Genomic DNA, 115,343 nt, shown 5'->3' with positions numbered 1-115,343 from the left:
GTATTTATAGTCACTAATAAAAGCACATCTGTGTTTACCGATAGACCCATCGCTTATGAATGACGAGTGAATAAATTCGATTCGAAAATCGGAGGCAAGTCATGGCTTTAACCGTACCCAATGTAATTTTCAAAACCCGCGTCCGCGATGAAAGTATCGGCGGCGACAACCCCTTCCGCTGGCAGGACGTCAGCACGGATGACATTTTCGCGGGTAAAAAAATCGTACTGTTCGCATTGCCGGGCGCGTTTACACCGACCTGCTCCAGCACGCATCTTCCCGGCTACGACGCCAAATACCAGGAACTGATCGATCAGGGCGTGAATGAAGTGTACTGTTTAAGCGTCAATGACGCCTTCACCATGTATCAGTGGAGCCGGCATCTGGGCATCAGGCATGTAAAAATGCTGCCTGACGGTAATGCGGATTTTACCCGGAGCATGGGCATGCTGGTCAAAAAAGAAAACCTGGGCTTCGGCTGCCGCTCCTGGCGTTATTCGATGCTGGTCGATGACAAAAAAATCGTCAAACTGTTCAGCGAACCGGGTCAAACCGATAACTGTCCGGATGACCCGTTCGGCATCAGCGGCGCCGATACCATGCTTGACTATTTGAAACAACGGCAACAGCGGCCCCGGGCCTGAATCAACGTCGGGTCTATCGCTTCTTCAGACTCAAGAGAAGGCAAATGAATCATTATGATATTGATCTGTTCGTAATTGGAGGGGGCTCGGGGGGCGTTCGCGCCGCACGCACGGCCGCCGGTCTCGGCGTACGTGTGGCCCTTGCCGAAAACCGTCATCTCGGAGGAACCTGCGTTAACCTCGGTTGTGTACCCAAAAAGCTGTTTGTTTACGCATCGCATTTTCGGGAAGACTTTCTGGCTGCAAAAGGATTCGGCTGGTTTATCAACCAGCCGCAATTCGATTGGCCTCGCCTGTTGGCGCAAAAAAACCATGAGATAGAACGGTTACGAGGCATTTACCAAGATTTGCTCAATGATTCCGGCGTCATGTTGCTGGAAGATCGGGCGCATTTGCTCGATGCCCATACCGTGCGCGCGGGCGAGCGGCAGTTCCGTTGCGAGCGCATCCTGATCGCCACCGGCGGCTGTCCGTTCATACCCGACATTCCCGGCAAGGAGCATGCCGTGACTTCGGACGAAATGTTCGCACTCGATCGACTTCCGAAGCGGATTCTGATTGTCGGCGGCGGCTATATCGCCGCTGAATTTGCCGGCATCATGCACGGTTTGGGCGTTGAAACGACTATTTGTCACCGCGGTGATAAATTATTGAAGGGATTCGATGAGGATGTCAGAACATTCGCTGCGCGGGAAATGTGCAAAAAAGGTATCGCCATCCGTTTCAATACCCAGATTGACGCAATCGAGAAAACCGGAAATGGCTTTGCCGCACATACTGATCAGGGACATCGGCTCGAATCCGGCCTGATTTTGTATGCAACCGGGAGGACACCGAATATTTCCGGTTTTGGACTGGAAGCCGTTGGCGTGGAACAGGATGACGCGGGCGCGATAAAAGTCGATGAGCATTACCAGACCAATATCCCTTCGATTTATGCGTTGGGCGACGTGACTCATCGCTTTAACCTGACTCCGGTAGCCACGGCTGAAGCGATGGCCCTGGTATACGGACTGTATACCGACAAACCCGCGCCGGTGGATTATGACAACATTCCAACCGCCGTCTTCAGTCAGCCGCCTGTCGGCATGGTGGGATTAACTGAAGCCGAGGCGAAAAACCGTTATCCGGATATCGATATTTACCAATCCGTATTCACGCCGATGAAACACACGCTGTCCGGTCTTGATGAGAAAACACTGATGAAAATGATCGTCAGGCGCAGTACCGACAGGGTACTTGGCGTCCATATGGTCGGGACCGATGCCGGAGAAATCATCCAGGGCATGGCCGTGGCGATTCGGGCCGGAGCGACAAAAGCAGTTTTTGACTCGACTATCGGCATTCACCCCACCGCCGCGGAAGAGTTTGTCACGATGCGGAAAGCGGAGCTGTAATGTACGCGGCCCGGCTTTTAGACTGTAGGATACGCAGTGCGTACCTTTTCAAAGCTGCGATGAGTCGGCAAATTTTGAAAAAGGTATGCAATGCATGCCCTACGGGCTAATCCTGCATCTTTCTCGACAAAAGTCGCCTGAGATCGTAATGATAAATGAAGCCCGGCAAAGCAAAGACTAAAAACAGGCACAGCGTCGTGACGTAAAACTCCCAGCCCTGATCATGCCGGGTTCCGGTCAGCTTATACTCCAGCGCGACGGACAGGGCGCCTGTCAGCGCATACATCACCAGCCATTCCAGCCAGCGCAACCAGGCGCTCTTGTCCCGTTTGAAGACCAGCAGGAACCGGTCGCTAACCCACGGCAGATTGGCCGCGAAGACGGCGGCCAATATCAGCAGGCTGTAGAGCCCTGATGGTGTCATCAGGCTTTCGGTCTCATGTGCGGGAACAGCAGGACATCGCGGATGGACGGCGCGTCCGTGAACAGCATGACCAGACGGTCGATTCCGATGCCCTCGCCCGCGGTCGGCGGCATGCCGTGTTCCAGCGCGATGATATAATCGGCGTCGAAATGCATGGCCTCGTCGTCACCGGCCTCTTTTTCCTCGACCTGTTTCTGGAAGCGCGCCGCCTGATCCTCTGCGTCATTGAGCTCGGTAAAGCCGTTGGCGATCTCGCGGCCGCCGACGAAGAACTCGAAGCGGTCCGTAACATGCGGGTCGTGGTCATTGCGGCGCGCCAAGGGCGACACCTCGACCGGGTAAGCGGTGATGAACGTCGGATTCATCAGGCGATGCTCGACGGTTTTCTCGAAGATCTCGATCTGTATCTTGCCCAACCCGTAACCGTCCTTGACCGGGATTTTCAACTTTTCCGCGACCTTAACGGCCGCCTCGCGGTTATCGATATCGGCCGGCGTCAAGTCGGGATTGAAATGCAGAATCGAGTCGAACACGGTCATGCGGTCGAACGGCTTGCCGAAATCGTACTGCTCGCCTTGATAGGTGATGACCGTCTTGCCTAGCACGTTTTCGGCCAGACCGCGCAGCATCTCCTCGGTCAAATCCATCAGATCGTGGTATTCGGCATAGGCCTGATAGAACTCCAGCATGGTGAACTCGGGATTGTGCCGCGTCGACAGGCCTTCATTACGGAAGTTGCGGTTGATTTCAAACACGCGCTCGAAGCCGCCGACAACCAGACGCTTCAGATAAAGTTCCGGTGCGATACGCAGATACAGGCCCATGTCCAGCGCATTGTGATGAGTCATGAAAGGCCGCGCCGTGGCGCCGCCCGGGATGGCCTGCATCATCGGCGTTTCCACTTCCAGGAACTGTCGCTCGATCAGAAACTGGCGAATGTAGGCGACGATTTTGGAACGCATCAGGAAGGTCTGGCGCGATTCTTCGCTCATGATCAGGTCCAGATAGCGCTGACGGTATTTGACTTCCTGATCCGTAAGGCCATGGAATTTTTCCGGCAGCGGGCGCAGAGCCTTGGTCAGCAGACGGATATCATCGACCTTGACGCTGAGCTCATTGGTCTGGGTTTTGAATAGCACGCCTTCCGCGCCGACGATGTCGCCGATGTCCCACTTTTTGAACTGCTCGTTGTAAAACCCTTCCGGCAGCGCATCGCGGGTCACGTACAGCTGTATCCTGCCGGACATGTCCTGAATATGGCAGAAGCTGGCCTTGCCCATGATACGGCGCGTCATTATGCGGCCGGCGATCTTGATGCGAACAGGTTCCGCTTCGAGTTCTTCCTTTGATTTTTCACCGTATTCCGCCAGCACTTCGCCGGCAACCACGTTGCGGCGGAAGTCGGTGGGGAATGCGACGCCGTTTTCACGCAGTTCATTCAGTTTGCTGCGGCGTTGTCTGATTTGTTCCTGTTCGTCCCGTTCAATTTCTGACATGTTTATTTTGACTCTTATCGTTATAGGATGAGCGCAGACTTCGCGCCCAGCCGGTGTATTTTCTGTTTGCTATAAATTTTTGATGACTTACAGTCCGCTTTTCAGGCTGGCTTCGATAAACTGATCCAGATCGCCGTCCAGGACCGCTTGCGGATTGCCGGTCTCGACGCCGGTGCGCAGGTCCTTGATACGCGACTGGTCGAGCACGTAAGAGCGAATCTGGCTGCCCCAGCCGATATCCGATTTGGTATCTTCCAGCGCCTGCTGGGTTTCGCTGCGCTTGCGCATTTCCAGTTCATACAGTTTGGCTTTCAACTGTTTCATGGCCGTATCACGGTTTTTATGCTGCGAGCGGTCGCTCTGGCACTGCACGACGATGCCGGTGGGGTTGTGCGTGATACGCACGGCCGACTCGGTGCGGTTGACGTGCTGGCCGCCGGCGCCGCTGGCCCGGTAAACATCGACGCGCAGGTCCGCCGGATTGATGTCGATGTCGATATCGTCATCGATCTCGGGCGAAACGAATACCGACGCGAACGAGGTATGGCGGCGATTGCCCGAATCGAACGGCGATTTCCGGACCAGCCGGTGCACGCCCGTTTCAGTGCGTAGCCAGCCGAACGCATAGTCGCCTTCGAATTTGATCGTGGCGCTCTTGATGCCGGCGACATCGCCTGCCGACTCTTCGATCAGCTCGGTCTTGAAGCCCTTGCGCTCGCCCCAGCGCAAGAACATGCGTTCGATCATCGAAGCCCAATCCTGCGCCTCGGTGCCGCCGGAGCCGGCCTGAATATCCAGAAACGCATTGTTGGCGTCCATTTCGCCGGAGAACATGCGCCGGAACTCAAGGGCGGCGACTTTTTTTTCCAGCTGTTCCAGATCGTCCGCGACCGTATCGACGGTTTCCTCATCATTTTCTTCGACGGCCATGGCCAGCAGTTCTTCCGCGTCGGCCAGGCCGTGATCCAATTCGTTGATCGTATTGACGACCGCTTCCAGCTGGCCGCGTTCCTTGCCCATGGCTTGCGCCAAGTCCGGGTTATCCCAGATTTTCGGGTTTTCCAGTTCCCTTAAGACTTCGACCAGGCGCTCGCTTTTGGTTTCGAAGTCAAAGATACCCCCTAAGGGCTTCACCACGGCTTTTCAGGTCGGCTATTTTATGCTTAATCGGATTTATTTCTTGCATGGAATGTTTTTAACCAAGGCGTTCGAAACCGGAAGCTATCGACAAGCTCCGGCCAGTGAAAATTCAAATAAAAGGCGGAATTATAAACTATAACGCCGTTCCGTTCATGCAGAACTTAGCGGCTGACGTTATGCAGCTTCAGGTGAATGAATTCATTGTGATCGGCAGCATCAATCCCAGCGGTTATCCCTGACCTGCACTCTGCCGTTCTCGATGCGCACCGGAAAAGTGTCGATATCTTCATAAGCGGGCGGCGCCTTTACCTCGCCGGTCTTTACGCAAAAGCGCGCGCCATGGCGCGGACAGATGATCTCGCAGCCGTCCAGCTCGCCGCTGGCGATTTCGGCACCGTCGTGCGTACAAACATCCTCGATGGCATAGAACCGGCCCTCGATTTTGAATATGGCCACATCCGTTCCGTCGACATCGATGACGACATGCTCGCCGTCAGCCAGTGCGTTTTGATCGATTACGTTTATCCAGTCGGACATTTCTCACCTTAACTGTTTATGAAGGGCATTAAGCGGATTGATTAACCATAAAAAGGTACGCATTGCGTACCCTACGGCTGGCTACTCCTGTCCTATTTTAAATACACATCAAACCGGAGCAACTTACCCTGAAAGCTCTCGCTCGGCTTGCCGCCCAAAGGCTCGGCATAATCCGGGCTTTTCACCACGACGCGTTTTCCAGCCACCTTCATGGCCGCCTCAAAAAGCTGTTCCTTGTCCTGATCGTCGCCCAGCAGATCGCGCAGCACCACCATCGATTTTTTCGCCAGCGCCGATTTTTTGCGCTTGGGCGGAAACATCGGGTCCAGATAAATACAGTCGGGCGGCGTTTCCAGAGCCGTCAGGATTTCAATGGCGTTGCCGGTCAACAAGCGCGGCGGCTCCAGGTTCAGGCGCTGCATCCAGTCCAGTCCGACCAATCGCCTGAAACCGTCATCCAGCAACTCAGCCATGACCGGCGAGCGCTCGATGCACAACAGCTCATAGCCCATGCGGAAAATATGCAGGCTGTCCTGAGCCCACCCGGTCGTGGCATCGACAACGGTTCGGGTCTTGCGCCCGAGCGCGTGCGCCAGGGCGTCCTGTTTCGGCGCCGGCCACGAGCGCTGTTCGCCGTTGCGCGGTTCAATCTCGACGAACATGCCGCCTTTTTTGAACAATTCCCTGTCGAGCAGTTTCAGTATGCCGTCGCGCCAGGCCAGCAGGAAGGCTTCGGGAATCTCTTTCGGAAGCCCCTGATAAAGCGGCACGCCCAGCCGCGCGGCCAGTTGCTGAAACGGCAGCGGATCGCCATGGCCTTCATAAAGAACGGCAAGCTGACCGACATAGGGCTGGTTGATTATATTCATGCCTTGCAAGGAACTGGTAGAGAGCACTTGGCCGGAAGGCGTATCCTCGCTACATCCCAAAGCTGTAGGGTCGAATCAATTCGACCCTGGAACGCAACGGTCAGCCGACCGGTTGCACCCGAGGGTTGTCATGTGGCCAGGCCAGACGCTTCACATCCTGGCTTATTCCGTGGAAATCGATTTTTGCTCGTTCTTCAGCGCCGCATCGAGCGTATGCCAGGCCAGCGTCGCGCACTTTACCCGCGCCGGGTATTCGCGCACGCCGGCCAGCACGGCCAGCTTGCCGACCGCGGCCAGACTGGCCTGCTCGCCCTTGCCGGTGGTCATCTCATGGAACTGCTTGAACAACTCCTCGGCTTCCTGCTCGGTTTTGCCCTTGATGATTTCGGTCATCAGCGACACCGAAGCCGTGGAGATGGCGCATCCCGAGCCCTGGAAACTGGCGTCCACGATCACATCGCCGTCCATTCTCAGGAACAAGGTCAGGCGATCGCCGCACAGCGGGTTAAAGCCTTCCACCTGCCGGTCCGCATTTTCAATGACACGGAAATTGCGCGGGTTTCTGTTGTGGTCAAAAATAACCTCTTGATAGAGGTCGCGTAAATCATCAAACATAGGTGTTCTCAGTTAAATTCGGTATATCAATCGGAATAAAGCGCTTCTGAACTAACGAGGGCGCGAACAAGCTTCAGCCAAATACCTCGATCAGGGATTTTATCCCCTGCATCAAGACATCGATTTCTTCTTTGGTATTGTACATGGCAAATGAGGCTCTTGCCGTGGCTGGAACCTCGAAGAAATCCATCACCGGCATGGCGCAATGGTGCCCGGCCCTGACCGCGATGCCCAGACTGTCCAGCATGGTGCCGATATCGTGCGGGTGGATTCTGTCGAGCACAAAAGACAGGATCGCGCCTTTGTGTTCGGCCTCGCCGATAATGCGCAACCCCTTGATCTGCCTGGCCTGTTCAGTGGCATAATCCAACAGCTCGGCCTCGTAAGCGGCAATGGCATCCATGCCGACCTCATTCAGATAGTCGATGGCGGCGCCGAGACCGATCACATCGGCAATGCTGGGCGTTCCGGCTTCGAACTTGTACGGCAACACATTGTATTCGGTTTCTTCAAAGGTGACCTTGCGGATCATGTCGCCGCCGCCCTGGTACGGCGGCATGGCTTCCAGCAGCGCCTGTTTGCCGTACAGCACACCAATGCCGGACGGGCCGTACAGTTTATGACCCGAGAAAACGTAAAAGTCGCAATCGAGTTCCTGCACGTCCACCGGCATGTGCGGAATGGCCTGCGCGCCGTCCAGCAATACCGGAATGCCCCTGCCGTGCGCCGCGGCAATGATCTTCTTGACCGGATTGACCGTGCCCAGGGCATTGGACATGTGCACGATGGAAACCAGCTTGGTTTTTTCGTTCAGCAGTTTCTCAAAGCCGTCATAGATCAACTCGCCTTTATGATTGATCGGCGCGACTTTCAATACCGCGCCGGTCTGCTGGCACAGCATTTGCCAGGGTACGATATTGGAGTGATGCTCCATGCCGCTGATCACGATTTCGTCGCCGGCCTTGATATGGGTCCGGCCAAAGGTCTGGGCGACCAGGTTGATGGCTTCGGTCGTGCCTTTGACAAAAATAATCTCTTTGTCGCTGGCCGCATTGATAAATTCCTTGACCTTGATGCGCGCCGCTTCGAACTGATCGGTGGAACGCACGCTCAAGGTGTGCACGCCGCGGTGCACATTGGCGTAATCGTGGCGATACAGATGCGAGATGCTGTCGATCACCCTATTGGGCTTCTGGCATGTAGCGGCATTGTCCAGGTAAACCAAGGGCTTGTTGCGGACTTTCTGCTCCAGGATAGGAAAATCGGCCCGAATTTTTGCTACAGGGAAATTGGTCATAATATTAATGTTTCGAAAATTTACGCGTCGCTTAATCAGCAATGCCACATATTTAACTTAATCAACTGAATGCTGCTGTCTCTGCTTACAGCCATTCTTTCTTAACGCCTTCCTGAGGGAAGCGCGCCAATAACTGTTCCAGCAATCTATCGTGCAGGTCTTTGATTTTGACCTTATCGACCATCTCGTTGGCAAACGCGAAAGTCAGCATGTTACGGGCCGTCTCTTCGTCGACGCAGCGTGATTGCAGATAAAAAATCGATTTTTCATCGAGCTGGCCTACCGTCACGCCATGGCCGCACTTGACATCATCGGCATAGATTTCCAGCTGCGGCTTGGTGTCGATTTCGGCATCATCGGACAGCAGCAGATTACGGTTATTCATTTCAGAATCGGTATTCTGAGCATCCTGCGCTACAATCACGCGCCCCTGGAACACGCCGCGCGCCCTGTCATCGAGCACGCCTTTATAAACTTCGCGACTACTGCCGCGCGGCTCCAGATGATTGATGCGCGTATGGTTATCGATGTGCTGGCGTTTGCCGCCCACGAACAAGCCATTCAGCTCACATTCGGACGCATGGTCGAGATCGGCATGGATATCGTTGCGCGCCAACAAGCTGCCAAAAGCAAAGTTATGGTGCCTGAAACGGGCATCACGCGCCTGCTTAACGTAGATGCCGCCGAAATGGTAGGCTTTATCGGACTCGCTTTGCTGTTTATACAAGGTCAGATCCGCGTTAGGCCCGACGAACACTTCAGTGACGGCCGCCGACAGATAAGCCTGGCCCAGGCCGACGAACGTTTCTATCACTTGCGCTTCGGCCATGTCATCGATAATGACGACATGGCGTGTTGCCGCCAGCGTCTCGGCCTGCGTGACGACATGCAGCAACTGCACCGGCTTCGCCAATGCCTGTCCGGCCGGCACATGCACAAACAGCCCATCGGTAAACCAGGCGGTATTGAAGGCGATGAAACTGTTGTCTTCGCCCGCCACGGCACGGCCCAGATACCGCTCCAGCAGTGCAGATTGCGCACTCAGCGCCTCGGCCATGCTCATCAACGAAACCGATTCCGGCAGACCGTCCAGCACTGACAATGCAGCCGAGAAATGCCCGTCAACCAGCACGATCGACCAGGCGTCTTCCAGCTGATGCTGTCTCAGCCAGTCCGCGTCAACCGTACCCGCCGTTAAACCGGCAACCGGTTTGAATAGCTTTTTCTCGATCGCGGACACGTTCGTATAGCGCCAGTCCTCTTCGCGCAGCGAGGGGAAACCATGCACTGAAAAACTGGCCAACGCCTCGCTTCTTAACTGTTGCAGCCAGGTCAACGACTGACCCGGCAAGGCTGGCGCTATGCTTTGATATTCAGCCGTATAACGGCTTGCTGTTGCCGTAGTCATTACGCAGCTCCGCCAGCAACCGCTCCCTGCGTTGCTTTATCTCCGGCATCCATGCGGTCGACCCAACTGTAACCTTTCTCTTCCAGCTCCAATGCCAGCTCGGGACCGCCGGATTTGACGATTTGCCCGTGCGCCAGTACATGCACGAAGTCCGGTTTGATGTAACTCAGTAAACGCTGATAATGCGTCACCATGACAAACGAGCGGTCCGGCGAACGCAAGGAGTTGACGCCGTCTGCGACGATTCTCAGCGCGTCGATGTCCAGACCCGAATCGGTTTCATCGAGGATGCACAATTTAGGCTCCAGTATCGCCATCTGCAGGATCTCGTTGCGTTTCTTTTCACCGCCCGAGAAGCCTTCGTTGACGGCGCGGTACAGAAACCGTTCGTCCATTTCCAGCAGGCGCACCTTGTCCTTGACCAGGGTCAGAAAATCCATCGCGTCGACTTCCGGCTGGCCGTGATGCTTGCGGATGGCGTTCAGCGCCGCTTTCAGCAAGTAAATATTGCTGACGCCGGGAATTTCGACCGGATATTGGAAAGCCAGAAACACACCTTCGCGCGCGCGGATTTCTGGCGCCATGTCCACCAGATTCTTGTTCTGATACGTGATGGAGCCTTCCGTCACGGTGTAGCCGCTCTTGCCTGACAATACATGCGATAACGTGCTTTTGCCGGAGCCGTTCGGCCCCATGATGGCATGAATCTCGCCGGCATTGACTTGCAGATTGATGCCTTTAAGAATGGGCTTGTCGCCTACGTTGACGTGAAGATTTTCTATGCTGAGCATATTTGTTTTACCTAACTATAAAAATTATTTGAATGGTTTACGCCAAAGCTATGCAAATCATTGATTCGCGCTGATTACGCATACAATAAGCGCCCTTTCGGTTCCGGAATAGAACGCCCTAACTCCCTGGCCGTTTCTATCCATTCATTGATCACTTGTTCAGCATTCCGGACGGCCTCTTGGTAACTATTGCCGTCCGCCATACAGCCCGGCAATTCAGGAACCTCAACAAGATAAGACTGATCTTGCTCACTCCAGTAGATAATCATTTCGTACTTACTGGTCATATTCCAATCCCAAATGATAATTCACAATAATTTGCCTCACTTGTTTGACCTGATAGGCTTTCGCCATTGCGCCTCTAGGTTGTAAATTCAGAATTTCAGCAATACCGTCACGAGTAAATATATGATGATCGCCGTGTATCCTGACATCAAACTGTAACCGTTGCAGCAACTGCGTAAGTTCCAAAAACGAGATATTATTATCGGAACGTCCGTTTAATATCCTGGTGAGTAATTTATCGTATTTACCCACTAGCCAACCGAGCCTTCCAGACTCAACCCCAGCAAAGCTTGCGCCTCAACCGCAAACTCCATCGGCAGTTCCTTGAACACTTCCTTACAAAAACCGTTCACGATCATGGACACGGCGTCTTCCGCCGATAGGCCGCGCTGCTGACAGAAGAACAGCTGATCTTCGCTGATCTTGGACGTCGTCGCTTCATGCTCGACCTGCGCCGAAGGCTGTTTGACCTCGACATACGGGAACGTATGCGCGCCGCATTTATCGCCGATCAGCAAGGAGTCGCACTGGGTGTAGTTGCGCGCGTTCTCGGCGCTTTTCAACACCTTGACCAGGCCGCGATAGGTATTCTGCGCGCGGCCTGCCGAAATGCCCTTCGAAACAATCGTGCTGCGGGTGTTTTTGCCGATATGGATCATCTTGGTGCCGGTATCGGCCTGCTGGAAATTATTGGTCAGCGCCACCGAGTAAAACTCGCCGACGGAATTGTCGCCGCTCAGAATGCAGCTCGGGTATTTCCAGGTGATCGCCGAACCGGTCTCCACCTGCGTCCAGGACACTTTGGCATTTTCGCCGCGGCAGTCGGCCCGCTTGGTGACGAAATTGTAGATGCCGCCTTTGCCTTCCTTGTCGCCCGGATACCAGTTCTGCACGGTGGAATATTTAATCGTCGCGTCCTTCAAGGCGACCAGCTCGACCACGGCCGCATGCAGCTGGTTTTCGTCGCGCATGGGCGCCGTACAGCCTTCCAGATAGCTGACATGGCTGCCTTCGTCGGCAATGATCAGCGTTCTTTCAAACTGCCCGGTATTGGCGGCATTGATGCGGAAATAGGTCGACAATTCCATCGGGCAGCGCACGCCTTTCGGAATGTAGACGAATGAGCCGTCGGTAAACACGGCCGCATTGAGCGCGGCAAAGAAATTGTCGGTATGCGGCACGACCGAGCCCAGATATTGCTGGACCAGTTCCGGATAGTCGCGCAAGGCTTCTGAAATCGGACAAAAAATAATACCGGCCTCTTTCAGCTTGCCCTTAAACGTCGTCGCCACCGATACGCTGTCAAACACCGCATCGACCGCCACACCGGCCAGCCGTTCCTGTTCGTCCAGCGGAATGCCCAGCTTTTTGTAGGCTTCCAGCACTTGCGGATCGACTTCGTCCAGGCTTTTCGGACCGTCTTCCTTGCGTTTGGGCGCCGAATAGTAGCTGATCGACTGATAGTCAACCGGCTCAAACTTGACGAACGCCCAGGTCGGCGACTGCATGGTCTGCCAGTGGCGAAACGCTTTCAGCCGATATTCGAGCATAAACTCGGGCTCGTTCTTGACCTTGGACAGCTTGTGAATAACATCTTCATTCAATCCGGGCGGAAACGTGGTGGCTTCCAGTTCGGTCACAAAGCCCTGCTTGTATTCACGACTGATCAGGTTCTCGATTTCTTTCGCACTTGTTGACATAAACAACTCTAATTTAACGATATAAACTGGCAACCGGAATAAAAACCTCTTCCGGCACGACGGCAGGTCTGATCATATCCGCCAGAGTCACGGACTCCAGGGCGTTATGAATCGTCCGGTTAATCAAGCTCCAATTACCGCGAATATCGCAGCCCGAAGCCTGTTCACAGCCCTGATGGGAAATACTGCATTCGGTCAGCGCAATCGGCCCTTCCAAAGCGCTGATAACCGTCGCCACACTGATTTTCTCAGGCACCCGGGCTAATGCATAACCGCCCTTGGCGCCGCGCGTGGATATCAGCACCCCCGCTTTCACCAGCGACTTCAGGATTTTGCTGACCGTAGGCAAAGCGATTCCTGTGGCTGCCGCTATTTCCATAGCCGCATGCACATGCGTTTCATCCTTCGCCATAAAACTCAGAATGACCGTTGCATAATCAGTTAATTTGCTCAACCGTAACATACCTACCTCTTTAATTGAGGACCATTTTAGTCCTATTTAATTCCGTAGTAAAGAACTTGGTTATTACTAAAACGAAAATCTTGCATCAGCGACTGTTCCAATATCGGCTTTCGCGCCCCCGCATGGTTTGCACGGCCAGCGAATCGGTTTCGGCATCGACAAAAATCGCGCCTTGCTCGGCAATATTCAGCCATTGCGCATTGACAGCCTGATAGCGCTGCAACACGGACTGATGAGGAAATCCAAACTGATTGCGGTAGCCGGCCGGAATCAGCACATAATCAGGCTGAACGTTTTGCAGAAACGGCCGGGTCGATGAAGTTTTGCTGCCATGATGAGGCGCAATCAGCACATCCGCCTTCAGTTGCCCGCCATAAGCCTCGACCAGCCAGGTTTCGGCCGAAGCCTCTATATCGCCGACCAATAACACAACCCCTTTTTCAGACTGAATTTTTAACACACAGGAATTGTCGTTTTCCGAAACAAAACCCGACGGGGCTGGCGACAACATTGTGAACATCACGCCATCCCAACGCCATGACTGCCCTGCCATGCAAGCGACCGGCGCATGACTGCTCAGCTGTTGCGGCACGCTGGTAAGCACCTGCCCGGTCTCGATGCCTTTCATCAATGATTCAGCGCCGCCGATATGGTCGTTGTCGCCATGACTGATGATCAGACTGTCAATCTTGTCGATGCCCTGCTTACGCAAAAAAGGCAGCACCACGCTACGGCCCATATCGCTTTGCTGGGAAAATTTCGCGCCAGTGTCGTACACAAGCACATGACCGGATGTTTGCACGACCGCCGACAAGCCTTGGCCGACGTCCAGCAAGGTCATCCTGAAGCCGCCCGGCTCAGGCCGGTTCGGTTCCGTAAAGGCCAGCGGCAAAAACATCACCAGCCCCAGCCAGCGAGCCGGCATGCCGACAGGTGCCAGCATGATCAAGATGCCCGGTATGGCGAAACATAATGCCCAGCCCGGAGGCTGCGCATGATTTATCACGGATAACGGCGTGTCCGCCAGCGCACTCAATAGCCACCACAACCCCTGCAGCACGACATCGACGAGAACAAACAGATTCCCGGCCAGGGCCGGCGAGATCCACATCACCAGCACCGACAGCAATGATAACGGCACAACCAGAAAACTGACAACAGGCACCGCAATAAGATTAGCCAGCGGAGCAATCAATGAAACTTGCTGGAAAAAGAACAGCAACAATGGCGACAAAGCTATGGTCGTGGCCCAATTGATCTTCAGGGTTCCTTCAAGATAGCCGGGCTTGCCAAAGCGTCCGGCAACGGCATAAACAATCACCGCCACCGCCAGAAAAGAAAGCCAGAATCCTGCCGACAGGACCGCCAAAGGGTCCAGTAACAGCACCGCGAACATGGCAGTAGCCAAGGTATGAAAGGAACGGGTATTACGCTGCAGAATAATGGCGACCATGACAACAGCCAGCATAATGACCGAGCGTTGCGTCGGAATGGAAAAACCGGCCAATGCCGAATACAGGATGGCGACGGCTAACGCCGATAATGCAGCAACTTTTTGAGGAGACCAGGTCAACAGCCCTGTCCATGCCCACAATCTGAGTACGGCAAAATAGACCAGTCCGGCGACCAATCCGATATGCGCCCCGGAAATCACCATCAGGTGAAGCGTGCCGGTTTTACGAAAAACCTCCCATTGTTCCTGACGGATTTCATTGCCGTCACCAATCGTAATTGCTTTTACAAGCGGAAGGCTCTTGCCATCGCCCAGCAATTGCGACAACTGATCGGCTATACGCTGCCGCCCCGCCGAAATACTGTACCAGGCCGGATCATCCGACAGCATGACAGGCGCCGGATGATTGCGCACATAGCCTGTCGCCCCGATACCTTCCGTGAACAGCCAGCGTTCATAGTCGAATCCGCCGGGATTCATATTACCGTGCGGCCGCTTCAATTTGACGGTAACCGACCACTGCTGACCCGCCCTGACCTCATGCTTGGGATAATACCAGCTTAACCGTATTTTCGAAGGCAGGCCTCCACCGGATTCAGAAACAACCAAATCAAAGCGTACACGCTTTTCGTCCTGTTCCGGCAAACCGACCACAACGCCTTTGACTGGGATATTGATCCCTTCCAGCGACTCGGGCAGCCTGTCCGTCAGTCTGTTCATTGCGAACAGGATCGCCCACAACGCGCCCAATAGAAAAAACAACACCCGCCATAACCGCAACCCGGCCACCAAACCGGCAATGAGGCCGCCCGCCATCAGCCATTCGCCGGCAGGCAATGCCGGCAACTGCTGAGCCAGCAGAGCTCCAGCTAAAAATAACAGTGTAAAAACCAGCATTCGACTTCCGGTATTTTGAGGTCAACAAAAACCTGATAGACTTAGGTGATTAAGTGACTTTTGATATAACCACAATGCCTAAAAAACTGATACAAAAATACCTGCCCAAATCTGAAGCGATTAAAAACCACAAGAATCTTCAGTTTCTCGGCGACAAACTGCATGACCCCAATCTCTGGCATTTAAATCGCCGATCAGTCTCCATGGCCGCCGCCGTAGGTCTTTTTGTAGCCTGGATTCCAACACCTGGACAAATGGCGATTGCAGCCGTGCTGGCGCTGTATCTCAGATCCAACCTGCCTATTTCCGTCGCCCTGGTCTGGATAACCAACCCTCTGACCATGCCCCCGATGTTTTATTTTGCCTATTTGGTTGGGCTTCGGGCGCTAAATCAGCCTTTACCCAGCGAAGGCTTTGAGTTTTCGATGGATAGCGTCATGTCGGGGCTCAGTCAGGCCTGGGAACCTTTTCTTCTGGGCTGCCTGATGATCGGCATTATTACTTCCGTCGTCGGCTATTTCGGCGTCAAGGAATTATGGCGCCATCATGTCGCCAAGAAATGGGCCGCAAGAAAGGCAAGATAAAACGCGAGCGCCAGGGTTAAACAGCATGCGCTGTTTAACCCTGGCGGGGACTCACCCGACAATCACTCCGTCTTCCATATGCAGCACCTTGCCCATCCTTGACGCTAGATCATGATCGTGCGTCACCACCAGAAAACTGACATTCAGCTCCTGATTCAGCTCCAGCATTAACTGGTAAACCTGGTCAGCCGTTTTACTGTCCAGGTTACCGGTCGGCTCGTCGGCCAAAACGCATTTGGGATTATTGATCAGCGCCCTGGCTATGGCCGCGCGCTGCCTTTCTCCGCCTGACAACTCGCCCGGCTTGTGTTCGATACGATGTCCCAGCCCCACCCGCTGCAATAAATCTATGGCACGGATACGCGCCTGTTTTACCGAAAGGCCGGCAATCAGCAATGGCATCGCCGTATTCTCCAACACGGTAAATTCACCCAGTAAATGATGCGATTGATAGATAAAGCCCAGGGAACTGTTTCTTAACCTGGCCAGTCTCGTTGCGCTGACTTTATTCAAATTGACATTATCCAGCACCACTTCTCCGCCGCTGGATTTTTCCAGTCCGCCCAGCAAATGCAGCAACGTGCTTTTGCCCGACCCCGAGGCGCCCATAATGGCGACGCGCTCGCCGATCCCGATCGTTAAATTAACGCCCTTGAGGACCTCAACGTCCAGCCCGCCCTGATTATAACGCTTGGTTAATTGCCGGCATTCCAGAATGCTAGATTTATTCATATCTCAGAACTTCCGCTGGATTTACTTTGGACGCCTGCCAGGCAGGATAAATTGTCGCGGCCAGCGACAGAAAGAAGGCCATGCCCGCGATCGCATAAACATCCGACCATACGAGCTTGGAAGGCAGTTGACTGATGTAGTAGACATCGGCCGCCATGAACTGAACCTGAAATAATTTCTCAATCGCCGGCACGATGGTTTCGACATTTAACGCCAGCACGATGCCGCCCATGGTACCCAGAAGCGTACCTACAGCGCCAATGACAGTGCCTAACACCATAAAAATACCCATGACCGAACGTGCCGTCAGTCCCTGGGTTTTCAGGATAGCGATATCGCCGCGCTTGTCCGTGACCACCATGACTAGCGTCGAAACGATATTAAAGGCCGCCACGGCCACTATCAGCAGCAGGATAATGAACATGACCCGTTTTTCAGTCTGAATCGCGCGGAAGAAGTTGCTGTGCGCCAGCGTCCAGTCACTGACCCGGTATTCATGAGAAAAATCGGCCGCCATGGCATGCGTGATCCGCGGCGCATTAAACAGATCATCCAACTTGATCCTGAGCCCCGAAACGGCGTCCCCCAATCGGAATAATTTAGCCGCATCATCGATATGAATGATGGCCATATTACGATCATATTCATACATGCCGACCTGGAAAATACCGATCACGGTAAAACGCCGCATCCGGGGCATGATACCGGCGGGTGTCGAATTGACCTGCGGACTGATGACAGTGACCTTGTCGCCGACGATAACGCCCAGGTGACCCGCCAGCTCCGCGCCCAGGACAATGCCGAATTCACCGGGAACCAACTGGGACAGTCGCCCTACCTGCATTTTGTTAACGACATCCGAAACAGAGGACTCGTATTCAGGCAGAATTCCGCTCAGCAAGGTACCGCTGACGCGTCTGCCGGCATTAATCATGACCTGTCCGTCGATGAAAGGAGCAGCCGCCTCTACATGCGGATAGTCTTTGACGCGCGGATGCAACTCCCGCCAATTATTCAACTGGCCCTGGTTGCCGGTAATCGTGGCATGCGATGTCATGCCGAGAATCCGCTCGCGCAACTCGGCTTCAAAACCGTTCATGACCGACAGGACCGTAATCAGCGCCGTGACCCCCAGGGCTATCCCCAGAACCGAAGTTAAAGTAATGAAAGAAATGAACTGCGTACGGCGTTTAGCTCGCGTATAACGCAAGCCAATATAAAAAATAAGAGGCTTAAACATGAAGTCAGTAAGTTAGGGGGGAATCAGGATTTTCTGCAGGCAGAACAATAGCCATATAAATAAAGGCTGTGATCGGTTAACTCATAACCGAGTTTTTCCGCGATTTCTCGCTGCCGCGCTTCAATGAGCTCATCGGTGAATTCATCCACTTTGCCGCATTTCATGCAGAGAATGTGATCATGGTGATCACCTTTAGCCAGTTCAAAAACAGAGTTCCCTCCCTCAAAGTGATGCCGCGTTACCAGTCCCGCTGCTTCAAATTGGGTCAGAACCCGATAAACCGTGGCCAAACCGATATCCTCATCCTCGCTCAACAGGATTTTATAAACCTTTTCAGCCGTTAAATGATGCTCATCAATCTGGTTTTCTAAAATTTGCAGAATCTTGACCCGAGGCAACGTGACCTTCAGTCCTGCATTCTTTAAATCTTGCGTTTCCAACATAAATCTCCGCTTTTGCCGATTAACTGTCGGCTATCTATAGGGTATCGCACATTGTAGCTTTTTTTTAGCATGAAGCGCATGACTGTTTAATAGGATAATCGCTTAACATCGGGTATGATTTTATCTTTTTTCAAACTATTCCGTCGCCTCAAATGGGAAAGCCGCTTTTTTCTTTGACTTTGCTGGCAAGCCTGACGCTTGCCTCATGCTCCACCATTCTCAATAATTTACCCGGCGTCTACAGCATAGACATTCAGCAAGGCAACATGATCGATCAGTCCATGATCGATCAGATCCGCCCCAACATGAACAAGCGCCAGGTGCTGTATATCATGGGCTCCCCCATGCTGACGGATGCTTTTCACCCAAACCGCTGGGACTACCTTTACTCCAATCAACCCGGCGGCGAACCCAGAATGCAGAAAAAAGTCTCGCTGTTCTTCGACGGTGATCGAGTCATCGGCATTCAAGGCGATTTTAAACCCAGCGCCTTGCCCGTGATCAAAGAATCGGAAGAAACAACGGTGGATTTGCCGCCGCGGGATCTCGAAAAAACCATGTGGGAAAAAATCACCAACCTGTTCGGCATCGATGACATTGATCGTTCGACTGAATCCGATCGCTTGACGGAACCTGGCCCGGCAACTTCGGAACCCACGATAAACTATCCCGACGACTCGATGCCTCGCTGAATTAAGTCCGCCCTGCATCTCCCCACACTAATGGCGCTGCAAATTTTAACCTCTTGCCGCCCTTCGCCGCCTCGCATCCTTGGGATCAATCAGCAAAGGCCGATAAATTTCTATTCTATCGGCCTGCTTTAACACCTGATCCATCCCGCAGACGTTGCCAAAAATACCGACTTTGTTGCTCCCGGACAGATCAATTTCCGGAAACCGGGCCAACACTCCGGAAGCTTTTATCGCCTGCTCGACGGACGAGCATTCAGGCAGTTTAAGCACCAAAATCACTTGCTCTTCCGGCTTGGCATAGGCAACTTCGATATCAATCAGCACATCAGCCATAGATTTCCTTGGCCCGCTGAGTAAAAGAACTGACCATGGTGTTGCATATCTGGTTAAATACCGCGCCAAATGCCAGATTCGCCAGTACGCCCGGCATCTCGAATTCCAGATTCAGGGAAATTTTGCTGGCATCCTCGCGCAACGGCATGAAATCCCATGTTCCTTCCAGATAGGAAAAAGGCCCTTCCAACAAGGACACCGTAATCCTGCCGCCTTCATCAATTTTATTTCTTGTCGAAAAGGATTTTTTGAATCCGCCTTTGGAAATCACCAGCTCCGCTTCAACCATATCGCCTTCGCGCTTGAGGATTCGACTGCCGCTGCACCACGGCAAAAAGCGCGGATAGGCTTCGATATCATTGACCAGATCGAACATCTGCTGGGCGGAAAACTTCACCAATGCGCTTTTTTCTACAACGGTCATTCAGATAACCCCAACCACATTCAGAAAAACCAAAAAAACAGCCGCGGGAGAAACGTAACAGACTAAAAATTTCCATACCTGATAACCCTGTGTGCCAGGTATTTGCAGTTCTTGCTCGCTGTGTTGCTGTTTCATGATCCATCCGGCAAACACCGCGACCAAAAAACCGCCGATAGGCAATAATAGATTGGCCGTCAGATAGTCCATTAATTGAAAAATATTTCTGCCGAAAATCGTAAAATCAGACCATAAATTAAATGAAAACACGGTCCCTAAACCCAACAGCCATGTCACCAAGCCTGCCCAGATACAGGCCTGTTCCCTGTCTAAATCCCTATTCTCCACCAGCCACGTAACAGCCGGCTCAATCAGGGAAATGGACGACGTCAAAGCCGCGAACACCAACATCACAAAAAAAAGAATACCGAACAGCCAGCCGCCGCTCATATTGCCGAAAGCGATCGGCAACGTTTGGAAAATAAGGCCGGGGCCGGAACCCGCTTCCAATCCGTTAGCGAAAACGATAGGGAAAATGGCAATGCCGGCCAATAAGGCCACAATCGTATCGGAACCGGCAATTAAAAACACCGTTTTCGTAATAGACACATCCTTGGGCAAATAAGATCCATATACCATTATGGCTCCCATGCCCAGGCTCAGAGTGAAAAACGCGTGGCCCATCGCGGTCAACACGGAATCTCCGGTAATCTTGCTAAAATCCGGACTAAACAAAAATTCAAGACCTTGTTCATAAGCGCCCGTCGTCATGGCATAGCCGACCAGCAAAATCATCAGCACAAACAGCCCCGGCATTAAAAATTGCACGGCTTTTTCCAACCCGCTCCTGACGCCGCGCGCCACAATCAGCATCGTGGCCAGCATAAACAAAGTATGCCAGAAGATGAGTTGCGCGGGACTGGCGACGAAACCGTCAAAAAGCGCTTTTATTTCGGTCGCGCCCGTACCTGAAAAACTGCCGGTAAACGCTTTTAGGACATAAGCCGAAGCCCAGCCGGCGATAACGCTGTAATAAGAAAGAATCAGGAAACCGGCGATAACGCCCATCCAGCCCACATAGTGCCAATTGGTATCCGCCTCAGCCTCGGCGGCCAGCGTTTCCATGGTGTTGATAGGGCTCTGCCTGCCCCGGCGCCCGAGCATCGTTTCCGCAATCATAATAAGGATACCGATGAAGGCTATGCACAGTAAATAAACGAGAACAAATGCTCCGCCGCCGTTTTCGCCTGTGATATAAGGGAACTTCCAGATATTCCCCAGACCAACCGCCGAACCCGTGGCTGCAAGGATAAATGCCAAGCGTGATGACCATTCACCATGAATCGATTTTTTTGTATCCGTCATTTGAGTGCCTGTTATCTCTATTAAAAAACTCAATTTTTTCAGTAAATCGAGTAAAATAGCAAAATTATACCCTTCCGTCAGTCTAAAAATCTCAACCAGCACACTATGGCCGATAAAAAGTCCAAGAAAAATAAGAAGCAGCAAAACAACACAATTGCCCAGAATCGCCAGGCCACTCATGAATATTTTATTGAGGAGCGGTTTGAGGCCGGTCTTGTTTTGGAAGGCTGGGAAGTAAAAAGTCTGCGCGACGGTCGCGTACAACTGAAAGAAAGCTATGTCACATTAAAGCGCGGCGAAGCCTGGCTGTTCGGCGCGCATATTTCCGCCCTGAACTCGGCATCGACCCATGTCAAACCGGAAGCCATCCGTTCAAGAAAGCTGTTATTGAACCGTCATGAACTCAACAAGCTGATCGGCGCCGTGGAACGTAAGGGTTACACGATCATCCCGCTGTCCATGTACTGGAAAAAGGGCCGCGCCAAACTGGAAATCGGCCTGGCCAAAGGCAAACAACTGCACGATAAACGCGCCTCTTCAAAGGACCGCGACTGGCAGCGGGAAAAAGCACGCATTATGAAGCACGCCTGAGGTAACAATGTCCACACACCCTGATCTCCTGTCGACGGACAACAGCCTGCTGGTCGTTGTCGACCTGCAAGCCAAATTATCGGCCGCCATGCCTGAACCGGATGCGGAACTGATGACCGCTAATGCCGGCAAACTGATTGAAGCCGCTGGCCGGCTGAACATTCCCGTACTGGTCACCGAGCAATATCCCAAAGGCTTGGGCCCGACCCATGCGTCCGTCGTGGAAAAACTGCCCGAAACCGCACAGGTCTTCGAAAAAACCGGCTTCTCCTGCTGCGCCGCCAACGGCTTTAACCAGGCACTGCGGGACAGCCAGCGCCAGCAAATCATACTGGTTGGCCAGGAGACCCATGTCTGCGTTCTGCAGACCGCCCTTGAACTGCTGCACCAAGGCTATCAGGTCCATGTAGCCGCCGATGGTGTCTGTTCCCGCAAAGCCGAGCACAAGCTCTACGCCTTGCAGCGCATGCAACAGCACGGCGCCGCGATTACCAATTACGAATCGGTCCTGTTCGAATGGCTTAGAGACGCCGCGCACCCCGATTTCAAAAGCCTGTCAGGCCTTCTTCGTTAACTAAATAAATATTGACCATGTCACTGACTACATTTATTGAAAAAATCACCAGCAACAGCCCCGTCAGTTTTGACGAAACCATCGCCGTCATTACCGAAAACTACCATTACCAACCGACGGAATTCAGCAACGGCCAGAATGGCGACGCCTTAACCAATGCCGCCGGCACCAACGAAGGCTCCTGCAAGATTTTCGCCTTCGCCCGGCTTCACGGGCTTGACCAGCAGCAGACGCTGAACCTGTTCGGTGACTACTACCGTGTTGATGTTCTGAACGACCCTGACGGCACAGGACATCAAAACATCAGAAATTTCATGAAATACGGCTGGGACGGCATTAGTTTCAATGGCGAAGCGCTGACCGCGAAATAACACTTGCCTGGCAATCGGCGATAACCCTCTCCGCTGTTTTGCGGATTGACAGCAATGCTGTCAATCCCTATAGTAAAAATTTCCTACTATCGAAAAAATAGCCATGCCGACACTAACGATACGCAATTTGCCCGAAAACGTCCATGCGGCATTACGCATTCGCGCTGCCCAAGACGGACTGAGCGTGGAAGCCGAAGTGCGCAATATTCTGACCGAAGTTTGCCTGAACACTAAAAAACCTGTCACCAGCCTGCAACAATTGGTTGACAAGCTTTATCACGGAAAAAAGCCGGATAATGTCGTTGAGCAATTGATTCAGGACCGAAGAAAGGCAGCGGAAAGAGAATGATTGTACTCGATGCTTCGGCATTGTTAGCCTTCCTGTTCCGTGAAACAGGACACGAGAGGGTAGAACAGTATATTGAAGGCTCCTGCATTTCCACCGTGAACTTAAGCGAAGTGGCGGGCAGATTGATTCGTGACGGCATTGATGCCGCACCGCTAATGGAGCAAATAAAGGAAACTTCAATAGAAATCATCCCATTTACTCAAGCCCATGCCCTGCATGCGGCTAACTTTATTCCCCGAACCCGGCGCTACGGACTATCGCTAGGCGACCGGGCTTGCCTGGGATTGGCGCGCGAACAGCGCCTGCCCGCTTTAACCGCGGATATTGCCTGGTCCGACTTGACGAATATTGATGTTGAAATCATTCAAATACGCTAAACAGACACGCTATTTGAAACAACCCAAGACCAACATTAGCAAAGACCATCGGCCTTAATCGCATCATGAATATCGACTTTCTGATCATCGGCCAGGGACTGGCCGGCAGCCTGCTCGCCTGGGAACTGATACAGCGCGGCCGCACAGTCGTCATTATCGATAACGGCCGGGAGAATGCCTCGCAGGTGGCCGCGGGACTCATCAATCCCGTTACTGGCCTGCGCTTCGTAAAATCCGCCGATGTCGACAGCTTATTGCCGGCAGCGAAACAGTATTACTCGAATTTATCCGATTTTTTTCATCAGCCTTTTTATATTGAAAAGGCCATGCTGCGGCTTTTTCGTAATGAAGCCGAGTTAAATCACGGGCGGAAGCGGCTTGACGATCCCGAGTATGAGAATTACTTAGGCGCCATCACAACATCCGACAACGCCATATTCTCTCTGAAAACGCCTTTCGGTTTTATAGAGCAAAAACAGACCGGTTATTTATTGACCCGACCGTTATTGCGTTGTCTGAAAGAGTTTTTTATCGCCAGAGGCTGTTACAGACTGCTGGAATTCGATGCCCGCGACATCCAGCTTGAACCCTCATTACGTTGGGGGGATATTTCAGCCAGACAAATCATCTTCTGCGCCGGTCATCATGCGAGTCAAAACCACTGGTTTTCCTGGCTGCCCTTTCAACCGGCAAAAGGCGAGATATTAACGCTGTCGCATACCGGCCAACTGCCCGCTAAGATCCTTAATTACGGCAACTGGCTGATCCCGCTCAATGACAGCCAGATCCGTACCGGCGCCACCTTCGAACGCGACTCTTTAAACACCGACATCACCGACAAGGCCCGAAACGCTTTATTGGCCGCACTGCAACAACGGGCCCCCGTGCTTAAAACCACGTTAATCAATCAGCAAGCCGGCATCCGGCCTTGCACCAGAGACCGCTATCCGTTTATCGGCCATCATCCCCGGTATCCGCGCATCGCCATTTTCAATGGTTTCGGCGCCAAAGGCAGCTTACAGATTCCCTGGTACAGCCAGCGCGTTGCCGATTGCCTGCTGAATAACACGCCCTTGCCCTTATCCTGCGACATCCAACGCTATCATGAAACGCATTTCCCTGGTTAAAGAAGCCCATAACCTTATTAAAGATAAACTCCAGCCCGGCAATATCGCCATTGACGCAACGGTAGGCAACGGCCACGACACCTTGTTTTTGCTTGAACATATAACGCCGACCGGCCGGGTTTACGGTTTCGACATTCAACAGGCGGCGCTGGATTGCGCCCGGGCAAGATGCGAGCAATTCAGTCGTCCCGACTGCCTGACATTAATTCATGCCAGTCATGCGCGCATGACTGAAAAAATCCCCGGCCAACAGCATGGAAAAATCAGCGTCATCATGTTCAACCTGGGCTATCTGCCAGGCGGCGACAAGAGCATTATCACCCAAACCGATTCGACATTACAGGCCTTGCACGGCGCGAGCAGGCTATTGGCGCCCGGAGGGCTTATCACGATCCTCGCCTATCCGGGCCATGCGGGCGGCGACCGGGAAACTGAACAGGTCGAGTACTGGTGCGGACAATTGGGCAAACAGGCATTCAAAGTCGATACGATTTACGGCGCGGAACACAAGGATTCGGCCCCGAGGCTTTTTGCCGTCCGCAAGACGTAATAAAGCCCGCTTATCGGTATGGCAAAGCTACGGCTCGAATTTTATCGCTATGCCGCGCACTCTATTTAACGGGACTGCACGGTAACTGCGGGAAGCGCCATTGATGGCCGAATCGATGGGCACATGCACCTGGCTATGTTGGAAGGCTGGCCCGATGACTATCGCATCCGCCCCCATTTCCCTGGCCTTCTCCACCAGAGCATCATTGGCATGATCGCCCGCGCTAACCTCAAGTTCCGCTATTTGCCGGTACTTGCGATCGCGCGGCCAGGTATCCAAAACCTCGACGTTAGCCGTCGGCTCGAACGTATCCCTGGTATATCGCACCTCCTGCACTGTGGGAGGGCCGCAAGCCGCCAGTGAAAAAAACACAACCAACAGGACTGATGCATACTTCATGGCCAGGCCTCCATAGAGTGTCAGGCGAAACTACACCCTTTTCCGGCCTGACGCCATAGGCACAAACACTGACCGCGAGCCATGCAAACAACGCAAGCCCGGACGCGTATCCAGAGACCCGGACCTGAAACATACGCGAAATCAAAACAACGGCGAGACAATCTGTTATCATTGCGGTCTTTTTTTATCTTTATCCAGTATCAACTTTAAGGACAGAAAATGTCAGAATTCAATAATGTATCGGTTGTTAAAAAAGCCAATGTCTACTTCGGCGGCAATGTCAGCAGCCGTACCATTCGTTTTGCCGACGGCTCGACAAAGACCCTGGGCTTCATACTGCCGGGCGAATACACGTTTAATACCGCCGACAAGGAAGTGATGGAAATCCTTGATGGTGATCTGGATGTACTGCTGCCCGGAACCGATGAATGGCAAACCGTTAAAGGCGGTCAATCATTCGATGTGCCGGCTAACGCGCAATTCAGCATAAAGGTTAAAACACCCACCGACTACTGCTGTGCGTATATAAAATAGCGATATGGAAAAAGTCGCCATCTTTGTCGATGTGCAGAATATCTATTACACCGTCAAGCAAAGCTATCAGCGCCATTTCGACTACCATGCATTCTGGAATCGCGCCACGGCCGACAGAGACGTGGTTGCAGCGTTCGCTTATGCCATAGACAAAGGCGACAGCAAACAGCAGGGGTTTCAGCAAATACTCAGAAATATCGGTTTTGAAGTCAAACTGAAACCCTACATTCAGCGCAGCGACGGTTCAGCCAAAGGTGACTGGGACGTTGGCATTACGCTCGATGTCATCGAATATGCGCCCAAAGTCGATGTCATCATTTTATTATCGGGCGATGGTGACTTTGACCTGCTGCTCAATAAAGTCCGCGGCAGTTATCCGGTAACCACGGAAGTCTATGGCGTGCCGGCACTGACGGCGCCATCGCTGATTTACTCGGCCGACCGCTTTATAGCCATTAATGACAAACTGCTGTTGTAAACAAGCAGTCGCTCGATAAAAAGCGGGCGACCGGCCACCCTACTCTTTAGTCCATACACATTCTCGGAACAAAATCTTGATCTCTACAGCTAACATCACCATGCAGTTCGGGGCCAAACCCCTGTTTGAAAATATTTCCATCAAGTTCGGCGACGGCAACCGCTACGGCCTGATCGGCGCCAACGGCTGCGGCAAATCCACCTTCATGAAAATATTGAGCGGCGAACTGGAACCCAGCTCCGGCACCGTCTCGATCACGCCCAACGAACGGGTGGGCAATCTGCGCCAGGATCAATTCGCGTTCGAGGAATTCAGCGTCATCGATACCGTCATCATGGGCCATAAAGAGCTCTGGCGCGTCAAACAGGAACGTGACCGCATCTATTCGCTGCCGGAAATGTCCGAGGAAGAAGGCATGCAGGTCGCCGAACTGGAAGTCGAGTTTGCCGAAATGGACGGCTACAGCGCCGAGGCCAGGGCCGGCGAATTGCTGCTCGGACTCGACATCCCGCTGGAACAGCATTACGGCCTCATGAGCGCCGTCGCGCCGGGCTGGAAACTGCGCGTCCTGCTGGCCCAGGCCCTGTTTGCCAATCCCGACATCATGCTGCTTGATGAACCGACCAACAACCTCGACATCAACACGATCCGCTGGCTGGAAGGCGTGTTGAACGAGCGCGACTGCACCATGATCATCATCTCCCATGACCGCCATTTCCTGAACAGCGTCTGTACGCACATGGCTGATCTCGATTACGGTGAACTGCGCCTTTACCCCGGCAACTACGACGAATACATGACCGCCGTGACCCAGGTGCGCGAGCGCCTGCTGGCCGACAACGCCAAGAAAAAAGCCCAGATTGCCGAACTGCAAACCTTCGTCAGTCGTTTTTCGGCTAACGCCTCGAAAGCCAAGCAGGCCACCTCGCGCGCCCGGCAGCTTGAGAAGATCAAGCTGGACGAAGTCAAGCCGTCGAGCCGGGTCAATCCGTTTATCCGTTTCGACCAGACCAAGAAACTGCACCGCCTGGCACTGGAAGTCGAAAACCTGAGCAAGGGCTATGGCGAACAACCGCTGTTCAAAAACCTGAATCTGATGGTCGCCGCCGGCGAACGCGTGGCCGTCATCGGTCCTAACGGCATCGGTAAATCGACGCTGCTGCGCACGCTGGTCGGCGACCTGACGCCCGACACGGGCGAAGTCAAATGGGCGGAAAACGCCGAGGTCGGCTACTTTGCCCAGGACCATGCCGACGATTTCGCAGAGGACATGGGCCTGATCGACTGGATGGGCCAGTGGCGCAAGGAAACCGACGACGACCAGACCATACGCGGCACACTGGGCCGCCTGCTGTTCTCTCAGGACGAAATCAAGAAATCGGTCAAAGTCATTTCCGGCGGCGAGCAGGGTCGCATGCTGTTCGGCAAGCTGATCCTGCAGAAAAACAACATCATGGTCATGGACGAACCGACCAACCATCTTGACATGGAATCGATCGAATCGCTGAACCTGGCCCTGGAGAATTATCCCGGCACGCTGATCTTCGTCAGCCACGACCGCGAGTTCGTCTCCTCCCTGGCGACACGCATTATCGAACTGACGCCGAACGGCATCGTCGATTTCAACGGCAATTATGAAGATTATCTAAACAGTCAGACTGTTTAAAAACTCGGAGCAGGACAGCAAAAGCGGTTCTGCTCCGGTTAACCGAGGCGGCGCAAGCAGTTCCAATGCGGGGATTTTGTTATTTTTAATACAAATTAACGGTTTCCTGTATTTCTGTCTCGCTTTTGGTTAAAATAGCGCCCTTTCGAATCTGGACGAGTGAGCGGTGACAGTGACTTTAACAACGCTACCTCACTTGGCCTTGAGCAATCTGTAAATATCCTGCGCGTTTTATCCAAACCAATGGTTTTTCTGCGGCTGCGGAGTAAATTGAACATCTGCGGCAGGTCGCTCTTGCGCCCCGGTACGAACCCTCTTGAGTAATTTATTTAAGAGTAGTCACGGCAAAAGTTTTTTATACAACTAGAGTACAAACATGACTGATTTATCGCTTTACAGAAATATCGGCATCTTCGCACACGTTGATGCTGGTAAGACAACCACTACAGAACGTATTTTAAAGCTCACAGGAAAGATCCATAAACTGGGTGAGGTTCACGAAGGCGAATCAACCATGGACTTCATGGATCAAGAAGCCGAACGCGGTATCACCATTCAGTCCGCTGCGACTACCTGTTTCTGGCCAGGTAGCAAGAACCAGTTTCAACCCCACCGCTTTAACGTCATCGACACCCCGGGGCACGTTGACTTTACGATCGAAGTTTACCGTTCATTGAAAGTACTCGACGGCGGCATCGGTGTATTCTGCGGTTCTGGCGGCGTAGAGCCCCAATCGGAAACCAACTGGCGTTATGCCAACGACTCCAAAGTAGCGCGTCTGGTCTACGTCAACAAGCTGGATAGGCTAGGCGCCGATTTTTTCCGTGTTGTCAAACAAGTCCAAGACGTGTTGGGTGCCGTGCCAGTCGTGATGACCCTGCCTATCGGGCGCGAAGACCAATTCTGCGGCGTGGTTGATCTGTTAACCCGCAAGGCTTGGATTTGGGATAATTCCGGAGACCCGCTGAAATACGAAATTACGGACGTGCCTGCCGATATGGAAGCAGATGTGGAAGAATGGCGTGCCAAGCTGATCGACCAGGTTGCCGATCAGGATGACGAAATCATGGAAAAATATCTGGAAGGCGAAGAGCCCAGTATTGAGGAGATCAAGCACTGCATCCGCAAGGGCACCATTAACATGGCTTTCTTCCCGACTTTCGGCGGTTCTTCATTCAAAAACAAAGGCGTGCAGCTGGTACTGGACGGCGTTGTTGATTATCTGCCCAGCCCTACTGAAGTCAATCCACAGCCCGAAGTCGATCTGGAAGGCAACCCGACCGGCGAACACGCGATCGTCGATGCCGACCGTCCATTGCGCGCATTGGTCTTTAAAATCATGGACGACCGCTTTGGCGCTTTGAACTTCATCCGGATCTATTCAGGCCGTCTGAAAAAAGGCGATACCTTGTTGAATACCTATACCGGCAAAACCGAGCGAGTCGGCCGGATGGTGGAAATGCACGCCGATACCCGTACCGAAATTGAAACGGCACAAGCCGGCGACATCGTCGCGTTGATCGGCTTGAAAAACGTTCAGACCGGACATACTTTGTGCGATACGGATAAACCGGCTACTCTGGAGCCGATGGTATTCCCTGATCCCGTTATCTCTATCGCCATTTCGCCTAAAGACAAGGGCAGCAACGAGAAAATGGGCATTGCCTTGGGCAAGATGATGCAGGAAGACCCTTCATTCCGCGTCGAAACCGACGAGGAAAGCGGTGAAACCATCATCAAAGGCATGGGCGAGTTGCACCTGGATATTAAGGTGGACATCCTGAAGCGTACTCATGGCGTTGAAGTGAACGTCGGCAAGCCGCAAGTGGCTTACCGCGAAACCATCACCAAACGCGTGGAAGACGAATACACCCACAAGAAGCAGTCCGGTGGTTCTGGCCAGTACGCGAAAATTAACTACATCATCGAGCCGGGCGAGCCAGGCAGCGGTTTTGTATTCGAATCGACCGTGACCGGCGGTAACGTACCGCGCGAATACTGGCCAGCTGTTGAAAAAGGCTTCAAAGGCAGTATCGAGAAAGGTGTGCTGGCAGGTTTCCCATGTCTGGATTTCAAAGTAAACCTGACCGACGGTGGTTTCCACGCAGTTGACTCGTCAGCTATCGCTTTCGAAATCGCCGCTCGCGCAGCGTATCGTCAGTCCATTCCTAAAGCGGCTCCGCAATTATTGGAACCGATCATGAAAGTGGACGTGTTTACGCCTGAAGCGAACGTTGGCGACGTGATCGGCGACTTGAACCGTCGCCGCGGCATGATTAAATCGCAAGATGCCGGTGTTACCGGGGTGCGTATCAAAGCCGACGTGCCGCTGAGCGATATGTTCGGCTATATCGGCGACTTGCGTACCATGACTTCCGGTCGCGGCCAGTTCTCGATGGAATTCTCACATTACATGCCATGCCCTAAAAACGTGGCAGATGAAGTGATTAAAGAAGTCAACGAACGCAACAAAAATAAATAATATTTTCTTTTAGGAACGAAAATGAAACAGGACCCGCGTGAGGCAGGATTTCGGTTCCTGTTCAATGACTGCATGGACAGGAAATGATCCCGTCATTTCTCTGCATTCACCCCATCCACGGAGTGAATGCAGGAGGTAGGTAGAAAATTCACGTTCCTAAGGCACGATGTTATGCGGTCGACTTGCCCATGCTTCGTGCCCGCAGGGTCGAACTGATTCGACCCAAGGCAGTATGTCTGTAGAGTTGAGTTCCAAAGGCCCGCTCTACTGACATTGCTTTGCGTAGACCTTGTTTGTAGCCGGGTGGATAGGCTTGCCCGGCTACATTTCCTTTCAATAATCCAATCAGTTTCCCCACCCTGATCGGGACAGGCTTTCCAATCCCAAACCGCGTTAAATGCACCAAATTAGTCCATTAGCACCATATCGGTGCAAACAAGCTCCCGTCAAACCCGGCTATTTCATAACACCCCAGCGATCGCGAAGAACACGAAGAAAATCAAGGTATTGTCATTTGCTTCCCGTCAGTTCATGAATTGCCTACGGAAACATTAACAAGCATTTGAATTTCAAAGCCTTCGTGCCCTTCGTGGTGAAATACCCAGGTAAACCTCTCCATCCCCTTATTAAGCCGCATTCCCACTCCTTACCGCTTATGGCATGACTTATGCTTCAGCGCGAAGATGAGCCTAAAAGCACTCTTGATTGAAGACAAAGTCACCGAACCGTCACTAGCGGAAACGCTCGTGCGACATGGATATTCGGTAATTAACAGGGGCTCGGGCGACCCTATCCCTACCCTGGCGGCCATCAGCCAACCCGACCTGGCTATTTTCAATATATACAGCCCTCAAAAGTATTTTCAGACCATCGAACAACTTGGCGCCCTGCCCGTCATTATTTTTGCGGATGATGACAGCGTTCATGCGATCGACCAAATCATGAAAGCCGGCGTCAGCGCTTATGTGGTGAACGGCTTTGAAACCAGTCGCATTAACAGCATCATCACTATCGCCATCGCCCGTTTCAGGGAACAACAAAGGCTTAAAAAGCAATTACTGGAAACAAAATGCAGGCTTGAAGAACGTAAATTGGTAGACCGGGCAAAAAGACTCTTAACCCAACACCAGGGACTGACAGAAGATGATGCTTATCACACCCTTAGGAAACTGGCTATGAACAGCAACATAACGATAGGCGACGTGGCAAAAAATGTTATCTCAATGGCAGAACTCATTAAATAAATTCAGCCAAGTGAATCCGGAAAAAATACTGTTCCCTTATTTTCAACCCATTTTCTGCATCGCCAGCGGGCTGATTGTCGGCTATGAAGCATTAGCCCGACAATATGATGAACAGGGTCAGGTTATTTCCGCCGGCAAATTGTTTTCCTCCCCCTCCATACCTGAAGAGCAATTGATAGCCTGGGATCGCATGGTTCGCCATCAGGCACTAACACAATTCAGCCAATTAAATTACAAAGGCTATCTGGCGATCAACATCTCGGCGTCATGGATCGACCACGTCACGGACCTGAAGGCATTGCCCACCCTGCAAATGCTGGACAAACTCAATATAGACAGAAGCCGGATTATCATTGAGATTACTGAATCCCATTGCGACCTGGATAAGATAGCCGCCGTGGTCAGGGAATATCGCAAGCATGACCTGAAAGTCGCCATCGATGATTTCGGCGCCGGCTTCTCGCAATTGGAAAGGATCATGGCTATCCGGCCCGATATTCTCAAGCTGGACATGCGTCTGTTCAAACAGGCCGTCAAGGGCGGCATTGCCAATGAGGTGGTGCACTTGCTGAACCGCTTGAGCATGCGTACCGCGTGCCGCATCGTCTGCGAAGGCGTGGAAACCGACAATGAATTCTTTTATGCATTGAGCTGCGGCACCCAATATGTGCAGGGCCACTTGTTTTCGCCGGCCGAAGCCGTGTTCAAGGCCCCGGACCACCATCAGCGGCATATCGAATCGCTCAGGCAGAAATTCCTGAAAAAGACATTGCTCAGGGAACGCCAGAAAATGCAATCCACCCGCAAAATCAAGGCGCTGGTGGAAATCCTCCGGCAGGCATTGGTCAGCGACTTCAACCTGGACGAATTGTCGGCACATCCATTCGAAGAAAGCGGCGTGCTCCGGTTTTACTTATGCAATAACGAAGGCAACCAGATTTCATCGAATTTTAATTTCGCCGGCGGTAAATGGTTTGAAGAACCCAGGGAAATCGGCTTCAACTGGTCCTGGCGGCCTTATTTCTACCATTTGTTGGCACTCGAACATGCCAGCACCAATAACCGTCTGGTCGCGTCCGAACACTACAGGGATTTTCATACCGACCAGCTGTGCAGAACGCTGTCTCTCAGGCTCGACGAAAACCGTATTCTATCCATCGATATTGTCGCGGAACCGTCATAGCGCATCACTTTACGAACGGAATAAAAGCCAAAGCCCGGGATGATGCCTGAAATAAGCCTCTTGCTTTAACAAGTTCGCGAAACACGCTGGCCGGATGCATCACGGCGACCGCCAGCTGTTCCGAGGCCCACGCGAATGTCTCATCACTTCCCTGCCATGAAATCAAAGCGCTAATGAAGGCAATGGCTTGCGGCGCCCTGAACGATAATCACCCTTAAAATTTAACACAAGAAGTCATTTATCACCGCGGCCGTACCGGTACCGCTTAATAAGAAAAATATCACTCGCAGAAGGAGAGCCCTCATAATGTTTAAAAATATCGCAGGCTTGAACCAGTTAACCCTTAAAATGCGCTTCACGGTCATTGTCACCGCCCTGGTTATCGGCTTTGCCGTGTTCGGTATTTGTACATTCCAGGCCATGACCACGCTCAATGTCAATGGCCCTGTCTATGAGCGCATCGTTCAGGGCAAGGATATTATTGCCGATGTCCTGCCGCCGCCCGAATACATCATTGAGTCCTATATGGTGGCGCTGCAATTATCCCAGGCCGCCTCCCTCACTGAAACCGATGCCTTGACAGCGCGCTTTCAAACCTTGAAGGCCGATTATGAAACCCGCCACCGCTTCTGGTTGGACCAGCATCTGGAGCCGGAGTTGACCGTCCCCTTGCTCGAGCGCTCTTATCAGGCCGCCCAAAACTTTTACCACGAAGCCGAACAGCGCTTTTTGCCGGCCATCAAAACAGGCCAGCGCGATCTTGCCACAGCCAGTCTCCGGAATCTGCGGCACGCATACGAACAGCACCGCCTGGCCATTGATGACGTAGTGCGTTACGCGAATTCGCGCAATCTGGCGGACGAAGCACAGGCGAAAACCACCATCCGCCACTACAGCATCGGCCTGATCAGCATTTTTGTCTTCAGCGTGGCGCTGGCCCTCGCCTTGACGCTGGTAATCAGCCGGGGCATTTTGCGCTCGATCAACACCGCGCAACAAGTGGCGAACGCCATTGCGGTCGGCGACCTGAGTTCAACGATTGAAACCGATCAAAAGGATGAGATCGGCGCGTTGTTACTCGCCATGAAAACCATGCAGGACGCCATCAATGCTTTTGTGACCGCTCAAGGCATCATGGCGCAAAAACACGCGGAAGGCTGGGTCAAGGAGCAACTCGACGCGTCCCTTTTTCCCGGCACTTTCGGCAGGATGGCGCAAGAAGTCAATGAACTGATTCAATCCCGGATAGCGATCAATAGGCGACTGATCCATATTATGACCCAGTATGCCAAGGGCGACTTTTCCATCGACATGGATGTCCTGCCCGGCGAAACGATCATCATCACTGAGACGATGAATAACGTTAAAAGCACGCTGCTTGAGATCAATGGAGAAATAAAACGACTAGTCGAAGCCGGGGTAAAAGGCGATTTCTCACAGCGCGGCAATGCCGACCGATTCGAATTCATGTTCAAGGACATATTGACCAATCTTAACGGCCTGATGGAAACCTGCGACACCGGCTTCAATGATGTACTGCGCGTTTCCAACGCTTTATCCAAAGGCGACCTGACTCAAACCATCAACCGGGATTACCTCGGCGCCTTTAATCAGATGAAGGTTGGCGTCAATGACACCGTCACCCATCTCAGGAGCCTGGTGAGCGAAGTCAAGGAAGCATCCGGCATCATGGACACGGCGGCCAAGGAAATCGCCAGCGGCAATAATAACCTGTCGCAACGCGCCGAACAGCAAGCCGCGAGCCTGGAACAGACGGCCTCCAGCATGGAAGAACTGACCTGCACCGTCAAGCAAAACGCCGACAATGCCAGACAGGCCCACCAGGTGGCCGATTCAGCGCGGCAACTGGCCGAAAAAGGCGGCAGCGTCGTTGAAGCCGCGATCGCGGCCATGCGGGAAATCAACGACAGCAGCAACCGGATTGCCGAAATTATCGGCGTCATTGACGAAATCGCCTTCCAGACCAACCTGCTGGCCTTGAATGCCTCCGTGGAAGCCGCCAGAGCCGGCGAGCAAGGCCGGGGCTTCTCGGTCGTGGCGACGGAAGTCCGCAATCTGGCACAGCGCAGCGCCAATGCCGCCAGACAAAGCAGAGAGATGATCCAGACCAGCATTCAAAAAGTGCGGGCCGGATCGGCATTCGTCAATGAAACGGGCAACGCACTCAATGAAATCGTCAACAGCGTCAAGAAAGTCAGCGATATCGTCGCCGGAATTTCCACAGCCAGCACCGAACAGTCTGCCGGCATCGAGCAGGTCAACCAGGCGGTCGCGCAAATGGATGACATTACCCAGCAAAATGCCGCCCTGGCCGAACAAGTCTCGGCCGCCAGCATTTCCATGAGCGAACAGTCGACCGCCATGACCCATCTGCTCGCCATGTTTAATGTGGCCCACGCGGAAACCGCCACAGCCAGGCGACCGATCGATAACCCTGGCATACAGGCGTCGGCATTCATCAAAGCCATGACTTCGCAACCGGTACCCGCCGCATCGGCGGTCCATGACCACGAATGGGAAGAGTTTTAAACCGAATCCGCCTTATAATAGGCATCGCGGCAATGCATTATCTTGTCATGCCTGCAACAGGCGCAGTTATCCGCCTTGTGCGCCAATGCGCCGGCATGACGATAACATCGACCATTGCTGCCTATACCTATAATTATTACTTTCAAACAGCCAATGAATATCACCATCACCACCCCGGCGCTTTTATTTCCTGCCATTTCGGTCCTGTTTCTGGCATACGCGAACCGTTTCCTGGCCATCGCCAGCCGCATTCGCGAACAGCATAACCTGTTTAACAAAACCCAAAGTCCAGTAGCCAAAAAACAAATTGAAAGCCTGAGAAAACGCATACGCTTTATTATCGCCATGCAATTGCTGGCGGTGATCGGCATAATCAGCTGCATAATCGCCATGGGATTGATTTTTTTCGGATTGCAAACCTACGGCAACATAATGTTTGGCCTCAGCATGGTATTCATAATCCTGTCGCTGCTGGCATCGGTCAGCGAGCTGCTGATCTCGACCAAAGCGCTCAATATTGAACTGGAAGATATGGAAGCGCGTTAGCCTGAATATTTCACCACGAATGACTACAGGGACAGATATTTGCTCCTCGGCAACTGCTGATTTACAGGGATGTAATGAATGCAGAAAATGCATAACGCCATGGATGGCGTGTAGTAGAGTAATGCAGGAGCAATTACCGAGGAGCACTTTTCTGCCCTGCGTCGCCTAAAACGCCTACTGTTGGTGCTAAGCCACAGTAGCAGGTAGGCTGGGTTGGAGCCTTGCGGAAACCCGGCATAAGGCTGGAAATTCATCCGCGCACTTGAGGAAATTATTTTATGCGTGTTCATAAGACATTGACTATTAATCTGTTTATTCACATTAATCAGTTGCAATGCGATGATTTTGCCAAATTATTCCAGAGCATCGACAATTGTTTACACTCGGACTGAGCATCCTCCCTGCGATATTGCGTAATGTTGCCCCTGCCGGCGTTTAGTCGTTATAATCCGCCCCCATAGGTTGAATGTTAATCGGCCCCGGTTCTCCGGCAAAGGAGTTTCAGCCAATAAGTTCACGCTTATCCCGGGCGCAACAAATAGATCAACCTGACGCCCGATTGCGCAGGTCATTGAGGATTTAGGAAATATCAATGAAAAGGTTTTTCATTCAGGCATTCTGGATTGCCGCGTTTACAATCATCTTGAACCTAATCGCCGGATGGCTCTTCACCGTCTTTTTCCCTGATGCTGATCACCGGGCATTAGGGCAGCTTATGTTCATGCCAACCCTCATCATATCCGTTTTAATGGTCGTCATTTACTCGCGAATGGGCAAGGCGTCACTAACGCCGCCATAGCAGGAGATTGTTAGCCTCTTGGAGCCCGTTACCGCCACGCCGGTCAATCAGGACGCGCTATCGCGCAGCTCACACGTCAGGTCTAATTCATCACGCTGGATTTTTATTGAATCAAGGAGAAGAGAAATGAGTGAAATCTTATTGTGCAATCAGCCATTGGATGCAAATCATATACGGAATACCTGCGACATTCCCATCGACACCCTGACCGGTCAGGGCTGCTCCAACCCCGACACGCTGCAGGCTTATACACCGTACCTGATGGGCGGAAGCACATTGGCTGGCCAAAGCCTGTTATCCCAGCTCGCGCCCAGGCCGGTCGCCAAGGAACTGACCGATCTTTCATTATCGTTCGGTGAAGACAATGTTCTCGTGCTTTCTGAAATCACCAAAAAGCTGCAGGAATACAATATTGGCTTAATGGGCGCCGCAACCAGCGTATATGCTGACCGCATTGGCGGTTTTGCGGGAGCAGTGAAAAATTATCAGGATGCACTCATGGAATATCGGGCGGCGATAAAGTCGAATTCAGCCACAAAGGCTTTGGCCAGACAGAAGGCGCATGCCGCCTTTGAAAGACTGCAGATACAATTTCGTCATGAGCTTAACGCCGTAACAGCGAAGATCAAGTCGAATAGAGGCACGCCCTTGACCAGTTCGCAAAGAGCCGTCAACATTGCCGGAAGCAGCCGGAACGTCGCCAGGCTCAAAGTTACCAGCCAGGTACAGGCCAGTGATCTGGTCAGGTTCTCTAAACATGCCAGTTTTTTGGGCAATGGCCTTGCCGTGATCGATTTCACCAGCCGGGTGGGTAACATTCATAACAGTTATCAGGCAGGCGAGAAATGGGAGCGGGAGTTGTTTATTGAGTCCAGTAGTTTTGCGCTCAGTGCTGGCACTGGGATAGCTGTTACAAAAATAGGATTAGCGCTTTTGCTGGCTGCCACGCCAGCAGGCTGGGTTGGACTTATTGTTGGAGGAGCGGTTGTTGCGGGTGTAGCAGCTGGAGCATCTATGGGAATGAATTATTACGTTAAAAACAATAGCGGCGAGACGTATGATTCAATAATGGCTTTATTGGGTATAAGATGAGTTTATCTTCGCAGCTTTTTGCTTTTGGGCTGGCGGGAGCTTTATTCTCCTGGATTTTATATGTGTTGTTTGGTCAATTGACGGTTCGCAAACTCAGAAAGAATCCGGCAATGAAAGGCAAGCTCGGCCTTGAGCTTGTAAGTGGCTATGACATTTTTAATGTGGCCAGCGCATTATCTGCACCTAAATGGTTTAGAGATAGGGCTAGTCGCTCTACCTTGTCATTCCTGGCCGCTGATTACCAAGCGCTATATGAAAACACCACTCTTTTTGATCGGATATTCGCCAGGGTTTTTTGGGGGGGGTTCCTGGCATCCCATTCATTTATGTTGTTACTCATGATTTTAGACAAAATAGGTGTATTTGACTGAGGCGTTTAATAAACGCATCCAGCCGATGCCTGGACTGATCCGGATATATCATCAGCCAACCATTCGGTTATCAGGCAGGTGGGAATTTGGAGCGTGAGTTGTTTATTGAGTCCAGTAGTTTTGCGGCCAGTGCCATCGCTGGTACAGCCGTAGTAAATATAGGTAGTGTTGCGCTGGGGCTTTTGGTAATCGCAACTCCAGTAGGATGGGTAGGATTGATAGTTGGTGGTGTTGCAGTGGCGGGCGTAGCGGCTGCTACTTCTACGTGGGCTAATAATGTTACAAAGGATAATGCCGGAAATGTTTATGATTCCATTGTGAACGGGATAGGCTCCTTATGAAGATAATGACACTGCTTGTTGGAATCCTGATTGGGATGTCGGTTATTGTAATGATACTTTATGTTGCGTTTGGACAAATAACTGTTTGCAAACTAAGAAGAAATCCTAAAACCAAGCATGCGCTTGGTATCGAGTTTGTGAGTGGCTGGGATATTATTAACGTTGCACAAGCTTTAGCATTACCAGAATTCATAACGAAAAAACTTAAACGCAGCTCATTATCCTCACTTTATGCGGATGCTGAATTGCTTCAATGTAATACCAGTAGATTCGATAGGTTGTTAGCAGGTTTTTTTTATTGGTTGCTTATGCTTACAGGGCTTTCTTTTCCGTTTCTTGCTCTTTTCGATAGTTTGGGACTATTGGAATAGTGTGATATTTCATAGTTATGACTTAATCAGGCAACCGGGATGTTTAACTTCTTGTTCCCATGCAGCCCTGAGCGCGGCTCATCTACCTAAGCGGTTCATTAAGTAATAGGCATGGAATAAATCAGGGAATTGTAGGTGCGAATTCATTTATGCCCTATGGGTACTTGTGCCCTTCAGGGTACTCGCACTATGCGGATACCCTGAAGGGCACAAGTAAATCCGCACCTACACCGGAAATTCATCCGCGCACTTAAGGAAGTTATTTTATGCGCGTTCCTAATTCACTATTGGAACTGATTATCAGCAAAATCCCAGGGAGCCATCATGCGCCTTATTTTTTGCGCGGCAAGCCGAAGAACCGTGGCAAAGCCTTAAAGATAGCCTGTCGGCGACGGGATATCCTGCCGCCGACCTGACTCCAGACTGCACGCCGAGCATTTATTCCTCCAGCGCTGAACATCAATAATGGACAACCGGCACGCTTCTTGGTCCTGATCTTGCTTTATATCCCTGGTCCTGCCAAAATGCGCCACTAATATAAAAAGTGTCAATTAATAAGGAGGACATGGTTTTGATTTACGGAATAATAGCCACACTTAAACCTCTCCTGTGCTTCAATCGCGATAAAAAAATACCAGGCATTGAGTCCCCGTACTTTCATTAGAATCGGGGCGACTTGCCGTGGTTAATCCCCACCAGCTTTTCGCACACCTGCTCCGTCAGTTATACAGGCGCGCGGCGCCGGCTTTTGCCGTCCATTGCATCCATGTCACCCTGCTCGCCGTTTATCTCTGGCGCGAACTGCCTCTTACCCTTTTCCTTACCTGGCTCGGCATCGCCATGATCGGCGGCATCTGGCACTGGATTGCCAGCCGTCGGGCATCCCGGTATATCGCCGAGAACACCTTAAAAAGGGGCTCCATCATGCCGGATGTACTGGCTGCCGGCGCGGCGGGGCTAGGCTTTGGACTGACGGCATTGCTGTTCCCTTATTTATCGCTGACGACGCGTTTATTCGTCATCCTCATGCAGGGCGCCATCGCCACAAGCGGACTGACACGTCTTAGCGCACTGCCATTAGTCTACGCCGCCTTTCTATCCGGCATCGTGGTGCCGCTCGTGTCCGTGCTCATCGTGGTGGACGGCGAACCGGGCTGGAACGCTATCCCCGCCGTCTTGCTGACGGCCATCAGTCTGCTTTATTCGGCACAACTGCTGCACGCCGATTTGCTGGATAACTTGCTGTCGCGCTTTGGCCTTGAAAACGCCGCCGGGGAAGACAAACTCACGCATCTTGCCAACCGCCGGCGCTTCGACATAACCCTGGAACAGGAATGGTCGCGCGCGCGCCGTTCCGGAACGCCGATATCGCTGATCATGGTGGATGTTGATCTCTTTAAGAAATTCAATGACCGTTATGGCCATCAGGAAGGTGATCAATGCCTGGAGCAAGTAGCACGGGCCCTATCCCAGTCGGCCAGGCGATCCATTGATCTGGTCGCCCGCTACGGTGGCGAAGAGTTCGTGATATTGCTTAGCCAGACGACGCGGGACGACGCCTACGCACTCTGCGAGCGCACGCGCATGGCTGTCGAGAATCTGGATATTCCCCATCAGGATTCGGCATTAGGGCGCGTCACTATCAGCATGGGTGGCGTCACGCTGTATGCCGGTGAGGACATGAAAGCCGTGGAACTGGTAAGAACCGCGGACAAGGCCTTGTACCGCGCCAAAGCTACCGGACGCAACAAGGTCGCCTGGTACGATCCGAGCCTTGATGAAGAAGGCGAACAATGAGATTTACCGCTCATGAAGGCCGGGTTGCCAAACCCAGCCTAAAGCTAAGAATCTGGCTAAAAATGACTTCCTGAAACTGGAATCCTGCATAGGATGCGCTGAACAAAAGCAGGCGCTCCAGGCGGCGCAGTGAAGCGCATCGCTCGCGAACGATGCGCCTCCTGTCGTCGGCGCATCCTATGTTTAAACGGGGACATTATTGACGACCAAATCCTAAGCTTGAGTTTAAACCAGCAAGGTGGGGCGGTGACTGTCGACATCCAGCTTAAATAATTGAACATCCATATAACCGATCCCGATTCCCAGTACTTTCAGCAGAGGCTCCAGAATTGGGGCAATCGTGTCGCCCAATAATGCAAACAGAGGCTTCAGAAGAACGTTAAGGAGCAATTCCACAATGGCATCGATACCAAGACCCAGACCGAGCAACTCCACGTCAATTTGCACGCTATCGGCGAGATCGGCGAGCCCGCTGTCAAGACTCCCCCCCACACTGCTCGACGCCCGCTGAACCATGGGCCACTCATTATTGTCACCCACTTCATATATCAGTTCAGTATAGTCCGGATCAGCTAACGTCACATCCAGTCCTGCCGTCACGTTGGCGAGGGGAAGATGAATACCCAATATGCTCAGCAAGTAAAGATTTATATGGGCTGCCGATGCATCGGGATCTGTAGCTTGTGCCAAGGCAACCGAGGCGATACCCGGCTGCGCACCTATAGTAATGATGGATTTAGCGTTTTCTTGATTGCGGCACTGGATGCTTTTCAGCCACGCGCTACCCTGCGCTACCTTGATTTGTAAAGAGAGATCAACTATAGCTTGCGCCAGTCCAAGATTGACGTCCCCATTAACTTCGGCCTCCACCAGCACTTGCGCCGTATGCATCTGGGTATGCCATTTGCCGTTCTCATCTTTTCCCGGTGGGCCAATGGCGATTTGCGGCGGTTCAATCACTTTCAATACTGGACTTATTGTGATCCCCAGCAAATTGACCGTAGGAAAGAGCGTCAGGGCATTTTCACCGTTGGCAATCAGCGCCGTGGTAGTGATAAGGCTGAGCAGATTGATATTGGCTAATGCGGCCGCTTCCTTGAGTTCTGGATCTGTTGTTATCGCTAGAATATCACTGACTTTGATCACCAACTCAGAGACATTGGCGGCGATCGGTATCTTGTCGGCAATTATAGCTCCCACACCCAGCGCACCCGAGGCATTCACCGCATCCGCATAGATTTGCAGCAACTCTCCCAGGGTCAACTCGGAATCCAGAAACTCAGCCACGGAGCCGACAGTCGCTTCGGCCTTCACCAATTCCAAGAGTGTCACGTTAGTCGAAGCGATGCCTTCATATGAATCCACACCAAGGTCTACAGTCGAACCGAGAACCCCGCCGAGCAACGAATTCAGAAGCGCCGAATCCTCGCTGTTCAGCGATACCAGCCCGCTGCCGGCGGAGAAACCGGCCAACGCCTGCCGCTCCGCCACGGCTCTTGCCTGAAGCGTCGCCTGTTCACCGAGCATCCCGCCGGCGAACAGGCTTGCCGGCACCGTGTTGCCGGCGATGACCTCCACGGACGTGGCGGTTTCAGGGTCGCTCGCGGCAAATACCCTGACGCCATCCGCTCCCGTTGAAGTGTTCCCCAACGCCACGGCCAGAGTCCGCGTACCGCCCACGGGATGATGATTACGCGCGGCACTGGTCAGCGCTGCCGCCTCGGCGGTCGCCAGTGTGCCGTCGCCGCAACTGCCGGATTGGGAAGAGGCATCCAATGCGGCCATGTCCGCGACGGATTGCAAGCGCCGCTGCTCCAGCATCAGGCGCCCGGTATCCACGGCCAAGGCCGTGAAAAGCACCGAAAGCAGCAGCGTCACCGCGCCCAGAATGCCCAGGGCACCGCGCTGGCAGGCCGGCGACTTTCTGGACAGGCCGCCACGCGCTTGCCGGCCAGCCCTCAAAGGATTGTTTTCAACCGTCATGCCCGCCCCTTTGGTAATACGCACAGCGTTACTGCGAGAAGCCGCCGCTGCCGCCGTTTTGCTCGCTTTTGTAGAATTCCGGAATCGGATGTTGGAAACTTTCAACATAGCGCTTGTATATGGCATCGGCAACCGGCCCCGAGACCGTCTGGCGGGTTTCCGAGGCGGCGACGCCGCTGCGCTGCAATTCCAGCCAGCGCCGCGTTTCCTCGCCCACGGACTGCTCCAGGGAATCCGCCGCCGCGATCTCCGCGGCAAACAGCAGGACCAGCGGCAAAAGCGCTGCGATTGATTGATGAGACATGATTTGAGCTCCCATGGGATTATGTTGAAAATTCGTTAATAACAAACACCTGCACAAGACTTCAGCCCCTCGTAGGTCGGGTTAGGCCCAAGCCGTAACCCGACATTGACGCCGGAAATGACCCGCTACGGTTTATGGCGCACCGAGCGCGGACCGCGCCCCTGCTTGTCGATCGTGGCCTTGATCTCCTCGGCCTGGGCGCGAAGCTGGGTTAGGGTTTCCGGATCTATGTTCATATGTAGGGCGAAAGCCTGCATTTCCCGCTCCTTTCCCGTTACCGCCAGCAATAGCGCCATGTTGGTCGCGGACAGCGGATCGCTGCCGTCCAGTTCAAGCGCCGTCAAAAACTCGTTGCGTGCCGCCTCGAATTGCCCATCCAGCAACAGCGCGTAGCCCAGATCGTTGCGCACCTTCACGTCGATCGGCAATTCAGCTTCGGCTTTATGCAAATACGCCAGCGCCTCCGGAATTTTGTCGTCCCGGCCGGCAATCAGCCCGAGTCCGTGATAACCTTTACCCGCCAGACAGCCACCGAGCAATTCTCGGTACAACGGCTCGGCCTGTTCCGTCCGCTCCGTCTGGCGCAGGATTTCGGCGCGCAGATAGGTCGACCGCGGGGACTTCGAGCGTGTGGCCTCCAGATGTGCCAAGGCCGCGTACAGCTTGCCGCTGTCCATGAGCTTGCGTATCAGGTCTAGCTTGACGTTTTGCTCGGGATCGGCATCGGCTTCACAGGCCGGCACCTGACGCGGCGGTTCATTATTCAATCCCAGCAGATCCGTATGCCCCACCGTCCGGCTGCAACCGGTCAGAAGCGCGGCCGCCATAGCCAGCAAAACACACCGTGCAGCCAACCTAGCCATAAACACTGACCAAGCCCTTGGCAAGGGCAAGAAAACCCGGTCCGGCGAGAAAAATCAGCAGGGCCGGAAACAGAAAAATCATCATCACCACCGACATTTTGCCGGACAGCTGATTCACATATTCGCGTATGGCCGATTGCTGTCGCTCTTCCATCAACTGCGCGAATTTCGCCAGGGAATCGCGGATACTGCCGCCGTGCCGGGTCACCTGCTTAAGAATGGCCACGGTATCGGTCAGTTCGGCGACTTCCAGGGGCGCGGCCATTTCATTCAGGGCATCGGCGCGGTCATGCCCGGCGTCAATACGCTGCAGCGTGCCGGCGATTTCCTCGGACAGATTCGGCATCAGCACCCGCCCCTCCTCATGCATCACGCGTAAGGCGTGCTCGATGGACAGCCCCGCGTCGAACAGCATGCGCAGCAAATAAATCGCGGTGGGCATTTCCCGGGCCAGGGCATTACGGCGCGCATTCGCTCGGTAACGCAAGACGTAGCGGGGAGCGAGAAAGCCCAGGGTGAATGCCACAAAAATCCCGGCCAGTTTTTGCGTGCCGGACACGTCGCCGGCACTGGCCATATAGGCGCCGCCGAGCGCCACCGCGACCAGCGGCGTCAACCATGAGCCCAGCATGAACAGCGTCCGCTTCCTGACCGCGTGCCAGCCGGCCTGCTTCAGCAACCGTGTCATCTCCTCCTGATCCGAGCTCGAGAACAACTTGCCCATGCCGCTGCCGCTCATGCGCTCAATGGCTGAAATCAGCCAGCCCTCATCGGCGCCGCCCGTGGCCACGCCCGTTTTAAGCAGATCGTGAAAACGGCGCTGCGTCGCATAAGCGGCGCCGTCCGAACGAAACGACGACCACAGCAACAGGCCGCCCGACAGGGCCAAAAGCAACGCCATGATCAAATACAGCCACAACATGATAACGATATCTCCTAAATACTTTTGATCATGCGCCAGAGCACGAAAGCGCCCGCTATCTGCAAAACCACGGCGATGACCAGCATGACCTGCCCCGACGGATCCTGCCACATGCTTTCCAGGTACTTGGGATTCATGGCCATGATATAGACCGCCATGCCCGGCGGCAGCAAGCCCAGCACCCAGGCGGTAACCCGGGTTTCGCCGGTGAGCGCGCGCAATTCCCGGCGCGCCGCCTCGCGATCATGGATCATTTTGACCACGTTCTGCAGCAAATCCCGGACGCTGCTGCCGTAGGTGCGGTTGATTCTTATCGCCAGCGCCAGCAGGTACAACTCGTTGATCCGATAGAGATCGGCCGTCTCCTGGATCGTCTCCCCCAGATCGGCACCCAACTCGTTGGCGCGCAGCACCCGGTCGATAATTTCCTTGAGCGGCACCGGCGTTTCCTCGGCCGCCAGCCTCAACGCGCCCTCCATGCTGCGGCCGGTGCCAAGGCCGCGCAACACCTGATCGAGAAACAAGGGCAGCTGGGCCAGAATCAGGACGATACGCTTTTTGGCCTGGCGCAAAAGCCACAGGTAAATGACCGCCACGCCGATAACCGGCACGGACAATCCGAAGCCGAAACCTTTCCACAAGCCCCCGAGAATCGCCAGAAAAATCAGGCACAAAAAACCGATGGACAATTGCCAGCCGCTCACGTCGATACCGGCCCGCCAGAACAGATGCTCGATCATGGGCGCGGCATGCTGTTCATGGTGCAGCAGAATTTCGGACTTGATCCCGGATGATTCGGCCATGCGCCGGCTCACTTTTTCAATGAACGCTTCCCGCTGGCTGCGCAGGTATATCAGCAGCGCCACGGCCAGCAGGGCGACGGCCATGGCATAACTCAGAAACTCCTTGCTAACCAAGGGGTTTTCCTCCCTCGCCCAGATATAGCGGAACGGCGTCGGATTCGAATTTCTGCCCGGACGGGCGCGCGGTGCCGGCCACAAAAGACCGGCGGGCTTTATCGTAGCCGAATAATTCGTTCAGCATGAACTGGCCATCGCGCAATGCCGCCACCTCGACGATGGAGGTAATGCGGCGCGTGCCGTCGGAAAAGCGGGCGATCTGGACGATGATATCGATGGCGCAGCCGATCATTTGCCGCAGTATGTCGATGCCGCCCTGAAAGTTGGCCAGGGCCGACAGCATCTCCAGGCGCACCAGGGCATCGCGGGCGCTGTTGGCATGCACCGTGCTCATCGAGCCATCGTGGCCGGTATTCATCGCCTGCAGGACATCCAGGACTTCCTCGCCGCGCACTTCCCCCAGAATGATCCGGTCCGGCCGCATACGCAAAGCATTGCGCACCAGATCGCGCGCCCTCACCTCGCCGGCACCCTCGACATTGGGCGGCCGGGTTTCAAGCCGTACCACATGGCTATGCCCGAGCTGCAGCTCGGCCGCGTCCTCGATGGTGACAATCCGCTCCCGCTCCTCGATGAACCGGCTCAGAATATTCAGCAGTGTGGTCTTGCCGGAGCCGGTGCCGCCGCTGATCAGAATATTGCAGCGCACCGTCACGGCCCGCCTGAGAAACTCCAGCATGGCTTCACTGGCCGAGCCGTAAACCAGCAGATCCGACTCGCGCAGCGGATCCTTGCGGAATTTGCGCACCGAAAGACAGGGGCCGTCAATGGCCAGCGGCGGAATAATGGCATTGACCCGACTGCCATCGGGCAAGCGTGCGTCCACCATGGGGCTGGATTCGTCCAGCCGGCGCCCGAGCGGCGCGATAATCCGGCGAATCACGCGCAACACGTGATCGTCATCGATGAACCTCAGATCGGCTTGCTGCACTTTGCCGTTGCGTTCGAGAAAAATATGCCGGGCGCCATTCACCATGATGTCGCTGATCTGATCGTCGGCCAGCAGGGACTGGAGCGGACCGTAGCCCGTGAGCTCATTGACCATCTCCTCCGCCAGGTCATCAAGGTCGTAGCTGGTCACCGCCAGTTGCCGGTGGCTGGCGTAGCGCGTGACATGCTCATGCACGTAGCGCTGAATCTGCTCGGGCGTCCATTCGCTGAGCGGAATGTTGTCCTCCTCGACGCGATCGATCAAGTAATGGTGCAGGGAATATTTGAGATCCTGATAAGTTTCCGTGTGCTTCAGGCTGTAGTCGTAGTGAGGAAATTTCAGTCCCATGGCCTTACCCCTCGCTGCCGCCGAACCAGGCGGCGATAGCCTTGAACAGCCCCTTCTTGGCGCCCGCGCCTTGGGCATGATCGGCGTCGTTGTCCAGTATCCTTTTCGCCAGTTTCCGGATCGCCAGCGTGTAAGGATCGCGCGGCGCGCACTGAAACAGACTTTCTCCGGAATTCATCATGCTCAGGCGGGCCATGCCGGAAGGCGGCAACGTCGCCTGAAGCGGCAGGCCGAATCCCCTCGACAGGCTCTCGGCATCCGGGGGCAACTGCGGAAGATAACGGTCGACGACCAGTTCTACCTTATCCATCACGATTTTATGCTCGATCATTTTTCGCACCATTTGCATGTTTTGCTTACAACTCGGAACGCTCTGCTCGACCACCACCAGGGTATTGTCGGCATTGCTCAGCAATAAATACAGGAAATCCGATTGCGGCACGCCGCCCAGATTGATGACGATACGGGAAAAATAACGCCGCAGCATGCCCAGCAGTACATAAATATCGGCAGAGGTGATGTCGTTCATCGCCCCCTGCTCTTCCGGCAATGCCAGCAGGCTGAGTCCGCTTTCATGCTTGGCGAAAGCGCTGTCGATCAGCATGGAATCCAGGCGGCGCAGGCTTCTTACCGCATCGATAAAACTGTAAGGGGAATTGAGCCCGAGATAGGTCAAGGTGTCGCCGGCCGGATTGCCCAGATCGAGCAGCAGCGTGCTCCGTTCCTTGTTCTCGCCTTGCATGGCCAAGGCCAGATGCAGGGCCAGCATGGGCGTGTCCGAACCGGGGCGGGCGCTGACCAGCGCCGTGATTTTGCCGACCGATGCGGAGGAGATATTGGGAGCGGGCGCGCGGCTCTGCAAGCGCTGGACCAGACTGATGACTTCGCCGGGCCGGCTGCCGGCGGTGATGAAATCGCGCGCGCCGGCCCGCATCGCAAAAAGCAGCATCTCATTATCGATCTGATCCGCCATGGCAATCACCGACAGCAAGGGCTTGACGGTAACCAGGCCCTCGATCAGAGCGGTATCCTGCCGCAGCGTCTGCGTCGTTAGTGCCACGAACACGACCTGAGCGCCGGTCAGGTCAAGTATTTGGCGCACACGCTCAAGCGTGGGCAAATCGGCGATAACCACCTCGCCCTCATCCTTGAATACCGCATTCAGCCAGCGTATGTGCTCCTGATTGCTGGTGATGGCAACAACACTTTGCTTGCGTGTAATAGTCATGTCGTTATTTCGAAAATCCTGATTGGGTAGAGGGGCCGGAGCGAAACTTGCCGGTTTCGAGAAAGAAGGCCCGGAAGAAATTCGGATCGTAGCGCCGGTAATTTTCCCCCGGCATGGGCGGCAAAGGCGTGCCCTTGGCCAGCGGCCGGACCAGGTGCGGCGTCACCACCATGATCAGTTCCCTGTTGTTGCGGTCGATATGCGTGGAACGGAAAAAGGCGCCGAGAATCGGGATATCGCCGAGCCCCGGCAACTTATCCACGCTTGCCAGGGTGTCCTGGCTCACCAGTCCGCTGATCACGAAGCTCTCGCCGTCGCCCAGGGCAATGCTGGTATCGGTGCGACGAATGCGCAATGCCGGCACGGCGGTACCGCCGCTTTGCGTACCGGCGGTAAAATCCAGTTCACTAACCTCGGGAGCGACTTTCAAGGCAATCCGGTTCTGGTCCAGCACGGTCGGCGTCAGCGATACGCGCACGCCGAATTCCTTGAATTTGATAGTAATGCTGCCGGTCTGCGCGCCGCCCTGCGGCACCGGAATCGGAAATTCGCCGCCGGCCAGGAAACTCGCGCTTTGCCCGCTCATGGCCACCAGGGAAGGTTCCGCCAGCGTGTAGGCGAAACCGTTGTTCTCAAGCACGGAGATTACGCCGAGAATACCTTCGCTGGCGTTGCCGTAGATAAAATTGAAAGCCTGGGCATGGGGAAAGAAGCCGCTGCTGAGCAGCGAGAAGGCACCCGCTCCAGCGGATTCAATTCCCGTCAGATTGCCCGGTGTGGAAAGCCCCAGCGTGGTATTGGCGCTGTTTTTCCCCAGAAACAGACCGGCGTTCTGTAGCCGTGTCCGGTTGATCTCGACAATTTTGATGTCGATCTGGACCTGCGAGTCGAAGCCCAGTTGACTGGCATCCACCACCGTGGCTTTATTTTGCTCGTCAGTGGCCTTGCCGGCCTGGTCATGGCTTTCCAGCGAAGCGCTTTGTCCGGAAAGCTTGAGTTTGTCGCCGGCCGCCGAAACCTGGAGCTGATCATCATCCAGGCTTTCGACGGCATGCCGCTTCAGGCTTTCGCCCGCCGTGATCAGCAAATCGGCATGAAAATCGGGCGCTCCGACATCGGAACCGCTCCAGACCAGCAGACTCGTCGCGCCGGTTTTTTTGGGGGTGATCAGCACCTGCCGATCATCGATCATGGAAACATCGGCGATTTCCGGATCGCCGACGGCGACCCGTTTAATGGCATTGCCGTACCGGTAGCTGAACTGTTTGCCCATCTCGATGCTGATGGATTCCTCGTATGCGTTTGCGCAAAAAATTGTCGCAAAAAGAGCGCAGAACAAAAGCGCTTTAAAGTAATTCATATTAATGCTTGTCAGGTCTATCGTTATTATTGTTGTTGGCTTCCCGTGAAAGCCGCCACAGGATGGCTGGCGAGATACGATGCGCATCGTCCGCAATCGATGCATCGCCTCCATCCTGCACCAGTTTCATTTTCCAGGTATTAACACCCTCTTCACGATCATCGGAATGACGGCTCAAGTTAGCGCCCCATCGTCAAGATTTCAGTTGAACTTCCCCTATGTATAATGACCTGAGCGCCTTGCTTGTCCTTACTGCTTTGTTGCCCGGCCTCCTGCTTGGCCATCACGCTCCGGACCAACTCTTTTTTTTCTATGTAGTGTTTATCCCGGCCGCCATCCATTGATTCAAGAGGGGAGAAAGCGGCCGATATCACCTGCGCTTCGCCGGTTTCCAGGATATTCTCCGGCCGCTCGGCGCCGTGGAGCGCGAGCCTGAGCTTGCCGCTGGACTCCGCCAGCATGAGCTTCGAGGTATCGGCTTCGGCAATGGCCAGCACGGCGGTTTTGCTTTTTTTTCCGCTGGCTTCCTCCGGATTCTTGCGTTTACCCGATGCCTTGGTCCCGCCGGTTTTGGCCTTTTCCAGCAAGTCCGTCCGCCCGTCGTCGGCCGCCTGTTCATCCGGCGCTTCCAGCATATTGCCGAAGGCCAGTACCCGCACTTGCGACAAAACCACCTGGGCCGAACTATCCTTGCCTATTTCCTGATCGGCCTTCAAGTAAAGCAACACATCCACCCGATCGCCGGGTTCGATAAAACCGCCGGCACCGATGACTTCGTCCACTCTAACCGCCATCGCCCGCTCGCCGGGACGGAGACTTAACGCTAACTGGCTGGAGGACGGAAAATGGCTGGACAATATCATTTCCCCGCTGGCGATACCGATTCCGGGCTTGCGGCCGATGAGTTCGGCGCTGACCGCGTAGGAACGGGCCGGCCGGGCAGGAACGAATCCGGTGACCAGATCTTCTTGGGCGATAACCCGGCCGGCCGGAATATCGTGCACGGCAAACACCACCGGGTCGCCTTTCGGAGTAGGCGCCTCCTCGGCATGCGCCGGTTCCGGCATGGGCGGCTGTTGACTTGCCTTATAACCGAGATAACCGATCGCTATGGCGCCTATTGCGAGCACTACCGCGAATACGCGCAGAACTGAACTACTCATTGTTCCCCCTTGCCCCTGAGTATATTTATTATAAGTATAGGTGCTTAATATTTAGGATTTGGCTGAAAATGACTTCCTGGAATCAGAGTCCTGCATGGGATGTGCCGGCTAAAAGCAGATGTTCCAGACGACGCAGGGAAGTGCATCGCTCGCGAACGATACCCTAAAGGGCACAAGTGCGCCTCCTGTCGTCGGCACATCCTATGTTTAAACAGGGAAATTATTTATAGCCAACCCCCTGATATTATAGTTACCGAAAAACTTTTTGTCGTTGTCTCAGTACCTTATCGCAAAGATATCGATAAATTCTCTTGAATGTCTTGTAAACGCCATTGCGCCGGCAGTCCTTGTTCTCTCACCGACTCGGAAGTGATTATTCCATGTTGCGCCCTGTTTCGGCTGCACAACGGGTTATCGGAGAACCGCTGGCCAAAGGCGAACCGCTGGGCAAGGGCGAACACACAGGTTCGCCCCTACGTGTTGCGGTATCTAGGCATCGATCCGTAGGAATTGCCAGATTAAAACGCCTGGGAATCAAGGAAAATGAGCATGGAATAAATCAGAAAATTGCAGGTGCGAATTTATTTATGCCCTATGGGTACTTATGCCCATGGGATATTGGCGCGGACCTTAAGCCGCGCCCTGCTCGAGTCCAAGGTTTATAATTGTACGACAGCGCGGGCAATGAGGTCTGGGGGCAGCTTCGGCACATCGCCCACCAGGGGGAATTTCAAAATCGGTATCAGCGGATTCGTCGTGTATCCAGGGAACTGGACGGTCACGGTCAGCATGCCGGCGCTTGGCTGGTCGAATTGCACCAGCACTTTTGCATTCCCTTCACCCAGCACGGCATTATGGGCGGCCGGGGGCAGCCAATCCAGCAATTCGCCCACAACCGTGCGCACCCTGCCTGCCACGGCGCCTTCATAATCAGCCGTGTCAGGATTAACCGCCACCGCCGCTCTTGCTCCCGATGACGCCGCATGGTGAAACGCCTGCATCATCAAAAGCGGCATCGAATAACTGACGATGGCGTAGAACAACGTGAAAAAAATGACGAACAAAAGCGCGGCCTCTATGGCCGCCGCCCCGCTTTGTTTGCGTAAGCCGCGCGATAATCGGCGGCGCGCGCCGAATGAAGACTGTGTAAGGTTATTTGCCATGCTTTTAACCTTGAAGATGAAAAATAAATTTCACAGGACTTACGCAAGCCTGTGGGGGCGATTTCAGTCGCCCATTCAGATAAAAGGCGACTGCCAACAGTAGGCGCTTTAGGCGAAGTCGCCCCACAGGTTTTAAACCCGCTTGTTTCGGCGGATGAACAGGCAAACTGCGTAGTAAACCCTATTTCATTGCTATCACTCAAGCTAGCCGGATAAAAGCGGAGCGTTAACACTGATTAGCACCAACGCAACGACAAAACCGATGGCGAGTCCCAGTCCGAAAGGCAGTATCCTGCCCTTCGATTCCGATATCGCCGGCGCATCAATGCCGATTCGCGCCAGTTGCGGAGCCAACACCGGCTGCCAGCGATACGCCATCAGCCAGATGACCGCCGTGCCGCCCACCAAAAGGCCGGCAGTGGCATACGCGGTCAGCATCGCTTCCATGCCGCCCGCCAGCCCCATGGCGGCGAGCAATTTTACATCCCCCGCCCCCAGGCGCCTCAACGCATAGCCGGGCACCGTTAAAACCAGCGCCAACGCCCAGGCGGCGAAACACGAGGATGGCGATGCGCCCAGCCAGCCTTGGCCGCTCACCGCGAGCATCGCCAGTGCACCGGCGTGAGCGCCCAGTGACAGAATATTGGGAATGCGGCGGACCGCCAGGTCATAACCGCCGCAGGCAGCGGCCCAGCCTCCCAGGGCCCAATATTGGATCGGGACGGTCGTCAGGATATCCATTTCATGCGTCCGTTAAATTCCGGGCGAATTTGGATCAACCACTTCCTGTTGGTGTTCCTGTCAACGCGTCCGAAATTTGTTGAAAAATACCCGTGATTGCAGTATTGATCGTCGGCACGAAAGCAACCAGAGCAATCGCAACCATCGCGGCAACCAATGCATACTCAATGCCGCTCGCGCCTTCCTCATCCCTTATAAACGCGGATAACCATTTCTTCATTTTGCTACCTTCCATCTTCTTATTATTCATATTATTTATGCTCCTTAGGGTAAACAATCTCATTACCCGATAAATCATTATGTTAGCGCCCACGCATCTTTGTGCGCCGCCGCTCAGGAATGTGATCCATTTCCCGGGCAAGTCAACACTAACAACACGTTACAGGTGTGTCAATCTCTTTTCCGACGCCTGATAAAAGCCCTGGTTTTAATTGATTTATGAACTAAACTTAAAGGTTTTTCGCAAGTTTTTGCAGAGCGGATTTTTCTGAAGTTCAACAAATCGGGTCAGCCATGGCATAACCCGACGATCGAAGCCGCAAATACCCGCGGGCTGCAAGTCAATCCGACCCTACAGCCCTGATGTGAACGGCAACGCTATTTATCGAACAGCCCCTTAAGCCATGGCCAGCCATGCTGCAGCCATTTATCCTTCAGAATAGCCATCCCGCGTTTGAAAGCGCAGTAGGCTTTATTCACCCCGCTTTCCTCGCCTCCGCAAGCCAGGCTTTCCAGCCACGCCTGCACTTTCATGCCCGGACCTTCGATAAACACCGGTCTGAACAGCCACATTTCCAGGATGGATGTGACCCACATAAACGCGAATGAAACGCCCATGCCGGTACCGGCCAGAATGACCAGCCAGGCGAACATCGGATGGATTTTGGTCAGCCACCAGGACAGAATGTCGGCCAGCAGGAACGCGTAAGGCATGCCGATAGCGACGGATTTATAAGGCGTGGGAGTGGTTTCGGAAAAGGCGAAGATCAGCCCGACGAACATGAAAATAAAGCTGATGCCGAATAAATGGATATGGGAAACCCGCGTCAGCGAGCTGAAGGTCGCGCCTTCGTCCTGCGTGGTCAAGGCTTTCAGCTGCTCGAAATCGGAGAAATTCGGAATACCCGAGGCGCCTTCGTTATGGCACAGAACGCAACGCGTCTCGATGATGTTGGCGACGCCGGACGGCTTATAGTCGTTGATCTGCGCGCCGTCCCGGACCCACTGTATGATCTGGAAGCGCTCCGCCTCGGGCGCCATCTCCTTCATCGAGCCGTTCAGTTTCGTTTCCACCACCGTGCCCGAGCGGTTGCCGTAGTAACTGTAGACGATATCATCGATGGACAGGCCGAATTTACCGTCGGCCATGCCGTGCGTAAACAGAATCTGGATCAATGCAACAACATAACCGATACCTACTGTGCAGAGGTAACCTGTAAACAATACCTTGACGGGTGTATCGTGGTCTTTTAAAGGTGTGTATTTAATCATGTCAGTCCTTTACGGGTTAGTTTGAAAGAGAGACGGATTCAACCTGAAACCGATAAATGTCCGGGGCCGGTCAGGTCCTTGATTCCAATGTTTATTGTGGCTAGCCATCTTATACCGCGTTTATGCCGCCATTATTTCAAAACTTGTTGTTTGAGAGAAAAATTTCTTTGTTCGTTCCGCGGCGTCCGTTACCGACTCAAGCACAGTTTGAACAGTATGGCACAATCAGGCTTTTTTCTTAAATTGACCGCGATGGCTCAGCAGTATGCCTTCCGCCTTGCTGCCCAGATACACATAAACGCCCAGCGACAGCAACAGCAGCGCCGCGGCGATAATAATCCAGACGGCCTCGATAATGTGCTCGCCGCCGCCCTTCAACGCGAACTTGAATATCATCAGCAGGGCTTCGATCGATACGGCGATGATGATAGCCGCGATGAAGCGCGTGATGGTGCGCCGGGTCGAGCTGTGCCGGAGGATATCCTTGTATAACAGCACCTCTTCTTCCAGCGTCGTCTTGCCCAGATCGAATATGGCCAATGCCAGGGTCAGATAAATGACAATGCCGAACGGTATCTCGATCATCGTCCGGGGATCAATGATCGAACTCAGTACTTTTACGCATTCGACGCCGGCCGCGTACAGCAGCACCAGGGCGACCGTGAACAAGCCGAGCACGATCAGGCTGTATATGATTTTAAAATAAGGCTCGAAATGAACGCGTTTGCTGTCGCCCGTCAGAAATGCCAGCGTCGATCCCAGGTCAATGTCCATCACAATAAAGCCTCTTACCGAGCCGTCCTGGTTAAAAACCTTCATGCTGGTGGACAGGCATAATTCCTGTCTGACACTGGACAAATAGGGCTCGGTCACAACCACATTGTCTGTTTTCGACGCCAGCAGGTAATACGGCCGTTTGCTGCGGTCGGTTCCCAGGCCGGTTTTGGGATGGTGCTTAAAATAGCTGCCCGGCACATTCATGCAGACCTGCCGGCCGTCGGCGTCAAGCAGGTACAGCAGACTGAGAAACGGATAATAAGCGCATAAAGAGTTAAGCCGTTCGGTCAGTTCCTCCTGGCTTTGCTCGAACATTTTTTCATCGGCAAAGCAGCTCAAAATGGAAGAAAGCAGATTATGAATGGCTAATCGATGTTCTTCATATTTATCGATTACATTGATATGGCTCATTTTAGACATGAATAAAACTCTCCCTAAATTGATTTTATAAGGCAGGTTTCATGCCGTTTCGCCCGTTTTCTCATGACCTTGCCGATTAATGGTTCGGGATGATGAGAAAGCGCGGGGTGGATTGATTAATACGCCATGTTCGCGCGAACATACCGGGACTACCCGCCCGATACCTGGCGTTCACGCCGAAACCTCCGGCACTCAATGAATTAAAAAATCCCAATTGGTGCAATTATCAAAACGGCCGCACAAAAATAATGCGCTGCCCCGCCCTGTTAATGCTACCGGCGTTGCCAAAACTGAAACAATAGTTAAAACCATTCCCTTAAGGCCTTGTTCTGGTTAAACATAATTTGTTTTGTACCGGTTTTTTACAACTATGGCACAAGGCTTGCGTTATACGAAACAAAGGCTCCAACGGCGGAGCGCTGACAATTTTGGCTCAACGGCGAGCCAGACCGGACAAAGGCGTCTTTCAGATCGAATGCAAACCCATTCGGTTTGCAGACGCCTTTTTTTTCGCAATTTTTTACTTAATGAGGTCCGCATGAGACAACCTGGAACAATAATTATAAGAAAATGGGCGGCGGCAATGATCGCCCTGGCCTTCGCATCCGGCGCCGGTGCAGTTGAAAATCTGGAAAAAGAAAATCTCAAATTCGGCTTCATCAAGTTGACGGATATGGCCCCTTTGGCGGTTGCTTATGAAAAGGGATTCTTCGAAGACGAAGGACTGTATGTGCAAATCGAAGCCCAGGCAAACTGGAAAGTCCTGTTAGACCGCGTCATCAGCGGCGAACTGGACGGCGCCCACATGCTGGCCGGCCAGCCTTTGGGGGCCACCATCGGTTTCGGCACGAAGGCCGATGTCATTACCGCCTTCAGCATGGACTTAAACGGCAACGCCATTACCGTATCGAATGCTGTCTGGAATCAAATGAAACCCCATGTGCCGATGCAAGACGGCAAACCGATGCATCCGATTAAAGCGGATGCACTAAAACCGGTCATCGACAAGTATAAAGCCGAAGGCAAGCCTTTTAATATGGGCATGGTGTTCCCGGTTTCCACGCATAACTATGAATTGCGTTACTGGCTGGCGGCCGGCGGCATCAAGCCCGGCTATTATGCGCCCCCTCAGGAAAATTCCGGACAAATTAACGCAGACGCACTGCTATCGGTAACGCCGCCGCCGCAAATGCCGGCGACCATGGAAGCAGGCACTATTTCCGGCTACTGCGTGGGCGAACCGTGGAACCAGCAAGCCGTATTCAAAGGCATAGGCATCCCTGTCGTCACCGATTATGAAATCTGGAAAAACAACCCCGAAAAAGTCTTCGGCGTCAGCAAGGCATGGGCCGACAAAAACCCCAATACCCATATCGCGGTCGTTAAGGCCCTGATCCGCGCCGCCATGTGGCTGGATGAAGACAACAACAAAAACCGCAAGGAAGCCGTTGAAATGCTGTCGCAAACACAATATGTCGGCGCCGACTTCGATGTGATCGCCAACAGCATGACCGGTACATTCGAGTACGAAAAAGGCGATAAACGGCCATTACCGGATTTCAATGTCTTCTTCCGCAACCATGCCACTTATCCTTATTACAGCGATGCCATCTGGTACCTGACCCAAATGCGCCGTTGGGGACAGATCAACGAATACAAACCGGACGACTGGTTCATGGAAATCGCTAAAAAAGTCTATCGCCCCGATATCTATAAAGCCGCGGCCAAGGAATTGATAGCCGAAGGCAAAGCCACCGCCAGCGATTTCCCCGCCGACACTGAAACCGGCATCAAACCGCCCCAGGCCGACTTTATCGACGGCATTGTTTACGAGGGCGGCAAACCCAATGAATACCTGGCCAAATTTGCTATCGGCCTTAAAGGCAAGCAAAAAGTCGTAGGCGGCCAAATAGTCGACTAAACAGTTCAGCAACTCGGTCATGAGCCTCTCCTGGATAGACATGGGACGTTAATTTGGTGCAGGGACGCGCCTTTTTTTAACTGCCGCCGACAGGCAGCGGACGCCATGCGAGAGCCCCTATCCCTTCTGATAAAGGTGTCCTATGCATAATAAACTGATCAATTTTTTTAACATTACCGGCCTGACCTGGTTCGTACCGGTCATTAAAATGGCGGCCGGCGAAAATCCCGCGCGGCAAGCCCGTGAATTATGGCTGATCATGGGCGTTCCGATTATCGCGTTTACGCTGTTCCTGGGGCTCTGGAGTTTTTCGGCATCCAAGGTCAATACCAGCCTGGGGGCCATTCCCGGCCCTGTTGCGGTATGGCGGGAAATTGGCGGACTGGTGGAAGCCCATTATGCGGAACGTCAGAAAGAAACCGCCTTTTATCAGCGCCAGCAGGCGCGCAATGAGAAACTGCTGGCCGAGAATCCTGATGCGCGCGTCAAGGAACGGATTTATACCGGCAAGCCCACTTACCTGGACCAGATCATCACCAGCCTCTACACCGTTTTCGCGGGCTTCGTGATTGCCACAATTGTTGCCATACCGCTCGGCATTTTATGCGGCATGAGCCCGCTCTTTAACACCGCGCTGAATCCGCTCATCCAGATCTTCAAGCCGGTGTCGCCGCTGGCCTGGCTGCCTATCGTAACCTTGATCGTCAGCTCCGTTTACGTCACGACGGACGATTCCTGGTTTGAAAAATCATTTTTGACCTCGGCGATCACGGTCACGCTGTGCTCGTTATGGCCTACGCTGATCAACACGGCGGTCGGCGTCTCGTCCGTCGACAAGGATCTGGTCAACGTCGGCAAAGTCCTGCGCCTGGATTGGTCCACGCAGGTCAGAAAAATCATTCTGCCGTCCGCCCTGCCCTATATTTTCACCGGCATGCGCCTGTCACTGGGCGTGGGCTGGATGGTATTGATCGCCGCGGAAATGCTGGCGCAAAACCCAGGACTTGGAAAATTCGTCTGGGATGAGTTTCAGAACGGCAGTTCCAATTCACTGGGCCGCATCATGGTGGCTGTTTTTACGATCGGCCTTATCGGTTTCATGCTTGATCGCATCATGCAGGCATTCCAGCAAGCATTTTCTTTCGGCAAGACACTTTAACCGGGAGCCTGACATGTCCGCTATCAAACTCAATATTATTGCCGAAGCCGACGCCATCCGGCCGCCCGCGCCGTCCAATGACGCACGCGCGCCGCTGATGGAACTGAAACAGGTCAGTAAATCCTACGGTACGGGCAAGGATAAAATCTCTGTCCTGAAAGACATCAACCTCGATATCAAAGCCGGTGAATTTATCGCCATCGTCGGTTTTTCCGGCAGCGGCAAGACCACGCTCGTATCGATGATAGCCGGCTTAATCGAAGCCGACAGCGGCGATGTATTGAAGCATGGCCGCCCCGTCACGGCGCCGGGACCGGACCGTGGCGTCGTGTTTCAAAACTATTCGCTGATGCCGTGGCTGACGGTGTTCGAGAACGTGGCTCTGGCGGTCGATCAGATTTTTAAAGACTGGTCGTTGGAACAACGCCGCGCCCATGCCGAAAAATACGTGCGCATGGTCAATCTGGGCGCCGCCATGGATAAAAAACCGGCTGAACTGTCGGGCGGCATGCGCCAGCGCGTCAATGTCGCCAGGGCCCTGGCCGCCAATCCCGACATTCTGTTACTGGATGAACCGCTCAGCGCCCTTGATGCATTGACGCGCGGAAACCTGCAGGATGAAATCCTGCAAATCTGGGGGCAAGACAAGAAAACCGTAATCCTGATCACCAATGATGTCGATGAGGCCATTTACATGGCTGATCGCGTTATCCCGCTTACCCCGGGCCCTGGCGCCACGTTCGGCCCGGACTTCATTATCGACATCGAACGTCCGAGAGACCGGACGGCCTTAAACCATAACGAGCAATTCAAAAAACTGCGCGCCGAAATCACGCAATATCTGATGGGCATCGGCATCGATAAGAAGCAGGCCGCAAGCTGCGACAACATCACGCTGCCTGATGTGCGGCCCAATACCAGCCATGACTGGAACAGGGACAACCCGGCCTTGAAACCCGGCCTCAATGATTTGGGCAGGCCGCGCTATCTGGAGTTTTCGCGGCTGTCGAAAATTTACCCGACACCCGACGGCAACAGTCGCGTTAAAGTCGTGGACGGTTTCGATCTGAAAGTCAAAAAAGGCGAATTCATCTCGATTATCGGCCATTCGGGCTGCGGCAAGTCGACCGTTTTATCGATGACGGCCGGTCTGAACAGCATCTCCGAAGGCGGCATCATCCTCGATAATAAAGAGATAGACAGCGCCGGACCGGACCGCGGCGTGGTCTTTCAGTCGCCCAGCCTGTTCCCGTGGCTGAGCGCTTTTGAAAATGTCTCATTGGGCGTCGATAAAGTCTATCCGCACGCCTCACGCTCAGAACGCAACGATATCGTCGAGTACTATTTGACCCGCGTCGGCCTGGCCGATTCGCTTTATAAAAAAGCCACCGACCTGTCCAACGGCATGCGCCAGCGTGTCGGCATCGCGCGCGCCTTTGCCCTGTCACCCAAATTGCTATTGCTGGATGAACCGTTCGGCATGCTGGACTCCTTGACGCGGTGGGAACTGCAGGAAGTGCTGATGGAAGTCTGGGAACGGACACAGGTAACAGCGATCGTGGTCACGCATGATGTTGATGAAGCCATCCTGCTGGCCGACCGCGTGGTGATGATGACCAATGGACCGCATGCCAGAATCGGCAAGATTCAAGACATTAACCTGCCCCGGCCGCGCTCCCGTAAAGCCCTCCTCGAACATGCCAATTACTACCGATACCGGGAAAGCATCCTGACCTTTCTGACCGACTGCGATCACACACACTAATAAAATAAGAGGAACTTATGAGACAAAACATACCCTTCGGTTACGCCTCGGCCGCACTGTTGGCATTATCGGCGATTGCCGGCCCGGCTTCGGCCGCCAGCCTGAACGAGTCGATCGAAAATGCGCTGAACTTTTATCAGGACGGCAAAAAAGGTTCAGTCAAGTTTGACCTGAACTACCGTTATGAAAACGTCAACCAGGACAAAGGCCCCGGCAACCCGAAAACCGCCAATGCCAATACGGTGCGCCTGCGCCTGGGACTGCTGTCGCCGGTCTTTCATGGCCTGCAAGGCTATGTCGAATACGAAGGCAACTATGTCCTGCAAAGCGATTACAACAATGGATTGGGCAACAAGCCGGATTTCTCGACTGTTGCCGATCCCGATGAAAACGAGCTGAATCAGCTCTGGATCAGTTATGCCGGCATTCCCGACACGCTGATCAAAGGCGGCCGGCAACGCATCAAGCTCGATGACGACCGTTTTATCGGCAACGTCGGCTGGCGGCAGCTGGAAACGACGTTCGACTCGGTGCTGATCACGTATAACAGTTCGCTGCTATCCGGCCTGACCGTCAACGCCGGCTATATCGGCAACGTCAACACGTTCTTGGGCACGACCGAGAACATCAATGCCCCTATCCTGAATATCAACTACAAAGTCGGCGATTACGGCAATCTGATCGGCTACGGCTACTGGCTGGATTACACGGAACGGGAAAATTACGCCAAATCAAACCAGACTTACGGTCTGCGTTTCAACGGCAAGACGGCCATTAACGACAAGCTGAGCGCGCTCTATACCGCCGAATGGAGTTTTCAAAAAGATTACCAGCACAGCCCGACCGATTACGAAGCCCATCGCTTCAATCTGATGGGCGGCCTGAGCGCGTTCAATATGATTACTGTTCAGGGCGCCATGGAACAAATGAATGGCCTGGGCGCCAATAAACGCTTTCTTACGCCGCTGGGAACCAATCATGCCTTCCAGGGCTGGGCGGATCAGTTTCTGGTGACGCCCAATGACGGTATTCGCGATGTGTTCGGCACCCTGAGCGCTTCCCTGGACAACGGCAGCCTGACCCTGAGCGGCGTATTCCATGATTTTAGCGACGACACCGGCCGGATTCATTACGGCAAGGAATGGGATTTCCTGGCGCTCAAGAAATTCGGCAAGCATTATGCGCTATTGGCCAAGTATGCTTATTACGATGCCGACCAGTTTTCAACGGATACCCAGAAAATCTGGCTGCAGGGGAATATCAGTTTTTAACGTGAGTACCGTGATTTAAGGATTTGGCTAAAAATCACTTCCTTAACAGTGCCGGCATCGCTCCCACGGAAACGGCTTTCCTTCGCGGGCGGGCATTACAAGCGGGCAGACAAACCCGCCCGCATATTTTTTCAATGACGACTATGGCTGGCCGGAACCGCCATATTGTGCTTATCGATCATGGCTATTTTAGGTACCGGCAAATTGCCCGGTTCATTGGGCGCCCGGTTCAGCAAAGGCGAAAGCGTGGGTTCCAGAAACTTGACTATCTGTACCGGCAATGAACTGGTGAAATGGTATTGTTCGGCTTCAGGCCCTTCCACATAAGCGGTGATAACGCCAAAGAACCGGTCGCCGAGAAAAAAAGCAAACGTGGCGGCACGACTGATGAATATCGATTCGATCAGGCGGCCTTTCTCTCCCCAGACCTGACGGCGATGATCGCCGGTGCCGGTTTTACCGCCTACCGCCAGTGCCTTGCCGTCCAAATCGGTATACGTGCCTCTAAGCCGCGTGGCGGTCCCGCCTTCGACGACGCCGATCAGCGCGCCGCGAGCCACACGGGCGACTTCCGCCGGCATCACACGCTGGCCTTGAGAAACCGATCTGTTCAGCAACGTTTCATACGGTGTCGCCTCGGCATAATGCAAGCTCTCAAACCGGACCAGCGGCTGTCTGACGCCGTCATTCAGCAAAATCCCCATCAGTTCCGCCAAAGCCGCGGGCCGGTCGCCGGAGGCGCCGATCGATGTCGCGTAAGAAGGCGTCAAGTAACGGAACGGATAACCGACGCGTGCCCAGGCATTATGGATCTCTTTAAATGCCTCGGCTTCCAGCAAGGTCATGATCCGCCGTTGCCGGGCCTGCTTTCTCTTGCTTTTAAACAGCCACCGATAAACGGCCTGCCGTTGCTCGACACTGGCGGCGATAACCTCTTCGCGCGTGGCATCAGGATGCCTGGCCAGATAGCCGACCAACCACAGTTCGAGCGGGTGAATCTTGGTGATATAGCCCTGATCCTGCAAGTCGAATTTCGCCGTTGAGTATTTCTGGTGCAAGCGTCCTATGTCTTCCTTCGCCAGAACCGCCGATGGCAGATTCGCTTTCAGATACGCGTTGAGATCATACTCGTCACGATCCGGATAAATGGCCTGATACAGCATGGTCAGCCGCGATGCTTTGGCCTTGACCCGCTGGGTCAGTAAAGCCAGCGCCTGTTCCTCGCTTTTGCCTTTATATTTGGCATAAAAGCGGCGCAGATAAACCTGCCCTTCACGGTCCGCGAATCGCTGCAGATAAAGTTGGTGACGCGGATCGTCTTCATTTTCAAGCCAGCGGGCAACGCCGTCCGGCCTGTAGAGATGATGATAAACCACATCGCGCATCAGACGGATGAAGACCAGATTCACGGAATCGCGCAAGGCATGGCGCACCGACATGATTTTTTTGTTTTCATCACGGGTGAAATTCTCGAAATGATGAATGCCGCCGCCGGTATAGAAATTTTCGTAAGGGCTGGCGGAATAGCGCCGGTCCAGGGCCAGATTCAGCAACTCCTCCAGGTTTATGCCCGGCCGCGCCCGAAACTGTTCGATGACCCAGGCCGATAAATAATCGCGCGGATGCAGTTCGAGCTTGGCCAGTTCCTGGGCCGGTCGGCCTTTATACTCCTGGTACAGGTCGCTGATCAGTTCCAGATAATGCACCATTGTCCGCAGCTTGGCGGTCGAACCCAGATCCAGGCGAATGCCTTCATTAATATCCAGAGGCTGATCGTAATTATCGGTTTGGACGCGCAGCAGATTGCCCGTTTTGCTGCGTTCGAACAGCATCAAGCTGTAAATGACGGGGGATAAATCCTGATTTTCACCCAATAGCCGAAAACCTACCGCGCCGGCGGCACGGGCCGTAGCCGGATCGCTCAGGCGCCGTAGGGCTTTCGAGACCGCCTGTTGCGTCTGGTAGTCAATCGTGGTCGTGACGGTTAAATCCTGGCGGTCGAGATCGTAAATGGACCTGACGCCGGTCGCCCTGGCCAGACGCGTTCTCAGCACCGACTGGGTCTTTTTCTCCGCCATGAATTTGGCGAAAGATATATTCGACCGTTTAGCGCGGCTAGCGGGCGCGGCTAAAGCCTCATCACGCAACGATGCCGAAATAATGCCCTGGCTCGCCATCAGCCGCAGGTATTTGTCGGTCAGCGCCTGCAATGTCTCAAAACCGGAGCCCAAAAGATAGGACGGCCGGCGTTGCGACAACAGAATACTGAGGACCTGCCGGAAGGCTTGCCCTTGCTCCTGGCTGATATGTTCCGAATTAAGTGCGTCCCGGCTGAGCAGTCGGTTGACCTCGTTGAAGTCGGCGCCGAACCAGGCGGTCAGGCCATCGCCCAGGCCATGGATCTCTCCCAATCCCGGCGTGGCGGCCAGCGGCATGGAATTCAGGTAGGACAGCGCGATTTCCCGGCGCATTTCGCGCGTATCGGGCCCCAGCAGATAGGCGCGTACCGATGCGCTCCCCATCTGGCGGAACTTATCCAGCAACGATTTCGTATAGCCATCGGGCGAATGGCGGTATTTTTCCAATTGCGTGGCCAATGTACTGCCGCCCGGCACATTGATGTCGGCGCCCAGTTTTTTCGCCATCAGCTGCAGCCCGGCGAATCCCAGGCGATCCCATTCGACGGCGGGATTGACTGTCGTCTTCGTGTCGTCCAGTAATTCCCGGTTTTCGATAAAGAGCAGCGTGTTCAGCACCAGCGGCGGAATCGATTCGAAATTCGGATAGCCGTGGGCCGGATAAACCGCTCTGAACAGGACTTGATTGGACTGGTCAACGATACGGAGCCCGGCCTGGGTTTTCTCGCGATAAATGGGGAATAAACCGTAATCGACCAGCTGCGTCAGCATGGGCGAAGACGTGGCCTGGGCGGAAATGCTGAAACCGTGTTTTTCCGCGCGCTGGATCATGTCCGGCAACGTCGCATAACCCAGCCTCAAGTCGTATGGACCGGAATCGGGATAACGGATCGATGAACTGGGGCCGGGCTCGAGCTTGAAACTCAGTTGTTTGCTGATCTCCGAAAGATATTGAGCTTGATATTTGGAGGTATTGACCTCTTCTTTTATAACATTTGCAAAAACGATAACGATTCCAGCCACGCCGGCCAGAACCACCAACACCAGAAACCGGTGAATTATCCGCCTATTCTTTTGCATCCCCTGTTATTTCCTTCAAAACATATTAAATGCAGGCTCTTTGCTGCGAGCCTGAGAAAGGAATAAAACCAGCATAAAGTTTTTACAATCGATATTATTGAGAGTCATTTTTGTTATTTTTTTTTTGATTCGGTTTTTTTTACTGACAAAGTCCAAGCCACAGCTGAAGAATATACTATTAATATTCCCGTGTTAATAAGTGAAGTTACGCAGTGCCAAATTTATTTTTGCTTCACATTTAATTATTAATGAAGGTTTGTCGGCAGCCCAATATAGCCCTTATTGTTCATATTTCAGAATATCCCGCCACCCGCCTCCAACCAGGAACAACCCGCAAAAAAATTCGCTCTCGGGCGCCTTACTTGCGGTAATTGAAAAGCCAAAAAACACCTTCCCGGACAAACTTCTCCCGGGTTGCCTACAAGGGATGCAGGCGGCCGACAATTTTCTTCTTAGGATGCGCTTCGCTGCACTCAGCGCATCCTATGTTTAAACAGGGAAATTATTTACAGCCTCGGTATGCATTACCAAGCAGGAGCGTGGTAACGAGTAAACAAGCCATTCACCGACCGGCAGGGCGCCAGAGGTATTCATAAATTCGGTAGGGTACGCATTTATGCCCTTTAGGGTATCGCGTACCTTTTGGGATGGCATTCACCGAAACCGCTGGAAAAGGTACGAGACTGTGAAAGTATTCAATTTAAAGGGTTTAACCACGAAGGACACGAAGAGCACGAAGTTTTAAGTATTTGATTAACTTAATTTTTTCTTCGTGTCCTTCGTGATCTTCGTGGTGAATAAGGCTTTTTATGACGTTTTTCACTAATTCTTTCACAGCCTCGTACGCAATGCGTACCCTACTGTATTTTTCAGGCAGGCTTTCGGTAGCCATTATCCCGCAGGAGTGTGGTAATGAGTAATACGCAATTCCCTGGTTCCCAAGGGCCTTCGTGTAAACCGGTACCGGAACACGGGCCTGCAAAAATGCAGGCGGTGGAATGGCATCTGGAACAGCAATCGAGCACGAAGAATGCATTGATGGATTTTACTTTTTCTTCGTGTTCCTTCGTGATGTTCGTGGTGAATAAGAATTTTCATACCGTTTTCATTAATAGTATCGATTGATAATTTGGCTTGACCTCGATATCCCCAGACAATAGGTTAAAAAATATAAAAATAATTGTAAGAAATAGATATTTAAGTAATCCAATCAGCATTGCATCCAAACGGAGTTAACTAATGGCTAAATCACACATCGTTTTGCTGATAATCATCGCCGCGCTGATAGGCGCCTTTTTCTATTCCGATCTGCCGCAGTTACTGACATTGGAAAACTTAAAGGCCAAACACCAGACCCTCCTGGCCTACCGCGATGCCCACCCTGTCAAGGCAACGGTCTTTTATGCGCTGCTCTATATTGCCACCACCGCCCTGTCCCTGCCCGGCGGCGCACTGTTGACCCTGGCGGGCGGCACATTGTTCGGCCTGCTGTGGGGAACGCTGATCGTATCGTTTGCATCCAGCATCGGCGCCACGCTGGCTTTTCTGGCCGCGCGTTTTCTGTTTCGGGACCTTGTCAAAGCCCGGTTCGCCGATCGCCTGAAGGCCGTGGATGAAGGCATGGCGCGCGACGGGGCCTATTACCTGTTTACCTTGAGGCTGGTGCCGCTTTTCCCGTTTTTCGTCATTAATCTGGTCATGGGATTGACCGCCATTACAACCCGCACCTTCTATTGGATCAGCCAACTGGGCATGTTGCCCGGAACACTGGTTTACATTAATGCCGGTATGCAACTGGCCAGGATCGATTCCGTGTCCGGCATTTTCTCGCCGGCCCTGATCGGCTCGTTTGCGCTGTTAGGCCTTTTTCCGCTCGTCACCCGGAAAATCGTATCGGCCATTCAAGCCAACAAAATTTACCAACAATGGCCCAAGCCTGAGAAATTCGACACTAACCTTGTGGTCATTGGCGCCGGATCGGCCGGACTGGTGTCCGCCTACATTGCCGCCGCGGTCAAGGCCGATGTGACGTTGATCGAAAAACACAAAATGGGCGGCGATTGCCTGAATACCGGCTGCGTGCCCTCGAAAGCCTTCATCCGTTCGGCGAAATTGTTGTCGCGGTTTCAGCATTCCGCCGAATACGGCATCAAGGCCATTAAAGCCGATTTTGACTTTGCCGGGATTATGGAGCGCGTGCAGCGCATCATTCAAACCGTGGCGCCGCATGATTCGGTCCAGCGCTATCGCGAGCTCGGCGTTAACGTTATTGAAGGCGCCGCCAGGATTACGTCGCCCTGGTCGGTTGAAGTGCGGACGGCAGCCGGCACGCGCACCCTGACCACGCGCGCCATCGTCATTGCCGCCGGTGCGCGTCCTTTTATACCGCCGATTCCCGGCCTGGACGGCATCGATTACCTGACTTCCGACACAGTCTGGAACTTGCGCGAGCAACCCCGGCGCCTGCTGGTGCTGGGCGGCGGTCCTATCGGCTGCGAGCTGGCGCAGGCTTTCGCCCGCTTCGGCACACAGGTCATTCTGGTCGAAAAAGCCGCGCGCCTGCTGACGCAGGAAGATAACGAGGTTTCAGAAATGATAAAGGCCAGGTTCAGTCAGGAGGGCATCGATGTGCGTCTGGAACATACCGCAACGCGATTCCTGATTGAAAACGGCGAGCACGTCCTGATCGCCGAGCACCGGGGCCAAGCGCTGCGCATTGTCTTTGACCGGCTGCTGCTGGCGATCGGCCGCGCGCCCAATACCGCCGGTTTCGGCCTCGAAGACATCGGTGTGGAACTGTCGCCCAGGCATACGGTGCGGGTCGATGAATTTCAGGCCACCAATTATCCGAATATTTTCGCCTGCGGCGATGTGGCGGGCCCTTACCAGTTTACCCATACGGCCGCGCACCAGGCCTGGCATGCGTCGGTCAATGCCCTGTTCGGCGACTTGAAAAAATTTCGTATCGACAACTCCGTGATCCCCTGGGCCACCTTTACCGACCCGGAAGTCGCCCACGTCGGCCTGAATGAGCAGGAAGCCAGGGAACAAGGCGTTGCTTACGAAGTCAGCCGGTATCAGTTCGAGGAACTGGACCGGGCCATTACCGACAGCGCGGCGCACGGCTTTGTCAAAGTCCTGACCCGGCCCGGCAGGGACAAGATTCTCGGCGTCACCATCGTCGGCCAGCACGCTGGTGACTTGATCGCGGAATTTGTGCTGGCTATGAAGCACGACATTGGCTTGAATAAAATCCTGGCCACTATTCATATTTACCCGACCATGGCGGAGGCCAACAAATATGCCGCCGGCGTCTGGAAACGCCAGCATCGGCCGGAAAGGCTATTGAAGTGGGTGGCGCGCTTTCATGCCTGGCGGCGAGGTTAACCGGTATCCCGGCCTGACGGTTTAACGTCGATAAGTTTGCCGATGGCGTTGATTTTATGCTTTTGCAGTCGCCATCGATTAAAGGATGCCGCGTTGATGCTGAAATCGATTTCCTCGGTTTTTCGGTCCGGGAGCGCCGTCGAATGCAGACACAACAGACACCGGTTGTCGCCGGCGTCCAGTTTCCGGACACGGTAAAAAATCCGCTGCCCCGCCTGCTCGACGCTGACCGTATCATTGACATGCAGCGCCATGACGAACTCAAACGGTTCGGAATGGTCTGTTTTAATCACAGGCGGCTTATGTTTGCCGGCGCCTTTGACGCGATGGCCCGCCTCCAGTCGGGTCACGAATTCGCCGGTATATTGGCCCGTGGTTTTATGCCTTAATATTTCCACATGATGAATATTGCCGCTGGCCGTGCCGGCTTCCGGTTGCCGGATCCGGCTCCGCTGAATCGGGATCTTGCCGTCTTTATGAGAAACCGTACCGCCCCCGGCAAATGCCGCGCCGGTTTCCTCAAATCCCTCGCCGCTCAATTTAAGCCGCGGCACATGCGCCACAATCATTTTGTCCAGCGCCCGCCGCAGATCCTCCCGTACTATCCGCCAGGCCGGATCGACCCGCAAGTCGTCGATATTCAATTCGGACTGTTTACCTTCAAGCTCACTGGCCGCTTCCGACAGCCTTGTTAAAAACCGCCGGTCGATACAGGCCGTGGCCAGCGCATCGATCGCATGCCGCCGATAATCGCCGCGGTCTGTGGCCGGCGTCTCACCGAGCAGACCGTTCAAATCCCATTGCCGCCGTAGCCATGCGGTCGCTCTTCCTGTGCTGACCGTGATGGCCGCATCCAATTGTTGTAAATAATCATGCACGACGCGGCTGATGCGGCGTGCGTCGTTGAGCTGGCTGCCGATAAAATCCGCTTTCCGCATCGTTGCCGCGTTCATGAAGAAGCGTTTTTGCTTCGATGCCAGAGACCTGTCCCATCGCTTCAGGTTTTGTTCGATTTGATGCCACTGCGCCTCATTGCCGCCGAATGCCTCAATCGGCGTTTTGCGGCCTTTGACACTCTTGTCCTTAACGAAACAGAGCGCTTTATTCATATACGAATCGTCCAGTGATTCGCTGTAAGGCAAGATATGGTCGATCTCAACTTCAGGTCCGAACAACGCCGACGGGGCGATGCGTTGGCCGGAATATGCACAGAGCCGCCGCTGATCCTGCCATAGCCGGTATTTTAGCTGATCGGTTTTGCCGGGGGCGTCGGTCAATGCCAGATGCGGATTCTGCCGTTTGACGCGCTGAAACATCAACACCGCTTTCTCATTCATCCTGTCCCTGGCTTTTTGCTGTCTGCCAAATGCGGCATAGCGTCTGCTGTTCATCTTCAATTCGCGCGCCATTTGCACCCTGATCGCATCGGGCTTGCCGTACTCGGCGATCAGGGCGTTGATCAGCCGCCTGAGTTCATGCAGCCCTTTTTGCAGGACGGGATTGGCGGTTTCCGGCGGCACGGCTAATTTATCCTTTTGGGCAACAGCCTGAACTTCAGGACCATACCCCGCGCTGACCCGCGCTTCTGTCACGCTTTGGCCTTGATAAAGAAACGGCAGCAGTTTATTGATGGCTTTACTGGAAAGCGGGCTGTAGCCCGGCTCAAGCGACAACTGACACAGCTTGACGACAGTCGCGGAATCAAGACCCCAATGCCCGAGCAAACGCTTCCTGAGCACGGATTTTTTGTTGATGGTCAGCAAGTCCTCGACCAGTGCCTGCTGTTTCCCGGTTCCCAGATTATCCCAGCCGCTGAAAACTTTCCTGATTTGCCAGGCGGTCACATTACCGTTCAGCTTCTTGATGTCGCGCTCCAGGTTAAATTCCCGGGAATTATCGAAGCCCAAGAGTTCTTTGATCCGTGCGAAGCTGATATCGGCTTCCGTCTCGCACAGCACGCTCAGCCTGCCTATCTGGCCGGCCGACAAGCGCTCTTCCGTTTCAGTGCGATGGTTTAAATACGTCAGGTTACTGATCGCCTGCATATAGCGAAAACGCTGGCTTTCCAGTCGGGCCAGGCCGGCCCGCCTGCGTTTGGGTTCCAGGGGACAACGGTTGATGCGATCAGCACACGGCTTAACGGGTCTTTGATAAAAAATAATGCGCTCCACCCGCGCTTTCACCGGTTCGGTTAACCGCTCGTGATGGCGCTGCTGTTGCCGCCAGATCAACCCCAACTCATCTTTATACATTTGCCGGTCCGTGCGCAGATGCTCGCCATTTTTGGCCCGGATGCGCTTGCAATCAGGGTGACCCCGGCTCGCCAGATATTCGCCCAGTGTCCGGCAGCCGGCCTCTTTTATAGCCGTTCTCAACGCATCAACCTCCTGTTTAAACGCCGCCTGTCCGCTGTCGCGTTCGCGCTGGTCCGCACCCTCCTCCGACTCGGCCAGAACAGCCAGCACATCGGGATCATCGATCATGGCGCCCGGCCAGGTTTCGCGGCTGCCTGAAAAGCCTCGGCACTGGACAAAATGCAGCAATACTCGTCCCAGTTCATGCGCGGATAATTTTTCATCCAGGGCTTTCGCACGCAACCGATAGGGGTCGCCGATCCGGTTCAGAATGATTTCCGGCTGGGGCGATGCCTGCAGTTCTTCCGGCAGCCAGTTCAGCTTTAACAAATAGTTGAGCATACGCTGTTTGCGTTTCGCCTTGCGCTGGAGAATGCGTCTGTTCAATTTGGCATCGCTGCGTTTCGGATTGCCGGGAGCCGGTGTTTTTTCTCCATCCGCCTCGTTAAAAACCCGGCAACCCAAATCAATTATCCGGTCGGGCCCGCCCTGGCTTTCCTCGAGCAATGCCCAGCCTATGGAATAGGTGCCTAGATCCAGCCCCAGAACTTTCTTGCTCATTATTGATCCTTGTGTATAATCCAGACCTGATGTAACCGACTAAGGCCTATCGTTAACTTTCCATACCAATGGAATTGTGTTGCGTAGGCATCGCTTCCAGGCGACCAGAGCCCTCGCAAAGTAAAACTTAAGGGGGCTTTTTTATGTCTGTCGGTTTTTATTTGTATTGTTTCAATCTCGCTTCATTCAGCCGTCAGCCTGCCGTTGATCATCCGTGCTCACATTGCCGACAGGACCAGCCGGCTTGATGATCGGGGGCAGGCTGACCGCGACGCACTGTTATTCGGTCGCTGCCGCGTGTTTCATAAAATTGATTGCGGCCTTTCCGGTTGAAGGCTCGATGGCGGCTTTATCCCGTGCGGGGAGTTTTTTCATTCGGATTATAATGACTCGTTTTTTCAAAGCGGCCCATTGCCGCCCTGCCCATCGATAAGAGCGATGCGGACTCAACCGCCCGGCATCGTGACCCGCAAGCATTGGTGCCATAATCGGGCGCTTTACCGGCCTCAATTATATAGCGCCTGATTTACTTGTCTGGGCTTGAGATCACACTATTGAATTTGCGTTTTTGACGGGTATGCGCGGCGGGAAGATGCTATTTCGCCCCGGACAATGCGTGTATCTTTATCGGGAAAAGTAGAAACCTCCCGCAAGGTGCTTGCAGGCCGGCTCGGCGAATGGATTAGGCTCATGCGGGAGGTAGGTAGCGGGTAGGCTGGGTTGGAGCTTCGCGGAAACCCGGCATAAGGTGCCGGGGTCTCCTGTATTCCCTGCGGTTTTATGAGATATCCGGGTTAAGTCCCGTCAAGCGGCGACAGGATTCACCGAACCTGGCAGCGATAACCGCCTTTCTGCTTGCTTTGGCACAAGCGCTGGGCAGCATTGATCGCCTCTTCTTCGGTATCGAACCAGTCCTTGCGCACGGTGCCCGGCGAACCGACGCGTCCCCATTCGCGAACTAACGACCAATCACCGAACAATCCCGGCATGATGATCAACTGGTAAAACCGGTTCATATTTTTGTCCGCCTCGTTCCGGACCAGATAAATACGGTTCATTCAAATATTCAACATCCGATAAAGAGCCATTCCAGGCCATATTCGCTCACCCGCTCTCTGGCAAGCGCAGGGCTTCCGGCGGGTTCGATAAAACTTCAGGATATAACACGTGACTACAACCACATGTTAATGCGCCTGTACGGAGCCATATCATAACCATTTCGCGGCAAATGAGTAACGAAAAAAATGGCGCGATGAAAACTTCAGGCACCGGCCTGCTTGATTACCGAGATTCAGTACGGCAACTTTCCCGATATCGGCCTTCACTGTATTATTGGGAATTCTGCTGCTGAACAAGAAATAGCGAAACAATGGCCGTCACTCATCCTGTCAATCCCCCACATCAGCCAGCAGAGCTATCGGCCGGACAACGCTTCATCGATAACCTATTGAGTATATTTAAAGAGACAAATCCATGACTACATTAAACGAAGCACAGGCCAAGGCGGCGGCGGCCTATAATGCCGCGTCCGACCTGTTCGACCATCCCGCCAACACTTTCTGGGACCGGTTCGGGCACAGCACTGTCGAACGCCTGGACCTCGAGCCCGGTTCATCGGTGCTCGACGTATGTTGCGGCACCGGAGCATCGGCACTGCCGGCCGCCATGCGCGTAGGTTCCGAAGGCCAGGTTACCGGCATCGATCTGGCCGAAAGGCTGCTCGATCTTGCACGCGCGAAAGCGAGAAAACGCAATCTGAACAATGTTGAGTTCCAGGTTGGCGACATGCTTGATACGGGCTTTGCCGATGCCAGCTTCGACGCGGTAGTTTGCGTTTTCGGCATCTTTTTCGTACCCGATATTCCCTCGGCCATCCGGGAATTATGGCGGGTCTTGCGCCCCGGCGGAAAACTTGCCATCACCACATGGGGGCCGGATTTCTTCGAGCCGGGCAACTCGGTTTTCTGGAATGCCGTTCGCGATGTCAGGCCCGACCTTTACAAAGGCTTCAACCCATGGGATCGCATCGCCGAGCCTTTATCGCTCAACGAGGTGCTGATCGAAGCCGGTGTACCGAAAGCATCGATTGTGGCCGAATCCGCGGTGCATCCCGTGACATCGCCGGAAGACTGGTGGACAACGCTGCTCGGCTCGGGATATCGCGGCACAATCGATCAACTGGAACCCGAAGCGGTTGACTATGTTCGCCAGGCTAATCTGTCCTTCATGGCCGATTCGCGCACGCAAAACGTGCAAGCCAATGTGATTTATGCTGTCGCAAAAAAGCCTTAGCCTGAATACTTCACCACGAACGACCGCATGGACAGGAAATGATCCCGTCATTTCTCTGCATTCACCCCATCCATGGGGATTATGGAGGCGGTGGAATTGGGTCTGGAACAGCCTTCGTGTGCTTCGTGTCCTTCGTGGTGAAATGTTCAGATTAGCCGCTCTTGGGATGTCGGCATTAATTAAACAATCTGATAGGGTAGCCAATAATTAAAGAAGTCATTAAACTGGCCCGGATATCGCTACTGTCAATAAACACAAGCCCAAGCGTGAGTACGGCGCTGTTTAAGCATGACTTGTTTTGGAATCATGACTTTATATTTTTATACAATAAATTATTCGAGCCCTATGATAAACGCAGTAGCCAGCCTGTTCCCTGTAAAGCCACTTTGCTTAAAACCTAACAGAACATGTCGCCGCGCATGAAACCCTGGCTCAGGCGATTCGCGCTCATGCTGGCCTTGGCCGTTCTGAGCTCTTTCGGGCTGGTTGGCGCGGAATACAGGCAGCCCCTGCGCGTCGGTTCGGAAATTGGTTTTCCGCCTTACGCCGATATCGATGAGCAGGGTCGATCGACTGGCTTCGCCGTCGAACTGTTTGCCAGGGTTGCCGAGGTCATGGGCATACCCGTCACCTTCCATCCGGACCGTTGGGACGTGCTCTGGCAAAAACTGAAGAGAGGCGAGATCGATGCCCTGCCGCTGGTGGCTCGCATGCCGGAACACGACGACCAAGTGGAACTCACCCGACCGCATACGCTCGGCTATGACTCCTTTTTCGTGCGCAAAGGGCATCCGCCCATCAAATTTATCGAGCAGGCCCGCGCCCTGAGTATCATCGTGTTGCGTTCGGACACGTCTCATCATGCCCTCGCCGGCCGCGGTTTCAACCATCAGCTGGTGATCGTCGATGATCTGGCCGATGGCTTCCGGCTGCTGGCCTCGGGGCAGCATGATGCGTTACTGGCACCGATGCTGCAGGGAAGCTGGCTGGCGCGGACAATCGGCCTGTCGGAAGTCATCGAGCCCGGCCCGCTGCTCAAGGAATACCGGCGCGAGTTCTGTTTCGCCGTCCGCAAGGGCGACACCGCGCTGCGCGACCGCCTCAACCAGGGCCTGACCATCGTCAAGGCCAACGGGGAGTATGACCGCCTCTATAGAAAATGGCTCGGTATTTCCGCGCCTCCCACCTTCCCGATTAAATATGTGGCCTGGGCGGCAGGAGCCGCCGCCGTCCTTTTTTCGCTCCTGGCCTTGTGGACCTGGACATTGCGCCGACAGGTGTCGCTGCGCACCGCCGAGCTGGTCCAGGCTTATGCCGCCGTGCAGAGGGAACGGCAGCGTATGTATGACGTGCTGCAGACGCTTCCTGTCTATGTGATTCTGCTATCGCAAAATTACGAAGTGGTCTTCGCCAACCGCTTTTTCGAGCAGCGCTACGGCAAGGCCCGGGGGAAACGCTGCTACGAGTATCTGTTCAAGCGCGACACGCCATGCGAGGTCTGTGATACCTTCAGGACGCTGAAGACCAATGCTCCCGTGGAATGGCGGTGGTCCGGTCCGGACCGGCACGACTACGAGATTCATGATTTCCCCTTCAAGGATATTGACGGTACGCCGATGATCATGGAAGTCGGTATCGACATTACCGAGATAACGCGGGCCAAGCAGGCGCTGCGCGAAGCCAATGCCTCACTGGAGCAGCGCGTGGTCGAACGCACGGCCGAACTGGACGCGGCGCGGCGCGAAGCCGAGAAAGCGCACGACCTGTTGCGGGTGACCATGGACAATGCGCCGGCCCTGATGTCTTACATCGACCGGGAATGCCGGTTCCGGCGCGCCAACAGAAATTACGAGCTGTGGTTCGGCTACACTCCCGAGCAGGTATGCGGCCGTCACATGCGGGAAATCGTCGGCGAGGAGGCCTGGCAGGCTATCTCTCCTTATATCCAGCGTGTTCTGGCCGGGGAGCGAGTCGCTTTCGAACGCCTTGTCACTTTACCCAATATCGGCCCTCGCTGGGTTCATGCAACGTATTCCCCGGACTTCGATGCCGAAGGGCGGGTTCAGGGATTCGTCGTCCACGTGCTCGATATCAGCGAGCGTAAACGCGCCGAGGAAGCACTGCACGAAGCCGACCGGCGCAAGGATGAGTTTCTCGCCATGCTCGCCCACGAGCTGCGCAACCCCTTGGCGCCGATCAGCAACGCCGTGCAGATCATGAAGCAATCCAGTTCCGATGAAACGCGGCTGTCCTGGTGTCGCGATGTCATTAGCCGACAAGTCGAGCAGCTAGTTCGCCTGGTGGACGATCTGATGGACGTCTCGCGTATCAGCCGCGGCAAGATCGAACTCAAGAAAGACCTTCTCGAAGTCGCTGTCATCGTGCAGCGGGCGGTCGAAACCAGCCAGCCGCTGATCGATGCCCGCCGTCATGAATTATCCGTGCGCCTGCCGTCTGAGCCTCTAATCGTCGAGGGCGACCTTGTGCGGCTGTCGCAAGTCGTGTCGAACCTGCTCAACAATGCGGCAAAATATACCGACGAAGGCGGATGTATCGCTCTGACCGTTAACCATGAAAACGATGACATTTTCATCCGGGTCCGTGACAACGGCCGAGGCATCGATCCTTCGGTGCTGCCCAGCCTGTTTCAACTGTTCTATCAGGTGGACCGCACCATCGACCGCTCGGAAGGCGGATTGGGCATTGGCCTTTCGCTGGTCAACAGCCTGGTATCGATGCACGGCGGCGAAGTCTGGGCCGTCAGCGAAGGCCGCGGCAAGGGCAGCGAATTCGTCATCCGCCTGCCTTGCCTGTCGCCTCCCCTGCCCGTTGATTTTCCTTACCCGGCAGTCCTCCTCCCTTCTGTTGAAGCGCCCCTGCGCATGCTGGTGGTCGATGATAATCGTGATGCCGCCCAGAGTCTGTCCATACTGCTGACCAGCATGGGGCATAAGGTATTGCTGGCTTATGACGGCCACGCCGCGTTGAAAATCGCACGGACTGAACGGCCTCAAGTCGTGCTGCTCGACATCGGTCTGCCCGGCATGGATGGCTATGCCGTTGCACGAGCGATACGGCGACATCCGGCTCTGGCAACAACGCAGCTGATTGCCCTGAGCGGCTATAGCGGGCAAGAGAATCGCGAAAAGGCAAAGGCAGCCGGATTCGACGCTTATCTGACCAAACCGGTCAGTTTTGCCGATCTGCAGCATGTCCTGGCCCGGCAATCATTGTTCGGCCAGGCAACCAATCGGGCCAGCCTTCACTCTTCCTGACCATTCCGGCTCCCGGGCATGCCGCCACAGGTTGGGACGGCAGCCCTCATCCGGCCTTGCGGCGGCTTCTTTTATTCCTGCGCGTGATCAAAACCTTATCGATGCGCGTTCCGTCAAGGTCCACCACTTCGAAACGCCAATCGCCATATTCAAAGCTGTCCGTCAGGTGCGGAACCCTTTCCAGGCGGTACAGAATGAAGCCACCGGTCGTATTGTAGGCCTTATCTGCCTCGCCGGGAAAATCGGTGTCTATATCAAGCACCGACTTCAATCTTGCTATCGACACCCCGCCATCAATAAGCCACGAACCGTCTTCGCGCTGGACCACATCGGGATCGAGTTCGGATTCCGCCGTCGGGAAATCGCCGACGATAGCGGTAAAAACGTCGGTGAGCGTGACTAGACCCTCCAACTCGCCGTATTCGTCGACGATCAGGGCAATATCGTCATGCTCTTTCCGGAATAGCTCCAGCAGATGAGTGAGCGTGATGGAATCGGGCATATAAAGCGGCGGACGCATTGTTTTCTCGATATTGAACCGGCCTTCCATCATCGATTTCAACAGATCGCCGCGATGCAGAATCCCGAGTACATTTTCCAGGCCGTCCCGGCAAACCACCAGACGCTCATACTGGCAATCAGCAATTTTCAGCTTGACTTCATCTTCCGGAGCCGCCAGGTCAATAGCGAAAACCTCCTTGCGCGGTGTCATAATGGCGCCGACACGCTGTTCATCCAATCTCAGCACATTGGAAACCAATTTACTCTCGCTGGCATGGAAAACACCGGTTTCGGAACCCATTTCCATCAATAACCTGATTTCCTCGTTGGTGACCGAAGCCGGCCGGGGACGGTGAGCGCCGATGAGGCGGAGCAGCAAGTTCCCTGAAACCGACAGCAGCCAGACCAATGGGCTGGCAATTCTGGATAAAAAACTCATCGGGCGGGCAATCACAACGGCAATGCCTTCCGAGTACAGCAAAGCCAGACGCTTAGGGACGAGTTCGCCGACCACCACGGAAAAATATGTGATTAAAACCACCGTCAAGGTCAGGGCGACGCCTCTGGCATGCGGTTCGAAAGCCGGAATTTTGACCAGCTGCTCATAGATGGGCACCGCCAGTGTTTCTTCGCCCAGCGCACCGGTCAGAATGCCGACGGAGGTGATGCCAATTTGGATAGTCGACAGAAAACGGGACGGTTCTTCGTGCAGTTTAAGCGCCGTATTGGCACCCGAACGCCGCTCGGCCGCCAGCTTCTGCAGGCGCGCTTTTCGGGAAGAAACAACCGACATTTCCGACATTGAGAAAATGCCATTGATAACAATTAAGATAAGGATAAGACCGATGTCCATTGTATGAGCCGCCTCTTACCGTTACCGGCGCGACTGAGGAGATAAGTGAGCCAGGATGATACCATACCCTGAACCTGATTACGGAACCGCCAGGCAAACAGCCTTTCGAATCCAACAACAGCCAATTCCTAAAGGTAATCCCATGAAAGCGATGGTATTGAAACAGCTCTGCGATTTAAAAGAACACCAGACGCCGCTTGAATTGATGGAGGTCCCGATCCCCGTTCCGGGAGACAAGGAAATCCTGCTCAAGGTTTCCGCATGCGGTGTTTGCCACACCGAACTCGATGAAATCGAGGGCAGAACCCCACCGCCGTACTTGCCGGTTATCCCCGGGCACCAGGTCGTGGGCCGTGTTCACACAGTCGGAAGCAGCGTACAGCAGCTCAAACCGGGCGACCGGGTTGGCATCGCCTGGATTTTTTCCGCTTGCGGGACATGCAAGTTCTGCCGGGCCGGTCATGAGAATCTATGCCCTGATTTCGAGGCCACCGGCCGCGATACCAATGGCGGCTATGCTGAGTACATGACGGTGAGCGAGGATTTCGCTTACCGGATACCTAACGCCTTTTCCGATCTGCAGGCCGCTCCGTTATTATGCGCCGGCGCCATCGGTTACCGGTCTCTGCGGCTGACCGGGCTTGAGGATGGACAGCGTTTGGGTTTGACGGGATTTGGCGCATCGGGCCATCTGGTTCTGAAAATGGCCCGGTTCCGCTATCCTAACACCGACGTGTTCGTGTTTGCCAGAAGCGCCGAAGAGCGCGCATTCGCCCTGGAACTGGGCGCCGTCTGGGCCGGCGAGACAAGCGAACGGGCGCCCTGTAAACTGGACAGCATCATAGACACAACACCGGCCTGGCTGCCCGTCGTGGAAGCCCTGGCGAACCTCGATGCGGGCGGCCGGCTTGTAATCAACGCGATCCGCAAGGAAGGCGACAAGCAGAGCCTGCTGCAACTGGATTATCCGCAACATCTCTGGCAGGAAAAGGAAATCAAGAGCGTCGCCAACATCACCCGGACCGATGTCCTGGAATTTCTGGACCTGGCCGCTGAAATGAACGTGGCTCCCGAAGTTCAGATATTCGCGCTGGAACAGGCCAACGAGGCTCTGGTCGAACTGAAAACGGGCAGAATCCGCGGCGCCAAGGTGCTGAAAGTCGATTGAAGGCCAAAAGCAGGCGCCTCTAGGCGACACGAATGACCGCATGGACAGGAAATGACCCTGGCAGTCCTCTGCGGCAACATGCGCCATCCGGCTCCCCGGACCGGAGAAGGAAAACGTTGATAATTCTAATAATAAGGTACACAAACATGTCAAGCATCGACAACAGCACGACAACAGCCCATTACACCTGCCCCATGCATCCCGAAATTCAGTCCCTCCGGCCAGGAAACTGCCCAAAGTGCGGCATGGCGCTTGAGCCGGTCGAAATGCCCCGGCCCGTATCCCATACCGAATGGGTCTGCCCGATGCATCCGGAAATCGTCCGTGACGAGCCGGGCAATTGCCCTATCTGCGGCATGGCGCTTGAGCCCAGGACAGTCGATGCCGGGCAAGCCGAACAGAACCCCGAACTGACGGACATGAGCCGCCGGTTCTGGTTTGCCGCCGCGTTGACCGTGCCGCTGGTCATCGTTGCCATGGGCGACATGCTGCCCGGGCAGCCTGTTTCACAACTTTTCTCGATGCGGACCCGCACGCTCATTGAGCTGGTATTGGCGACCCCGGTCTGCCTGTGGTCGGCCTGGCCGTTTTACGTTCGCGCCGTGCAATCGGTAAAAAACCGCAGCCTCAACATGTTCACGCTGATCGGGCTGGGCGTCAGCGTAGCCTATGTCTACAGCGTGATCGCGGCCCTGTTCCCGGACATTTTTCCCGCTTCGTTCCGCGAGCACGGCGAGGTTGGCATCTACTTCGAGGCCGCCTCCGTGATCGTGACCCTGATCCTGCTCGGTCAGGTCATCGAACTGCGCGCCCGCAGCCAAACTAGCCAGGCCATCAAAAAATTGCTGGGCATGCAGGCGACAACGGCGCGCCGTCTGGCCGACGACGGCACCGAGGCGGATGTACCGCTGGATGCGGTGCAGGCCGGCGACCGGCTGCGCGTGCGGCCGGGCGAGAAAATACCGGTGGACGGCGTGGTGCTGGAAGGCGCCAGTTCGGTGGATGAATCGATGGTCACGGGCGAGCCGATCCCGGCCGAAAAGCACGAAGGCGACCGCGTCATCGGCTCGACCATCAACAACACCGGCGGCCTGGTCATGCGCGCCGAAAAAGTCGGCGCGGAAACGCTGCTGTCGCGCATCGTGGCGATGGTGGCCGAGGCGCAGCGCACCCGCGCGCCGATTCAGAAGCTGGCCGACATCATCGCCGGCTATTTCGTACCCGTCGTGGTCGTTATCGCGATCATCACGTTTATCGTCTGGTCTGTTGCCGGACCCGAGCCGCGCATGGCCTACGCGCTCATCAACGCCATCGCCGTGCTGATCATTGCCTGTCCGTGCGCCCTCGGCCTGGCGACGCCCATGTCCATCATGGTGGCGACGGGCAAAGGCGCCGGCGCCGGCATTCTGTTCAAAAACGCCGAAGCCATCGAGCTGATGCGTAAAATCGACACGCTGGTCGTGGACAAGACCGGGACGCTGACCGAGGGCAAGCCGAAACTCGTCAGTGTCACGACTGCCGATAACATTGGAGAAAACGACCTTTTGCGTTTCGCCGCGAGCATCGAACGCGGCAGCGAGCATCCGCTGGCGGAAGCCATCGTCAAGGGGGCCGAGGACCGCGGTATCGACCTGACCCGCGTCGAGGATTTTGCCTCCGTTACCGGCCAGGGCGTCAAAGGCCGCGTCGATGGCCATGACATCGCGCTCGGCAACCGCGCACTGATGGCCAGCCTGGACATCGAGCCGGGCGATCTTGCAGCCCGCGCCGAGGAACTGCGCGGCGACGGCCAGACCGTCATGTTCGTCTCGGCCGACGGCAGGCCGGCGGGGCTCGTCGGCGTGGCCGATCCGATCAAGGACAGCACGCCCGACGCCATCCGGGCGCTGCATCACGAGCACATCCGCATCGTGATGCTCACGGGCGACAGCCGTACCACAGCCCAGGCCGTCGCCGACAAGCTCGGTATCGACGAGATCATGGCCGAAGTCCTGCCCGATCAGAAGGCCGATATGGTCAAGCGTCTGCAGGCCGAAGGCCGTATCGTGACCATGGCCGGCGACGGCATCAACGATGCGCCGGCGCTGGCTCGGGCGCATGTCGGCATCGCCATGGGCACAGGCACGGACGTGGCCATGGAAAGCGCCGGTGTCACGCTCGTGAAAGGCGATCTGCGTGGGATTGCCCGTGCCCGACGGCTGAGCCGGCAGACGATGGCTAACATCAAACAAAATCTGTTCTTCGCCTTCGTTTACAATTTTGCCGGCATTCCTATCGCCGCCGGGGTTCTGTTTCCGTTCTTCGGCCTGCTGCTCAGCCCGATGATTGCCGCTGCCGCCATGAGCTTGAGCTCCGTATCAGTAATCGGCAATGCCCTCAGGTTGCGCGGCGCGAAATTGTAGCAAGCGCTGTTCAAGCCATTTCCGCCATTATGCAGCCGACCGCTCATGCTCACGCGCCTAAAAAACGGCGTTCTCTGCAATGCTTTATTTTTTATTGAAAAACCGGTCCTAATCTCCTATGCTCAGCGGTAAGGTTTTTAATTGTTATTCAAAATCTTGCTGGAATTACTCCTAAATAACTCAAACAACAAAGGGGACTGTATGAAGATCGGTATACCCAAAGAGATTCATGAGGGTGAAAAACGTGTAGCTACAACGCCAGAAGCGGCGGAAAAAATCATTAAAATGGGCTTTGAAGTCAGCCTGGAAAGCGGCGCCGGCGCAGGTGCCGATATTTCGGACGAGGCCTATAAAGAAGTCGGCGTCACAATCGTTAAATCGACCAAGGCGCTTTGGAAAAACGCTGACATCATCATGAAGGTCAGGCCGCCTGAACGCCATCCTGAACTGGCTATCGACGAGGTTGAACTTCTATCCCAGGGCCGTCACTTGATCAGCTTTATCTGGCCGGCGCAAAACGAAGAATTAATGCAAAAACTCGCCGCCAAGGGCGCGACCGTGCTGGCCATGGACAGCGTGCCGCGCATATCCCGGGCACAAAAACTCGATGCCCTCAGTTCCATGGCCAACATCGCCGGCTACAGGGCCGTCATTGAGGCGGCGCAGCATTTCGGCCGTTTCTTTACCGGCCAGATTACCGCCGCCGGCAAAATCCCTCCCGCCAAGGTATTGGTGATCGGCGCCGGTGTTGCGGGCCTTGCGGCCATCGGCACGGCCAAGGGAATGGGAGCAATTGTTAGAGCCTTCGATACGCGGCCTGAGGTCAAGGAACAGATTGAAAGCATGGATGCCGAGTTTCTGATGCTGGATTTTGAAGAGGAAGGCTCTGGAACCGGCGGTTACGCCAAAACCATGTCGAAGGAATTTATTGAAGCCGAAATGGCGCTGTTCGCGCGCCAGGCCATGGAAGTCGACATCATCATCACCACGGCCCTGATTCCGGGCAAGCCCGCGCCCGAATTGATTACCCAGGGCATGGTCAAGTCGATGAAGCCGGGCAGCGTCATCGTCGATCTGGCGGCCGAACAAGGCGGCAACTGCGCCCTGACCGAGAAGGACAAAGTGGTTGTCAAACTCGACGTGACGATTATCGGTTATACCAACCTGCCCAGCCGTCTGGCCAACCAGTCCAGCCAGCTTTACGCGACCAACCTCAGGCATCTATTGACGGAGCTCTGCCCCGAAAAGAACGGGGTGCTCAACGTCAACATGGACGATGAGGTGATACGCGGCACGACGGTCATCAAGGAAGGTAAGATCACCTGGCCGCCGCCACCGCCCAAGTTATCGGTTGCCCCTCCTCCGCAAACAGACGCCCCCGCCTATCCCGCCGTCCAGGCACAAGAAAAAAAATCCGCAATTCCCGATTCCATCAAACAACTGATGCCGTTAATTGTCGGCGGGCTTGCCCTGTTCGGTATCGGCTCTGTCGCGCCGACCTCTTTCATGTCGCATTTTACCGTCTTTGTGCTGGCCTGCTTCATCGGTTATCAGGTGATCTGGAATGTAACGCCGTCGCTGCATACGCCGCTGATGAGCGTGACCAACGCCATCAGCGGCATCATCGTGATCGGCGCGCTGGTCCAGATTTCAGCACCGGGCGCCATCGTCAGTATTCTGGCCGGCCTGGCCATACTCATTGCGTCCATCAATATTGCCGGCGGCTTTTTAGTCACGCGCCGCATGCTTGAAATGTTCAGGAAATAAGGAGGGATATGATGTCTCAAAGCTTAGTCACGATGTCTTACATCGCCGCCACCATTCTGTTCATTTTAAGCCTGAGCGGTTTAAGCCATCAGGAAACCGCCCGCCGCGGCAATTATTACGGCATGGCCGGCATGGCCATCGCCATCATCGCCACCGCGTTAAGCGATGCGGTTAATGCTTATGTCATTTTAATTCTGGCCTTGCTGGTCGGCGGCGCTATCGGCGCCAAGGCGGCCTTAAGGGTTGAGATGACGCAAATGCCCGAACTGGTCGCCATCATGCACAGCCTGGTTGGCCTGGCTGCGGTTCTGGTCGGTTACGCCAATTTCATGGATACCGGCGCCAGTCTTTCGGGTGTCGAGAAAACGATTCATGAAACGGAAATTTATATCGGCGTTTTAATTGGCGCCGTCACGTTCTCAGGCTCGGTAATCGCCTTCGGCAAGCTCAGCGGCAAAATCAATGGCAAGCCGGTTCTGATTCCGTTACGTCACTGGCTGAATCTGGCCTTGCTGATTTTCGTTATCGGCTTGGGCCAGGTGTTTCTCGAACAGGCCGAAAGCGGCGGCGGTTTTTGGCCGCTGTTGATCATGACATTCATCGCGCTGGCTTTCGGCGTGCATATGGTCATGGCCATCGGCGGGGCTGACATGCCGGTGGTCGTGTCGATGCTGAACAGCTATTCGGGTTGGGCCGCCGCGGCCACCGGTTTTATGCTCAGCAACGATTTGCTGATCGTGACCGGCGCCCTGGTCGGCAGTAGCGGCGCCATTCTCAGCTACATCATGTGCCGCGCCATGAACCGCAATTTCATCAGCGTCATCGCCGGCGGTTTCGGTACCGGCTCAAGTGGCGAGGCGGCTGCCGTCGAAGGCGACGTCTACCCTATCGAAGCCGAGGAAACAGCGCAGATGCTGCTGGCGGCTAAAAATATCATGATCATTCCCGGCTACGGCATGGCTGTGGCGCAAGCCCAGCATACGGTCAATGAAATCACCAAGCTGCTCCGGGACAAAGGCAAGAAAGTCCGCTTCGGCATCCATCCGGTGGCGGGGCGCATGCCCGGACACATGAACGTATTGCTGGCGGAAGCCAAAGTACCCTACGATATCGTTTATGAAATGGATGAAATCAACGAGGATTTTCCCAATGTCGACGTTACGATCGTGATCGGCGCCAACGATATCGTCAACCCGTCCGCGCTCGATGATCCCAACAGCCCAATCGCCGGCATGCCGGTACTGGAATGCTGGAAAGGCGGCACCACGATTGCGCTGAAACGCAGCATGGCCTCGGGCTATGCCGGCGTCGGCAATCCGTTGTTTGTACTGGAAAACACGCGCATGCTGTTCGGCGATGCCAATGAGACGATGCAGGCGGTGTTGAAGGCATTGCAGCATTGATTGAGTAAGGTTTAAGGTATGCCTGTTACGCCTTGAACCTTATTTTTTAATATAAGGAGCCTACTAATGAAAAAAAATCAGAACGACAGTATAAAAATCACTCTGTTAATAGTAGCGGCAGCCTTGCTATCCGGCTGCGGCGATGATCGGAAAGAGGCGACCCAAGAAACTGAACAGACTATTCCCGAAAGCGTGCCGACAAAGCCGGCTCCGCCGGTTGAGAGCGATGCGCCAAAGACGCCGGAGCAGCGTATAGAGGCGCCGGAAAGCGAACCCGAGCCGGCAGGGGTTGATAAAATACCCGAACCTCCTGAAGGTAAAGCCGCTGAACCAGCTGAGGCTTTGTTGCCTCCACCCGATACCGAAACCGAAATTGAGACCGAAACCTCATCAGCCGTTGCTACCGATCAAAAAGCGGCAAGCGATGCCACGGAAATCGTTAAACCCACGCCTGCGGAAGTGCGCAAGATCCAGCAGGGATTGCTCGATGCAGGCTTTAACCCGGGGCCGGTCGATGGCTTAATCGGCCCGAAAACCATGACCGCCCTGGAAAGCTTTCAAAAGCAAAAGGGTCTGGCTGCCGGTCATATTACCAAAGAAACGCTACAGGCATTAGGCATTACCCGATAAAAGCAGGCGCCAGGTTGACTTGCCAGTAATGGCAGCCTTAATTTCCTGATTGCCGAGCTCCATTGTCAGTTTTACACATCTGCGTGGGGTCAGGACTTGCGCATGCAGTATGCATGCGCAAGTCCTGACCTCGATATCTTCCTGAGACAAAAATAGCCGGGGGGCAAACTCATTCCAACCCGTGCTATTTCTTCTTGCGTGGATCATCGCCAGGATTTATATACATGATATCCCATGGTCCAGTGGCGATTAGCTCGACGATCGTTTCCTCATCGGTTGTCCAGACATAATGGGGGTGACCTGCGGGTAATACGAAACTTGAACCTGCTTTAAGCATCTCGCCCTTCTCCATGTCGAATGTATTACCTATGCCATTTCCTAATTCGCCGCGCAGGACTGTGATTACCTCCGTAAAGGGGTGCATGTGCGGTGGTATCGGATAATTGGACGGAAATTTTAACCAAGCGATGAAAACGCCTGCTTTGGTTGGATCACCAACCAGAACTACACTTTGAGCGCCTTTAGGGAGTATCGGTTCGTCATTCCATTTAACGGTATCTGGCGTAAACGATTCCATGGTAGCAGCACGCATGCGATCGATTTTGTCTTGGGCTAATGCGGAACCTGCGAAAGAAACAATAATTACCGCTAGCAAAAAAATTCTCATCTGGTCTCTCTCTTTCTACGCAACTTGATGTCTATGGTTTAACTGAACCACCGCGTTGCGCTGAAACAATATGTTGTACAGTCCGCAAACTAAACCACACCATCAGCGCTCATGCAAACAAATCGCACCGATACTTCCCGGCGGCGCTATTTAAGCGGTTGAGCCTTTGGGTTATGCCGAACAATAAAAGCCTCAATCGCATTTTTACTAATGAGCATGGAATAAATCAGGGAATTGTAGGTGCGAACTCACTTGTGCCCTTCAGGGTATTCGCACTGTGCGGATACCCTGAAGGGCATAAATAAATCCGCACCTACACCGGAAATTCATCCGCGTATTTGAGGAAGTTATTTTATGCGCGTTCCTTAATTCTTCAGCGCAACTGAAACTGGCTCCTTTTTCAACCAGTCATCATTTTTCTTGTGGGTGCAGTCACGATCCAGGTTATCGCAACATTCAATATGCTGATTTTTATAATTCCCGCGTCGCGCTGAACTTGATATCAGGCCAGCGCTCCTCAGTCAGTTGCAGATTGACCCGGCTGCTGGCCAGATAGACCAGATAACCGCCGCCGTCCTCAGCCAGGTTGTCGAAGGCTTTATTCCTGAATTCCTCCAGTTTGCCGGGTTTGTCGGAACTGACCCAGCGCACGGTGGAAACCGATACGGCATCGTACACGCATTCGACATTGTATTCTGCCTTCAGTCGGTAGGCGGTGACGTCAAACTGCAGCACGCCCACGGCGCCGAGAATAAGATCATTGTTTTTCAGCGGCCTGAACAGCTGCGTCGCGCCCTCTTCAGTCAACTGTACAAGGCCTTTTTGCAGCGCCTTGGCTCTGAGCGGATCTTTCAACACCACGCGGCGAAACAATTCCGGCGCGAAATACGGAATGCCACCGTATTTGAGGACTTCGCCCTGGGTAAAGGTATCTCCGACCTGAATCGTGCCGTGATTGTGCAGGCCGATGATGTCGCCCGGATACGCTTCCTCGACGCTTTTGCGCGTGTCGGCCTGAAACGTGATCGCATTGGCTACCTGAATATTCTTGCCGATGCGGACATGATTGATCTTCATGCCCTTGTCGAACTTGCCCGAACAGACACGCAGGAAAGCCACGCGGTCACGGTGCGCCGGATCCATGTTAGCCTGCACCTTGAATACAAAGCCGCTGAATTTTTCTTCTTCGGGCGAAACGGTGCGTTGCAGGGCTTCGCGCGGCTTGGGCGACGGCGCGTATTCGGCGAACGCATCGAGCAATTCCAGAATGCCGAAATTGTTGATGGCGGAGCCGAAAAATACCGGCGTCTGCCTGCCCGCCAGATATTCATCCAGATCGAACTCGTGGCTGGCGCCTTTCACCAGGTTGATTTCATCCCTTAATTCCTCAGCCTGATCCTGCAGCAATTCATCCAGCTTCGGATTATCCAGGCCCTTTATGATTTCGGCTTCGGCTATTCTGCCGCCGTGCTGGGCGCTGAACAGATGAATTTCATCCTTATACAGATGATAAACGCCTTTGAAACGCTTGCCCATGCCGATAGGCCAGGTCATGGGCGCGCAATCGATTTTAAGGACATCCTCAACCTCGTCCATCAACTCAATCGGCTCCCGCCCTTCCCGATCCAGTTTGTTGATAAAGGTCAGGATGGGCGTCGTGCGCAGGCGGCAGACTTCCATCAGGTTGATCGTTCGTTCCTCGACACCCTTGGCGACGTCTATGACCATCAGGGCCGAGTCGACGGCCGTCAGCGTCCGGTAGGTGTCTTCGGAGAAGTCTTCGTGCCCGGGCGTGTCCAGCAGATTGATAATACGGTCTTTATGCTCGAACTGCATGACCGAGGTCGTAACCGAGATCCCTCGCTCCTTTTCCATTTCCATCCAGTCGGATGTGGCATGACGTGCGGCTTTCCGGCCTTTTACCGAACCTGCCAGCTGAATGGCGCCGCCGAACAGCAACAGTTTTTCGGTCAGTGTGGTTTTACCTGCGTCAGGGTGGGAAATGATAGCGAACGTGCGCCGACGCCGCAGTTCTGTAAGTAATTCTGACATGCCTTTGATTTATGGGAATTTGCTAAGAAAATGGCCAATTATAACTTATTATTAAAAGTGATGTATTTTCAATATAATGCATCAATCTAATGACAGGAGTTTATATGATTTTTCTACAACGTTTTATCTTACTGTGTTGGTTTTTTTCTTTGACAGCCTGCTCAAGCATGTATTACAGCGGCCTGGAAAAAATAGGCATCCCTAAACGCGAGGTCATGGTCCATCGGGTTGAAAAAGCGCGCGATACACAGGAAGAAACCAAGGAACAATTCAAGTCGGCGCTGGAACAGTTCACCGCCCTGACCAATTTTAAAGGCGGAAACCTTGAGGCAACCTATAACAAGCTGAACAGCGAATACGAGGACAGCGTCAGCAAAGCCGAGGAAGTCAGTAAGCGTATCAGCGACATCGAGGATGTCTCCGGCGCATTATTCCGCGAATGGGAAGAGGAATTGAATCAATACAGCAATCCATCACTAAAACGCAGCAGCCAGCAAAAATTAACGGCTACAAAAGCGCACTATAACCAGCTTATCGCCGCCATGCGCCGCGCCGAGTCCAAAATAGCGCCGGTACTCAGCGTGTTTAGGGATCAGGTTTTATATTTGAAGCACAACCTGAACGCTCAGGCGATAGCTTCCTTGAAAGACCAACTGGGCCTGGTGCAATCCGACGTGTCGGCTTTGGTTGCGGCCATGGAGCAATCGATTCACGAAGCCAATGCTTTTATACAAACCATGGAAAAGCAGTAACACCGGTTTGCGGACGGTTAAAAATCAATCAAATTGTTGCCATACGGGCAAATCGCACGCCCCTGATTGAAATCGGGAGGCGTGCGATTTGCCACAGATTCAGCCTCAGATCACCCAAGCCACTTATTAGCTACTTGTTATAGTCAAAACTTCCGGCCGGCCGCGCAAAAGTATATTTCGCCGGATTGACTACCAGGGTCTCCGCCATCAATCCAATTGCCTTATGCGGTGCCGGAATGGTCGCCAGTGCGGTAATCGGCAATAAGCCGACAAATGCCGCGGTTCCGACCACCATGCCGACAAAGGATAGCGGCCTGACCACGGCGACATCGGCCAACACGTCATAACCGTCTATTGCCTGGGGTTCGGCGGAAAGCATACTGGAAAACAATAGTGCGGCGGCCAAGAACAGCGCTTGAGCATGTTTCATAACTGTACAATCTCGTCTTTAGAAAACAGAACGGCTAAGCCTAGTCAAACTTTAACAACTCAACCAATGAATTGATATTATTCATGTGCTGGCAGCGAGCCTGAAACATTTCCGGCACAGCCGCTGTGACAAAGGCGGGCAAACAACCTTATACTGCGATATTTTGCGCAGCACAGGGTATCATTTTTTATTCTGCGTGCGCCAGAAATTGACTATTTCATCCACATCCAGGTCGGTTGGCCCTTCCCGCCAACTGGTAAAATAATCGACGTCGTTACTCTTCGGTTCCGGATTGGGTCGGTAAATCTGCACGCGCGTCGGTAACGGCGCCGCCTCGCCCAGCACCAGCGCCTCCCCTCTGCCCAGGGAACTCAGAATATCGGTCAAGTCGCCTTCGGCTTCAGGAACGAGCCCGCGAATGTATGCCTGGTCATCCGGGTTGGTGGTACGTAGGCAAATGTAGGAACTGCACTGCGACAGCATGGTTTCCGATAATTCGGTAGGCCGCTGGCTGACGACACCGATCGATACGCCGTATTTACGCCCTTCCTTGGCGATGCGCTCCATCATCTTTTTAGTACCTTCGAACGCGCCGTTCTTTTCCCTGGGAATGTAGGCATGCGCTTCTTCGCAAATCAGGGTAATGGGAAAATCACGCCGGCGCGGATTCCAGTAATTGAACTCGTAGGCCAGACGGCCTACCTGCGCGGAAACGGCGGGCCTGACGTCTGTCGGCACGGAACTTAAATCGACGACGGTAATGTTGGCTTTCTTATCGCCGAGCCCGACAAACTGCCGCAGCAGATCGGACATGCTTTCGGAAGTGTTGCGTATTTTCGGCTTCAGCAGGAAATCATAGCGGACGTCATTGAACCGGCTTTGCATTCTGATCAAAAATTCGTCGAACTGGCCGAATAAGGCCCCCTGCACCTTGCCGAAGTCTTTTCGTTCTTCGTTGGCTGCCTTGAATTGCATGTACATCTCGGCCAGTGAGAAATAAATCGGCGTATCGATTGAAACCGTTGGCAAACCGATTCTTTTGGCCTCCTTACGCTTGAGCTGTTGCAACACTTCGCGCAGAAAAGACATTTGCAACGTGGCGCCCTTGTCGTCCCGGTCTATGAATAAATCGACCAGTTCAGCATAGGTCATCATCCAGTACGGCATTTCCATTTCCATGGCATCAACATAATTGACCAGCTCGTCCGGAAATGCCGATTGAATCGTACCGTCGTCATCCTTCCAGCAATACTCGCCGTGCAGGTCCAGCATGATGATATGGCTTTTGGGCATGGCTCTGATCGTATTCTGAATCAGGCTGGTGACGGTCCATGACTTACCGGAACCCGACTGTCCGACGATGGCGAAATGGCGGCCGAAAAGTGCGCGCGGATCGAGGCTTAGGTGATAATCCTTGTGCGAAGCGAGCTGGCCGATAAAGAATTTGTAATCGCGGAATTTCGAGAAAATGGCGTTGATTTCGTTCAAGCCAACGGCATAGACCTTGGCGCCCGGCGTCGGGTAATGGCGCACGCCGCGGATAAATGTGCCATCACTCTGAATCTCTCCAACCGGAATCAGGGAAATGAACCGGTCCGACCTGCGCCGGTCGTCGCTGTCGAAACGGTCTTTTTCCCACATCTTGAAGACCAGCGCCAGAACGCCGATATTAGCCTGCCGGATAACGACATAAGATCCGATGTTGCCGGCCAGTATTTCTTCGTCGCCTACCTTGATGATCGGCGTATCGATTGAATGCTCTTCGGTTATCCTGGCATCCATGCCGTCGCCGCGGACTTCGGATAAATAGCCGATCAGGATATCGGATTGTTGCTCGGACATTGTCATACTCATTTATAAAATAAATATATCAAGCTTAGTCCAGTTTCCGAAAGGCACAAGAGACAAGGTATCAGGCAGCAAACCCTGTGGCCGGAAAATTCCAGGAACTATAATCACTGGTGCTTCGGAATTACCCTCCAAAGTCAGCCAATAGATCAATAAACCACAAAGAAAATCTCCGTGTTCTCTGTGTCCTTCGTGATTTATTGCTCTGTGAATTGATGCCAGTGAGGATTAGTTTTTTTCATCAATCCACTCATAAAGCTCCGTCAGAGCCGGGTCGCATTTGCAGCAACTGGTGCCGCAGGACGATTCCAGCGGCATTTTTCGTACTTTGCCCTTGCTGATCCATTTACTCAGCATACCGCGCAACGCGTCGGCATCCGTACCGAAATGGTTGACCAGATCGATCAGGGCTACCCGGTGCTGTTGCTGTAAATAGCTTCTCAAATCAGACAGTATCACTATAAGGCTCCCCCGTTATTTTTGTGCCGCTGTTTTTACCGACCAACCACAGGCCGAGCAGCACAGCCAGAAAGGCCAGTATCAACCCTGTCATCCAACCCAAGGAATATTCAGGATGCAGACGGTAAGTCATGGCCTGATAAAAAACGGTGGCCGTCATATAAGCCATGCCCGTGGTCCAGAATACGACAAACAGGGTCCAGCCCAGATTCGTTTCCCGGTAGATGGCGGCCGTCGCTGCCACGCAGGGCGCATATAACAAAATAAACAATAAATAGGCAAAGGCACCGACTTGGCCGTCAAAACTGTTTTGCATGGCTGCAAAAGTGCCGGTATTGACTTCCTGCTCGTTGGCGGCGGAATCGAGGTCGTTGACCGGACCGATATTTAATCCCAGCGGGTCCAGCAGATTATCGGCCACTGCCCGCAGGTTTTCAGGCACAGTCAGACAGGCTTTGATCAAGGCCTCTTTCAGGTCAAATGCTTCCGTATCGAAAGCGGCCGATTCTGTCTCGCCCAATTGGCTGTATAACGCGTCGAGAGTCCCGACCACGGCCTCTTTGGCCAATACACCGGTAAAAATACCGACTGTCGCCGGCCAGTTGTCATTATCGATGCCCATCGGCTTAAAAGCGGGCGTCAGGCTTCGCCCGATTTCGCTCAACACCGATTTATTGCTGTTTTCCTGACCAAAACTGCCATCCGTGCCCCAGGCATTCAGGAAATTCAGCACCAACACCATCGGCACGATAACCTTGCCGGCATTGAATAAGAACGATTTTAGCCGGTCCCAGGTTCGGATAAAAACTCCGCTCAGAGTCGGCATATGGTAAGTCGGCAATTCCATGATAAAGGGCGCCGACTCGCCTTTGAACAGCGTATGGCGCATGATCAGACCGGTCAGCACGGCCACGATGATGCCCAGCAGATACAAGCCGAAAACCAGGTTCTGGCCGCCGACCGGAAAGAAAGCCGCGGCAAACAAGGCGTAAACGGGCAGCCTGGCGCCGCAGGACATGAACGGATTCATCATATTAGTCAGAATTCTGTCGCGCTGATTTTCCAACGTGCGCGTCGCCATGATGGCCGGCACATTACAACCGAAACCGACAATCATCGGGACGAAGGATTTGCCCGGCAACCCGATCATGCGCATGAACCGGTCCATGACAAAAGCCGCCCTGGCCATGTAGCCCGAATCTTCCAGGGCCGACAGAAACATGAACAGAAAGCCGACGATAGGAATAAAAGTAGCGACGACCTGAATGCCGCCTCCGACACCGTTCGCCAGCATGACAATCAGCCAATCAGGCCAGTTTAGCCCTGTCAACACATGACTTAAGCCGTCGACCAGCAAAGCACCCACGGCCTGGTCAAAAAAATCAATAAAGGCACTGCCGATATTGATCGTAAACATGAACATCGCATACATGACCAGCAAAAAAACCGGAATGCCTAAAAATCTGTTCAACACGATATGATCGATTTTATCGGTCGTATGCCGGCTGATTTCATGCAGTTTGCAAACCGCGCCCTGTGTCAACCGGTTAACAAATCCATAGCGGGCATCGGCGGCGAGAATGTCGATTTCGTCATCGGTCTCATCCTCTACCCGCTGCTGCAAGGTTGAAACAGTGGAACTCACCTCGTTTCCCGCCAATTGTTTGGCCAGCGTATCCCCTTCCAATAACCGAACGGCCAGCCAGCGCCGATCACACTGGTGCTTTTTCGCTGTATCGTTCAACAATAATGACAGATCATCTATCGCCTGCTCCAAAGCGACTGGATAGGTAATTTTTAACGTGGGTACCGGCTTTGACGCTGCGGAATTGTTGATAGCCGCTTTTAAAGACTTAATGCCGCCTTTTGTTGAGGCGCTGATTGGAATGACAGGACAGCCCAGTTGTTCGGCAAGAAAATCAACATCAATTTTAATGCCCCGCTGCTTGACGACATCCATCATATTGAGCACCAAAATCATCGGCACTCGCATCTCGATCAGCTGCGATGTTAAATAAAGATTTCTTTCTATGCTTGAGGCATCAATGATATTGATGATTAAATCAGCTTCCTTGGAGGCCACATAATCGCGCGCAACTTTCTCATCCAAAGACACTTGATCGTCTGCTGCTTCCAGAGAATAGGTCCCCGGTAAATCAACCAGTTCGATAATTTTATTATCAAAGGTATATTCACCGGTCTTTTTCTCGACTGTAACGCCCGGCCAGTTGCCGACATGCTGCCTGGCGCCGGTAAGCGCATTAAAAAGTGTGGTTTTGCCGCAATTGGGATTGCCTACCACGCCTACCGTGAAATCGGCTTTCATCAATTTTTCTCTATCAGCAGGATTGCAGCTTCATCTTTGCGAAGCGTCAATGAGAATCCGCGCAGTTTGATTTCAACCGGATCGCCCATAGGGGCAAAACGAGTAATACTAAAAGCAGTACCCGGCGTCAAACCCATAGCCAGCAATCGTTTACGATAAGCTTTACCTGATGCATCAAAGCCGACTATTTTCCCTGAGTCACCTACAGCAAGATTTTTTAATCGTAACCACATAATTTAGCCTTGGGTATTAAGAGTTGGTGAAATATACGGATGGAACGGACTCTAATCAATAATCGTTCTCATTAAGAATGACTATATCACAATAATCTGCCACACTCAAAAACTCGTATCCCATTGGTCTGATTTTGATCATTTTCCACGAACTTGAGCGAACGACCGGCCAGATAATAAAAAACAAGAAAATAGTGAGGACTGATGCTGAAACCGCAGAGAGATGCTCATGTTTCTGTTTTAGCGGTTTTGGAAGCTTAATTGATACTATGCTTGAGGGGGATTCAATTTTGCGTTTACGAGGTAAAAAACCGGAAGAAGAATTATCGGCACCTCTACCGCAAATATCAATTGTAAAGACCCAGAGAAAGGATGTGAAATTTAGATTAGTTTGAAGTAAATGAGAATCAGGCAAAAAAGGGATCAACGCAATGACCAAGCACCTAAAAAATAATGATCACTCATGCTTCATTACAAATTCATAGGACTGTGGTTCTTGCGTTGATGATTATTCAATCAATTATTTTGCATTTTCCGCGCGATTCATCGACTCTATCGCGAAGCTCTTTGCCCGGCTTGAAATGGGGTACATATTTTTTTGCCAATGCCACAGAATCGCCGGTCTTGGGGTTACGCCCCATGCGTGGCGGACGTTCATGCAGAGAAAAGCTGCCAAAGCCTCTAATCTCAATGCGTTCGCCGGAAGATAATGCTTGATTCATTTTCTCAATGATGCACTTTACAGCCAGTTCCACGTCTTTTTGTGCAAGATGTGGTTGTTGTCTGGCAAGCGCTTCAATCAATTCGGATTTTGTCACATTCTATCCCGTGCAAATGAATAAAATCAGAGGGGTATGCATGTCATGCATACCCCGTATGGTTTTTATTTTTCCATTTGTTTAAAGATATCACCCAAGGTAGGTGTACTAGCTTGTTGCTGGGTGTAATCTTTAATAGCGTGAGACTCTTCTTCCTGATCTTTGGCTTTAATAGATAAGGAAATGGTTTTGCTTTTCTTATCCACACCGATGAACTTGGCTTCCACTGTATCGCCTTCTTTCAACAAGGTGCGTGCATCTTCAACGCGGTCACGTTGAATCTCGGAAGCGCGTATATAGCCTTCGACATGATCAGCCAATGTAACGACGGCGCCTTTGGCATCGACTTCTTTGATAGTGCCGGTTACCAGGCTGCCTTTCTCATGAGTAGCCAGGAAGTTTTGGAACGGATCCTGTTCCAGTTGCTTGATGCCCAAGGAAATACGCTCGCGCTCGGAATCAACCGCTAAAATGACGGTTTCCAGCTCATCGCCTTTTTTGAATTCACGAACCGCGGCTTCGCCGTCATCAGCCCAGGAGATATCGGACATATGCACCAGACCGTCAATGCCGCCTTCCAGACCGATGAAGATACCGAAATCGGTAATCGATTTGATTTTGCCTGTAATCTTGTCGCCTTTGTTATGAGTCGCGGCAAATTCATCCCATGGGTTGGTTTTGCATTGTTTCATGCCCAAAGAGATACGACGACGTTCTTCGTCGATTTCCAGTACCATGACTTCAACTTCGTCGCCCAACTGTACGATCTTGGATGGGTTAACGTTTTTGTTGGTCCAATCCATTTCAGACACGTGAACCAGACCTTCCACGCCTTCTTCGATTTCAACGAAGCAGCCGTAATCGGTCAGGTTGTTCACTTTACCGAATACGCGCGTACCGGCCGGGTAACGACGGTTGATGTTTTGCCACGGATCTTCACCCATTTGCTTCATGCCTAATGAAACACGATTCTTGTCCTTGTCGTATTTCAGCACCTTAACCTGGATTTCCTGACCGATTTCGACACACTCGGAAGGATGACGCACACGACGCCATGCCATATCGGTAATGTGTAACAGGCCGTCAATACCGCCCAGGTCGATAAATGCGCCGTAATCAGTGAGGTTTTTAACCACACCGGTAACGATTGCGCCTTCTTCGAGGGTTTTCAGCAATTCTTCTCTTTCAGCGCTGTATTCTTTTTCTACAACCGCACGACGTGACAGAACGACGTTATTACGTTTCTGGTCGATTTTGATAACCTTGAATTCCAGATCCCGGTTTTCCAGGAAAGTCGTATCTCTGATTGGACGCACGTCAACCAGTGAACCCGGCAGGAACGCACGCAATGCGCCAACGGCAACAGTGAAACCACCGCGTACCTTACCGGTAATACGGCCGGTAATCGTGGCTTCTTTTTCAAACGCCTCTTCCAGTTCAGACCAGGCTTTGTTTTTCTTTGCTTTATCTCGGGAAAGAAGTGTAGCGCCTAAACCATCTTCAAATAAATCAAGGGCAACTTCAATTTCGTCGCCGACTTTAACTTCCAGTTCGCCATCATTGTTCAAAAACTGCCATTTTGGAATGACACCTTCCGATTTGGAATGAGTACTGACAATGATCATATCGTTTTCGATATCGACTACTGTACCCATTAACATGGCGCCCGGGCGCATTTCTGTCTTGGTTAGACTTTCTTCAAATAATTCCGCAAAGCTTTCGCTCATTTTCAATTTTCCCAAGCCTGTCAAAATTCAAACAAGCCTTCTCGTTGTCAAAGTTAAAAAATACCACATCTAATGCATGCAGCTGTAAAAAAAGATCCTTAATGGATCAAATTTAGTATCTCGTCAATGACCGAATCAATCGTCATATCGGAGGAATCAATATAGAGCGCATCGCTGGCCATGGCCAATGGAGCCGTTTTTCGCTCCATATCACGACGATCCCGCTCTTCTATCTCACTCGTTAAGCGAGAAAGGTTAGCATCAATCCCTTTTTCCATCAACTGTTTATATCGTCTTTGCGCTCTTTCGGCGGCGCTCGCGGTTAAAAACACCTTTATTTCGGCATCAGGGAAAACTACCGTTCCCATATCGCGGCCATCAGCGACCAGCCCCGGCATCCTCCTGAAATCCCTTTGTTTTTCCAACAGCACGCGCCGCACTTCCGGCAATGCGGCAATCATTGAAGCCGCATTGCCCGTACTTTCAAGGCCCAGTTGAGGGGTAATATCCTCGCCATTGAGCTTGACGACCAGCTCATCATCACACTCAAACTCTAACGCCATTGATTGCGCTATTTTTACAATTTCAGGCTCATTAGTCAGTTCGACATGCTGTTTTAATACGGCAATGGCCAATGAACGATAGATAGAACCGCTATCGAGATAGTTCCAGCCCATTTTTTTTGCCACGGCCCGACTGACCGTGCCTTTGCCCGCCCCGCTAGGCCCATCAATCGTTAAAACCGGTATAGCCATTACCTCTCTCCGCAAACCAGATCGAGCCCCAGATGCTTGACCAGATCCTTGAATTCCGGAAAAGACGTATTCACATTCTCGCAATCATGAATGGTAATGGGGGCATCAGCACGCAACCCGGCAATTGAAAACGACATCGCGATGCGGTGGTCGCCATGAGAGATGACTTCGCCGCCGCCTATCTGTCCACCCTGAATGATCATGCCGTCCGCCGTCGGCTGCGCATCGACGCCTAAAATTTGTAAGCCATCAGCCATCACCTGAATCCGGTCCGATTCCTTGACCCGAAGTTCCTCCGCGCCTGTCAAGCGTGTTTGACCTTCCGCGCAGGCGGCTGCCACAAACAGCACCGGAAATTCGTCGATGGCCAACGGCACCAGCTCTTCCGGTATATCGATGCCTTTTAACGGACTGTAAACCACATGCAGATCGGCCACCGGCTCGCCACCGACCACGCGTTCATTGAGCACATCGATCCGGGCGCCCATCAATCTCAGGATATCGATCACGCCGGTACGCGTTGGATTTATGCCGACATGTTTTAACAATAAATCGGAACCCGGCGCAATGGATGCGCCGACCAGGAAAAACGCCGCCGATGAAATATCGCTGGGCACATCGATATCAGTCCCTTTCAAACACCCTTCGGCATTAATACTGACCTTGCTGCCCTGCTTTCTTACCGGGTAAGAAAAGCCGGTCAGCATGCGCTCGGTATGATCGCGCGTCGGAGCGGGCTCGGTTACAGTGGTTTCACCCTGCGCATACATGCCGGCCAGCAGCAGGCACGATTTGACCTGGGCGCTGGCCATCGGCATGACGTAATCGATACCGGTCAATTGCCCCGCCTTTCCGGTAATATGCAAAGGCGCCGTGCCTTTCTCCGTCGTTTTTATATCAGCACCCATTGATGCTAACGGCTCGGTGACTCTTTTCATGGGTCTGCCTGACAACGATTTATCGCCCGTCAGGATCGAATTGAACGCCTGCCCTGCCAGCAGACCGCTCAGCAGACGCATGGATGTGCCCGAGTTGCCTAAGTAAAGTTCTTTTGCGGGTGCTTTCAGGCCGTGTTTGCCGACGCCGTGAATCGTCAGCTCGCCGTTGACCGGCCCCTCAATCTGTACGCCCATGTCGCGAAAAGCCTGCAGCGTTGCCAAGGCATCTTCCGCTTCGAGAAAGCCCTTGACGTGCGTTACGCCCTCTGCCAACGCCCCTAGCATAATCGAGCGATGCGATATGGATTTGTCGCCCGGCACGCGTGCTTCGCCCTGTAATCGGCCACCCGGCTGAACCTTAAATGTTATTGTTTTCGACATTGTTACCTTCAAACTGATCAAGAAAGCGTTGCCGCGCATTTCGGGCATACGTAAAAGTTTCAAAAAGCTGCCGACTGTCATCGTTTGCCAGCATTTGTTCTATTTTATCCAGCTCATTCTTCAATTGTTGAATTAACGGGATGATTTGATTTTTATTAGCCGTGCAAATGTCCAGCCACATAGTCGGATCACTGGACGCAATACGCGTAAAATCCCTGAAGCCGCCGGCGGCATATTTGAAAATCTCGCTTTGTTCATCCTTGCGCCCAAGCATGTCCACCAACGAGTACGCCAGAACATGGGGTAAATGACTGGTGGCCGCCAAAACCGCATCATGCCGGTTAACCTCCATGATGGATACGGCAGAGCCCAGGCCTTCCCAGAAATGCTGGATTTTCTGCAACGCGTCCAGCCGGGTATTTTCAACCGGTGTGATAATCAGGCGCTTGTTCAGAAACAGATCGTCCACGGCGGCTTCCACGCCGCTTTGTTCCGCCCCGGCAATTGGATGCGCCGGCACCAGATTATCCGGTACATTGCCAAATACCTGCCGTGCCGCGGCAATGACGCTGCCTTTCGTACTGCCCACATCGGTATAAATGGCTTTTTCCGTCCAGAAAGGCTTCAGCAAAGCTAATATACCGGCCATCGAACCAACCGGCGTGGCGATCACGACGCAATCGGTGTCTTTCAGCGCCGACTCGATGTCCAGATAGTAATCATCGATGACTTGCAGTCGTTTCGCCGTCCGCAGATTATTCGAATCCTGCTCGCGGCCATAGCCGACAATGTGCCGGCTCAACCCATGCAGCCTTGCGGCCCGCGCTATGGAGCCACCGATCAGCCCGACACCGATAATACAAAGCTGGTCAAACATCGCTCAAGATATCGCTCAAGGCATTAAGAAAAATCCGGTTTTCCTCTTCCGTGCCTATGCTGACACGCAAATGGCTAGGCATTTCATAATTGGCCACGGGCCTGACGATGACGCCTTTTCTCAGCAAGGCCTCATAAACTGGCAATCCGGGCTGTTTCAAATCGACCGAAACGAAGTTGCCATGCGAAGGAATCCACTCCAGACCGAGTTTTCTGAAGCCGTCCGTCAACTGCTGCATGCCTCGTGCATTGCCAGTAATCGTCCGTTCTAGATGTTCAGCATCGGATAAAGCCGCTTCCGCGGCCGCCAAGGCCAGCATGTTGTTATTGAAGGGTTGCCGCACCCTATTCAATATATCGGCAAGTTCCGGGCTCGACAGACCGTAACCGACGCGCAATCCGGCCAGCCCATAAGCTTTGGAAAAAGTGCGGGTAATCAACAGATTGGGGTATTTTTTCAGCCAGCCTATCGAATCAACGGGATCCGTGCTATCGACAAATTCATAATACGCTTCATCGAGCACGCACAGACAGGTTTCAGGCAATGCCTTGATAAAACACTCCAGACTGGATTGATCGACCCATGTCCCGGTCGGATTATTGGGATTGGCGACAAAGACAAGCCGTGTTTTTTCATTAACGGCTTGCAGCATCGCGTCCAGGTCATGACCGTAATTCACGGCAGGCACAACCACGGCCTTGGCACCGACCGCCTGCGTCACGATCGGATAGACCGCGAAGGCATGCTGGGAAAACACCACTTCATGTTCCGTCGTCAGAAAAGCGCGCGCAACCAGCTCCAGAATCTCATTGGAACCATTGCCCAGCGTAATCTGGCCGGTCTCGACCCCGTACTTACGAGCCAGCGCCTGTTTCAAATTAAAGCCGTTACCGTCCGGGTACAGCGCCAATTGCGACAAAGTAGCCTGAATGGCGACCAGCGCTTTTTTTCCGGGCCCCAACGGGTTTTCATTGGAAGCCAGCTTGATAATCCGGGTCAGCCCCAGCTCCCGTTCCAGCTCTTCAATCGGTTTACCGGGAACGTAAGGAACAAGTTGTTGCACACCCGGCACGGCAAGATCGCAAATAGTATTGATATTAGTCATTTGTTATGTTTAAAGGCACGTGGTGCCATGCCATAAGGATAAAAATTTAAAGGACGGCTTTAGGATAGGAACCCAGGATATTGAGCATATGCACATTGCCTTTCAATAGTGCCAGAGCCTGAGCCACATCGTCATCCTCACAATGCCCTTCAATATCGATAAAAAAGACATAATCCCACAATCCCTGGCGCGAAGGCCGGGACTCGATATGAACCATGCCGATGCCGAATCTCGCAAAAGGCTCCAGGATCTTGTGCAATGCACCGGGCTGATTGCCCGTGGAAACGACCAGCGAGGTTTTATCGTTGCCCGTCGGGGCCGATGTTTGCTGCCCTATAATAATAAAGCGCGTCGTATTGTTGGGCTCATCTTCAATATTCTTTTCCAGGATATTGAGACCATACAGCTCGGCAGCCACCTGACCGGCAATCGCGGCCGCCTGTATCTTGTTCGACACCAGCCTTGCCGCCTCGGCATTGCTGGTGACGGCAATGCGCTGGGCCTGCGGCAAGTGGCGGTCCAGCCACTGACGGCATTGGGCCAGCGATTGCTGATGAGAAAAAATCTCGGTGATATCAGCCAGGCTTTCGACATTCCCCATCAGGTTATGATGCACCCTGATCTCAACCTCACCGCAGATTTTCAACGGTGATGAAAGAAACCGGTCCAGGGTATGGCTGATCACGCCTTCCGTTGAGTTTTCCACCGGCACCAAACCGAACTGGCAATTACCGCTCTCGACCGAATTAAAAATCTCGTTAATCGTGGTGGAAGGCACGGTTTTAATGGCATGACCGAAATGCTTAAAGGCCGCCTGCTGGGTAAACGTGCCTTCGGGACCCAAAAAAGCCACATCCAGCGGCTTTTCCAGCGCCAGGCACGCCGACATCAGTTCTCTGAAGAAACGCACAGCGGTATCATCGGGCAACGGCCCCTGATTTAAATCCTTGATGCGCCTTAAGACCAGGGATTCGCGGTCAGGCCGATAAAAACTGCCGTTCTCGCCTTGCGCAATTTTGGTTTTAGCGACTTCCATCGCACAGGACGCACGCTGATTGATCAATTGCAGAATCTGCTGATCGATCGCATCAATCTTGTCTCTTAATTCAGAAAGTGGAGTGACTGAGGTCATTGGAGCGGCTCTCGTTAATGGGTTCTTTCAAATTCTGCCATAAAATCACATAGCGCCCGTACGCCTTCCTCGGGCATGGCATTGTAAATACTGGCACGCATGCCGCCGACCGAACGATGCCCTTTCAGTTCAAATAAGCCGTTCGCTTCAGCCGCCGCAAGAAAAGGCTTATCCAGATTCTGGTCGGCCAGAATAAACGGCACATTCATTCTTGATCGACAGGAAGAGTCCACCGGATTCCGGTACAGAGAAGATTGGTCGATAGTCTGATACAACAACTCGGCCTTGGCCATGTTACGCTGCTCGATGGCGTCGACGCCGCCCTGTTTCAGCAACCATTTCAGCACCAGCCCGACCAGATACCAGTTATAGGTCGCCGGCGTATTCAGCATGGAATGATTTTTAGCCTGATCGGCATAATTGAAGACCGGCGGCGTTTGCTTGCCGGCCTTGCCTATCAGGTCGTCCCTGACGATCACAACCGTGACGCCGGCAGGCCCCATGTTTTTCTGGGTACCGGCATAAACCAGACCGAATCGGCTCAGATCGAATTTACGCGACAGGATATTGGACGACATATCCGACACCAACGGCAAACCGCCGCTGTCGGGAATGTCGGAGAATTCCACGCCATGGATGGTTTCGTTGGCCGTATAGTGCAGATAAGCCGCCTGTTCGTCCAGCGCCCAGTCTGAAGGATCGGGAATGTTAGTGAATTTCGATGCCTCCGAACTCGCGCTGACGATGACCTCGCAATAGTTTTTCGCATCCTGTATGGCTTTTTCCGACCAGGCGCCGGTATTGACATAACAGGCCCTGGTTCTGCCATTCAAGATATTCTGCGGGATAAACGAAAACTGGGCCGTGGCGCCGCCCTGCATGAACAAGACCTTGTAATTGTCCGGGATAGCCAACAAGGTTCTGAGATCGTTTTCAAGCTCCTCTGCGATAAGGGAAAAAAACCGGCCGCGATGACTCATCTCCATGACGGACATGCCGCTATCGCGCCATTCCATCAATTCTTCCTGAGCCTGACGCAATACCGGCTCGGGAAGTGCCGATGGACCCGCACTGAAATTATAAATTCTGGACATTAGGATTCCTCTTCGGATTCAACTTCATTAGGCGCTCCCGATTCCAATTCCGCCACGTCTTCGTCGTCCTCGCCGGCCAGCCCTTCGATACGATCGACCCCGACGACTTTTTCTTTTTTATCCAGACGAATAACCGTGACACCCTGGGTATTTCTGCCGATTACCGAGATACCGTCGACGCGCGTGCGCACCAGTGTACCGGCATTGGTAATCAGCATAATTTCATCATGATCATTGACCAGCACGGCCCCGACCACCGCGCCGTTACGCTTCGACGTTTGGATGGCGATCAGCCCCTGGCCGCCGCGCCTGTGGCAGGTGAATTCTTCCAGTCGGGTGCGCTTGCCGTAACCGTTCTCGGTAATGTTCAGCACCATGCCTTCCGCCGCGATAATCAGGGAAATCACTTTCTGCCCTTCCTGCAGACGAATGCCGCGCACGCCGGACGCGGTCCTGCCCATGGAACGCACATCGGATTCATTGAAACAGACGGCCTTGCCATCACTGCTGAACAACAGCACGTTCCGCTGACCGTCGGTCACATCCACGCCGACCAGGGTATCATTTTCCTTCAAATCGATCGCGATCTTGCCGTTGGCGCGCTGGCGCTCGAACTCCAGTAACGGCGTCTTTTTGACCGTACCGCTGGCCGTCGCCATAAAAATGAACTTATTATCGGAAAATTCCCGGATCGGCAATATAGCATTAATACTTTCGCCCTGCTCCAGCGGCAACATATTCACAAACGGCTTGCCGCGCGAGGCGCGGCTGGCCATCGGCAATTGATAGACTTTAAGCCAGTAAACCTTGCCCAGCGACGAGAAGCATAAAATCGTATCGTGCGTATTGGCAACGATCAGCTTGTCGATAAAATCGGTTTCCTTGGTCGCCGTTGCCGACTTGCCCCGGCCGCCCCGCCGCTGCGCCTTGTAATCGCTCAACGGCTGAGCCTTGACGTAACCCTCATGCGACATGGTGACTACCATGTCCTCCTCGGTAATCAGATCCTCATCGGACAGATCCAGATGCGTTTGAATGATTTCAGTGCGCCGTTCGTCCGCGTATTGCTCCTTGATGGCGACCAGTTCCTCCCTGATGACTTCCATCAACCGCACATCGCTGCCGAGGATAGCCAGGTATTCATCGATCTGCTCCAGCAGTTGCTTGTATTCATTGACTATCTTGTCCTGCTCAAGTCCCGTCAAGCGATGCAGACGCAAGTCGAGAATAGCCTGGGCCTGTGCTTCGGAAAGGCGATAAAGGCCATTGGCCAGGCCGAATTCGGGCGCGAGATCCTCGGGCCGTGAACGGTCGGCATCGGCTCGCTCCAGCAGCGATGAAACCAGACCCGCATGCCAGGTTCTGGCCAGCAGCCCTACCTTGGCTTCAGACGGATTGCTGGCCGCTTTAATCAGGTCGATCATCTCGTCGATATTGGCCAGAGCGACGGCCAGGCCTTCCAAAATATGCGCCCGCTCGCGTGCTTTACGCAAATTGTAAAGCGTTCTGCGCGTGACGATTTCGCGCCGGTGATCGATAAAAGCGTTGAGGACCTCTTTCAGATTCAGACAATGCGGGCGACCGTTCAGCAACGCGACCATATTGATGCCGAAAACGGTCTGGAACTGTGTCTGCTTATAGAGATTGTTCAGGACCACTTCCGGCACTTCGCCGCGGCGCAGTTCGATAACCATGCGCATGCCGTCCTTGTCGGACTCATCGCGCAGGCCGGAGATGCCTTCGAGTTTGCCGTCTTTCACCAGCTCGGCGATTTTTTCCAGCAAACGCGCCTTGTTGACCTGATAGGGCAATTCGGTCACGATGATCGCCTGACGACTGCTGTCGCCAATATCCTCGAAATGACAACGCGCGCGCAGATAGATCTTGCCGCGCCCGGTCGTATAGGCATTATAAATACCGGAAGCGCCGTTTATGATGCCGGCGGTGGGGAAATCAGGCCCCGGAACATATTTCATCAATTCCTGAATCGTGGTTTCAGGCTGATCGATCAAGGCCAGACAGGCACTGATGACCTCGGACAGATTATGCGGCGGAATGTTTGTCGCCATACCGACGGCGATACCGGACGAACCGTTGACCAGCAAGGCCGGAATGCGCGTCGGCAGGACGGTGGGTTCGGATTCCGACTCGTCGTAGTTGGGCGCGAAATCGACCGTTTCCTTGTCCAGATCGGCCAGCAGTTCATGGGCGATTCTCGCCATGCGTACCTCGGTGTAACGCATCGCGGCGGGCGAATCGCCATCGACGGAACCGAAATTGCCCTGGCCGTCGATCAGCATATAACGCAAGGAAAAAGGCTGCGCCATGCGAACGATGGTGTCATAAACCGCCGTATCGCCATGCGGGTGATATTTACCGATAACATCACCGACTACACGCGCTGATTTTTTATAAGGTTTGTTCCAATCATTGCCCAATTCACTCATCGCATACAAAACGCGACGATGAACCGGTTTAAGGCCGTCTCTGACATCTGGAAGGGCTCGACCTATAATCACGCTCATGGCGTAATCGAGGTAAGACTGTTTCATCTCGTCTTCGAGATTGACCGGGATAATTTCTTTAGCGAAGTCTGACATTGATCCGTTTATACACGTTAATGCCGCACATAGCGTGCCGGCATGATTTTCCTTCATAAAGCAACCGCAAAGCGTTCAAAAATTCCTTTTAGCCCATGCGGTTGCACGGGATTAAATAACCGGTGGATTATAACAAATTGTCATTGTAGAGTCGAAGTGTTACAGCTTTTAGTTAAAGGAACAACTCCGCCAGAAAATTTTGCATCGCCTGCCAGGAACGGCGATCCGCATCGGCCTGATAAACCGTGCCAAATGCCGGGTCGTTGGCGACCGGATTGGTAAACGCATGCATCGTGTGACCATAGGCATGCACCTGCCAGTCCGCGCCGGCCTCGGTCATTTCCTGTTCAAACGCCAGCACTTGCTCGGGCGACACCATGGGGTCGTCATGACCGTGCAGCGCCAGCACTTTCGCCTTGATGGCAGTGCCTCGGGTATTGTCCGGCGCGCCCAGCAAGCCGTGAAAACTGACCACCCCCTTGATATCGGCACCGGTTCTGGCCAGATCCAGCACGCACAAGCCACCGAAGCAAAAGCCGATCGCGGCAATCTTGCTGTCATCGACCCAGGGCAACTGCTTGACGGCATACAGCGCCGCCTGTATGCGTTTTTGCAACAGAGCTCGATCGGCCATGAAAGGCTGCATCAGCCTGGCGTTTTCCTCGGGGCCCGAACCCAGAACCCCCTTGCCGTACATATCCAGGGCGAAGCCGACATAACCCAGTTCGGCAAGTTTGCGCGCCTTTTCGGCGACAAACTCATCCCGGCCGCCCCAGGCGTGATTGATTAAAACCGCCGGGCGACGGCCTGACAAGGCGTCGTCAAACGCAAAAAATGCCTCCAGTTGAACATCGCCATCCATGTAACCTATGGTATTCGATATGATTGCCATTATGCTGTCATCCTAATCAATGTTTATGAAAATCGGTGCCTGAAACTACAGGTGGCCAGCGCTCCGCAGGCTCTTCAGAAAGCCTTCCGACGCTTCCTCCACCATGTCCAGCACCCGTTCAAAACCGTAATCGCCGCCGTAGTAGGGATCCGGTACTTCACGGGTCCCCAGATGAGGCGCATAGTCGAGAAAATATTTGATTTTGTCTTTATAAGGCTCGGGGCAGGCATTGAGCAATATCGAATAATTATCGTTATCCATAGCCAGCAGGAAATCGAAATCCTCGAAATCGCCCATAATGACTTTCCTGCCCCGAATATGGGCTAACTCCACTCCGCGATCGCGAGCCGCTTTTTGCGCGCGCAGGTCGGGCGCTTCGTCGATATGATAAGCATGCGTGCCGGCCGAATCGACCAGAAAACGCTGATCCAGATTGCGCTCTTTCAACAGTTTCACGAAAACGCCTTCCGCCGTCGGCGACCGACAAATATTGCCCATGCAGACAAAAAGAACTTTGATTTTTTTCATAGTGTTACCAAATTTAAAAAAATTGCTCCATTATATTATGCGGCATCCGGGGAAGATATGACCAAGACTGGCGAAAATCAGAAATTCGCCTATTCACTCCCGGCGTCGCCGGCTAAATGAACATCATCGATGAACAGACAATGCGCAGTCTTTTTTTAAATAGCGGATTGATAAAGCCGGTCGATTTTCGCCGACAGCTCGGCATATTCCGGCGATTCCGGGCGCGCGTAATTCAGGTTCTTGAATAACCCGGTCAGGCGCGTAAAGTAATCGCGCGCATCATCCTGGCTGGCAAACCGGTAATCCGCGCTGACCAGATCGATGATTTTTCGAAAATTATCCCGCTGCCGCTTGATCGGCACGGCCACATCGACTTCGTCGAACGCATCCTGCTGCAGATACACCATATCCAGGAATTGAGCCTCCTGGTAGAGCACGAAATCGTCCAGCGTGATGCCCTCCTCGCCGGCGACCTGTATCATCTGATAGACATTGTCGCCCCGCTTCAGCAAGGCCAGCATGGCCAACACACTCTCCGTCCATCTCTCGCCCATGTGCTCTTCATACCAGGGCTTTAGCTGGTCCGGATAGCGCGACCAGGACAATAACGGATCGACGGCCGGATAAAAGCGTTTATAGGCCCTGTCGGCGCTGAGCCCCAGAAAGGTTTTGACCGTGCCCAGCGTGGACTGCGTCACCGGCTCCTCAAAGTTGCCGCCGGCCGGCGATACCGTGCCGATCATGGTCAAACTGCCGGTCGAACCGTCCTGGTTCAGAATGACGCCGGCCCGTTCATAAATATTCTTGATGGCCGAATCCAGATAAGCCGGAAACGCTTCCTCGCCCGGAATTTCTTCCAGCCGCCCCGAGGTTTCGCGCATGGCTTGCGCCCAGCGGGATGTCGAATCGGCCAGCAGCAAGACATTCAACCCCATCTGCCGGTAATACTCGCCCAGCGTGATGCCGGTATAAATGGAGGCCTCGCGCGCCGCGACCGGCATGGACGAGGTGTTGCAGACAATCACGGTCCGATCCATCAATGAGCCGCCGCCTCTGGGATCGGACAACTGCGGAAACTCGGTGATCGTTTCGACGATTTCGCCCGCCCTCTCGCCGCAGGCCACGATGATGACGATATCGACTTCTGAATTCCGCGAGATCAGATTCTGGAGCACTGTCTTGCCGGCGCCGAAAGGCCCCGGAATACAACCGGTGCCGCCTTTGGCAATCGGAAAAAAAGTATCGATCAGACGCAGATGCGTGATCAGCGGTTCAACCGGATATTGCTGCGTTACCACGCTGCTTTTTATCAATTTCTGGGGTATGGGCCTGCGCACCGGCCAGCGCTGCTTCAGGGTGATAGCGCGCTCCTTGCCGTTTGCCAGCTGTATAACCGCGACAGCATCGTTGACCGTGACCGCACCTTCCTGTATCCAGATGACTTTAACCAGCCCCGCCACGTCAAACGGCACCATGATTTTATGGATAAAACCGCGCTCCGGCACCGTGCCGATCACCGCGCTGGCAGGCAGCATCGCACCGACCTGAACGGTCGGCGTAAAAGCCCATTTAGCATTGACATCGAGGGCCGGCAGATCGACGCCCCGCGGCAGGAAATAGCCGAATTCCGCCGCCAGCTGATCCAGGGGGTTTTGCAGGCCGTCATATACCTGTCCCAACAGGCCCGGCCCCAGCTCCACCGACAGCATCTCGCCGCTTTGCTCGACAAAATCACCGACACCGATGCCGGCGGTGCTCTCATAAACCTGCGCATCGGCCTTTTTGCCGTGTATCCTCAGAACTTCCGCTTTCAGGCGCTCGGCATGCCGGGACTCGCTTCGGCTCGGATGTATGTAGATGACCTCATTCTTTGTCAGCGGAAAATCCGCGCCCTCCACGGTTTCGATAGACACGATATCATCCTGAACCGCGATGATCCGGGCTGTAGTTACATTTTCACGACTCATATTCTTCCAAAATCCAGCATAAAGTCCTGGAGCTCCGCATCAACCAATTGATCAAAGCGCTCGATGGCATTCGCGGCATTGTAGTTAGCCCACCGATTGATCACATTCCAGCGCAGGACATAGATCACCACGGCCGGAAAATCGAAATAATGCTGACTGCCTTCTCGGGCGCAGTGCTGCCAGACCAGGTTCAGCAGCAGCTTTTCCAGTTCATAGCTTTTATTTTGCGCCACCAGCTCCCGCGCCTGCGGCAGCCAGGGCAACAGATGAGCGATACCGAAATCAGGTTCATGCCAGTTCCTGGCGATAAAGAACGGCCATTTGCCAAACCCCGCAAAGGTATTTTTCTCCGGCGCCGGCATGCCGGCATGCCTTTTTCTGAGCGCCGAGACCAAGGTTCTTAATTCCAACCGCCAGCGGATCAAATTTTTCAGAAAGTCATCATTGATCAATTCCAGCATTTCATGGCTTTTTCTGACGATCTCCTCGTCGGTCCCCATTCCGACATGCGACCAGTGCAGTAACGTTTCGATACGCTGTAAGTCTTCGGCATCGCGGGCATCCAGCAAGGCCAGGCGCTTATCGAGCTGAATGCGCGAGACGGGCGTCTGCGTGGTCGATAACAGATCCGGTGCGTGCGGGGGCAGACTCGCCAGCAGCATGGTGTATTTAAAACGCTCGGCGATCACTTGACGATACCCTGCAACAAGGCCCGAAAGCGCGGCTGAACATGTTCCAGCAATAACGCCGCCACCGTCTGATCCGAGAAATCGATCACAATATTGTCATCCTCAAGCTTGATCAGCAGGCCGCCGTCCAAATCACCGGACACCTCGAATTTTACGCCCCCGCGCAAAAGCTCGGCAGCTATCGAGGCCGTAAACTGCGTTAAAGCACCCTCCCTGAGCTCTTCCGGATTCCGGCGCAGTTCCTCGACGCCGATCACATCCTCGGGCAACTGAATAACCACCTGCCGGTTATCATCGATGCCTGTTTGATCGCGGACGCGTCCCGCCAGGGCCAGGATCAGTTTTTCAAGAAAATCCTCCTGCGTCATCTGCTTGCCGACCACACGCGTGACTTCCCGGCTGAAGCTGCCCAACAGCGTGTCCCGCAGCCGCAGGAACACGTCCCTGGCCGCCAGTTTTAACGCATCCTCGCCGGCCGCTTTCAAGGCCTCGGCCTCGGCCCTGGCGTTATTGATAATCAATTGTGCCTCAAGCTCCGCCTCGTCGATAATCCATTCGGCTCTTTTTTGCGCGTCGGTGACGATGCTTTCGGCCTTTTCCTGGCCGGCAGCGATGCCCTGCTCTTTCAACCGGTTGATCAACGCCTCAACACCCGATGAGACGAAAGGCAACTTTTCATTGTTCATGAATCAATACCATCAAGTCTGCGGAATGCCGCCGGCCAGAACCAGGGCGAATATAAAGGCGAAAACGGCAAAGCCTTCAACAATCGAAGCCGGCGCGATGGACAACCCGAAAACCTCGGGCTTGGCTTTGACCGCATGAATGGCCGAAGCGCAGCACTGCCCCTGATAGATGGCACTCAGCATCAATGCCAGCCCGGACAGGATACCAATCGCAAAAATACTCGGGGCGATTTCGGCCGTAATGGTCCGGTTCAGTGTAAACATGATGACAATGCCATAAACGACCTGAGAGGAAGGCATGGCCGAGACCCCGACATAACGCCCATAGCCGCCTTCGGAATCCAGCATGGCGCCGATGGCGGCCTGTCCGGCAACCGTGCAGCCGATCATACTGCCGATCGCACCCAGCGCCATGGGCGCAAACAAGCCCATCCAGCCCAGAAAAATAACGATGAATTCAGTCATTACCTACTCCTTTTTTAGAAAACGGCTTGAACGGATAGCCTTCATCAGAGACGCTCCACTTGTAAAATTCGATATAGTTCAGCCTTAAACCATGTACGACGCCGCTCATCACGCACAGCGCCAGATTCAGGACATGTCCGACCAACAGAACCAGAATGCTTAACAGCAGTCCCGCACCCGGTACCGCATGATAAATCTGCTCGGCGAACTGGTTAAACGTCAAGGCCAGCGAGGCTCCCGCCAGGCCCAGGGCGAACAGGCGCATGTAGCTCAGCACATTGCCGAATATTTCAGTCAGCCCGGTCAGGCTTTTAAAACCGTCCAGGATAACCCATAACCAGTCTCGAGGCTTAACGACTGTGCGCTCGCTACTGAACATCAGCAAAAACAGACAACCGACCGCCAGGGCGCCATAGCCCAGTTGCTGAATTAAATGCTGGTGCGGACCAGAGACCTGCCAGATCATAAAGCCGCCGATGACAATGGCCAGCCATCCCACAGGCACAAATGCCGTTTTTTTGCCCCAGAGATGATAGGCCATCACGCCATTGGCCAGCGCGATATGGGCGACGCCGACAAAAATTGACAGGCGCATCATCGCGTCGAAATCATTGATGTCCAGTAATTTCAGTGTTTCCAAGGGGCTGTCGGGCGCTGGGCCATAGCCGAAATAACTGCCTATCATGACGCCCCAGACCAGCGATGCCGCCAGCGTGACCATAGACAGCATGCGCAGGCGCAAGCCCTTTCTCGACTGCCCCAAAGCCCGCCATTTGCCGGCCAGCAACAGCATGAACAACGCCGCGTACCCGGCATCGGACAGGATCATGGCAAAAAACAGCGCGAACGAGAAAAACACGGCCACGGACGGGTCCCAGCCAAAATAGCCCGGCGTTTGGTAAAAATGTACGATGTCCTCGCCGCTTGCCAGTTCTTCGGGATTTTTCAATAGCGTCGGCGGCGTATCGCCCGCCTCGGGGTCTGAGATCATCAACGCCAACCGCTGCTGCTTGGCAAACCGTTCAAAAACGGCGAGCTGCTCCTCGGGAGCCCAGGCCTGAATCATGAAAAGAGCATCACTATCGAGCGTGAGCGAATGGGCCAGCCATAATTCGCACCGGTTCGCGGTCTCGGCAAGATTGGCTTCAAGCAATGCTATCCAGCGCGTCAGGGATTCTCTTTCGGCCTGCAGATCCTGGAGTGTCAGTTCGATCTGGTTGAGTTCGTCTTTTAACCGGGACAACGGCACCTTGCCGGTATGCGTTCTGGCCACGGGCATGCTTGAGGCCGGCGGCTCCTGCCCGGCAATCACGACCACATAGCTGTATAAATTATCCTTGTGCACCACCTGCCAGGTCAGATCAACGGTCCACATCTGTTTCATGAGGCGCTCCGGTACGATATAAAACCAGAGATTCAGCCCTCGCAGTCCGTCTTCAGGCAGCCTGAAATCGCCCCAGGGTTCGATTTCCTTGATCCGTTTCTGCAACGCATCACGCTTATCGGACAGCGTTCGCATACCGCTTTGGATAGTCAGCACCGCATTGATCACGCCATCCAGATCAAAATCCTTTGTATTGTGCACCTGACGGCGTTTATTGGCGCAACGCTTTAAATACTTCAGCGCCTTGCCGGCGTTTTCGGCCTGTCTTGACTGCGCAAGTTCGGCCGGCGTCAAACCGTCCTCCTTGAGCGGGATAAGATGAGTGCCGCCCAGCTGCTGCAGCTTTTCCAGAACAGTCGATTTTTCGCTGATCAATCCGCAGAAAGTCAGTTTTTTTAACTTGACGATGGCCATTAGTGCTGACGTTTTTGCTTGGTGATTTTGGCTCTGACGACGCCGGCCCGTTCCGTATCGGACAAGGAAATCCGTATTCTTTTTATATTTTGCTCCGCCTTGGGAATCAAGACCTTATCAAACAGATTAACGCGTTGAGTGACTTTTTTAACGGCGGTGTCCAGCGTATCCAGACGTCGCCGGCCGATCTGATATTTGACCTTGAGCTCCATCATGCGTTTTAGCTGAATAACCGCCGCATCCACCCAATGCGGCTTGGCATAGGTGGAATAGGGTTGGACATGGATATCGATATGCTCAAGCACCGGCACATGAATGCCGACGATATTCTCCTCGCCGACCTTGATGGAGGAGACCGTGACCAGGCCCTGCAAACCGACCTGGGTCTCGGCGAGCATGGGCAGTTCCCGGAGCACAAACTCACGGCACTGCCGTATCATCCGCTCGGTTTCGGCCAGGCTTGCCGCCGCCCTGTAGCGTTCGGCCAGCAACTGCCGACGCTTTAGATCCAGCGATGGCAGGTACTGCCTATAGCGCTTGAGCTGCGCGCTTTCCTTGTGCAGCGCGGTTTTACTGAGCGACAGCCTGGCCATGCCTATCCTTCGGGAAATATTTATCGATCAACCCCTGCTTCATCAACAGCTGGTCTTCGGTAAAACACTCGGCCAGGGTCTGCCAGCTCAGATCCAGCGCCTCTTCCAGCGTCATGGAGACATTGATATCCATGAACCGCTCGCGGAACAGCTTGCCGAACTTCAGCAACTTCTCATCAAAAGACGACAGATCGAACGCCATGGCCTGTTTCTGCTCGGCTTCGTTGGCGGCCGAATAAAAACGGATCATTGTATTCATGATTTGAGCATGGTCCTCGCGGGTAACTTTGCCGATCACATGCTGTTTCAGCCGCGAAAGCGAACCGAACGGATCAAGCATGGCGTTGTGCAGATAAAACTGGCCCTCGGTAATATAGCCGGTATTGTCCGGCACCGGGTGCGTCACATCGTCGCCCGGCATGGTTGTCACGGTCAGTATCGTCACCGTACCCGCGCCCTTGTAATCGCAGGCTTTTTCATAACGCCGGGCCAGTTGCGAATAGAGATCGCCGGTGTAGCCGCGGTTGGACGGCACATGTTCCATCGACACGCCGACTTCTTTCAGGGCATCGGCATAGGCGGTCATATCGGTCATCAGCACCAGCACGCGTTTGCCCTCTTCCACCGCGAAGCGTTCGGCGACGGCCAAGGCCATGTCCGGCACCAGCAGGCGCTCGACGATAGGATCGGAAGCCATGTTGCAATACATGACCGTGCGGGCGAAAACACCGGCCTGTTCAAACCGGGTCTTGAAAAAATGGTAATCGTCGAAAATCAGCCCCAACCCCGCGAACACAACGATATCGGCATCGGCCTGTATGCCGATGCGCGCCAGAAACGGGTTGAAAGGTTCGCCCGAGATGGAAAAAATAGGGATTTTCTGGCTTTCAACCAGACAATTGAATAAATCGATCATCGGCACGTTGGTGCGCATCATTTTGGAAGCCAGCACGCGCTTCATCGGATTGACCGAAGGCCCGCCGATGCCGACTTTAGGGTCCGGCTCCAGCTGGGAGCCGCCGTCCATGGGTTTGCCCGTGCCGGTAAAAATACGCCCCAGAATGTTCGGTGAATATGTCACCCGCATCGCATGTCCCAGAAAACGCACGGAAGCCGCCGTGGAAATGCCCTGTGTGCCTGAAAATACCTGCAAGGATACCCGATTGCCGTCGATCTTGATGACCTGGGCCAGGGATTGGGTGCCGTTATTATCCTCAATCAGGGCCAGATCGCCAAAGCGTGTACTGATATCTTGTTTTTCCGTAGCGGCATGCACGGTAATAATATTGCCGACAATGGCAATAATATTATGATGTCTGACCATGCGTTCAATCACGGGTAACTCCAAAGCTAAGGGCAATGACAGGATTATACCGCAAGCGCGAACGGCTTGGTTTACTGTTAAGGAACGTGAATTTTATAATTCCCGCAAATGACTTGTCTTTCCGTCCCTCTTCGGCGTTGCCTACAGGGATGTAGGCAAGGGGCGTGAGCAGGAGCGGAAGCTTTGCGCAAACAGTTACATGGCTTGCCATGCGCCTGTTTGCGCGCCTCGGCAACTGCTCCATGCGTCGCCTAAAGCGCCTACTGTTGGTGCTCTACCTCCTGCATCCTTGCAGTCGTTGAATATGAACAGAAATCCTGCCTCATTTGCGGGTCTTATTTCATTCCCATTCCTAAGCGTTCGGTTTTGGGGGGATGAGTCTTTCGCCGATAGCTTGTAAAAATTTGCGCGCTTCCTCAAGTATCAGCACGGACGATGCAACGCTGGCCGCGATAAGCCAGTCTGTCGGCGCCAGCGCGGTGGTACGAAACACCGCCTGCGCCGGCGGCCAGTGTATCACCAGTAATTGCAGCAGCACGACGCCGGAAATGGCCAGCCAGAGCATGCGGTTGGCAAAGAAATGCCGATTGAATGCCGTGATCTTTTCGGCGCGCGCATTGAATACGTTGAACACCTGGAACAGCACAA

107 protein-coding genes are annotated in these 115,343 nt (G+C 53.7%); 40 read left to right on the top strand and 67 right to left on the bottom strand.

The features are described 5' to 3' along the window. Window positions 1–101: 101 nt before the first annotated feature. Window positions 102–644 carry a peroxiredoxin gene (locus METMA_RS0119510; protein WP_020160797.1) on the top strand — a complete coding sequence of 181 codons (543 nt, stop codon included), beginning with the start codon at window positions 102–104 and terminating at the stop codon, window positions 642–644. Between the two features lie 44 nt (window positions 645–688). Beyond that, window positions 689–2,041 (top strand): glutathione-disulfide reductase, encoded by a 1,353-nt coding sequence (gene gorA, locus METMA_RS0119505; protein WP_020160796.1) that lies wholly within the window; start codon window positions 689–691, stop codon window positions 2,039–2,041. Between the two features lie 106 nt (window positions 2,042–2,147). Here gorA and METMA_RS0119500 read toward each other — a convergent pair whose 3' ends face one another. The 14 genes from METMA_RS0119500 to METMA_RS0119430 all read right to left on the bottom strand — a co-directional run bounded on the left by METMA_RS0119500 (window position 2,148) and on the right by METMA_RS0119430 (window position 15,416). Next, window positions 2,148–2,465 (bottom strand): DUF2818 family protein, encoded by a 318-nt coding sequence (locus METMA_RS0119500; RefSeq protein WP_020160795.1) that lies wholly within the window; start codon window positions 2,463–2,465, stop codon window positions 2,148–2,150. Further along, window positions 2,465–3,961: a lysine--tRNA ligase gene (gene lysS, locus METMA_RS0119495; RefSeq protein WP_020160794.1), complete on the bottom strand. Its 1,497-nt coding sequence runs from the start codon at window positions 3,959–3,961 to the stop codon at window positions 2,465–2,467. The genes METMA_RS0119500 and lysS overlap by 1 nt, the downstream gene beginning before the upstream one ends. A gap of 87 nt (window positions 3,962–4,048) precedes the next feature. Beyond that, window positions 4,049–5,147, bottom strand: a protein-coding gene (prfB, locus tag METMA_RS0119490; protein WP_156830568.1) for a peptide chain release factor 2 whose coding sequence is annotated in 2 segments (ribosomal slippage) — window positions 4,049–5,071 and window positions 5,073–5,147 — 1,098 coding nt in all. Because the reading frame shifts where the segments join, the coding sequence is not laid out codon by codon here. A 170-nt stretch (window positions 5,148–5,317) separates the two neighbouring features. After that, window positions 5,318–5,638 carry a non-heme iron oxygenase ferredoxin subunit gene (locus METMA_RS0119480; RefSeq protein ID WP_020160791.1) on the bottom strand — a complete coding sequence of 107 codons (321 nt, stop codon included), beginning with the start codon at window positions 5,636–5,638 and terminating at the stop codon, window positions 5,318–5,320. A gap of 92 nt (window positions 5,639–5,730) precedes the next feature. Further along, window positions 5,731–6,507, bottom strand: a complete 777-nt coding sequence (locus tag METMA_RS0119475; protein ID WP_020160790.1) for a class I SAM-dependent methyltransferase — start codon at window positions 6,505–6,507, stop codon at window positions 5,731–5,733. Window positions 6,508–6,669: 162 nt separating this feature from the next. Further along, the gene (sufU, locus tag METMA_RS0119470) at window positions 6,670–7,122 is read right to left on the bottom strand and encodes a Fe-S cluster assembly sulfur transfer protein SufU (protein WP_020160789.1); all 453 of its coding nucleotides are present in this window, start codon (window positions 7,120–7,122) and stop codon (window positions 6,670–6,672) included. A gap of 73 nt (window positions 7,123–7,195) precedes the next feature. Then, complete coding sequence (locus METMA_RS0119465) at window positions 7,196–8,419, bottom strand: cysteine desulfurase (protein WP_027147471.1); 1,224 nt, start codon at window positions 8,417–8,419, stop codon at window positions 7,196–7,198. Window positions 8,420–8,504: 85 nt separating this feature from the next. Continuing rightward, window positions 8,505–9,827: a Fe-S cluster assembly protein SufD gene (gene sufD, locus METMA_RS0119460; protein WP_020160787.1), complete on the bottom strand. Its 1,323-nt coding sequence runs from the start codon at window positions 9,825–9,827 to the stop codon at window positions 8,505–8,507. Further along, window positions 9,827–10,618 (bottom strand): Fe-S cluster assembly ATPase SufC, encoded by a 792-nt coding sequence (gene sufC / locus METMA_RS0119455; protein ID WP_020160786.1) that lies wholly within the window; start codon window positions 10,616–10,618, stop codon window positions 9,827–9,829. Before sufC ends, sufD begins: the two co-directional genes overlap by 1 nt. Before the next feature lie 74 nt (window positions 10,619–10,692). Continuing rightward, entirely contained in the window at window positions 10,693–10,905 is a 213-nt protein-coding gene (locus METMA_RS0119450) for a type II toxin-antitoxin system HicB family antitoxin (protein WP_020160785.1), read from the bottom strand. Further along, window positions 10,895–11,155 carry a hypothetical protein gene (locus tag METMA_RS0119445; RefSeq protein WP_020160784.1) on the bottom strand — a complete coding sequence of 87 codons (261 nt, stop codon included), beginning with the start codon at window positions 11,153–11,155 and terminating at the stop codon, window positions 10,895–10,897. Before METMA_RS0119445 ends, METMA_RS0119450 begins: the two co-directional genes overlap by 11 nt. Next, window positions 11,155–12,603: a Fe-S cluster assembly protein SufB gene (gene sufB, locus METMA_RS0119440; protein WP_020160783.1), complete on the bottom strand. Its 1,449-nt coding sequence runs from the start codon at window positions 12,601–12,603 to the stop codon at window positions 11,155–11,157. The genes METMA_RS0119445 and sufB overlap by 1 nt, the downstream gene beginning before the upstream one ends. 13 nt (window positions 12,604–12,616) lie before the next feature. Then, complete coding sequence (locus METMA_RS0119435; RefSeq protein ID WP_020160782.1) at window positions 12,617–13,066, bottom strand: SUF system Fe-S cluster assembly regulator; 450 nt, start codon at window positions 13,064–13,066, stop codon at window positions 12,617–12,619. Between the two features lie 85 nt (window positions 13,067–13,151). Further along, on the bottom strand, window positions 13,152–15,416 hold the full coding sequence (locus METMA_RS0119430) for a DNA internalization-related competence protein ComEC/Rec2 (protein ID WP_020160781.1): 2,265 nt from the start codon (window positions 15,414–15,416) through the stop codon (window positions 13,152–13,154). 53 nt (window positions 15,417–15,469) lie between these two features. On the opposite strand from METMA_RS0119430, the gene METMA_RS0119425 reads away from it, so the two are divergent. Further along, window positions 15,470–16,000: a DUF2062 domain-containing protein gene (locus tag METMA_RS0119425; protein ID WP_232216392.1), complete on the top strand. Its 531-nt coding sequence runs from the start codon at window positions 15,470–15,472 to the stop codon at window positions 15,998–16,000. 51 nt (window positions 16,001–16,051) lie between these two features. On the opposite strand, the gene lolD is transcribed toward METMA_RS0119425, so the two are convergent. Genes lolD through fur form a run of 3 tightly spaced genes read right to left on the bottom strand, consistent with a single transcriptional unit; the run spans window position 16,052 to window position 18,412 of the window. Next, window positions 16,052–16,732, bottom strand: coding sequence for a lipoprotein-releasing ABC transporter ATP-binding protein LolD (lolD, locus tag METMA_RS0119420; protein ID WP_020160779.1), 681 nt, complete (start codon window positions 16,730–16,732; stop codon window positions 16,052–16,054). Beyond that, window positions 16,725–17,972: a lipoprotein-releasing ABC transporter permease subunit gene (locus METMA_RS0119415; RefSeq protein WP_020160778.1), complete on the bottom strand. Its 1,248-nt coding sequence runs from the start codon at window positions 17,970–17,972 to the stop codon at window positions 16,725–16,727. Before METMA_RS0119415 ends, lolD begins: the two co-directional genes overlap by 8 nt. A gap of 23 nt (window positions 17,973–17,995) precedes the next feature. Continuing rightward, window positions 17,996–18,412: a ferric iron uptake transcriptional regulator gene (gene fur, locus METMA_RS0119410; protein WP_027147470.1), complete on the bottom strand. Its 417-nt coding sequence runs from the start codon at window positions 18,410–18,412 to the stop codon at window positions 17,996–17,998. A gap of 155 nt (window positions 18,413–18,567) precedes the next feature. Here fur and METMA_RS0119405 point away from each other — a divergent pair, with 155 nt between their 5' ends. Then, window positions 18,568–19,107, top strand: a complete 540-nt coding sequence (locus METMA_RS0119405) for an outer membrane protein assembly factor BamE (RefSeq protein WP_020160776.1) — start codon at window positions 18,568–18,570, stop codon at window positions 19,105–19,107. 45 nt (window positions 19,108–19,152) lie between these two features. On the opposite strand, the gene METMA_RS0119400 is transcribed toward METMA_RS0119405, so the two are convergent. The 3 genes from METMA_RS0119400 to METMA_RS0119390 are packed head-to-tail and all read right to left on the bottom strand — an operon-like array spanning window position 19,153 to window position 21,226. Continuing rightward, complete coding sequence (locus METMA_RS0119400) at window positions 19,153–19,425, bottom strand: RnfH family protein (RefSeq protein WP_198014719.1); 273 nt, start codon at window positions 19,423–19,425, stop codon at window positions 19,153–19,155. A gap of 7 nt (window positions 19,426–19,432) precedes the next feature. Beyond that, window positions 19,433–19,864: a type II toxin-antitoxin system RatA family toxin gene (locus METMA_RS0119395; protein ID WP_020160774.1), complete on the bottom strand. Its 432-nt coding sequence runs from the start codon at window positions 19,862–19,864 to the stop codon at window positions 19,433–19,435. Further along, the gene (locus METMA_RS0119390) at window positions 19,865–21,226 is read right to left on the bottom strand and encodes a sodium-dependent transporter (RefSeq protein WP_020160773.1); all 1,362 of its coding nucleotides are present in this window, start codon (window positions 21,224–21,226) and stop codon (window positions 19,865–19,867) included. It lies immediately after the preceding gene. 105 nt (window positions 21,227–21,331) lie between these two features. Here METMA_RS0119390 and smpB point away from each other — a divergent pair, with 105 nt between their 5' ends. The 7 genes from smpB (at window position 21,332) to METMA_RS0119355 (ending at window position 25,165) form a co-directional block, all read left to right on the top strand. Then, window positions 21,332–21,817 carry an SsrA-binding protein SmpB gene (gene smpB, locus METMA_RS0119385; protein ID WP_020160772.1) on the top strand — a complete coding sequence of 162 codons (486 nt, stop codon included), beginning with the start codon at window positions 21,332–21,334 and terminating at the stop codon, window positions 21,815–21,817. A 7-nt stretch (window positions 21,818–21,824) separates the two neighbouring features. Then, a complete protein-coding gene (locus tag METMA_RS0119380; RefSeq protein WP_020160771.1) occupies window positions 21,825–22,391 on the top strand; it encodes a hydrolase in 567 nt (188 codons plus the stop codon). A 17-nt stretch (window positions 22,392–22,408) separates the two neighbouring features. After that, window positions 22,409–22,762 (top strand): HopJ type III effector protein, encoded by a 354-nt coding sequence (locus METMA_RS0119375; protein WP_020160770.1) that lies wholly within the window; start codon window positions 22,409–22,411, stop codon window positions 22,760–22,762. 103 nt (window positions 22,763–22,865) lie between these two features. Next, window positions 22,866–23,111, top strand: coding sequence for a FitA-like ribbon-helix-helix domain-containing protein (locus METMA_RS27595; RefSeq protein WP_020160769.1), 246 nt, complete (start codon window positions 22,866–22,868; stop codon window positions 23,109–23,111). Further along, window positions 23,108–23,488: a type II toxin-antitoxin system VapC family toxin gene (locus METMA_RS0119365; protein WP_020160768.1), complete on the top strand. Its 381-nt coding sequence runs from the start codon at window positions 23,108–23,110 to the stop codon at window positions 23,486–23,488. The genes METMA_RS27595 and METMA_RS0119365 overlap by 4 nt, the downstream gene beginning before the upstream one ends. A gap of 65 nt (window positions 23,489–23,553) precedes the next feature. Then, window positions 23,554–24,615, top strand: a complete 1,062-nt coding sequence (locus METMA_RS0119360) for an NAD(P)/FAD-dependent oxidoreductase (protein WP_020160767.1) — start codon at window positions 23,554–23,556, stop codon at window positions 24,613–24,615. Beyond that, on the top strand, window positions 24,593–25,165 hold the full coding sequence (locus METMA_RS0119355; protein ID WP_020160766.1) for a tRNA (mnm(5)s(2)U34)-methyltransferase: 573 nt from the start codon (window positions 24,593–24,595) through the stop codon (window positions 25,163–25,165). Before METMA_RS0119360 ends, METMA_RS0119355 begins: the two co-directional genes overlap by 23 nt. 27 nt (window positions 25,166–25,192) lie before the next feature. On the opposite strand, the gene METMA_RS0119350 is transcribed toward METMA_RS0119355, so the two are convergent. Further along, on the bottom strand, window positions 25,193–25,564 hold the full coding sequence (locus METMA_RS0119350) for a hypothetical protein (RefSeq protein WP_020160765.1): 372 nt from the start codon (window positions 25,562–25,564) through the stop codon (window positions 25,193–25,195). A gap of 219 nt (window positions 25,565–25,783) precedes the next feature. On the opposite strand from METMA_RS0119350, the gene ppnP reads away from it, so the two are divergent. The 15 genes from ppnP to METMA_RS0119270 all read left to right on the top strand — a co-directional run bounded on the left by ppnP (window position 25,784) and on the right by METMA_RS0119270 (window position 41,018). Further along, complete coding sequence (gene ppnP / locus METMA_RS0119345; protein WP_020160764.1) at window positions 25,784–26,098, top strand: pyrimidine/purine nucleoside phosphorylase; 315 nt, start codon at window positions 25,784–25,786, stop codon at window positions 26,096–26,098. A 4-nt stretch (window positions 26,099–26,102) separates the two neighbouring features. After that, on the top strand, window positions 26,103–26,576 hold the full coding sequence (locus tag METMA_RS0119340) for a LabA-like NYN domain-containing protein (protein WP_020160763.1): 474 nt from the start codon (window positions 26,103–26,105) through the stop codon (window positions 26,574–26,576). 76 nt (window positions 26,577–26,652) lie between these two features. Further along, entirely contained in the window at window positions 26,653–28,242 is a 1,590-nt protein-coding gene (locus tag METMA_RS0119335) for an ABC-F family ATPase (protein ID WP_081917781.1), read from the top strand. Window positions 28,243–28,618: 376 nt separating this feature from the next. Next, window positions 28,619–30,724: an elongation factor G gene (gene fusA / locus METMA_RS0119330; RefSeq protein WP_027147469.1), complete on the top strand. Its 2,106-nt coding sequence runs from the start codon at window positions 28,619–28,621 to the stop codon at window positions 30,722–30,724. Between the two features lie 683 nt (window positions 30,725–31,407). Next, window positions 31,408–31,968: an ANTAR domain-containing response regulator gene (locus METMA_RS0119325; protein ID WP_036249181.1), complete on the top strand. Its 561-nt coding sequence runs from the start codon at window positions 31,408–31,410 to the stop codon at window positions 31,966–31,968. Further along, the gene (locus METMA_RS0119320; protein ID WP_020160759.1) at window positions 31,937–33,151 is read left to right on the top strand and encodes an EAL domain-containing protein; all 1,215 of its coding nucleotides are present in this window, start codon (window positions 31,937–31,939) and stop codon (window positions 33,149–33,151) included. Before METMA_RS0119325 ends, METMA_RS0119320 begins: the two co-directional genes overlap by 32 nt. A 306-nt stretch (window positions 33,152–33,457) precedes the next feature. Beyond that, the gene (locus METMA_RS0119310) at window positions 33,458–35,701 is read left to right on the top strand and encodes a methyl-accepting chemotaxis protein (protein ID WP_020160757.1); all 2,244 of its coding nucleotides are present in this window, start codon (window positions 33,458–33,460) and stop codon (window positions 35,699–35,701) included. A 153-nt stretch (window positions 35,702–35,854) separates the two neighbouring features. Then, window positions 35,855–36,247: a DUF2721 domain-containing protein gene (locus METMA_RS0119305; protein WP_020160756.1), complete on the top strand. Its 393-nt coding sequence runs from the start codon at window positions 35,855–35,857 to the stop codon at window positions 36,245–36,247. A gap of 592 nt (window positions 36,248–36,839) precedes the next feature. After that, entirely contained in the window at window positions 36,840–37,046 is a 207-nt protein-coding gene (locus METMA_RS0119300; RefSeq protein WP_020160755.1) for a hypothetical protein, read from the top strand. 126 nt (window positions 37,047–37,172) lie between these two features. Further along, window positions 37,173–38,138 carry a hypothetical protein gene (locus METMA_RS27885; protein ID WP_020160754.1) on the top strand — a complete coding sequence of 322 codons (966 nt, stop codon included), beginning with the start codon at window positions 37,173–37,175 and terminating at the stop codon, window positions 38,136–38,138. Beyond that, window positions 38,135–38,509 carry a hypothetical protein gene (locus METMA_RS0119290; protein WP_020160753.1) on the top strand — a complete coding sequence of 125 codons (375 nt, stop codon included), beginning with the start codon at window positions 38,135–38,137 and terminating at the stop codon, window positions 38,507–38,509. The genes METMA_RS27885 and METMA_RS0119290 overlap by 4 nt, the downstream gene beginning before the upstream one ends. Before the next feature lie 98 nt (window positions 38,510–38,607). Beyond that, window positions 38,608–38,850 carry a hypothetical protein gene (locus METMA_RS0119285; RefSeq protein WP_198014549.1) on the top strand — a complete coding sequence of 81 codons (243 nt, stop codon included), beginning with the start codon at window positions 38,608–38,610 and terminating at the stop codon, window positions 38,848–38,850. Beyond that, entirely contained in the window at window positions 38,847–39,221 is a 375-nt protein-coding gene (locus METMA_RS0119280) for a hypothetical protein (protein WP_020160751.1), read from the top strand. The genes METMA_RS0119285 and METMA_RS0119280 overlap by 4 nt, the downstream gene beginning before the upstream one ends. Before the next feature lie 266 nt (window positions 39,222–39,487). Then, window positions 39,488–39,637 (top strand): hypothetical protein, encoded by a 150-nt coding sequence (locus METMA_RS27205; RefSeq protein ID WP_020160750.1) that lies wholly within the window; start codon window positions 39,488–39,490, stop codon window positions 39,635–39,637. 265 nt (window positions 39,638–39,902) lie between these two features. Beyond that, window positions 39,903–41,018, top strand: coding sequence for a GGDEF domain-containing protein (locus METMA_RS0119270; RefSeq protein ID WP_020160749.1), 1,116 nt, complete (start codon window positions 39,903–39,905; stop codon window positions 41,016–41,018). 225 nt (window positions 41,019–41,243) lie between these two features. Here METMA_RS0119270 and METMA_RS0119265 read toward each other — a convergent pair whose 3' ends face one another. From METMA_RS0119265 to METMA_RS0119195, 15 genes are all read right to left on the bottom strand, one after another. Then, window positions 41,244–43,025: a pilus assembly protein TadG-related protein gene (locus METMA_RS0119265; protein WP_040590713.1), complete on the bottom strand. Its 1,782-nt coding sequence runs from the start codon at window positions 43,023–43,025 to the stop codon at window positions 41,244–41,246. A 4-nt stretch (window positions 43,026–43,029) separates the two neighbouring features. Next, complete coding sequence (locus METMA_RS0119260) at window positions 43,030–43,305, bottom strand: DUF3613 domain-containing protein (RefSeq protein WP_156830566.1); 276 nt, start codon at window positions 43,303–43,305, stop codon at window positions 43,030–43,032. Between the two features lie 125 nt (window positions 43,306–43,430). Further along, on the bottom strand, window positions 43,431–44,168 hold the full coding sequence (locus METMA_RS25160; protein ID WP_156830565.1) for a tetratricopeptide repeat protein: 738 nt from the start codon (window positions 44,166–44,168) through the stop codon (window positions 43,431–43,433). After that, complete coding sequence (locus METMA_RS0119250) at window positions 44,161–45,090, bottom strand: type II secretion system F family protein (RefSeq protein ID WP_020160745.1); 930 nt, start codon at window positions 45,088–45,090, stop codon at window positions 44,161–44,163. The genes METMA_RS25160 and METMA_RS0119250 overlap by 8 nt, the downstream gene beginning before the upstream one ends. A 14-nt stretch (window positions 45,091–45,104) precedes the next feature. Beyond that, window positions 45,105–46,007 (bottom strand): type II secretion system F family protein, encoded by a 903-nt coding sequence (locus METMA_RS0119245; RefSeq protein WP_020160744.1) that lies wholly within the window; start codon window positions 46,005–46,007, stop codon window positions 45,105–45,107. Next, complete coding sequence (locus tag METMA_RS0119240) at window positions 46,000–47,289, bottom strand: CpaF family protein (RefSeq protein WP_020160743.1); 1,290 nt, start codon at window positions 47,287–47,289, stop codon at window positions 46,000–46,002. The genes METMA_RS0119245 and METMA_RS0119240 overlap by 8 nt, the downstream gene beginning before the upstream one ends. A 4-nt stretch (window positions 47,290–47,293) precedes the next feature. Next, window positions 47,294–48,517 (bottom strand): AAA family ATPase, encoded by a 1,224-nt coding sequence (locus METMA_RS25155; protein ID WP_020160742.1) that lies wholly within the window; start codon window positions 48,515–48,517, stop codon window positions 47,294–47,296. Between the two features lie 4 nt (window positions 48,518–48,521). Then, window positions 48,522–49,877, bottom strand: a complete 1,356-nt coding sequence (locus tag METMA_RS0119230; protein WP_020160741.1) for a type II and III secretion system protein family protein — start codon at window positions 49,875–49,877, stop codon at window positions 48,522–48,524. A 1-nt stretch (window position 49,878) separates the two neighbouring features. Beyond that, complete coding sequence (locus METMA_RS27200) at window positions 49,879–50,055, bottom strand: hypothetical protein (RefSeq protein WP_156830564.1); 177 nt, start codon at window positions 50,053–50,055, stop codon at window positions 49,879–49,881. Window position 50,056: 1 nt separating this feature from the next. Beyond that, entirely contained in the window at window positions 50,057–51,040 is a 984-nt protein-coding gene (gene cpaB, locus METMA_RS0119220; RefSeq protein ID WP_020160739.1) for a Flp pilus assembly protein CpaB, read from the bottom strand. Window positions 51,041–51,699: 659 nt separating this feature from the next. Further along, window positions 51,700–52,203 (bottom strand): TadE/TadG family type IV pilus assembly protein, encoded by a 504-nt coding sequence (locus METMA_RS0119215; RefSeq protein WP_020160738.1) that lies wholly within the window; start codon window positions 52,201–52,203, stop codon window positions 51,700–51,702. Between the two features lie 204 nt (window positions 52,204–52,407). Next, on the bottom strand, window positions 52,408–52,944 hold the full coding sequence (locus METMA_RS0119210) for a prepilin peptidase (RefSeq protein ID WP_020160737.1): 537 nt from the start codon (window positions 52,942–52,944) through the stop codon (window positions 52,408–52,410). Window positions 52,945–52,978: 34 nt separating this feature from the next. Further along, window positions 52,979–53,194 carry a Flp family type IVb pilin gene (locus tag METMA_RS0119205; protein WP_232216391.1) on the bottom strand — a complete coding sequence of 72 codons (216 nt, stop codon included), beginning with the start codon at window positions 53,192–53,194 and terminating at the stop codon, window positions 52,979–52,981. Between the two features lie 347 nt (window positions 53,195–53,541). Further along, window positions 53,542–54,435, bottom strand: a complete 894-nt coding sequence (locus tag METMA_RS0119200) for a hypothetical protein (protein WP_020160735.1) — start codon at window positions 54,433–54,435, stop codon at window positions 53,542–53,544. 225 nt (window positions 54,436–54,660) lie between these two features. Further along, window positions 54,661–55,632 (bottom strand): PDC sensor domain-containing protein, encoded by a 972-nt coding sequence (locus tag METMA_RS0119195; RefSeq protein WP_027147466.1) that lies wholly within the window; start codon window positions 55,630–55,632, stop codon window positions 54,661–54,663. 538 nt (window positions 55,633–56,170) lie between these two features. On the opposite strand from METMA_RS0119195, the gene METMA_RS0119190 reads away from it, so the two are divergent. From METMA_RS0119190 to METMA_RS0119175, 4 genes are all read left to right on the top strand, one after another. After that, window positions 56,171–57,553: a CmpA/NrtA family ABC transporter substrate-binding protein gene (locus METMA_RS0119190; protein WP_027147465.1), complete on the top strand. Its 1,383-nt coding sequence runs from the start codon at window positions 56,171–56,173 to the stop codon at window positions 57,551–57,553. 142 nt (window positions 57,554–57,695) lie between these two features. Beyond that, window positions 57,696–58,712 (top strand): ABC transporter permease, encoded by a 1,017-nt coding sequence (locus tag METMA_RS0119185; RefSeq protein ID WP_020160732.1) that lies wholly within the window; start codon window positions 57,696–57,698, stop codon window positions 58,710–58,712. A 13-nt stretch (window positions 58,713–58,725) separates the two neighbouring features. Continuing rightward, the gene (locus tag METMA_RS0119180; protein WP_020160731.1) at window positions 58,726–60,477 is read left to right on the top strand and encodes an ABC transporter ATP-binding protein; all 1,752 of its coding nucleotides are present in this window, start codon (window positions 58,726–58,728) and stop codon (window positions 60,475–60,477) included. Between the two features lie 17 nt (window positions 60,478–60,494). Beyond that, window positions 60,495–61,748 carry an alginate export family protein gene (locus tag METMA_RS0119175; protein ID WP_020160730.1) on the top strand — a complete coding sequence of 418 codons (1,254 nt, stop codon included), beginning with the start codon at window positions 60,495–60,497 and terminating at the stop codon, window positions 61,746–61,748. Window positions 61,749–61,879: 131 nt separating this feature from the next. Here METMA_RS0119175 and METMA_RS0119170 read toward each other — a convergent pair whose 3' ends face one another. Both METMA_RS0119170 and METMA_RS25150 read right to left on the bottom strand, forming a co-directional pair. After that, window positions 61,880–64,966 carry a transglycosylase domain-containing protein gene (locus METMA_RS0119170; protein ID WP_020160729.1) on the bottom strand — a complete coding sequence of 1,029 codons (3,087 nt, stop codon included), beginning with the start codon at window positions 64,964–64,966 and terminating at the stop codon, window positions 61,880–61,882. Between the two features lie 709 nt (window positions 64,967–65,675). Further along, entirely contained in the window at window positions 65,676–65,858 is a 183-nt protein-coding gene (locus METMA_RS25150) for a hypothetical protein (protein ID WP_036298528.1), read from the bottom strand. A gap of 20 nt (window positions 65,859–65,878) precedes the next feature. On the opposite strand from METMA_RS25150, the gene METMA_RS27195 reads away from it, so the two are divergent. Together METMA_RS27195 and METMA_RS0119155 are read left to right on the top strand one after the other, a co-directional pair. Next, window positions 65,879–66,091, top strand: coding sequence for a hypothetical protein (locus tag METMA_RS27195; RefSeq protein ID WP_156830563.1), 213 nt, complete (start codon window positions 65,879–65,881; stop codon window positions 66,089–66,091). A gap of 114 nt (window positions 66,092–66,205) precedes the next feature. Continuing rightward, entirely contained in the window at window positions 66,206–68,353 is a 2,148-nt protein-coding gene (locus tag METMA_RS0119155; RefSeq protein ID WP_020160726.1) for an FAD-dependent oxidoreductase, read from the top strand. Here METMA_RS0119155 and cas9 read toward each other — a convergent pair. Further along, window positions 68,350–71,268: a type II CRISPR RNA-guided endonuclease Cas9 gene (gene cas9, locus METMA_RS0119150; protein WP_020160725.1), complete on the bottom strand. Its 2,919-nt coding sequence runs from the start codon at window positions 71,266–71,268 to the stop codon at window positions 68,350–68,352. The two genes, METMA_RS0119155 and cas9, sit on opposite strands and share 4 nt — an antisense overlap. An 821-nt stretch (window positions 71,269–72,089) precedes the next feature. Further along, window positions 72,090–72,326: a WGR domain-containing protein gene (locus METMA_RS0119140; RefSeq protein WP_020160723.1), complete on the bottom strand. Its 237-nt coding sequence runs from the start codon at window positions 72,324–72,326 to the stop codon at window positions 72,090–72,092. Between the two features lie 415 nt (window positions 72,327–72,741). Between METMA_RS0119140 and METMA_RS0119130 the strand changes: the two genes are divergently transcribed. Both METMA_RS0119130 and METMA_RS25940 read left to right on the top strand, forming a co-directional pair. Further along, on the top strand, window positions 72,742–73,560 hold the full coding sequence (locus METMA_RS0119130) for a class I SAM-dependent methyltransferase (protein WP_020160721.1): 819 nt from the start codon (window positions 72,742–72,744) through the stop codon (window positions 73,558–73,560). Window positions 73,561–73,979: 419 nt separating this feature from the next. Further along, window positions 73,980–76,835 (top strand): PAS domain-containing protein, encoded by a 2,856-nt coding sequence (locus METMA_RS25940; RefSeq protein WP_232216390.1) that lies wholly within the window; start codon window positions 73,980–73,982, stop codon window positions 76,833–76,835. 46 nt (window positions 76,836–76,881) lie between these two features. Here METMA_RS25940 and METMA_RS0119120 read toward each other — a convergent pair whose 3' ends face one another. Then, on the bottom strand, window positions 76,882–78,189 hold the full coding sequence (locus tag METMA_RS0119120; protein ID WP_020160719.1) for a hemolysin family protein: 1,308 nt from the start codon (window positions 78,187–78,189) through the stop codon (window positions 76,882–76,884). 142 nt (window positions 78,190–78,331) lie between these two features. Here METMA_RS0119120 and METMA_RS0119115 point away from each other — a divergent pair, with 142 nt between their 5' ends. The 5 genes from METMA_RS0119115 (at window position 78,332) to METMA_RS25935 (ending at window position 85,559) form a co-directional block, all read left to right on the top strand. Continuing rightward, the gene (locus tag METMA_RS0119115; protein WP_020160718.1) at window positions 78,332–79,357 is read left to right on the top strand and encodes a zinc-dependent alcohol dehydrogenase family protein; all 1,026 of its coding nucleotides are present in this window, start codon (window positions 78,332–78,334) and stop codon (window positions 79,355–79,357) included. Window positions 79,358–79,503: 146 nt separating this feature from the next. Next, a complete protein-coding gene (locus METMA_RS25140; protein ID WP_232216389.1) occupies window positions 79,504–81,759 on the top strand; it encodes a copper-transporting P-type ATPase in 2,256 nt (751 codons plus the stop codon). A 201-nt stretch (window positions 81,760–81,960) separates the two neighbouring features. Continuing rightward, the gene (locus METMA_RS0119105; protein ID WP_020160716.1) at window positions 81,961–83,526 is read left to right on the top strand and encodes a Re/Si-specific NAD(P)(+) transhydrogenase subunit alpha; all 1,566 of its coding nucleotides are present in this window, start codon (window positions 81,961–81,963) and stop codon (window positions 83,524–83,526) included. A gap of 11 nt (window positions 83,527–83,537) precedes the next feature. Beyond that, a complete protein-coding gene (gene pntB, locus METMA_RS0119100; RefSeq protein WP_027147464.1) occupies window positions 83,538–84,929 on the top strand; it encodes a Re/Si-specific NAD(P)(+) transhydrogenase subunit beta in 1,392 nt (463 codons plus the stop codon). Window positions 84,930–84,995: 66 nt separating this feature from the next. Next, the gene (locus tag METMA_RS25935) at window positions 84,996–85,559 is read left to right on the top strand and encodes a peptidoglycan-binding domain-containing protein (RefSeq protein ID WP_020160714.1); all 564 of its coding nucleotides are present in this window, start codon (window positions 84,996–84,998) and stop codon (window positions 85,557–85,559) included. 184 nt (window positions 85,560–85,743) lie between these two features. On the opposite strand, the gene METMA_RS0119090 is transcribed toward METMA_RS25935, so the two are convergent. Further along, window positions 85,744–86,226 (bottom strand): cupin domain-containing protein, encoded by a 483-nt coding sequence (locus METMA_RS0119090; protein ID WP_020160713.1) that lies wholly within the window; start codon window positions 86,224–86,226, stop codon window positions 85,744–85,746. A 471-nt stretch (window positions 86,227–86,697) separates the two neighbouring features. Continuing rightward, entirely contained in the window at window positions 86,698–88,278 is a 1,581-nt protein-coding gene (locus METMA_RS0119085; protein WP_020160712.1) for a peptide chain release factor 3, read from the bottom strand. 104 nt (window positions 88,279–88,382) lie between these two features. Between METMA_RS0119085 and METMA_RS0119080 the strand changes: the two genes are divergently transcribed. After that, a complete protein-coding gene (locus METMA_RS0119080; RefSeq protein ID WP_027147463.1) occupies window positions 88,383–89,030 on the top strand; it encodes a DUF2959 domain-containing protein in 648 nt (215 codons plus the stop codon). Between the two features lie 130 nt (window positions 89,031–89,160). Here the strand turns inward: METMA_RS0119080 and METMA_RS25130 are convergent, their stop codons facing one another. From METMA_RS25130 to METMA_RS25125, 24 genes are all read right to left on the bottom strand, one after another. After that, the gene (locus METMA_RS25130) at window positions 89,161–89,460 is read right to left on the bottom strand and encodes a hypothetical protein (protein WP_020160710.1); all 300 of its coding nucleotides are present in this window, start codon (window positions 89,458–89,460) and stop codon (window positions 89,161–89,163) included. A 180-nt stretch (window positions 89,461–89,640) separates the two neighbouring features. Then, window positions 89,641–91,302, bottom strand: coding sequence for an ATP-binding protein (locus tag METMA_RS0119070; RefSeq protein WP_027147462.1), 1,662 nt, complete (start codon window positions 91,300–91,302; stop codon window positions 89,641–89,643). Window positions 91,303–91,536: 234 nt separating this feature from the next. After that, complete coding sequence (locus METMA_RS0119065) at window positions 91,537–91,767, bottom strand: FeoC-like transcriptional regulator (RefSeq protein ID WP_020160708.1); 231 nt, start codon at window positions 91,765–91,767, stop codon at window positions 91,537–91,539. Further along, window positions 91,754–94,093, bottom strand: coding sequence for a Fe(2+) transporter permease subunit FeoB (gene feoB, locus METMA_RS0119060; RefSeq protein ID WP_020160707.1), 2,340 nt, complete (start codon window positions 94,091–94,093; stop codon window positions 91,754–91,756). The genes METMA_RS0119065 and feoB overlap by 14 nt, the downstream gene beginning before the upstream one ends. Continuing rightward, the gene (locus METMA_RS0119055; protein WP_027147461.1) at window positions 94,093–94,326 is read right to left on the bottom strand and encodes a FeoA family protein; all 234 of its coding nucleotides are present in this window, start codon (window positions 94,324–94,326) and stop codon (window positions 94,093–94,095) included. The genes feoB and METMA_RS0119055 overlap by 1 nt, the downstream gene beginning before the upstream one ends. A gap of 512 nt (window positions 94,327–94,838) precedes the next feature. Continuing rightward, entirely contained in the window at window positions 94,839–95,144 is a 306-nt protein-coding gene (locus METMA_RS0119050; protein WP_020160705.1) for an integration host factor subunit beta, read from the bottom strand. Between the two features lie 65 nt (window positions 95,145–95,209). After that, window positions 95,210–96,871, bottom strand: a complete 1,662-nt coding sequence (gene rpsA / locus METMA_RS0119045; RefSeq protein ID WP_020160704.1) for a 30S ribosomal protein S1 — start codon at window positions 96,869–96,871, stop codon at window positions 95,210–95,212. Between the two features lie 98 nt (window positions 96,872–96,969). Then, a complete protein-coding gene (gene cmk, locus METMA_RS0119040; protein WP_020160703.1) occupies window positions 96,970–97,626 on the bottom strand; it encodes a (d)CMP kinase in 657 nt (218 codons plus the stop codon). Next, window positions 97,626–98,945 carry a 3-phosphoshikimate 1-carboxyvinyltransferase gene (gene aroA, locus METMA_RS0119035; RefSeq protein WP_020160702.1) on the bottom strand — a complete coding sequence of 440 codons (1,320 nt, stop codon included), beginning with the start codon at window positions 98,943–98,945 and terminating at the stop codon, window positions 97,626–97,628. The genes cmk and aroA overlap by 1 nt, the downstream gene beginning before the upstream one ends. After that, window positions 98,923–99,822, bottom strand: a complete 900-nt coding sequence (locus METMA_RS0119030; protein WP_020160701.1) for a prephenate dehydrogenase — start codon at window positions 99,820–99,822, stop codon at window positions 98,923–98,925. The genes aroA and METMA_RS0119030 overlap by 23 nt, the downstream gene beginning before the upstream one ends. Further along, entirely contained in the window at window positions 99,815–100,927 is a 1,113-nt protein-coding gene (hisC, locus tag METMA_RS0119025; protein WP_020160700.1) for a histidinol-phosphate transaminase, read from the bottom strand. The genes METMA_RS0119030 and hisC overlap by 8 nt, the downstream gene beginning before the upstream one ends. Window positions 100,928–100,973: 46 nt before the next feature. Further along, on the bottom strand, window positions 100,974–102,059 hold the full coding sequence (pheA, locus tag METMA_RS0119020; protein WP_020160699.1) for a prephenate dehydratase: 1,086 nt from the start codon (window positions 102,057–102,059) through the stop codon (window positions 100,974–100,976). A gap of 14 nt (window positions 102,060–102,073) precedes the next feature. Continuing rightward, window positions 102,074–103,153: a 3-phosphoserine/phosphohydroxythreonine transaminase gene (gene serC, locus METMA_RS0119015; protein WP_020160698.1), complete on the bottom strand. Its 1,080-nt coding sequence runs from the start codon at window positions 103,151–103,153 to the stop codon at window positions 102,074–102,076. Continuing rightward, on the bottom strand, window positions 103,153–105,753 hold the full coding sequence (gyrA, locus tag METMA_RS0119010) for a DNA gyrase subunit A (protein ID WP_020160697.1): 2,601 nt from the start codon (window positions 105,751–105,753) through the stop codon (window positions 103,153–103,155). Before gyrA ends, serC begins: the two co-directional genes overlap by 1 nt. A 172-nt stretch (window positions 105,754–105,925) precedes the next feature. After that, window positions 105,926–106,645 carry a dienelactone hydrolase family protein gene (locus tag METMA_RS0119005; RefSeq protein WP_020160696.1) on the bottom strand — a complete coding sequence of 240 codons (720 nt, stop codon included), beginning with the start codon at window positions 106,643–106,645 and terminating at the stop codon, window positions 105,926–105,928. A 45-nt stretch (window positions 106,646–106,690) separates the two neighbouring features. Next, a complete protein-coding gene (locus tag METMA_RS0119000; protein WP_020160695.1) occupies window positions 106,691–107,173 on the bottom strand; it encodes a low molecular weight protein-tyrosine-phosphatase in 483 nt (160 codons plus the stop codon). A 155-nt stretch (window positions 107,174–107,328) separates the two neighbouring features. Further along, window positions 107,329–109,140 carry a V-type ATP synthase subunit A gene (locus tag METMA_RS0118995; protein ID WP_020160694.1) on the bottom strand — a complete coding sequence of 604 codons (1,812 nt, stop codon included), beginning with the start codon at window positions 109,138–109,140 and terminating at the stop codon, window positions 107,329–107,331. Further along, window positions 109,137–109,829: a DUF2764 family protein gene (locus METMA_RS0118990; RefSeq protein ID WP_020160693.1), complete on the bottom strand. Its 693-nt coding sequence runs from the start codon at window positions 109,827–109,829 to the stop codon at window positions 109,137–109,139. Before METMA_RS0118990 ends, METMA_RS0118995 begins: the two co-directional genes overlap by 4 nt. Next, window positions 109,826–110,515, bottom strand: coding sequence for a hypothetical protein (locus tag METMA_RS0118985; RefSeq protein ID WP_020160692.1), 690 nt, complete (start codon window positions 110,513–110,515; stop codon window positions 109,826–109,828). The genes METMA_RS0118990 and METMA_RS0118985 overlap by 4 nt, the downstream gene beginning before the upstream one ends. 12 nt (window positions 110,516–110,527) lie before the next feature. Beyond that, complete coding sequence (locus METMA_RS0118980) at window positions 110,528–110,980, bottom strand: ATP synthase subunit C (RefSeq protein WP_020160691.1); 453 nt, start codon at window positions 110,978–110,980, stop codon at window positions 110,528–110,530. Then, window positions 110,973–112,778, bottom strand: coding sequence for a V-type ATP synthase subunit I (locus METMA_RS0118975; RefSeq protein WP_020160690.1), 1,806 nt, complete (start codon window positions 112,776–112,778; stop codon window positions 110,973–110,975). The genes METMA_RS0118980 and METMA_RS0118975 overlap by 8 nt, the downstream gene beginning before the upstream one ends. Then, on the bottom strand, window positions 112,778–113,371 hold the full coding sequence (locus METMA_RS0118970; RefSeq protein ID WP_020160688.1) for a V-type ATP synthase subunit D: 594 nt from the start codon (window positions 113,369–113,371) through the stop codon (window positions 112,778–112,780). Before METMA_RS0118970 ends, METMA_RS0118975 begins: the two co-directional genes overlap by 1 nt. Continuing rightward, window positions 113,349–114,707 (bottom strand): V-type ATP synthase subunit B, encoded by a 1,359-nt coding sequence (locus METMA_RS0118965; protein WP_020160687.1) that lies wholly within the window; start codon window positions 114,705–114,707, stop codon window positions 113,349–113,351. The genes METMA_RS0118970 and METMA_RS0118965 overlap by 23 nt, the downstream gene beginning before the upstream one ends. Window positions 114,708–115,047: 340 nt before the next feature. Beyond that, the coding region (locus METMA_RS25125; RefSeq protein ID WP_198014547.1) for a cation transporting ATPase C-terminal domain-containing protein at window positions 115,048–115,343 on the bottom strand (296 nt) is incomplete at its 5' end.

Origin of the sequence: Methylobacter marinus A45 (genome assembly GCF_000383855.1) — a bacterium.
GTDB lineage: Bacteria > Pseudomonadota > Gammaproteobacteria > Methylococcales > Methylomonadaceae > Methylobacter > Methylobacter marinus.
This window is presented reverse-complemented; position numbering and strand designations above follow the sequence as displayed.

Bases quoted from the DNA above. Each gene is read 5' to 3' on its own strand.
- METMA_RS0119155 (WP_020160726.1), top strand. From the start codon at position 66,206: ATGGCTAAATCACACATCGTTTTGCTGATAATCATCGCCGCGCTGATA.
- METMA_RS0118970 (WP_020160688.1), bottom strand. From the start codon at position 113,371: ATGGCCAGGCTGTCGCTCAGTAAAACCGCGCTGCACAAGGAAAGCGCG.
- METMA_RS0119185 (WP_020160732.1), top strand. From the start codon at position 57,696: ATGCATAATAAACTGATCAATTTTTTTAACATTACCGGCCTGACCTGG.
- gyrA (WP_020160697.1), bottom strand. From the start codon at position 105,753: ATGTCAGACTTCGCTAAAGAAATTATCCCGGTCAATCTCGAAGACGAG.
- pheA (WP_020160699.1), bottom strand. From the start codon at position 102,059: ATGACCTCAGTCACTCCACTTTCTGAATTAAGAGACAAGATTGATGCG.
- METMA_RS0119140 (WP_020160723.1), bottom strand. From the start codon at position 72,326: ATGAACCGTATTTATCTGGTCCGGAACGAGGCGGACAAAAATATGAAC.
- METMA_RS0119510 (WP_020160797.1), top strand. From the start codon at position 102: ATGGCTTTAACCGTACCCAATGTAATTTTCAAAACCCGCGTCCGCGAT.
- aroA (WP_020160702.1), bottom strand. From the start codon at position 98,945: ATGTCGAAAACAATAACATTTAAGGTTCAGCCGGGTGGCCGATTACAG.
- METMA_RS0119175 (WP_020160730.1), top strand. From the start codon at position 60,495: ATGAGACAAAACATACCCTTCGGTTACGCCTCGGCCGCACTGTTGGCA.
- METMA_RS0119480 (WP_020160791.1), bottom strand. From the start codon at position 5,638: ATGTCCGACTGGATAAACGTAATCGATCAAAACGCACTGGCTGACGGC.
- feoB (WP_020160707.1), bottom strand. From the start codon at position 94,093: ATGAAAGCCGATTTCACGGTAGGCGTGGTAGGCAATCCCAATTGCGGC.
- METMA_RS0119000 (WP_020160695.1), bottom strand. From the start codon at position 107,173: ATGAAAAAAATCAAAGTTCTTTTTGTCTGCATGGGCAATATTTGTCGG.
- METMA_RS0119005 (WP_020160696.1), bottom strand. From the start codon at position 106,645: ATGGCAATCATATCGAATACCATAGGTTACATGGATGGCGATGTTCAA.
- METMA_RS0119030 (WP_020160701.1), bottom strand. From the start codon at position 99,822: ATGTTTGACCAGCTTTGTATTATCGGTGTCGGGCTGATCGGTGGCTCC.
- METMA_RS0118985 (WP_020160692.1), bottom strand. From the start codon at position 110,515: ATGAACAATGAAAAGTTGCCTTTCGTCTCATCGGGTGTTGAGGCGTTG.
- METMA_RS27595 (WP_020160769.1), top strand. From the start codon at position 22,866: ATGCCGACACTAACGATACGCAATTTGCCCGAAAACGTCCATGCGGCA.
- serC (WP_020160698.1), bottom strand. From the start codon at position 103,153: ATGTCCAGAATTTATAATTTCAGTGCGGGTCCATCGGCACTTCCCGAG.
- METMA_RS0119355 (WP_020160766.1), top strand. From the start codon at position 24,593: ATGAAACGCATTTCCCTGGTTAAAGAAGCCCATAACCTTATTAAAGAT.
- ppnP (WP_020160764.1), top strand. From the start codon at position 25,784: ATGTCAGAATTCAATAATGTATCGGTTGTTAAAAAAGCCAATGTCTAC.
- METMA_RS0119240 (WP_020160743.1), bottom strand. From the start codon at position 47,289: ATGGGACTGAAATTTCCTCACTACGACTACAGCCTGAAGCACACGGAA.
- METMA_RS0119170 (WP_020160729.1), bottom strand. From the start codon at position 64,966: ATGCAAAAGAATAGGCGGATAATTCACCGGTTTCTGGTGTTGGTGGTT.
- sufD (WP_020160787.1), bottom strand. From the start codon at position 9,827: ATGACTACGGCAACAGCAAGCCGTTATACGGCTGAATATCAAAGCATA.
- METMA_RS0118995 (WP_020160694.1), bottom strand. From the start codon at position 109,140: ATGAGTCGTGAAAATGTAACTACAGCCCGGATCATCGCGGTTCAGGAT.
- METMA_RS0119320 (WP_020160759.1), top strand. From the start codon at position 31,937: ATGTTATCTCAATGGCAGAACTCATTAAATAAATTCAGCCAAGTGAAT.
- lysS (WP_020160794.1), bottom strand. From the start codon at position 3,961: ATGTCAGAAATTGAACGGGACGAACAGGAACAAATCAGACAACGCCGC.
- METMA_RS0119450 (WP_020160785.1), bottom strand. From the start codon at position 10,905: ATGACCAGTAAGTACGAAATGATTATCTACTGGAGTGAGCAAGATCAG.
- METMA_RS0119500 (WP_020160795.1), bottom strand. From the start codon at position 2,465: ATGACACCATCAGGGCTCTACAGCCTGCTGATATTGGCCGCCGTCTTC.
- METMA_RS0119200 (WP_020160735.1), bottom strand. From the start codon at position 54,435: ATGATTAAATACACACCTTTAAAAGACCACGATACACCCGTCAAGGTA.
- cpaB (WP_020160739.1), bottom strand. From the start codon at position 51,040: ATGAGTAGTTCAGTTCTGCGCGTATTCGCGGTAGTGCTCGCAATAGGC.
- METMA_RS0119205 (WP_232216391.1), bottom strand. From the start codon at position 53,194: ATGAATAATAAGAAGATGGAAGGTAGCAAAATGAAGAAATGGTTATCC.
- METMA_RS0119210 (WP_020160737.1), bottom strand. From the start codon at position 52,944: ATGGATATCCTGACGACCGTCCCGATCCAATATTGGGCCCTGGGAGGC.
- METMA_RS0119390 (WP_020160773.1), bottom strand. From the start codon at position 21,226: ATGACGGATACAAAAAAATCGATTCATGGTGAATGGTCATCACGCTTG.
- METMA_RS27195 (WP_156830563.1), top strand. From the start codon at position 65,879: ATGAGTAATACGCAATTCCCTGGTTCCCAAGGGCCTTCGTGTAAACCG.
- METMA_RS0119415 (WP_020160778.1), bottom strand. From the start codon at position 17,972: ATGTTTAAGCCTCTTATTTTTTATATTGGCTTGCGTTATACGCGAGCT.
- METMA_RS0119395 (WP_020160774.1), bottom strand. From the start codon at position 19,864: ATGACCGTTGTAGAAAAAAGCGCATTGGTGAAGTTTTCCGCCCAGCAG.
- METMA_RS25155 (WP_020160742.1), bottom strand. From the start codon at position 48,517: ATGACTATTACACGCAAGCAAAGTGTTGTTGCCATCACCAGCAATCAG.
- METMA_RS0119055 (WP_027147461.1), bottom strand. From the start codon at position 94,326: ATGTGGTTACGATTAAAAAATCTTGCTGTAGGTGACTCAGGGAAAATA.
- pntB (WP_027147464.1), top strand. From the start codon at position 83,538: ATGTCTCAAAGCTTAGTCACGATGTCTTACATCGCCGCCACCATTCTG.
- cas9 (WP_020160725.1), bottom strand. From the start codon at position 71,268: ATGAGCAAGAAAGTTCTGGGGCTGGATCTAGGCACCTATTCCATAGGC.
- METMA_RS25150 (WP_036298528.1), bottom strand. From the start codon at position 65,858: ATGGCTACCGAAAGCCTGCCTGAAAAATACAGTAGGGTACGCATTGCG.
- sufB (WP_020160783.1), bottom strand. From the start codon at position 12,603: ATGTCAACAAGTGCGAAAGAAATCGAGAACCTGATCAGTCGTGAATAC.
- METMA_RS0118980 (WP_020160691.1), bottom strand. From the start codon at position 110,980: ATGACTGAATTCATCGTTATTTTTCTGGGCTGGATGGGCTTGTTTGCG.
- METMA_RS0119280 (WP_020160751.1), top strand. From the start codon at position 38,847: ATGAAGATAATGACACTGCTTGTTGGAATCCTGATTGGGATGTCGGTT.
- hisC (WP_020160700.1), bottom strand. From the start codon at position 100,927: ATGACTAATATCAATACTATTTGCGATCTTGCCGTGCCGGGTGTGCAA.
- METMA_RS0119380 (WP_020160771.1), top strand. From the start codon at position 21,825: ATGTCCACACACCCTGATCTCCTGTCGACGGACAACAGCCTGCTGGTC.
- METMA_RS25140 (WP_232216389.1), top strand. From the start codon at position 79,504: ATGTCAAGCATCGACAACAGCACGACAACAGCCCATTACACCTGCCCC.
- METMA_RS0119080 (WP_027147463.1), top strand. From the start codon at position 88,383: ATGATTTTTCTACAACGTTTTATCTTACTGTGTTGGTTTTTTTCTTTG.
- METMA_RS0119090 (WP_020160713.1), bottom strand. From the start codon at position 86,226: ATGAGAATTTTTTTGCTAGCGGTAATTATTGTTTCTTTCGCAGGTTCC.
- METMA_RS0119430 (WP_020160781.1), bottom strand. From the start codon at position 15,416: ATGCTGGTTTTTACACTGTTATTTTTAGCTGGAGCTCTGCTGGCTCAG.
- METMA_RS25130 (WP_020160710.1), bottom strand. From the start codon at position 89,460: ATGAAACATGCTCAAGCGCTGTTCTTGGCCGCCGCACTATTGTTTTCC.
- METMA_RS0119325 (WP_036249181.1), top strand. From the start codon at position 31,408: ATGAGCCTAAAAGCACTCTTGATTGAAGACAAAGTCACCGAACCGTCA.
- METMA_RS0119360 (WP_020160767.1), top strand. From the start codon at position 23,554: ATGAATATCGACTTTCTGATCATCGGCCAGGGACTGGCCGGCAGCCTG.
- METMA_RS0119130 (WP_020160721.1), top strand. From the start codon at position 72,742: ATGACTACATTAAACGAAGCACAGGCCAAGGCGGCGGCGGCCTATAAT.
- METMA_RS0119405 (WP_020160776.1), top strand. From the start codon at position 18,568: ATGGGAAAGCCGCTTTTTTCTTTGACTTTGCTGGCAAGCCTGACGCTT.
- METMA_RS0119375 (WP_020160770.1), top strand. From the start codon at position 22,409: ATGTCACTGACTACATTTATTGAAAAAATCACCAGCAACAGCCCCGTC.
- METMA_RS0119340 (WP_020160763.1), top strand. From the start codon at position 26,103: ATGGAAAAAGTCGCCATCTTTGTCGATGTGCAGAATATCTATTACACC.
- METMA_RS0119120 (WP_020160719.1), bottom strand. From the start codon at position 78,189: ATGGACATCGGTCTTATCCTTATCTTAATTGTTATCAATGGCATTTTC.
- METMA_RS0119190 (WP_027147465.1), top strand. From the start codon at position 56,171: ATGAGACAACCTGGAACAATAATTATAAGAAAATGGGCGGCGGCAATG.
- rpsA (WP_020160704.1), bottom strand. From the start codon at position 96,871: ATGAGCGAAAGCTTTGCGGAATTATTTGAAGAAAGTCTAACCAAGACA.
- METMA_RS0119085 (WP_020160712.1), bottom strand. From the start codon at position 88,278: ATGTCAGAATTACTTACAGAACTGCGGCGTCGGCGCACGTTCGCTATC.
- sufC (WP_020160786.1), bottom strand. From the start codon at position 10,618: ATGCTCAGCATAGAAAATCTTCACGTCAACGTAGGCGACAAGCCCATT.
- lolD (WP_020160779.1), bottom strand. From the start codon at position 16,732: ATGAATAAATCTAGCATTCTGGAATGCCGGCAATTAACCAAGCGTTAT.
- METMA_RS0119290 (WP_020160753.1), top strand. From the start codon at position 38,135: ATGAGTTTATCTTCGCAGCTTTTTGCTTTTGGGCTGGCGGGAGCTTTA.
- METMA_RS0118975 (WP_020160690.1), bottom strand. From the start codon at position 112,778: ATGGCCATCGTCAAGTTAAAAAAACTGACTTTCTGCGGATTGATCAGC.
- METMA_RS0119105 (WP_020160716.1), top strand. From the start codon at position 81,961: ATGAAGATCGGTATACCCAAAGAGATTCATGAGGGTGAAAAACGTGTA.
- METMA_RS0119195 (WP_027147466.1), bottom strand. From the start codon at position 55,632: ATGTCTAAAATGAGCCATATCAATGTAATCGATAAATATGAAGAACAT.
- sufU (WP_020160789.1), bottom strand. From the start codon at position 7,122: ATGTTTGATGATTTACGCGACCTCTATCAAGAGGTTATTTTTGACCAC.
- METMA_RS0119305 (WP_020160756.1), top strand. From the start codon at position 35,855: ATGAATATCACCATCACCACCCCGGCGCTTTTATTTCCTGCCATTTCG.
- METMA_RS25160 (WP_156830565.1), bottom strand. From the start codon at position 44,168: ATGGCTAGGTTGGCTGCACGGTGTGTTTTGCTGGCTATGGCGGCCGCG.
- METMA_RS0119465 (WP_027147471.1), bottom strand. From the start codon at position 8,419: ATGACCAATTTCCCTGTAGCAAAAATTCGGGCCGATTTTCCTATCCTG.
- METMA_RS0119310 (WP_020160757.1), top strand. From the start codon at position 33,458: ATGTTTAAAAATATCGCAGGCTTGAACCAGTTAACCCTTAAAATGCGC.
- gorA (WP_020160796.1), top strand. From the start codon at position 689: ATGAATCATTATGATATTGATCTGTTCGTAATTGGAGGGGGCTCGGGG.
- METMA_RS0119435 (WP_020160782.1), bottom strand. From the start codon at position 13,066: ATGTTACGGTTGAGCAAATTAACTGATTATGCAACGGTCATTCTGAGT.
- METMA_RS0119215 (WP_020160738.1), bottom strand. From the start codon at position 52,203: ATGGCAAATAACCTTACACAGTCTTCATTCGGCGCGCGCCGCCGATTA.
- METMA_RS0119260 (WP_156830566.1), bottom strand. From the start codon at position 43,305: ATGTCTCATCAATCAATCGCAGCGCTTTTGCCGCTGGTCCTGCTGTTT.
- METMA_RS0119475 (WP_020160790.1), bottom strand. From the start codon at position 6,507: ATGAATATAATCAACCAGCCCTATGTCGGTCAGCTTGCCGTTCTTTAT.
- METMA_RS25935 (WP_020160714.1), top strand. From the start codon at position 84,996: ATGAAAAAAAATCAGAACGACAGTATAAAAATCACTCTGTTAATAGTA.
- METMA_RS0119230 (WP_020160741.1), bottom strand. From the start codon at position 49,877: ATGAATTACTTTAAAGCGCTTTTGTTCTGCGCTCTTTTTGCGACAATT.
- METMA_RS0119070 (WP_027147462.1), bottom strand. From the start codon at position 91,302: ATGTCCGAGCAACAATCCGATATCCTGATCGGCTATTTATCCGAAGTC.
- METMA_RS0119365 (WP_020160768.1), top strand. From the start codon at position 23,108: ATGATTGTACTCGATGCTTCGGCATTGTTAGCCTTCCTGTTCCGTGAA.
- cmk (WP_020160703.1), bottom strand. From the start codon at position 97,626: ATGGCTATACCGGTTTTAACGATTGATGGGCCTAGCGGGGCGGGCAAA.
- fusA (WP_027147469.1), top strand. From the start codon at position 28,619: ATGACTGATTTATCGCTTTACAGAAATATCGGCATCTTCGCACACGTT.
- METMA_RS27885 (WP_020160754.1), top strand. From the start codon at position 37,173: ATGAGTGAAATCTTATTGTGCAATCAGCCATTGGATGCAAATCATATA.
- METMA_RS25940 (WP_232216390.1), top strand. From the start codon at position 73,980: ATGAAACCCTGGCTCAGGCGATTCGCGCTCATGCTGGCCTTGGCCGTT.
- METMA_RS27205 (WP_020160750.1), top strand. From the start codon at position 39,488: ATGCGCGTTCCTAATTCACTATTGGAACTGATTATCAGCAAAATCCCA.
- METMA_RS0119115 (WP_020160718.1), top strand. From the start codon at position 78,332: ATGAAAGCGATGGTATTGAAACAGCTCTGCGATTTAAAAGAACACCAG.
- METMA_RS0119180 (WP_020160731.1), top strand. From the start codon at position 58,726: ATGTCCGCTATCAAACTCAATATTATTGCCGAAGCCGACGCCATCCGG.
- METMA_RS0119350 (WP_020160765.1), bottom strand. From the start codon at position 25,564: ATGAAGTATGCATCAGTCCTGTTGGTTGTGTTTTTTTCACTGGCGGCT.
- METMA_RS0119250 (WP_020160745.1), bottom strand. From the start codon at position 45,090: ATGTTGTGGCTGTATTTGATCATGGCGTTGCTTTTGGCCCTGTCGGGC.
- METMA_RS0119300 (WP_020160755.1), top strand. From the start codon at position 36,840: ATGAAAAGGTTTTTCATTCAGGCATTCTGGATTGCCGCGTTTACAATC.
- smpB (WP_020160772.1), top strand. From the start codon at position 21,332: ATGGCCGATAAAAAGTCCAAGAAAAATAAGAAGCAGCAAAACAACACA.